121 protein-coding genes, 1 pseudogene and 1 other annotated feature (1 of these 123 running past the window's edge) are annotated in these 115,343 nt (G+C 42.0%); of the genes and pseudogenes, 23 read left to right on the top strand and 99 right to left on the bottom strand.

Annotated elements, in window-relative coordinates; all coding sequences use genetic code 11:
• Positions 1-1,160, bottom strand: partial view of a pyrimidine-nucleoside phosphorylase gene (locus NML76_RS00605; RefSeq protein WP_254732436.1) — the 5' portion only. Its footprint begins 118 nt before the window's first position; 1,160 of the gene's 1,278 nt are visible here — the first part of the coding sequence; the start codon lies at positions 1,158-1,160; its stop codon lies beyond the left edge, outside the window.
• Positions 1,157-1,750: a class I SAM-dependent methyltransferase gene (locus NML76_RS00600; protein WP_118095266.1), complete on the bottom strand. Its 594-nt coding sequence runs from the start codon at positions 1,748-1,750 to the stop codon at positions 1,157-1,159. The genes NML76_RS00605 and NML76_RS00600 overlap by 4 nt, the downstream gene beginning before the upstream one ends.
• Before the next feature lie 90 nt (positions 1,751-1,840).
• On the opposite strand from NML76_RS00600, the gene coaA reads away from it, so the two are divergent.
• The 3 genes from coaA (at position 1,841) to NML76_RS00585 (ending at position 3,682) form a co-directional block, all read left to right on the top strand.
• Positions 1,841-2,761 carry a type I pantothenate kinase gene (gene coaA, locus NML76_RS00595; RefSeq protein ID WP_254732435.1) on the top strand — a complete coding sequence of 307 codons (921 nt, stop codon included), beginning with the start codon at positions 1,841-1,843 and terminating at the stop codon, positions 2,759-2,761.
• A gap of 96 nt (positions 2,762-2,857) precedes the next feature.
• The gene (gene rpsT / locus NML76_RS00590) at positions 2,858-3,106 is read left to right on the top strand and encodes a 30S ribosomal protein S20 (RefSeq protein WP_003007640.1); all 249 of its coding nucleotides are present in this window, start codon (positions 2,858-2,860) and stop codon (positions 3,104-3,106) included.
• Between the two features lie 66 nt (positions 3,107-3,172).
• Positions 3,173-3,682, top strand: coding sequence for a DNA topology modulation protein (locus NML76_RS00585; protein WP_254732434.1), 510 nt, complete (start codon positions 3,173-3,175; stop codon positions 3,680-3,682).
• A 28-nt stretch (positions 3,683-3,710) separates the two neighbouring features.
• On the opposite strand, the gene ldcB is transcribed toward NML76_RS00585, so the two are convergent.
• From ldcB to hemW, 17 genes are all read right to left on the bottom strand, one after another.
• On the bottom strand, positions 3,711-4,490 hold the full coding sequence (ldcB, locus tag NML76_RS00580; RefSeq protein WP_254732433.1) for an LD-carboxypeptidase LdcB/DacB: 780 nt from the start codon (positions 4,488-4,490) through the stop codon (positions 3,711-3,713).
• A gap of 10 nt (positions 4,491-4,500) precedes the next feature.
• Complete coding sequence (locus tag NML76_RS00575; RefSeq protein WP_254732432.1) at positions 4,501-6,288, bottom strand: hypothetical protein; 1,788 nt, start codon at positions 6,286-6,288, stop codon at positions 4,501-4,503.
• Positions 6,289-6,354: 66 nt separating this feature from the next.
• A complete protein-coding gene (locus NML76_RS00570; protein WP_254732431.1) occupies positions 6,355-7,488 on the bottom strand; it encodes a DUF6574 domain-containing protein in 1,134 nt (377 codons plus the stop codon).
• Positions 7,489-7,807: 319 nt separating this feature from the next.
• A complete protein-coding gene (locus NML76_RS00565) occupies positions 7,808-8,092 on the bottom strand; it encodes a rhodanese-like domain-containing protein (protein ID WP_013903704.1) in 285 nt (94 codons plus the stop codon).
• Between the two features lie 20 nt (positions 8,093-8,112).
• Positions 8,113-8,604 carry a prolyl-tRNA synthetase associated domain-containing protein gene (locus tag NML76_RS00560; RefSeq protein ID WP_070665314.1) on the bottom strand — a complete coding sequence of 164 codons (492 nt, stop codon included), beginning with the start codon at positions 8,602-8,604 and terminating at the stop codon, positions 8,113-8,115.
• Between the two features lie 12 nt (positions 8,605-8,616).
• Positions 8,617-9,201: a uracil-DNA glycosylase family protein gene (locus tag NML76_RS00555; protein ID WP_254732430.1), complete on the bottom strand. Its 585-nt coding sequence runs from the start codon at positions 9,199-9,201 to the stop codon at positions 8,617-8,619.
• A 52-nt stretch (positions 9,202-9,253) separates the two neighbouring features.
• Positions 9,254-10,660, bottom strand: coding sequence for a dipeptidase PepV (pepV, locus tag NML76_RS00550; RefSeq protein ID WP_254732429.1), 1,407 nt, complete (start codon positions 10,658-10,660; stop codon positions 9,254-9,256).
• Positions 10,661-10,694: 34 nt separating this feature from the next.
• Positions 10,695-11,300, bottom strand: a complete 606-nt coding sequence (locus NML76_RS00545; protein ID WP_003001591.1) for a nitroreductase family protein — start codon at positions 11,298-11,300, stop codon at positions 10,695-10,697.
• 148 nt (positions 11,301-11,448) lie between these two features.
• On the bottom strand, positions 11,449-12,291 hold the full coding sequence (locus NML76_RS00540; RefSeq protein ID WP_049491845.1) for a metallophosphoesterase: 843 nt from the start codon (positions 12,289-12,291) through the stop codon (positions 11,449-11,451).
• A 10-nt stretch (positions 12,292-12,301) separates the two neighbouring features.
• Positions 12,302-14,137, bottom strand: a complete 1,836-nt coding sequence (gene uvrC, locus NML76_RS00535) for an excinuclease ABC subunit UvrC (protein ID WP_254732427.1) — start codon at positions 14,135-14,137, stop codon at positions 12,302-12,304.
• Between the two features lie 136 nt (positions 14,138-14,273).
• On the bottom strand, positions 14,274-14,744 hold the full coding sequence (locus NML76_RS00530) for a hypothetical protein (protein ID WP_254732425.1): 471 nt from the start codon (positions 14,742-14,744) through the stop codon (positions 14,274-14,276).
• A gap of 205 nt (positions 14,745-14,949) precedes the next feature.
• Positions 14,950-15,933 carry a CPBP family intramembrane glutamic endopeptidase gene (locus NML76_RS00525; protein ID WP_254732423.1) on the bottom strand — a complete coding sequence of 328 codons (984 nt, stop codon included), beginning with the start codon at positions 15,931-15,933 and terminating at the stop codon, positions 14,950-14,952.
• Positions 15,930-16,550, bottom strand: coding sequence for a TIGR01906 family membrane protein (locus tag NML76_RS00520; RefSeq protein WP_049498257.1), 621 nt, complete (start codon positions 16,548-16,550; stop codon positions 15,930-15,932). Before NML76_RS00520 ends, NML76_RS00525 begins: the two co-directional genes overlap by 4 nt.
• The gene (locus NML76_RS00515; RefSeq protein WP_254732421.1) at positions 16,543-17,313 is read right to left on the bottom strand and encodes a TIGR01457 family HAD-type hydrolase; all 771 of its coding nucleotides are present in this window, start codon (positions 17,311-17,313) and stop codon (positions 16,543-16,545) included. The genes NML76_RS00520 and NML76_RS00515 overlap by 8 nt, the downstream gene beginning before the upstream one ends.
• Complete coding sequence (locus NML76_RS00510) at positions 17,314-18,000, bottom strand: hypothetical protein (RefSeq protein ID WP_254732419.1); 687 nt, start codon at positions 17,998-18,000, stop codon at positions 17,314-17,316.
• Positions 17,990-18,745, bottom strand: a complete 756-nt coding sequence (locus NML76_RS00505; protein ID WP_254732417.1) for an acyl-ACP thioesterase domain-containing protein — start codon at positions 18,743-18,745, stop codon at positions 17,990-17,992. The genes NML76_RS00510 and NML76_RS00505 overlap by 11 nt, the downstream gene beginning before the upstream one ends.
• 3 nt (positions 18,746-18,748) lie before the next feature.
• The gene (gene hemW, locus NML76_RS00500; protein WP_254732415.1) at positions 18,749-19,879 is read right to left on the bottom strand and encodes a radical SAM family heme chaperone HemW; all 1,131 of its coding nucleotides are present in this window, start codon (positions 19,877-19,879) and stop codon (positions 18,749-18,751) included.
• A gap of 318 nt (positions 19,880-20,197) precedes the next feature.
• On the opposite strand from hemW, the gene NML76_RS00495 reads away from it, so the two are divergent.
• Positions 20,198-21,721: an ATP-binding cassette domain-containing protein gene (locus NML76_RS00495; RefSeq protein ID WP_254732413.1), complete on the top strand. Its 1,524-nt coding sequence runs from the start codon at positions 20,198-20,200 to the stop codon at positions 21,719-21,721.
• A gap of 278 nt (positions 21,722-21,999) precedes the next feature.
• Here the strand turns inward: NML76_RS00495 and proC are convergent, their stop codons facing one another.
• The 20 genes from proC to NML76_RS00395 all read right to left on the bottom strand — a co-directional run bounded on the left by proC (position 22,000) and on the right by NML76_RS00395 (position 40,547).
• Positions 22,000-22,824 carry a pyrroline-5-carboxylate reductase gene (gene proC, locus NML76_RS00490; RefSeq protein ID WP_254732410.1) on the bottom strand — a complete coding sequence of 275 codons (825 nt, stop codon included), beginning with the start codon at positions 22,822-22,824 and terminating at the stop codon, positions 22,000-22,002.
• 3 nt (positions 22,825-22,827) lie between these two features.
• Entirely contained in the window at positions 22,828-24,075 is a 1,248-nt protein-coding gene (locus NML76_RS00485) for a glutamate-5-semialdehyde dehydrogenase (RefSeq protein WP_254732408.1), read from the bottom strand.
• Positions 24,076-24,084: 9 nt separating this feature from the next.
• Complete coding sequence (gene proB / locus NML76_RS00480; RefSeq protein ID WP_254732406.1) at positions 24,085-25,194, bottom strand: glutamate 5-kinase; 1,110 nt, start codon at positions 25,192-25,194, stop codon at positions 24,085-24,087.
• Between the two features lie 229 nt (positions 25,195-25,423).
• Positions 25,424-26,314, bottom strand: a complete 891-nt coding sequence (locus NML76_RS00475) for an RluA family pseudouridine synthase (RefSeq protein ID WP_023918361.1) — start codon at positions 26,312-26,314, stop codon at positions 25,424-25,426.
• Positions 26,304-26,765 carry a signal peptidase II gene (gene lspA, locus NML76_RS00470; protein WP_023918362.1) on the bottom strand — a complete coding sequence of 154 codons (462 nt, stop codon included), beginning with the start codon at positions 26,763-26,765 and terminating at the stop codon, positions 26,304-26,306. Before lspA ends, NML76_RS00475 begins: the two co-directional genes overlap by 11 nt.
• Positions 26,766-26,768: 3 nt before the next feature.
• The gene (locus NML76_RS00465; RefSeq protein ID WP_003001728.1) at positions 26,769-27,671 is read right to left on the bottom strand and encodes a LysR family transcriptional regulator; all 903 of its coding nucleotides are present in this window, start codon (positions 27,669-27,671) and stop codon (positions 26,769-26,771) included.
• A 127-nt stretch (positions 27,672-27,798) separates the two neighbouring features.
• Entirely contained in the window at positions 27,799-29,205 is a 1,407-nt protein-coding gene (gene lacG / locus NML76_RS00460; RefSeq protein WP_254732404.1) for a 6-phospho-beta-galactosidase, read from the bottom strand.
• Between the two features lie 102 nt (positions 29,206-29,307).
• Complete coding sequence (locus tag NML76_RS00455; RefSeq protein WP_254732402.1) at positions 29,308-31,008, bottom strand: lactose-specific PTS transporter subunit EIIC; 1,701 nt, start codon at positions 31,006-31,008, stop codon at positions 29,308-29,310.
• Positions 31,008-31,325: a PTS lactose/cellobiose transporter subunit IIA gene (locus NML76_RS00450; RefSeq protein WP_049498249.1), complete on the bottom strand. Its 318-nt coding sequence runs from the start codon at positions 31,323-31,325 to the stop codon at positions 31,008-31,010. The genes NML76_RS00455 and NML76_RS00450 overlap by 1 nt, the downstream gene beginning before the upstream one ends.
• Before the next feature lie 35 nt (positions 31,326-31,360).
• Positions 31,361-32,194, bottom strand: coding sequence for a PRD domain-containing protein (locus NML76_RS00445; protein WP_070466123.1), 834 nt, complete (start codon positions 32,192-32,194; stop codon positions 31,361-31,363).
• Between the two features lie 309 nt (positions 32,195-32,503).
• The gene (gene lacD / locus NML76_RS00440) at positions 32,504-33,484 is read right to left on the bottom strand and encodes a tagatose-bisphosphate aldolase (protein ID WP_049484016.1); all 981 of its coding nucleotides are present in this window, start codon (positions 33,482-33,484) and stop codon (positions 32,504-32,506) included.
• A 1-nt stretch (position 33,485) separates the two neighbouring features.
• The gene (locus tag NML76_RS00435; RefSeq protein ID WP_254729265.1) at positions 33,486-34,415 is read right to left on the bottom strand and encodes a tagatose-6-phosphate kinase; all 930 of its coding nucleotides are present in this window, start codon (positions 34,413-34,415) and stop codon (positions 33,486-33,488) included.
• Positions 34,416-34,425: 10 nt separating this feature from the next.
• Complete coding sequence (lacB, locus tag NML76_RS00430) at positions 34,426-34,941, bottom strand: galactose-6-phosphate isomerase subunit LacB (protein WP_003002763.1); 516 nt, start codon at positions 34,939-34,941, stop codon at positions 34,426-34,428.
• A gap of 16 nt (positions 34,942-34,957) precedes the next feature.
• Positions 34,958-35,383, bottom strand: a complete 426-nt coding sequence (gene lacA, locus NML76_RS00425) for a galactose-6-phosphate isomerase subunit LacA (RefSeq protein ID WP_003007724.1) — start codon at positions 35,381-35,383, stop codon at positions 34,958-34,960.
• Between the two features lie 202 nt (positions 35,384-35,585).
• The gene (locus NML76_RS00420) at positions 35,586-37,061 is read right to left on the bottom strand and encodes a PTS transporter subunit IIC (protein ID WP_045759559.1); all 1,476 of its coding nucleotides are present in this window, start codon (positions 37,059-37,061) and stop codon (positions 35,586-35,588) included.
• Positions 37,062-37,155: 94 nt separating this feature from the next.
• Positions 37,156-37,461, bottom strand: a complete 306-nt coding sequence (locus tag NML76_RS00415) for a PTS sugar transporter subunit IIB (protein ID WP_003002828.1) — start codon at positions 37,459-37,461, stop codon at positions 37,156-37,158.
• Between the two features lie 35 nt (positions 37,462-37,496).
• Positions 37,497-37,973: a PTS sugar transporter subunit IIA gene (locus NML76_RS00410; protein ID WP_023918370.1), complete on the bottom strand. Its 477-nt coding sequence runs from the start codon at positions 37,971-37,973 to the stop codon at positions 37,497-37,499.
• 342 nt (positions 37,974-38,315) lie between these two features.
• Entirely contained in the window at positions 38,316-39,062 is a 747-nt protein-coding gene (locus tag NML76_RS00405; protein WP_023918371.1) for a DeoR/GlpR family DNA-binding transcription regulator, read from the bottom strand.
• A 217-nt stretch (positions 39,063-39,279) separates the two neighbouring features.
• Positions 39,280-39,639, bottom strand: coding sequence for an ORF6C domain-containing protein (locus NML76_RS00400; protein ID WP_254732400.1), 360 nt, complete (start codon positions 39,637-39,639; stop codon positions 39,280-39,282).
• Positions 39,636-40,547: a DUF3102 domain-containing protein gene (locus tag NML76_RS00395; RefSeq protein ID WP_254732398.1), complete on the bottom strand. Its 912-nt coding sequence runs from the start codon at positions 40,545-40,547 to the stop codon at positions 39,636-39,638. The genes NML76_RS00400 and NML76_RS00395 overlap by 4 nt, the downstream gene beginning before the upstream one ends.
• Before the next feature lie 59 nt (positions 40,548-40,606).
• Here NML76_RS00395 and NML76_RS00390 point away from each other — a divergent pair, with 59 nt between their 5' ends.
• On the top strand, positions 40,607-41,290 hold the full coding sequence (locus NML76_RS00390; protein WP_254732396.1) for a DUF4145 domain-containing protein: 684 nt from the start codon (positions 40,607-40,609) through the stop codon (positions 41,288-41,290).
• Here the strand turns inward: NML76_RS00390 and NML76_RS10210 are convergent.
• The 3 genes from NML76_RS10210 to NML76_RS00380 are packed head-to-tail and all read right to left on the bottom strand — an operon-like array spanning position 41,248 to position 41,807.
• Positions 41,248-41,382 carry a hypothetical protein gene (locus NML76_RS10210; protein ID WP_302851170.1) on the bottom strand — a complete coding sequence of 45 codons (135 nt, stop codon included), beginning with the start codon at positions 41,380-41,382 and terminating at the stop codon, positions 41,248-41,250. The two genes, NML76_RS00390 and NML76_RS10210, sit on opposite strands and share 43 nt — an antisense overlap.
• A 36-nt stretch (positions 41,383-41,418) precedes the next feature.
• Complete coding sequence (locus tag NML76_RS00385; protein WP_151378788.1) at positions 41,419-41,607, bottom strand: helix-turn-helix transcriptional regulator; 189 nt, start codon at positions 41,605-41,607, stop codon at positions 41,419-41,421.
• An 11-nt stretch (positions 41,608-41,618) separates the two neighbouring features.
• Positions 41,619-41,807, bottom strand: coding sequence for a helix-turn-helix transcriptional regulator (locus NML76_RS00380; RefSeq protein ID WP_151378787.1), 189 nt, complete (start codon positions 41,805-41,807; stop codon positions 41,619-41,621).
• Between the two features lie 189 nt (positions 41,808-41,996).
• Here NML76_RS00380 and NML76_RS00375 point away from each other — a divergent pair, with 189 nt between their 5' ends.
• The gene (locus tag NML76_RS00375; RefSeq protein WP_254732394.1) at positions 41,997-42,791 is read left to right on the top strand and encodes a DUF4393 domain-containing protein; all 795 of its coding nucleotides are present in this window, start codon (positions 41,997-41,999) and stop codon (positions 42,789-42,791) included.
• A gap of 118 nt (positions 42,792-42,909) precedes the next feature.
• Here the strand turns inward: NML76_RS00375 and NML76_RS00370 are convergent, their stop codons facing one another.
• Positions 42,910-43,053, bottom strand: a complete 144-nt coding sequence (locus tag NML76_RS00370) for a hypothetical protein (protein WP_254732392.1) — start codon at positions 43,051-43,053, stop codon at positions 42,910-42,912.
• Between the two features lie 115 nt (positions 43,054-43,168).
• Between NML76_RS00370 and NML76_RS00365 the strand changes: the two genes are divergently transcribed.
• Positions 43,169-43,387 carry a hypothetical protein gene (locus NML76_RS00365; RefSeq protein ID WP_151378785.1) on the top strand — a complete coding sequence of 73 codons (219 nt, stop codon included), beginning with the start codon at positions 43,169-43,171 and terminating at the stop codon, positions 43,385-43,387.
• A gap of 130 nt (positions 43,388-43,517) precedes the next feature.
• On the opposite strand, the gene NML76_RS00360 is transcribed toward NML76_RS00365, so the two are convergent.
• Positions 43,518-43,676, bottom strand: a complete 159-nt coding sequence (locus tag NML76_RS00360; protein WP_254732390.1) for a hypothetical protein — start codon at positions 43,674-43,676, stop codon at positions 43,518-43,520.
• Positions 43,677-44,133: 457 nt separating this feature from the next.
• Here NML76_RS00360 and NML76_RS00355 point away from each other — a divergent pair, with 457 nt between their 5' ends.
• The 6 genes and pseudogenes from NML76_RS00355 to NML76_RS00330 all read left to right on the top strand — a co-directional run bounded on the left by NML76_RS00355 (position 44,134) and on the right by NML76_RS00330 (position 48,800).
• Positions 44,134-44,892: an XRE family transcriptional regulator gene (locus NML76_RS00355; protein ID WP_151378784.1), complete on the top strand. Its 759-nt coding sequence runs from the start codon at positions 44,134-44,136 to the stop codon at positions 44,890-44,892.
• A gap of 1 nt (position 44,893) precedes the next feature.
• Positions 44,894-45,604 carry a hypothetical protein gene (locus NML76_RS00350; protein WP_254732388.1) on the top strand — a complete coding sequence of 237 codons (711 nt, stop codon included), beginning with the start codon at positions 44,894-44,896 and terminating at the stop codon, positions 45,602-45,604.
• Positions 45,605-45,624: 20 nt separating this feature from the next.
• Positions 45,625-45,756: pseudogene (locus tag NML76_RS00345) on the top strand (ImmA/IrrE family metallo-endopeptidase); the annotation flags it as partial.
• 14 nt (positions 45,757-45,770) lie between these two features.
• Positions 45,771-46,265 (top strand): hypothetical protein, encoded by a 495-nt coding sequence (locus tag NML76_RS00340; RefSeq protein ID WP_254732386.1) that lies wholly within the window; start codon positions 45,771-45,773, stop codon positions 46,263-46,265.
• Positions 46,266-46,286: 21 nt separating this feature from the next.
• On the top strand, positions 46,287-47,411 hold the full coding sequence (locus NML76_RS00335; protein WP_254732385.1) for a hypothetical protein: 1,125 nt from the start codon (positions 46,287-46,289) through the stop codon (positions 47,409-47,411).
• 285 nt (positions 47,412-47,696) lie between these two features.
• Positions 47,697-48,800, top strand: coding sequence for a site-specific integrase (locus NML76_RS00330; protein ID WP_254732383.1), 1,104 nt, complete (start codon positions 47,697-47,699; stop codon positions 48,798-48,800).
• Between the two features lie 86 nt (positions 48,801-48,886).
• On the opposite strand, the gene rpmA is transcribed toward NML76_RS00330, so the two are convergent.
• The 6 genes from rpmA to NML76_RS00300 form a co-directional block, all read right to left on the bottom strand.
• Positions 48,887-49,180 carry a 50S ribosomal protein L27 gene (gene rpmA, locus NML76_RS00325; RefSeq protein WP_003002805.1) on the bottom strand — a complete coding sequence of 98 codons (294 nt, stop codon included), beginning with the start codon at positions 49,178-49,180 and terminating at the stop codon, positions 48,887-48,889.
• Between the two features lie 17 nt (positions 49,181-49,197).
• Positions 49,198-49,542, bottom strand: coding sequence for a ribosomal-processing cysteine protease Prp (locus NML76_RS00320; RefSeq protein ID WP_003002581.1), 345 nt, complete (start codon positions 49,540-49,542; stop codon positions 49,198-49,200).
• 14 nt (positions 49,543-49,556) lie between these two features.
• Positions 49,557-49,871: a 50S ribosomal protein L21 gene (rplU, locus tag NML76_RS00315; protein ID WP_003002830.1), complete on the bottom strand. Its 315-nt coding sequence runs from the start codon at positions 49,869-49,871 to the stop codon at positions 49,557-49,559.
• Positions 49,872-49,905: 34 nt separating this feature from the next.
• Positions 49,906-49,993: a sequence feature (ribosomal protein L21 leader region), on the bottom strand.
• Positions 49,994-50,133: 140 nt separating this feature from the next.
• Positions 50,134-50,676, bottom strand: a complete 543-nt coding sequence (locus NML76_RS00310; protein ID WP_254732382.1) for a hypothetical protein — start codon at positions 50,674-50,676, stop codon at positions 50,134-50,136.
• Positions 50,677-50,728: 52 nt separating this feature from the next.
• Entirely contained in the window at positions 50,729-51,949 is a 1,221-nt protein-coding gene (thiI, locus tag NML76_RS00305; protein WP_254732380.1) for a tRNA uracil 4-sulfurtransferase ThiI, read from the bottom strand.
• An 18-nt stretch (positions 51,950-51,967) separates the two neighbouring features.
• Positions 51,968-53,110, bottom strand: coding sequence for a cysteine desulfurase family protein (locus tag NML76_RS00300; RefSeq protein ID WP_023918374.1), 1,143 nt, complete (start codon positions 53,108-53,110; stop codon positions 51,968-51,970).
• Positions 53,111-53,302: 192 nt separating this feature from the next.
• Between NML76_RS00300 and NML76_RS00295 the strand changes: the two genes are divergently transcribed.
• A complete protein-coding gene (locus NML76_RS00295; RefSeq protein WP_023918376.1) occupies positions 53,303-53,737 on the top strand; it encodes a DUF6556 family protein in 435 nt (144 codons plus the stop codon).
• 222 nt (positions 53,738-53,959) lie between these two features.
• On the opposite strand, the gene NML76_RS00290 is transcribed toward NML76_RS00295, so the two are convergent.
• The 16 genes from NML76_RS00290 to NML76_RS00215 all read right to left on the bottom strand — a co-directional run bounded on the left by NML76_RS00290 (position 53,960) and on the right by NML76_RS00215 (position 66,776).
• The gene (locus tag NML76_RS00290; protein ID WP_254732378.1) at positions 53,960-54,400 is read right to left on the bottom strand and encodes a hypothetical protein; all 441 of its coding nucleotides are present in this window, start codon (positions 54,398-54,400) and stop codon (positions 53,960-53,962) included.
• Between the two features lie 257 nt (positions 54,401-54,657).
• The gene (locus NML76_RS00285) at positions 54,658-55,101 is read right to left on the bottom strand and encodes a hypothetical protein (RefSeq protein ID WP_173018890.1); all 444 of its coding nucleotides are present in this window, start codon (positions 55,099-55,101) and stop codon (positions 54,658-54,660) included.
• 154 nt (positions 55,102-55,255) lie between these two features.
• Complete coding sequence (locus tag NML76_RS00280; protein WP_155169600.1) at positions 55,256-55,681, bottom strand: hypothetical protein; 426 nt, start codon at positions 55,679-55,681, stop codon at positions 55,256-55,258.
• A 27-nt stretch (positions 55,682-55,708) separates the two neighbouring features.
• Positions 55,709-56,173 (bottom strand): hypothetical protein, encoded by a 465-nt coding sequence (locus NML76_RS00275; protein WP_155169792.1) that lies wholly within the window; start codon positions 56,171-56,173, stop codon positions 55,709-55,711.
• Between the two features lie 59 nt (positions 56,174-56,232).
• The gene (locus tag NML76_RS00270; protein WP_155169598.1) at positions 56,233-56,664 is read right to left on the bottom strand and encodes a hypothetical protein; all 432 of its coding nucleotides are present in this window, start codon (positions 56,662-56,664) and stop codon (positions 56,233-56,235) included.
• Between the two features lie 49 nt (positions 56,665-56,713).
• On the bottom strand, positions 56,714-57,142 hold the full coding sequence (locus NML76_RS00265; RefSeq protein ID WP_155169596.1) for a hypothetical protein: 429 nt from the start codon (positions 57,140-57,142) through the stop codon (positions 56,714-56,716).
• A gap of 50 nt (positions 57,143-57,192) precedes the next feature.
• Positions 57,193-57,636, bottom strand: coding sequence for a hypothetical protein (locus tag NML76_RS00260; protein WP_155169594.1), 444 nt, complete (start codon positions 57,634-57,636; stop codon positions 57,193-57,195).
• Positions 57,637-57,682: 46 nt separating this feature from the next.
• Positions 57,683-58,132, bottom strand: a complete 450-nt coding sequence (locus NML76_RS00255) for a hypothetical protein (protein WP_229101008.1) — start codon at positions 58,130-58,132, stop codon at positions 57,683-57,685.
• A gap of 421 nt (positions 58,133-58,553) precedes the next feature.
• Positions 58,554-59,624: a PotD/PotF family extracellular solute-binding protein gene (locus NML76_RS00250; protein ID WP_155169581.1), complete on the bottom strand. Its 1,071-nt coding sequence runs from the start codon at positions 59,622-59,624 to the stop codon at positions 58,554-58,556.
• On the bottom strand, positions 59,621-60,394 hold the full coding sequence (locus NML76_RS00245) for an ABC transporter permease (RefSeq protein ID WP_003002847.1): 774 nt from the start codon (positions 60,392-60,394) through the stop codon (positions 59,621-59,623). Before NML76_RS00245 ends, NML76_RS00250 begins: the two co-directional genes overlap by 4 nt.
• Positions 60,391-61,197 (bottom strand): ABC transporter permease, encoded by an 807-nt coding sequence (locus tag NML76_RS00240; RefSeq protein WP_003011144.1) that lies wholly within the window; start codon positions 61,195-61,197, stop codon positions 60,391-60,393. Before NML76_RS00240 ends, NML76_RS00245 begins: the two co-directional genes overlap by 4 nt.
• Positions 61,178-62,335: an ABC transporter ATP-binding protein gene (locus NML76_RS00235; RefSeq protein WP_003002881.1), complete on the bottom strand. Its 1,158-nt coding sequence runs from the start codon at positions 62,333-62,335 to the stop codon at positions 61,178-61,180. Before NML76_RS00235 ends, NML76_RS00240 begins: the two co-directional genes overlap by 20 nt.
• Before the next feature lie 207 nt (positions 62,336-62,542).
• On the bottom strand, positions 62,543-63,439 hold the full coding sequence (murB, locus tag NML76_RS00230) for a UDP-N-acetylmuramate dehydrogenase (protein WP_254732376.1): 897 nt from the start codon (positions 63,437-63,439) through the stop codon (positions 62,543-62,545).
• Positions 63,440-63,556: 117 nt separating this feature from the next.
• Positions 63,557-64,537 (bottom strand): hypothetical protein, encoded by a 981-nt coding sequence (locus tag NML76_RS00225; RefSeq protein WP_118095303.1) that lies wholly within the window; start codon positions 64,535-64,537, stop codon positions 63,557-63,559.
• Positions 64,538-64,620: 83 nt separating this feature from the next.
• The gene (gene thrB / locus NML76_RS00220) at positions 64,621-65,487 is read right to left on the bottom strand and encodes a homoserine kinase (RefSeq protein WP_254732372.1); all 867 of its coding nucleotides are present in this window, start codon (positions 65,485-65,487) and stop codon (positions 64,621-64,623) included.
• Positions 65,488-65,489: 2 nt separating this feature from the next.
• On the bottom strand, positions 65,490-66,776 hold the full coding sequence (locus NML76_RS00215) for a homoserine dehydrogenase (protein WP_201090012.1): 1,287 nt from the start codon (positions 66,774-66,776) through the stop codon (positions 65,490-65,492).
• Between the two features lie 175 nt (positions 66,777-66,951).
• Between NML76_RS00215 and NML76_RS00210 the strand changes: the two genes are divergently transcribed.
• Entirely contained in the window at positions 66,952-67,830 is an 879-nt protein-coding gene (locus tag NML76_RS00210; RefSeq protein WP_254732370.1) for a polysaccharide deacetylase family protein, read from the top strand.
• A 126-nt stretch (positions 67,831-67,956) separates the two neighbouring features.
• Here NML76_RS00210 and NML76_RS00205 read toward each other — a convergent pair whose 3' ends face one another.
• The 3 genes from NML76_RS00205 to NML76_RS00195 form a co-directional block, all read right to left on the bottom strand.
• Positions 67,957-68,799: a CPBP family intramembrane glutamic endopeptidase gene (locus NML76_RS00205; RefSeq protein WP_254732368.1), complete on the bottom strand. Its 843-nt coding sequence runs from the start codon at positions 68,797-68,799 to the stop codon at positions 67,957-67,959.
• A 49-nt stretch (positions 68,800-68,848) separates the two neighbouring features.
• Entirely contained in the window at positions 68,849-69,421 is a 573-nt protein-coding gene (locus NML76_RS00200; protein WP_118095308.1) for an HD domain-containing protein, read from the bottom strand.
• A gap of 99 nt (positions 69,422-69,520) precedes the next feature.
• Complete coding sequence (locus NML76_RS00195; protein ID WP_003010925.1) at positions 69,521-70,090, bottom strand: TetR/AcrR family transcriptional regulator; 570 nt, start codon at positions 70,088-70,090, stop codon at positions 69,521-69,523.
• A gap of 129 nt (positions 70,091-70,219) precedes the next feature.
• Between NML76_RS00195 and NML76_RS00190 the strand changes: the two genes are divergently transcribed.
• Complete coding sequence (locus tag NML76_RS00190) at positions 70,220-71,062, top strand: DegV family protein (RefSeq protein WP_254732366.1); 843 nt, start codon at positions 70,220-70,222, stop codon at positions 71,060-71,062.
• A gap of 194 nt (positions 71,063-71,256) precedes the next feature.
• On the opposite strand, the gene NML76_RS00185 is transcribed toward NML76_RS00190, so the two are convergent.
• From NML76_RS00185 to NML76_RS00170, 4 genes are read right to left on the bottom strand one after another with little or no spacing between them, the layout of a single operon-like run.
• Positions 71,257-72,903: a hypothetical protein gene (locus tag NML76_RS00185; protein ID WP_254732364.1), complete on the bottom strand. Its 1,647-nt coding sequence runs from the start codon at positions 72,901-72,903 to the stop codon at positions 71,257-71,259.
• Positions 72,893-73,636: an ABC transporter ATP-binding protein gene (locus tag NML76_RS00180; protein WP_003010968.1), complete on the bottom strand. Its 744-nt coding sequence runs from the start codon at positions 73,634-73,636 to the stop codon at positions 72,893-72,895. Before NML76_RS00180 ends, NML76_RS00185 begins: the two co-directional genes overlap by 11 nt.
• 39 nt (positions 73,637-73,675) lie before the next feature.
• The gene (locus tag NML76_RS00175; RefSeq protein ID WP_254732362.1) at positions 73,676-75,307 is read right to left on the bottom strand and encodes a M20/M25/M40 family metallo-hydrolase; all 1,632 of its coding nucleotides are present in this window, start codon (positions 75,305-75,307) and stop codon (positions 73,676-73,678) included.
• A gap of 23 nt (positions 75,308-75,330) precedes the next feature.
• Positions 75,331-78,441, bottom strand: coding sequence for a CocE/NonD family hydrolase (locus tag NML76_RS00170; RefSeq protein WP_254732360.1), 3,111 nt, complete (start codon positions 78,439-78,441; stop codon positions 75,331-75,333).
• 172 nt (positions 78,442-78,613) lie between these two features.
• On the opposite strand from NML76_RS00170, the gene NML76_RS00165 reads away from it, so the two are divergent.
• Entirely contained in the window at positions 78,614-80,095 is a 1,482-nt protein-coding gene (locus NML76_RS00165) for an alpha-amylase (RefSeq protein WP_254732358.1), read from the top strand.
• A 328-nt stretch (positions 80,096-80,423) separates the two neighbouring features.
• On the opposite strand, the gene trxA is transcribed toward NML76_RS00165, so the two are convergent.
• The 15 genes from trxA to NML76_RS00090 all read right to left on the bottom strand — a co-directional run bounded on the left by trxA (position 80,424) and on the right by NML76_RS00090 (position 93,278).
• Complete coding sequence (gene trxA / locus NML76_RS00160; protein ID WP_003002728.1) at positions 80,424-80,738, bottom strand: thioredoxin; 315 nt, start codon at positions 80,736-80,738, stop codon at positions 80,424-80,426.
• A gap of 97 nt (positions 80,739-80,835) precedes the next feature.
• Positions 80,836-83,865, bottom strand: a complete 3,030-nt coding sequence (locus tag NML76_RS00155) for a CocE/NonD family hydrolase (protein WP_254732356.1) — start codon at positions 83,863-83,865, stop codon at positions 80,836-80,838.
• A gap of 119 nt (positions 83,866-83,984) precedes the next feature.
• Complete coding sequence (locus NML76_RS00150) at positions 83,985-85,970, bottom strand: peptide ABC transporter substrate-binding protein (protein WP_254732354.1); 1,986 nt, start codon at positions 85,968-85,970, stop codon at positions 83,985-83,987.
• A gap of 122 nt (positions 85,971-86,092) precedes the next feature.
• Positions 86,093-87,130, bottom strand: a complete 1,038-nt coding sequence (locus NML76_RS00145) for a M42 family metallopeptidase (protein ID WP_254732352.1) — start codon at positions 87,128-87,130, stop codon at positions 86,093-86,095.
• An 85-nt stretch (positions 87,131-87,215) separates the two neighbouring features.
• A complete protein-coding gene (locus NML76_RS00140) occupies positions 87,216-87,593 on the bottom strand; it encodes a hypothetical protein (protein WP_129824538.1) in 378 nt (125 codons plus the stop codon).
• A gap of 16 nt (positions 87,594-87,609) precedes the next feature.
• Complete coding sequence (locus tag NML76_RS00135; RefSeq protein WP_049491876.1) at positions 87,610-88,086, bottom strand: hypothetical protein; 477 nt, start codon at positions 88,084-88,086, stop codon at positions 87,610-87,612.
• 6 nt (positions 88,087-88,092) lie between these two features.
• Complete coding sequence (locus tag NML76_RS00130; RefSeq protein ID WP_049491878.1) at positions 88,093-88,275, bottom strand: hypothetical protein; 183 nt, start codon at positions 88,273-88,275, stop codon at positions 88,093-88,095.
• Positions 88,276-88,488: 213 nt separating this feature from the next.
• Entirely contained in the window at positions 88,489-88,872 is a 384-nt protein-coding gene (locus tag NML76_RS00125; RefSeq protein ID WP_049491881.1) for a hypothetical protein, read from the bottom strand.
• A gap of 12 nt (positions 88,873-88,884) precedes the next feature.
• The gene (locus tag NML76_RS00120) at positions 88,885-89,307 is read right to left on the bottom strand and encodes a hypothetical protein (RefSeq protein ID WP_049491883.1); all 423 of its coding nucleotides are present in this window, start codon (positions 89,305-89,307) and stop codon (positions 88,885-88,887) included.
• A 12-nt stretch (positions 89,308-89,319) separates the two neighbouring features.
• Positions 89,320-89,742, bottom strand: coding sequence for a hypothetical protein (locus tag NML76_RS00115; protein WP_129824536.1), 423 nt, complete (start codon positions 89,740-89,742; stop codon positions 89,320-89,322).
• Between the two features lie 12 nt (positions 89,743-89,754).
• Positions 89,755-90,177 (bottom strand): hypothetical protein, encoded by a 423-nt coding sequence (locus NML76_RS00110; protein ID WP_049491886.1) that lies wholly within the window; start codon positions 90,175-90,177, stop codon positions 89,755-89,757.
• Positions 90,159-92,249, bottom strand: coding sequence for a hypothetical protein (locus NML76_RS00105; protein ID WP_049491888.1), 2,091 nt, complete (start codon positions 92,247-92,249; stop codon positions 90,159-90,161). Before NML76_RS00105 ends, NML76_RS00110 begins: the two co-directional genes overlap by 19 nt.
• On the bottom strand, positions 92,246-92,599 hold the full coding sequence (locus NML76_RS00100; protein ID WP_254732350.1) for a hypothetical protein: 354 nt from the start codon (positions 92,597-92,599) through the stop codon (positions 92,246-92,248). Before NML76_RS00100 ends, NML76_RS00105 begins: the two co-directional genes overlap by 4 nt.
• Positions 92,600-92,601: 2 nt before the next feature.
• Entirely contained in the window at positions 92,602-92,949 is a 348-nt protein-coding gene (locus NML76_RS00095; RefSeq protein ID WP_049491897.1) for a TIGR04197 family type VII secretion effector, read from the bottom strand.
• Positions 92,950-93,137: 188 nt separating this feature from the next.
• Entirely contained in the window at positions 93,138-93,278 is a 141-nt protein-coding gene (locus NML76_RS00090) for an NADAR domain-containing protein (protein WP_275043501.1), read from the bottom strand.
• A gap of 246 nt (positions 93,279-93,524) precedes the next feature.
• Here NML76_RS00090 and NML76_RS00085 point away from each other — a divergent pair, with 246 nt between their 5' ends.
• Complete coding sequence (locus NML76_RS00085) at positions 93,525-95,042, top strand: ABC transporter ATP-binding protein (RefSeq protein WP_254732348.1); 1,518 nt, start codon at positions 93,525-93,527, stop codon at positions 95,040-95,042.
• Positions 95,043-95,616: 574 nt separating this feature from the next.
• Here NML76_RS00085 and NML76_RS00080 read toward each other — a convergent pair.
• The 10 genes from NML76_RS00080 to NML76_RS00035 form a co-directional block, all read right to left on the bottom strand.
• Positions 95,617-96,201, bottom strand: coding sequence for a DUF1307 domain-containing protein (locus NML76_RS00080; RefSeq protein ID WP_003007820.1), 585 nt, complete (start codon positions 96,199-96,201; stop codon positions 95,617-95,619).
• Positions 96,202-96,328: 127 nt separating this feature from the next.
• Entirely contained in the window at positions 96,329-97,327 is a 999-nt protein-coding gene (galE, locus tag NML76_RS00075) for a UDP-glucose 4-epimerase GalE (protein ID WP_049491902.1), read from the bottom strand.
• Between the two features lie 63 nt (positions 97,328-97,390).
• Entirely contained in the window at positions 97,391-98,863 is a 1,473-nt protein-coding gene (galT, locus tag NML76_RS00070; protein WP_254732346.1) for a UDP-glucose--hexose-1-phosphate uridylyltransferase, read from the bottom strand.
• 12 nt (positions 98,864-98,875) lie between these two features.
• On the bottom strand, positions 98,876-100,042 hold the full coding sequence (locus tag NML76_RS00065) for a galactokinase (RefSeq protein ID WP_254732698.1): 1,167 nt from the start codon (positions 100,040-100,042) through the stop codon (positions 98,876-98,878).
• A 252-nt stretch (positions 100,043-100,294) separates the two neighbouring features.
• Complete coding sequence (locus tag NML76_RS00060; RefSeq protein ID WP_254732344.1) at positions 100,295-102,706, bottom strand: glycoside hydrolase family 3 N-terminal domain-containing protein; 2,412 nt, start codon at positions 102,704-102,706, stop codon at positions 100,295-100,297.
• Between the two features lie 125 nt (positions 102,707-102,831).
• The gene (gtfA, locus tag NML76_RS00055) at positions 102,832-104,274 is read right to left on the bottom strand and encodes a sucrose phosphorylase (protein WP_254732342.1); all 1,443 of its coding nucleotides are present in this window, start codon (positions 104,272-104,274) and stop codon (positions 102,832-102,834) included.
• Positions 104,275-104,400: 126 nt separating this feature from the next.
• Positions 104,401-105,234 (bottom strand): carbohydrate ABC transporter permease, encoded by an 834-nt coding sequence (locus tag NML76_RS00050; protein WP_021153463.1) that lies wholly within the window; start codon positions 105,232-105,234, stop codon positions 104,401-104,403.
• 13 nt (positions 105,235-105,247) lie between these two features.
• Complete coding sequence (locus tag NML76_RS00045; RefSeq protein ID WP_023022883.1) at positions 105,248-106,114, bottom strand: carbohydrate ABC transporter permease; 867 nt, start codon at positions 106,112-106,114, stop codon at positions 105,248-105,250.
• Between the two features lie 13 nt (positions 106,115-106,127).
• On the bottom strand, positions 106,128-107,387 hold the full coding sequence (locus NML76_RS00040) for an extracellular solute-binding protein (RefSeq protein WP_247923384.1): 1,260 nt from the start codon (positions 107,385-107,387) through the stop codon (positions 106,128-106,130).
• Between the two features lie 13 nt (positions 107,388-107,400).
• Positions 107,401-109,563, bottom strand: a complete 2,163-nt coding sequence (locus NML76_RS00035; protein WP_247923385.1) for an alpha-galactosidase — start codon at positions 109,561-109,563, stop codon at positions 107,401-107,403.
• Between the two features lie 161 nt (positions 109,564-109,724).
• Here NML76_RS00035 and NML76_RS00030 point away from each other — a divergent pair, with 161 nt between their 5' ends.
• The 3 genes from NML76_RS00030 (at position 109,725) to birA (ending at position 112,583) form a co-directional block, all read left to right on the top strand.
• Positions 109,725-110,558: an AraC family transcriptional regulator gene (locus NML76_RS00030; protein ID WP_070466181.1), complete on the top strand. Its 834-nt coding sequence runs from the start codon at positions 109,725-109,727 to the stop codon at positions 110,556-110,558.
• A gap of 67 nt (positions 110,559-110,625) precedes the next feature.
• The gene (locus NML76_RS00025; RefSeq protein ID WP_254732340.1) at positions 110,626-111,633 is read left to right on the top strand and encodes a LacI family DNA-binding transcriptional regulator; all 1,008 of its coding nucleotides are present in this window, start codon (positions 110,626-110,628) and stop codon (positions 111,631-111,633) included.
• An 8-nt stretch (positions 111,634-111,641) separates the two neighbouring features.
• Complete coding sequence (birA, locus tag NML76_RS00020) at positions 111,642-112,583, top strand: bifunctional biotin--[acetyl-CoA-carboxylase] ligase/biotin operon repressor BirA (RefSeq protein ID WP_254732338.1); 942 nt, start codon at positions 111,642-111,644, stop codon at positions 112,581-112,583.
• A gap of 657 nt (positions 112,584-113,240) precedes the next feature.
• On the opposite strand, the gene NML76_RS00015 is transcribed toward birA, so the two are convergent.
• Entirely contained in the window at positions 113,241-113,507 is a 267-nt protein-coding gene (locus NML76_RS00015; RefSeq protein ID WP_254732336.1) for a hypothetical protein, read from the bottom strand.
• Between the two features lie 38 nt (positions 113,508-113,545).
• On the opposite strand from NML76_RS00015, the gene NML76_RS00010 reads away from it, so the two are divergent.
• Both NML76_RS00010 and NML76_RS00005 read left to right on the top strand, forming a co-directional pair.
• Positions 113,546-114,649, top strand: coding sequence for an ABC transporter permease (locus NML76_RS00010; RefSeq protein ID WP_254732334.1), 1,104 nt, complete (start codon positions 113,546-113,548; stop codon positions 114,647-114,649).
• A 1-nt stretch (position 114,650) separates the two neighbouring features.
• Positions 114,651-115,340: an ABC transporter ATP-binding protein gene (locus NML76_RS00005; RefSeq protein ID WP_254732332.1), complete on the top strand. Its 690-nt coding sequence runs from the start codon at positions 114,651-114,653 to the stop codon at positions 115,338-115,340.
• The last annotated feature ends 3 nt before the right edge of the window (positions 115,341-115,343 follow it).

The following is a 115,343-nucleotide window of genomic DNA, read 5'->3' as shown; positions in this document are numbered from 1 at the left end:
ATGCGTTCCCCTTTTTTGACGTGCTCTCCCACTTTTTTGTCAAACACAATTCCTGTTTCGTAATCGAGGGGATCTGATTTGACAGCACGGCCAGCACCCAAGCGCATGGCAAACAAGCCAAACTCCATGGCAGGTAAAGCAGCAATGACGCCATCTTGGTTCGCTGTTACTTCAAGGACCTGATCCACTTTAACGGGACGATGCAAATCTTCTAAGTCTCCACCTTGAGCCACCACCATTTCTTCAAACTTCGCTAAAGCTTGACCATTGGTCAAGTGTTCATGGATGGCTTCAATCGATTGTTCTACATTGGCCAATTTCAACATGATTTGCGCTAATTCACAAATTAACTCAGTTACGTCCGCTCGGCCCTGCCCTTTCAGAATATCCAAGGCTTCCAAAATCTCTAAACGATTGCCAATACTGGTTCCCAAAGGTTGGCTCATATCTGTAATGACAGCGATGGTTTTCCGACCCACTGCATTTCCAAGATCCACCATGGTACGGGCTAAGCGACGAGCATCCTCAATATTCTTCATAAAGGCACCCTCGCCCACTGTCACGTCCAAAAGAATGGCATCCGCACCAGCAGCAATTTTCTTACTCATGACGGAGCTAGCAATCAAAGGAATGGTATCCACTGTCGCCGTTACATCACGCAGAGCATACAAGAGTTTGTCTGCTTTTACGAGTTGGTCGGATTGACCAATGACCGATAAGCCGATCTCCTGCACCTGCTGGATAAATTCCTCTTGAGTCCGTTCAATCTGAAAGCCTTTAATGGATTCCAACTTATCGATGGTCCCACCTGTGTGGCCTAAGCCACGACCACTCATTTTGGCAACCGGCACTCCGAAACTCGCAACCAAAGGCACCAAGACCAAGGTCACCTTGTCTCCCACACCACCAGTCGAATGTTTGTCTACCTTGATTCCTGGAATAGCTGACAGATCAAACTGTTGCCCTGTTCGGACCATCTTCATGGTCATATGAGAAATTTCTTCCGTCGTCATCCCTTTAAAATAAACGGCCATAGCAAAAGCGGACATTTGGTAATCTGGAACCGTTCCAGCCACATAGCCCTCAATCAGCCATTCAATTTCTTCCTTGTTTAAGGCAAGACCATCTCTTTTTTTCTGAATGATATCTACTGCTCTCATGATTCTTTCTCACTTCTTAAAATATAATATCCTTTGTCTTTTTTTACGGTCTCACAATTGCCAAACGTCTCTTCCATCTTGGCCTTAGCGCTGGGAGCTCCTTGTTTTTTTTGAATGACAATGGTCAAATCTCCACTTGGTTTCAAATGTTCAAAACTACCAGTGATCACTTGGTGAACGACTTTCTTACCAGCTCGGATTGGCGGATTGCTGATCACATGGTCAAAGACCCCTTCTACTGCTTCATAGACATCTGAAGAAAAGATCTGAGCTTCCACGCCGTTTCGGCTGGCATTTTTCTGAGCCAAGTCCAGCGCCCGCTCATTGACATCGACCATAGTCACTGCAACTCCCTGGGCTTTAGCTAGAGAAAGGCCAATTGGACCATAGCCACAGCCAACATCAAGGACACTTTCCCCTTCTTGAAAATCCAAAGTTGATAAGAGCACCTGGCTTCCATAATCAATCATTTTTTTACTAAAGACGCCGGCGTCCGTATAAAAATTCATCTTTTGCCCCAATAAAACAACAGCCAGATCATGAATATCATGGGCTGCATCTGGGTTTACATCGAAATACATTTTACTCATAAGGTTATTTTATCATAATTCACTCCTTTTTTAAATCGTTTACATGACCTCTAAAAATTGGTATACTAAAGACTACAATAGGAGTGACATATGGACAAAGAATTTCTACATTTTGAAAAAATTAATCGGGAAACCTGGCAAAATTTGCACCGCAAAACCACCCCACCTCTCTCTCAAACAGAGCTCAATTCTATTAAAAGTTTCAACGACCGCATCAACCTCCAGGATGTACGTGACGTCTACCTGCCTTTGACAAACCTGATTGGAATCTACAAGCGTTCCAAAGAAGATTTGGCCTTCTCAAAAGGTATTTTTCTTCAAAAAACGAGTGAACGCCAACCCTTTATCATTGGGGTTTCAGGGAGCGTTGCGGTTGGAAAATCTACCACTAGCCGTTTACTTCAAATCCTGCTGTCGCGAACCTTCGAAGGCTCGACAGTAGAATTGGTGACAACAGATGGCTTCCTCTATCCAAATGCTATCTTAAAAGAACAAGAGATCCTCAATCGAAAAGGATTTCCAGAAAGCTATGATATGGAATTGCTCCTTGATTTTCTTAATCAAATCAAAAACAACAAGAGCGTAAAAATCCCTGTCTATTCCCACGAAATATACGATATTGTCCCAGATGAGAAGCAAACGATTTTACCAGCTGATTTTGTCATTGTCGAAGGAATCAATGTCTTTCAAAATCCGCAAAATGACAGTCTCTATATGACCGATTTCTTTGATTTTTCAATCTATGTGGATGCCGCGGTCGACGATATCGAATCTTGGTATATCGATCGCTTCCAAAAACTCCTTGCATTAGCTCAGAATGATCCCAATAACTACTACTATCGATTTACAGAGCAACCACTAGATGAAGTTTTAAGCATGGCCCATCAGGTCTGGGAATCCATTAATTTAGTCAACTTGCAACATTACATCCAACCAACCAGAAACAGAGCTGATCTGATTCTCCATAAGGCAACCAACCATGAAATCGACGAAATTTATCTCAAACGCTAGAGAAAATGGCCTTTTAACAGTACTTTTTTAAGGAAAAGCTATTTTAGGCTTGTCAAATCTTAACTTTTCATATATAATGAGATAGTTAGATTATCAATGGAGGTGAATAACTTGGCAAACATTAAATCAGCTATCAAACGCGCTGAATTGAACGTTAAACAAAACGAAAAAAACTCAGCTCAAAAATCAGCTATGCGTACTGCAATCAAAGCTTTTGAAGCAAACCCATCTGAAGAACTTTACCGCGCTGCTAGCTCAGCTATCGATAAAGCAGAAACTAAAGGTTTGATCCACAAGAACAAAGCTAGCCGTGATAAAGCACGTCTTGCAGCGAAACTTGGTTAATCAAGAACAGCATAAAAATCAAGCTCTCCGGAGCTTTTTTTGTGCCTAATTTTTTGAGAGGTGCTTATGAAAATTGTTATTATCGGCTATTCTGGATCAGGTAAATCCACCTTGGCTGAAAACTTAGCCCGCCACTACTCCATTCCAAAGCTCCACATGGATACCCTTCAATTTCAACCGGGCTGGATAGACAGTGACCGGGATTGGATGGAGAAAGAGATGAGACAGTTTCTCGGCGATCATAAAGACTGGGTCATTGATGGCAATTACTCTTGGTGCTGCTATGAGGAAAGAATGGAGCAAGCGGACCAGATTATCTTTCTCAACTTCTCTCGTTGGAACTGCCTCTTTAGAGGCTGGAAACGATACCGCCGTTATAAAGGCCGAGTCCGTGAGAGTATGGCGGCAGGTTGCCCCGAACGCTTTGACTGGGAATTCATCCGTTGGATCCTTTGGGATGGACGAACAAAAAGTGCCAGAGAAAGGTATCAAAGCATCCACTCCACCTACCCTGAGAAATTTCTCTCTCTCAAGAATCAAAAAGAGCTGGATGCGTTTCTAAAAAACATACAATAAAAAGGTTGGGATATCTATCCCAACCTTTTTATTTATCAACGTAATCGCCACCGGTGAAGCCATAGTATTCTTCTAGACTCAAACCTGAGTCAGCGATATCTTGCGCTTCTTTTCCGATATAGCGGAGATGCCAGCTTTCTGGCATGTAGCCTGTTACTTTTTCTTTTCCTTCTTGGTAACGAACCACAAAGCCATATTTAGCAGCATTCTTGAGCAACCACTTACTTGGTCCAGGTTCTGTCACCAGATTACCACTGGTATCGATCAAATCAAAGGTCAAACCTGTCTGGTGTTCACTATAACCCGGTCTTGCGGAATAACGATCGGCGGCTTCCTGACCATCTTGATTGACATAGTTTTGATAGAGGCCAACTTGGGTATCGTAGCTACGAAAACCACTATATTGATCACTGATCGGATAACCTTCTGCCTGCATAGCCGCAATCAATTCATGAAGAGCTGAAACAGCTTCAGGATCTTCACCTGGGTTAAAGTCAGGCGACAAGGGATAATGTTTGTTGGCAATCATGACCTCACCATATTTCCCTTTGACACTATAGTAAGAACCATTATAGCTGACACCAGAGTCCACTTTCACATCTGACTTACCAGCTTTTGACGATTCTTCTTTTCCTGTCTCTTTTGACGTATCCATTGCAGAAGACGTTTCTTTGGAAGACTTGGTTTGCGTTTGTTTAGTTTCTTCTTTTGCAGAAGATTTAGAACTAGTGGATTGAGATTGGGAGCAAGCTGTCAGGGTTAACAAGGCAACTGTCACCAAAGTTAATTTGGAAAATCTTGCTTTCATGGGGAATCTCCTATGATTCTTTTGTTACGACAATATCCGTAATCACATAACTTGCACCTACTTTTTTCAAGGTGTAAGTCTTGTACTTGCGGTTTTGTGAATCTGGATGGCTATCTGTATAATGCACGGTAAAGTCTTCATAAGTCTTGATCGTCACCACACCATTTTCTTCCGTGACACTTTGAATATCCAAAGCTCCTGGAGTATAGTAGTCAATTTTAGCCTTTCGAACACCATCACCAGTTGTGAACTCAACCATGTCTTTGTAGGCTTGACTTTGTGTGTCATAGTATTTAGAGTAGGTGTTGTTTCGATTTGAAACGGAGCTAAAGACAGCATCGCGGTACTCTTTCAAGAATTCTTCTGCCAAGGTCCGATTTTGTTCTTCTTTGGCTGCTTGCGCTTTCTTAGCATCTTGTGCACTCTTGATGCGTTTTAGGGTATCTTTGGCTAGTTTGAGTTCGATCGGATCGTTTTCACCCTCTTCAATCGTCACCTTAGCCTTCTCAGTTGTATAGGTTTCCCCATTCATGTTGAAGACAGCATGTACTTCAATTTCTTGATAAGGGATGCTATCTACTTCAAAGGTCGTGCTGGTTCCGACTTCTTTGCCGTTAACCACAACCTTCACATCTGTTGGGTTTTCAACTTCATCTGGAAACTCAACTTCTAAATTGCGTTTTTCAGAATTCAACTGCAATTCTAAATTATTCTTGGTTGCTTTTTTAGGATTGAGATGGATCTTAGAAGTAACATTTCCGACCTCTGTTTTAGCAGTCAATTCCATTTCTTTTGTATTGTAATGGAAAGAACCAAGATCTGTCACTGCATCTTTTTTCAAGGTTACCGTTTTATTGGCAGCCACTTTGAGTTTGGCTTGGTCCAAATTGGTCTTGACCTTTACTTGTACTGGATAGCTGGCTACACGGTATTCTTGGAAGATCCCAAATTTCTTGTCTGCTTTTTCCAAACCAAAGATCTTGTTTCCAGATTTATCCGTATAGCTGCCTTCTCCACCATTATCGATGATCTTGTTCAACTCTGTGCCGATATCGACTCCTTGATCTTCCATGCTGGTAATCAAGCTTTCGGCTTCATCCTTTGTCCATTTATCGTTATCGGTTGAAAGTAGGTCTGCTGCTTCGCGATAATCCTTGGTGTCCACTGCCTTAATAAATTTATCTGCTGTCACTTCGACACGTGTTGTAGACTGGAAGTAAAAGAAGGCTGCTACCAAAGCGATCACAAGGACTACAATAGCAGAAATAATCCCAATTTTCTTCTTGGAAAGTTTCTTTCCACCCTTCGTTTTCGGGGCCTTTTGTTTTTTCTGAACTGGACCTGCTTCTGTGACATTTGGACCAGCAAAGACCTGCGTTTGCTCAGCAGCAAGTGGAGTCGTATACTCTTGAGTCGGCTGTTGAGGCACATATTCCTGTGTTACTTCTGTTGAATCTGGGTTCGCAAATTCTGCTTCAGGCACAGGTCCTACAAAAAACTCGAAGTTTTGACTTTTTGCAGCAGTAAATTCTTCTGCACTTGGCTTGCGGCCATAGGTTTCTTCAAAATGTTGCAACCAAGCCTGACGAGCTGCTAGAAGTGGATCAACTTTTTTCACTTCTTCAACTGGTTCAACCACTGGTTCCTCAACAGGAGCGACTTCCTCAGCTGGGGCATTTCCTGCGATAGACTGAATTTGTTTCAAATCAAATCCACAAGCTTTCCCAGCCATAAACTCTTCTGGTGACGGTTTGCGACCGATCACTTTTTCAAATAATTCAACCCATTTCTTTTGCATGGATCTCTTCTCCCTCATTATAAAATAGGGAAAGTGGGTCCCCCCACCTTCCGTTTTGTGATATTGTTAGAATCCAAAGTTAGAGAAATTTGGAGCACTTGGAATAAATCCAATAGCTACTTGTTCTAAAATACGAGCATTCACATAAATGACAAAGATGGCAATGAGAAGCAAGACAACAGATGATGCTACTAGAAGCAAGAATTTATCTGCTTTAAAGCTTGTCTTGTTCAATCCTTGATGAACGACATAGCATGTTCCAACAAAGAACAAGAAGAAAATAAGGAAGTTTACAAAGCCATAAAATTCATAAACTTTTACAAGACCTACTAAGAAAGCAAGAAGGGCAAGTGGCAAAGTGTAAACAGACAAACGTCCAAACTCTTCAAATGAACGACCGTAACTATATTCCTTGTCTTGAAGAACCACACGACGAACAAAGAATCCAGCTACTTGGAAGGCGTAAACGCTAAAGAATAGGGAAATCAATGTCAACATAAAGGCACGGAAATCCATTCCATAACCACCTGTAGCTCCACTAGCTGTGAAGAAAGTTGATAGGGTCAAGACAAAGGCAGTCAAGACATACTGTAAAATTCCGTTAAGAGCTTTTGGATTTTCTACAGCTGTTGGACGTTTCAAAGCTGAAAGGAACCAATTCCAGTAACCACCAACGGCTACACCAAATTGACTTGGTTGGCCAGGATAAGGTTGTCCTGGTTGGCCTTGGTAAGGAGCTTGTTGATAAGCTGCTTGAGTCGGTTGTTGGTAGGCTTGCTGTGGAGCTTGTTGGAAAGCAGGTCCATTCGCTGGAGCAACTTGAGGAGCCGGTTCTTGAACTGGAGCTGCAACTGGTTCTTCTGCAGGTGCAGTTGGCGCTGCTGGTGCTGCTGGCGCTGCGACAAATTCTGGAGCTTGAGGAGCTGCTACTGGTTCTTCAACAGGGGCAGTTGGCGCTGCAACAAACTCTGGAGCTTGAGGAGCTGCTGGCGCTGCGACAAACTCTGGGGCTTGTGGAGCAGCAACTGGTTCTTCCACAGGGGCAGTTGGTGCTGCGACAAATTCTAGGGCTTCTGGGGTTTCTGGAACCACTACTTCTTCTTGAAATTCTCCTGCAGCCAGTGCTTGAGCAATTTCTTCTGCACTAGCAGAACGACCATTTACGGCTTCGAAATAATCCAGCCAATCTTGTTTTGACATAATGAATCTCCTTAACTATTGTTTATACTAGGGTATTATACAAAATTTCTGAACCATTTTCAATGAAAGACTGGAAAATCCCTGTAATATCTTTTGAAAAACATACAAATTCTACTCATTTTTAGAAATTAGTAAAGAAAAAGAGGCTGGGACAAAAATCCTAGCCTCCCAATTATTTTTGGATTGTCGAGCAAGACGCAGTGGTTGAGTGGGCTCTACTACGCTGATTTCATCAGCTTTTACAGCCCTACTCAACTGTGCGGAGGTGGGACGACGAAATCGAATTCTAATGAATTACCGATTTCTGTCCCACTCTCTCTTAGGATTCAAATGCATCCATACCACCTTGGACGTTGGTCACATCATAGCCTTGCTCTTCCAAAAATTGGCAAGCACGTGCTGAGCGTCGACCTGACTTGCAGATGACATAATAGGGATGATCCTTCTCTAATTCCTGGTAGCGATTTGCTAACTCAGATAAGGGAAGAAGACGAACCCCATCTAAGTGAAGGGCATCATATTCCTCCTGCTCGCGTACATCAAGAACGTGTATGTTCCCTTTTTGATAAGCTTGGTAAAAGCTTGAAAATGGAATTTCTTTCATGATTTCTCCTGTAAGATATGTTATGGAAGGGTTAGGATTTCATAGTTAAAGTCAATAGACTCTAAAAATCGGAACAAGTCTTGGGTTTTAATAAAGATGGTTTTTTCGTTAGTATTGGGATGGAAGGTCATGATTTCCTCTGACACAATATCCTGATCAAAATAGACCCGAATATCTTTTTCTTCATTGTTCAATAAACCAAATGGAGAAACCGTTCCTGGCGGTAATTGCATTTTTTCAGCTAAAGAATCTGCTGAAGCCATGCGGATCCGGTTGGCTTCCACTTGCTCTTTGAAATCATCCATATCCAATGGCTTCTGGTCATCCATGATGAGCAAATAGTATTGAGTTTTCTTTTTGTTGGTCAAAAACATGGTCTTAGTGCGGACACCTTCTAAGCCTTCAATATAAGAATCCGCCTGCTCCGTCGTAAATGCAGGTGGGTGTTCCACCACATCAAATGAAATTCCCAACTCATCTAATTTTTCTTTAACTTGTTGATAAGGATCCATCTTCGCTCTCCTTTATTTTTGAATGATCTCTTGTACTAAGGTTTGCAATTCTGGGACAACTTCTGCCTCAAACCAAGGATTTTTAGCCATCCAGATTTGATTACGAGGGGAAGGGTGAACAAGTGGAAAATAGGTTGGCAAATAGTCTTTAAAATGGTGGACCCGTTCGGTTACTTTGCCACTAACCTTTTCATGAAGGTAATAAGCTTGAGCATATTGTCCAATTAAGAGGGTTAACTCAATATCCGGACACTCCTTGAGAAGTTGAGGGTGCCACTTTTCCGCAAAGCCTTTGCGAGGTGGAAGGTCACCAGATTTCCCATGCCCTGGGAAATAAAAGTCCATGGGAATGACCGCAAACAAACCAGAATTATAAAAGGTGTCTTCGTCAACTCCTAACCATTCGCGCAGACGATCACCACTCTTGTCCTTCCAGTAAATACCAGCTTCTTCCGTCTTCATCCCTGGAGCTTGTCCGATGATATTGATACGAGCTGTCTTTGGGGCTGCAAAGAGTGGCTCGATCCCTTTATCCGTATATGCTTTATTTTGAGGATCTGCCATAATGGCTTGTTTAATGCTTTCAATCCTTGACATAAGTCCTCCTTCTATGGAAAAACTCAGCCAGAAAAACTGGCCGAGTAGTGGATTATTTGATTAGTTCATAGATGGCTTCTGCGTAAATAGCTGCTGCACGATAGAGATCTTCGACATCTGCGAACTCATTAGCTTGGTGCATAGTATTGACATAGTCTGGGAACATAGCACCAAAGGCAACCCCACGTTTCAAGAGACGACCAAAGGTACCACCACCGATCACTTGTTCATGTCCTTTGAGGCCAGTTTGTTTTTCGTAAACACGCAAGAGGGTGGATACCAATTCATCATCCATCGGAACATAGTGAGGTGTGTGACCGTGGGCTGACAAGCTTACTGTAGCCACTCCTTCGATCTTTTCAAGGGTGGATTTGATGGTTTCAGGATCTGTACCTTGAGGGTAACGGATATTGAGGGCAATAGTGTTGTCTGCTTGGCTTTCATCAAAATGGAAGACACCTGCATTCATGCTCAATGGTCCCATTTTGGCATCTGTATGGGCAATACCTAATTTTTCACCAGCAAAATCTTCGTGAAGAAGTGAGGCTGTCACATGAAGGTAAGCCTTAGCAGCACCACCAAAATCAAATTGGTTCAACAAGAGAGCCAAGTAGGTCGCACCATTGATCCCATCTTCAGGAGTTGATCCGTGAGCAGATTTCCCAACAATCGTAACGGTATAGGTTTCTTCATCGACAGTTGAGATTTCATACTTGAGCTGGTGTTCCTTGGTAAAGGCATCTAAGAGGCCAGCAAGATCTGGTAGTTGTCCAGAAACGACTGCAGTCGCTGACTCTGGTACCATGTTTTCACGAAGGCCACCTGTAAAGCTATGAAGATGGGCACTTCCTGTGTTGTCATTTCCAAAATGAAGGTACTCAGTGATGTTTCCTTTTTCCCCATTGATGATTGGGAATTCCGCATCTGGTGAGAAGCCAAAATCTGGCTCAGGAAGTCCGACGTGTTTGAAATAGTAATCCATGTCGCCCCAGCCTGATTCTTCATCCGTACCGACAACAAAGCGCACGCGCTTAGAAACAGGGAGTCCTAGGTCTTTAATGATCTTCAAACCATAGTAGCAGGCCATTGTAGGCCCTTTATCATCAGACGAACCACGCGCATAGAGCTTGCCATCGATAATTTCTGGTTTATATGGGTCTGTCTTCCAGCCACTACCAGCAGGCACGACGTCCATATGGGCAAAGATTCCAAGCTCTTCTTCTCCTTCACCAAAGGTAAAGTGACCGGCATAATTGTCGACATTCTTGGTTTCATAGCCATCACGTTTGGCAATTTCCAAGAATTTTTCAAGAGCTTTTACAGGACCAGGTCCAAAAGGATGCTCCTCATCTGCCTTGCTGTCATCGCGTTCAGAATTGATTTCCAAGAGGCTGTATAAGTCAGCCATCATCTCATCGCGACGTTTTTCTACTTCTGCTTTAAAGTCAACTGTTGTCATGAATTCCTCCTCAATCTTCTATTTGCTAATTGGCTTAGCGTTTGTCAATGATTTCGTCCACTGGTAAGCGATAGCTTGGCTCTACTTTTTCAGCCGCATAGCCAACCGTAATCAAAACTTCTGGACGGAAACGCTCTTCGATGTCCAATACTTCATTGATTTTTGATTTATCAAATCCCAAGATAATATTGGTTCCAATGCCTTGGTCCGTCAAAGCAAGTACCAAGTTCATGGCCACAAGACCAGCATTCAAGGCCAAGTAATCACTTGTTTGTTGGGCATCATAGCGTGCAAATTCAGCAGGAAGATTTTGCATAAAGTATTGCAACTGCTCGTCTGTGAAGTTTTTCACTCCACCGACACGCGCAATCTTGCGAGCCCGTTTTTGCAAATCAGTATCTGTAAAGAGGGCGATGGTCACAGGTGCTTCCATGACTTGATCATAGTTTGCACCATAGGCTAATTTTGCCAATTCCGCATTTTTTTGACGAACGACCACAAATTTCCAAGGCTGGCTATTGTGGGCACTAGGGGCCAAGGTTGCGATCTCAATGGCAGTCCGTACATCCTTTGGATCGACCGGTTGGTCAGTGAAATGCTTGATCGCATGGCGTTTTTTATTGAGCTCTAGAAATTTCATAAGCTTCTTCCTTTTCTATTTCTGTTACCTCTATTTTAACACAAAATGAAAGAGCTTGCAGGGTTTTACAGCCTAAGATTGTGAAAAAAGAAGCGGACATTTTGAAGATCCACTTCTTTTTTATAGGTTGAATACACAAGAGATCTACCTATGATTCATTGGAAAGATTGAAATAGGCAGCTACTTCTTTGGCATAACCGTATTTCTCAATTAAGCCAGTTAGAAGCTCGATGTTATGGCCCCGATAGTTATCCTCGCGTCTCAATTCTTCGTACATCTCAATAAAAGGAAGACCTTTATCCTTAGCATCTTGGAGCTCTGCTTCATAGTCATAGGCCACCTTACGAAATTGCAGGTTGGTCACCCCATCTTCTTCGACATCGATCAGAGCATATTGAGCTCTGTGGTTTTGAATTGGTTCCCAGTCAAAATAAGGCATGCCAATAGTTCCTGGATTAAGAATCTGTTGGCCCTGACTGCCATAGCGAAGCAACTGCTTGTGGACATGACCGTAGATCGCCAGATCCGTCTGGTCATCCAGCAGTTGGTCAAAGTTCTCCGTCGCATTAGCTGGACGCAAGTCTCCACCATAATTCTTTTCTGGCAAATTGTGGGTCAGTGAGAAGCGAATACCGTTGACCTCCTTTTTCTCTACCAAAGGAAGGGAGCGAAGCCAATCGATCCGCTTAGGATCTAGTCCTTCCATGAGGTACTGAGTGAGACGAAGAAGCTGGATCTCCTGCGGATCCTCAAGTCCGTACTCGCCATCCAAGGCCTCTAGGACACAATCGTCCCAATTTCCACGAACAGCCGCTGTAATCGGAATCGCATCCAGCAACTCAAAAAGGTCCTCTCTTCCAGGCCCCGGTAGCAAAATGTCCCCCAAAAGCCAGTATTCCGTCGCACCTAGAGCACGCGCATCTGCAATCACTGCCTCCAGGGCTGTCGTATCTCCGTGAATATCAGATAAAATAGCGATTCGATGGTTCATTATAAACTCCTTATGATTGGTATGGTTCGGAATCCTCCGCCACTTCCACCAAGGGACTTGCTTCTTCTTGCTTTCCTTGATGGAGCTTGGCTTGCACTGCCTTTGCCACTGCTCGCGGAACACCGACTGTGACAATTTCATCTACAGTGGCCTCTTTGATCTTGGTCAGTGACTTGAAGTGCTTCATCAGCAACTGCTTGCGTTTTGGTCCCAAACCTTCGATGCCATCCAGCTGAGAAGAGAAGGAATTCTTTGACCGGAGCTGGCGGTGGAAGGTGATGGCGAAACGGTGGACTTCATCTTGGATCCGTTGCAGGAGGAAAAATTCCTGTGAAGTCCGAGAGAGTTCGATGACTTGAAGGGGATCACCGAAGAGCAATTCATGGGTCTGGTGCTTGTCATTCTTTTGCAGGCCTGCGATAGGAATGTCCAGCCCCAACTCTTCTTGAATGACTTGCTTAGCGATATTAACCTGGCCCTGACCACCATCGATAACGATCAGATCAGGTGGCGTCAGGCCATCCCGCATGACACGGCTGTAGCGTCTGCGAATGACCTCCCGCATGCTGGCATAGTCATCTGGTCCGACAACGGTCTTGATCTTGTACTTGCGATAGTCCTTTTTGCTTGGCTTCCCATTGACAAAGACCACCATGGCTGAAACTGGACTGGTCCCCATGATGTTGGAGTTGTCAAAGGACTCAATGCGCACAGGAGTTGGAATTTGCAGGAGTTTTCCAAGATTTTCAATAGCACCTTGGGTCTTTTCCATGGATTTTTCAAGGAGATTAAACTTCTGCTCCAGACTAACACGCGCATTCTTGATGGCCAGATTGACCAACTGCTTCTTCTCCCCACGCTGGGGCTTGAGGACCTTGGTATCTACAAGGGCCTTGACCGCTTCCTCATCGATATCTTGAGGGATCAGGATTTCATTAGGGATCAGGTGGGATTTCTCCTGGTAAAACTGCCCCACATAGGTCAAGAAATCCTCATCTGGATCATTATAGTAAGGAAAGAGATTGACGTCGCGCTCGATCAGTTTGCCCTGACGGACAAAGAAGACCTGCACACACATCCAGCCCTTGTCCACGTAGTAGCCAAAGACATCCCGGTTCTGCAAATCCTTGGCCATGACCCGCTGTTTGGTCCGCAGGGTCCCAATAGCCTGGATCAGATCCCGATACTCGGCTGCCCGCTCGAATTCCATGTTTTGCGCAGCGGTATTCATTTTGAGCTTGAGCTCATCGATGATCTTATCATCCTGCCCCTTGAGGAAATCAGAAACCTCCTGGGCCATGCCCTTGAAATAAGCCTCATCCTTGTGGCAGACTGTATGAGCCATGCATTGCCCTAAATGGTAGTAAAAGCAGACCTTGGAAGGCGGATTGGTACACTTGCGGAATGGGAAAATCCGGTCCAAAAGCCGCTTGATCTCATTGGCTGCTCCCACATCTGGATAGGGACCGAAATAGAGACCACCATCCTTTTTGACCTGGCGCGTGATGATAAGACGCGGATAGCGCTCATTGGTAATCTTGATGAAGGGATAGGACTTGTCATCCTTGAGCATGATATTGTACTTGGGCTTGTTCTCCTTGATGAGGTTGATCTCAAGAAGCAAGGCCTCAATATTGGACTCAGTGACGATAAACTCAAAATCCACAATCTCAGATACCAGGGCTTCTGTCTTGGTATCGTGGCTTCCTCTAAAATAGGACCGCACCCGATTGCGAAGATTTTTGGCTTTCCCTACATAGATGATGGTTCCGTTCTTATCTTTGTGAATGTAACAGCCCGGACTCGTCGGCAAGAGCTCGAGCTTGGATTTAATCAAGTTATTCATACTCTCTATTATAGCAAAAAAGGGAGGTCTAGCACTTAGCCAACCTCTCTATAATCTACTAAATTAATTGATTTTTTTAACAAAATAAGATCTTAAAAATGACCGATCCAAATTGAACTTGTATTCTTCATTCTTCTTATAAAACCTTATAGCACCCCTTGGCATAACCGCAAGGAATGTAGCCTGCTTGGTATAAAGCATACAACTCATCGAAAAATTGTGACTTAGCTTGAGGTATCTCTTTTTTGATGGTTAAGTAAATTGCCAAGCCAACAATATCAAATTTTATCTGATCTTTCATGGATTCTAGCAGTTTGCTATCTGCAATCAGGTTATCTAATCGTGCTTCAATTTGAGGAATAATTTCCTCTTTTGCACTTATTGCCAGTGAATTCCAGTGTTTATACATATCACTATGATTTTTAGAAAGATAAGCACTAAAATCCCCATCTTTCTCTAATACAAAATTCTCCCACTTCAAACTATTGATACTCTTCTCCGCATCTTTGAGAGTCTTTAACTGAATGATTGGTAAATTTATAGCTCTTTCCTCTTTCAAAAAGTCTATATTTTTTAGTGCATTGATCACATCATCATAGATCTTCATATTTATCCCCTTTCAATTACCTTATCTTTTAGATTTGTAATTTCTAATCCACTACTCTGAGATTTTAATTAGTTTCTTACATGTCACAAATCGCCGAAGAGCACTATACGCCCAGTCCAGCTATCAAACAATTTCTCTCCTTGTGTTCTACTCTCTCTATTATAGCAGAAAAGAGGGATCTAAAAGGATCCCCCTTTGATAATACTTATCCTTTGAAATTTGCCATTTGGAAGATCGGAATCACATAAGGAACAATAGACATCAGGATAGTGAATAGCACGAAGAACCAGAACCAGAAGGAAGCGAGGGCACGCTGGAAAACTCCCGGTTGAGGTTTATTGGCTTGAATATAAGCTTTGATAGCTGGCCATTTAGTCGCAAGAACCACTATCATGACAATGGAACCAATAGCTAAAACACCAATTTGGAGCCAATTCGCTAGCCCCTCGTCCACATGATAGGCCACATAATGCAAGCCTTGGGAAATCACAAAGTTATTGAAAATGTGATAGAAAATAGCCCACCAGATATTGTATTCAAAGGCAATGTAGCCGAAACCTAGACCAATGATACTCGCGAAAAAGAGCTGATCAAAATTGGCATGGAAGAGACCAAACAAGATAGCCGTCATGACAATGGCAAAGACCTTGCCATACCGTTCCAAGCCACGCAAGCCTGCCCCACGGAAGAAGAATTCCTCTGTGATTGGACCAAAAAACCCAGCATACAAGAGCATAGTCCATGATCGCTCAATCGTATCACCTAGATCTGGTGTTGGAGAATGAAGGCCAATGGTCTCAAACATGCGCTCAATCATTTGTGTCATCACAGATGAAAAGACTTGAGAAAAGCCAAGAAAGGCGAGAAGAATAAAGAAGACTGAAAGAGTCATCTTACGTCCCTTGTGCTTAAGATCATATTTATAAAGGGCCTTCTTGCGATAGGCATTAAAGAGAAAGAGTCCAATGGAAATAGAGATAAGGTAGGGAATACCTGCCCAAACATTCAGGGCATTGAGTTTCTCCGTTACTTGACTTGGATCTTTTCTGAGAGAGCCTGCAATGGTCAATCCAAGGAGGACTTCCCACAGGACGGTTACCAAGGTCATTACCAAGAGATAAATGGCAAGGGTCCCGGAATACCTTCCTATATCTTTTTTAGGGTCTAATAATCGGTTGTATTGGTTCATTTCTTCCTCCTAGAAAATAGATAAAAACACGCACAGACTCCTTCGTATAAGACAAAGAAAATCAAAAAGGCATGCATAAAGTAGTCTTCTGGTAATGCAAGAATAATCGAATCCACGCGCGGATCAAAGAGCCAAGTATTGTCCCCAGCAAATAAGACTTGATGAAAGAGAGTAAAGAATTGATCAAAGCCAATTATAACAGTCATCACTGCAAGCACTACTGGTAAAACCATCATCCAAAAGAAGAGACTACGGTACAGGGCCAGGTAGCCATTTTTGACGACTGTCCGCATAAACTGGATAAAACCAGGTAGAGTGACCAAGAAAACGACCGTCACCAAATGAAACAGGTACTTGACGGCCTCAAAATGGTGCAAGCCATTTTTGGAAGAGGGGAATTGAGGCATCTTCAACACCCATTGAAAAGGATTGGTCAAGTAGTTCATCAAGACATTAAAATTCTTCATGATGACTGAAGCCGAAAAACCAGTTCGGCTTTGAATCTCCAACCAATGGATCTCCATGGGATAGAGGACCCATGCTAGGCCAATGGTGAGAAGGATTGTAGCTGACAAGATAAAGAAAAATTGGTTGATTGATTTTAAACTTTTAAGCATCAAAATCCCACTCCGCTAAACTGGAAACAACATGTGTCGGTGCAATTGGTAAGGTTGGCACTTCTTCTGGTTTAGTAAAACCTGTCGTTACCAAAAGGGTTGGAATCCCATTGTCAATACCCGCACGAATATCTGTTAAATAATTGTCCCCAATCATGACCACTTCTTCTCTTTCAAGCCCCAGGTGTTCAATGGCCTTATCCATAATGATGGCCTTTGGTTTGCCAATGATCACAGGCTCGACCCGTGTCGCTGCTTCAACAAGGGCAATCAGAGATCCTGCTCCCGGCAACAAGCCACGCTCTGTTGGAATGTTGAGGTCCGGATTGGTCCCGATAAAGTGCGCTCCCTTTTGAATCGCCAAGGTTGCTTTAGCAAACTTCTCATAATCCACTTGCCAATCCAGTCCAATCACCACATAATCAGGTGCTTCTTCATCCATGATATAGCCAGCTTCTTCAATAGCATCTTTGAGCCCCGCTTCTCCGATCACATAGACCTTTTTGCCCAAATTTTGGTCATTCATGTAGTCAATGGTCGCAAGGGTAGCTGTATAGATAGTCGAAACTGGGGTTTCAATATTGAAATGAGTGGCCAGCATATCCCGAACAGTCTCTGGTGTGCGGGTTGTATTGTTGGTCACAAAGAGATAGGGAATCTCACGCGCCTGCAGTTCATGAACAAAAGCTTCTCCTGCAGGAATTCGTGATTTTCCTTTGTAAATAGTGCCATCCAAATCAATCAAATAGCCCTTATAGTGCATTTATTCTTCCCTTTCTGTGTCAGCTTCTTCATGAAACTTCTCTGCATCGACTCGTCCACCAGAACCATATAAGAGCAATGCTCCAGCATAGAGGACAAATTGTAACACCAAACCTGTAAAATTAATCCCTTGACTTCCCGATTGGGTGAACAAGAAGGAAGCCACCATGAGGATCACAATGGTCAATAACAAGCCTATTACAGTTGCCTGATCCACACTGATTTGATAAACCGTGCGCTTGGTGCTCCGGTTCCGGCCGTCTGACTTGGTTTCTGGTTGCAAATTCTCCACAAAATCCGTCACCAAGGTCGCAGCGAGGCTGACTGTTGTGCTAAAGAGCACGCCTTGGGACAAGCGGTGATAGAAATTGGACCAGAAGGATCCTGATTGGCTAGTAATCCCAATCGAGAAGATCATGACCGGTAAAAGAAAGGCCAAGGTGAAATGGATCCAGACCCGATACCAGCGTATATCTTCTCTTAAAAAGCGATTAAAACTCTCTAAATTCAAGCGATAGCGGAAAAATTTATAAATTTCCTCTACCAGGATGATGCCCAAAGCACAAAGAGTCAAGAGCCAATCTCCCAACATGTACAAAGGGTTCTTTTGACGCTTGGCATAGGCCACAACCCGTTTTTGATAGCTTTCAAGTTCCTGTTTTTTATTTTTTAATCTTCTACTTTCCATAAGTCCAACCCTTTTCTTCTACTTTTTCCCACTCAATTTCAGCTTGGGCATTGATCTGACCATCTGAAATAATTTGGTGCTGAGTTTTCAAGCCCTCTTGTTCATATTGAGAGGTGATGAGACCTCCTGCTAGCACTTCTTTGACATATTTCAGATGAACTTTTTTAGGGACATGATGGGTCAAGAAGTCTGCTCCCATCACCTCAAAAACCCAGTCCAAGTACTTGCTATTGTTGACATGTCCGTTCATATCCAAGTCGTAAAACCGAACCCGGTATTCTTGTTCGACGCCCCCCTCTAATTCCTTAAAACGGGGACCGCGTAGCATGGTTTTTGAAAATTCAGAGTCAAAGGCATCCGTGATTTCACTCATAACAGGATGAACCTTGCGTGTATCCCGATCCATCAAGACAAAGGTCGCGACCATCTCAATGATAGTATTTCCTGCTTCATCCTTGATATTAAAGGCCCGGTAGCAGAAAAGTCGATTGTGACTCTTGGCATAGGTTTCGATAGTGATTTTCTCATCAAAAACAGGGAGACGCTCGATCTTCATATTGTAATCCGTGATAATCCAGACTAGATTGTAGTTCTCTAAAATGTACATATCACTCATACCCAGCTCAATCGATTGCATGCCCGATACCTGTAAAGACAGCAAGATCAATTGGGGAATCTTAATATAACCATTGACATCGCTCATATCAAACGGAATTTTCATGCTGTATTCAAATGTTTTTGCCATTTTCTACTCCAAAATAAACTTCTCTGCTACAGTGTCTCCTAAAAAGAGACCTTTCTTGGTCATTCGTACAATGTCCTTGTCAGGTACCAAAAGGCCCTGCTGGATCAATTCCTCAACCACTGATCCATATTGTTGGTCAAAATTCACACCAAACTTTTCTTCAAAACGCTTCTTGGAAACGCCTGTTTTCTTACGTAGTCCTAGAAACATCTCTTCTTCCATCATTTCTGTCTGAGTCAGATGTTCTTCTTGGACACGCGCATTTCCCTCTTCGACAGCCTGCATATAGTGACGAATGGGGCCATGATTCTTGTAGCGAATCCCATCGACATAGCCGGATGCTCCAGCTCCCATACCATAATACTCGGCATTATCCCAATACATGAGATTGTGTCGACTTTCAAAACCAGGCTTGGAGAAATTGGAAATTTCATAATGCTCAAAGCCCGCTCGCCCCAACTCCTGAATAATGTATTCAAACATCTCCGCTTCCAACTCCTCTTTAGGTAGGGGAAGTTTGCCCCGTCTCATGCGATTCATAAAAACTGTGTGATTCTCCAGAATCAAGCTATAAAGACTCATGTGGGGAATGTCAAGGGCAAGAGCCTTCGCAACATTTTCCTTGACCTGGTCCATGGTTTGCGTCGGAAGTGCATAGATGAGGTCGATCGAAATATTGTCAAAACCAGCCAGCTTCAGACGGTCGATATTGTCATAAATGTCCTGCTCTTGGTGGCTTCGACCAATCTTCTTGAGCAAGCGATTATCAAAGGTCTGCACGCCCAATGAAACCCGATTAACCGGCGAATCCTTCAAGACCGCAATCTTATCCGGATCCAAATCACCAGGATTGGCCTCGATCGTCAGCTCTTCCATCTGAGACAGATCAAGCGACTTGGTCAGCTCCTTGAGCAGATAGGCTAGCTGATCCGCAGATAAGGCTGTCGGTGTCCCACCCCCAATATAGAGAGTCCGTAAGTGTGTGATTTCTTCCCGACGAAATTCTTGAATCAAATGCTCCAAATAGGCATCGACCGGTTGGTTCTTAATAAAGACCTTCGAAAAATCACAATAAAAACAAATCTGGGTACAAAATGGGATATGGACATAAGCGGACGTTGGTTTTGTATGCATACTTTTAATTATACCATAAAATCCCCCCGAGTCCGAAAAGAAAAGGGAGTAAGAAGCAAGGAATTCCTTGACAATAACGAATAAAAGGAATAGAATAAATCTAATCATATTCGGAGGTAAGGAGATATGAACAACTAAGTTTCGTTAAATAAAATACTTTATTTAGTGGACTGCTTGTTCTATCTCTTTTTGTGTACCCTCTCGCCTATTCTCCAACCGTTTGTTGGCTAAATAAGGTTTTTTTCTGCTTGGGTTCCACATGAATACAGCTCTACTAAATAGGTAGAGCTGTTTTTTGTCCCAGTAGAAAGGAATCTTATGTTAAAACTATCCCACCTTACCATCCGCCATACAAAAGATTTACGAGATTTGGTTCGCGATCTGTCCCTAACCATTCATGAAGGAGAAAAAGTTGCCATTATTGGCGAAGAAGGGAATGGAAAATCTTCCTTACTTCAGGTTCTTATGTCCCCAAAATCTCTACCAGATTATCTGACCATAGAAGGAGAAATCACCACTTCCTTTCACTCCTATGCCTATATTCCCCAAACTTTACCGGAAGCTTTGAAGGGAAAAACCTTGGAAGAATATTTTTTTGGAGAGGACGAGCTAGACTATGCCACCCTCTACAGACTGGCAGATCAATTGCATTTTAATAGCGACCGCTTTGCAAGCGATCAAGCTATCGGAAGTCTATCTGGAGGAGAAGCCCTCAAAGTCCAACTGCTTCACGAACTTTGTTGTCCTCATGAATTGCTATTTTTAGATGAACCTTCAAATGATCTAGATTTGGAGACCTTGGATTGGCTCCAGCAGATGATCCAAACGAGTCCCCAAACCATCATATTTATTTCCCATCATGAGGATTTTTTGACTCAGACGGCGGATACCATCATACACCTCAGACAGATCAAACACCGCAAGGAAGCTGAAACCATCGTAGAGCACCTAGGCTATCAAGACTACAGTAGCCAGAGGGAACAACAATTTAAGCAACAGTCTCAGCAAGCGGCCAACGATCAACGAGCCTACCGAAAAACAATGGAGAAGCACCGTCGCGTCCGTCAGCAAGTCCAAACTTCCTTACGAAACACCAAAGATAGCACTGCTGGACGTCTCCTGGCAAAGAAAATGAAGTCCCTCCTCTCACAAGAAAAGCGCTACGAGCGAGAATTCCAATCCATGACTCCCCAACCCTATGATGAGGAAATCATCAATCTGCATTTCCCTTCCCTCATTCCCTTGTCTCCTCAAAAACGTGTCCTTCTCTTAGATCAAGAAGAGCTTGCAATTGGGGATCGTTTGCTAGTCAAGAACCTCTCCCTCACACTTCAAGGGCAGGATAAGATAGGGATTATCGGTTCCAACGGTGTAGGAAAATCCACTTTTCTAAAAAAGATCTGGGAGATTTTACAGAATAATGAGAGTATCCGCACTGCCTATATGCCTCAAGATTACACTGAAGGCCTCCCTTTGACTCAGACACCCGTTCAATTTCTACAGCATTCAGGTGATCGCGAAGAAATCAACACCATTCAATTGCATTTAGCCTCCCTCAACTTTACTTATTCTGAAATGCATCATCCGATCTCTGAACTTTCTGGTGGCCAGCAAGGAAAACTCTTCCTCCTTCAATTAGTACTCACAAGTCCCCAGTTTCTGCTCTTGGACGAGCCTACTCGTAATTTTTCCCCCACTTCCCAACCAGAAATTCGTCGCCTATTCGCAGACTACCCAGGTGGACTAGTCACGGTCTCCCACGACCGGACCTTCCTCAAAGAAGTCTGCCAAAAAATCTATCATCTGACTGAAAATGGCTTCGTAGAGATAGAGTCGCTCTAACGTAAAAAAGATTGGCCCAAAAACCAATCTTTTACATTTAAAATAAAGTCCTCTTAGAAACTTTCCTTAGGTGAGAACGGACGTCAGCGAACTTCTTCGAAGTTCCATGACTAATTATTGAGCCTAAGGTCTCAATAATTCCGAATGCCTGAAACCATTAAGTTTCAGGCACTTTTCTCACGGTGGAAAGTTTCAATAGAGGATTGGATAATTCTTGATTTGTTAGATTTGTATAAAAGAACAGTTCGTCACTGTTCTACAAGCATGGTTTTGACCAATTATCTTATCTGATTTCGCCCTGCCTCTTGTCCCATTTCTTGGGTGCGTTTGTAGGCCGCTTCCACACCTGCAATAATGTCGCCCCGTAGGCCGACTTGTTCTAAGCGATTGACTCCTGCGATGGTAGAGCCACCTGGGCTACAAACTGCATCTCGCAAGCGGGCTGGATGTTCGCCTGTCTCTAGGACCATTTGACTAGCGCCGTGGAAGGTCTCGGCAGCCATCTTCAAGGCTTGCTCTCGTGAAAGTCCCAAGCTTACTCCTGCATCTGCCATGGCTTCAATCATCTGATAGACAAAGGCTGGTCCACAGCCTGCGACAGCCGTTGCAGGATCCATCAATTTTTCTTCAATTTCGTAGAGGGCCCCTGCTCCTGATAAGAGCTGGTTGACTTGAGCTACTTGCTGGTCTGTCACTGCTTGGGAGCGGGCCAGACTGATGACTCCTTGACCAATGGCCACAGGCGTATTGGGCATGATGCGAATGAGTCCTAGCTGGTCGTTCTGGATCACGTCAGCCATCTTTTCTAGTTCCAAACCTGCAGCCATGGAAACCAGTAAGAGATTAGAGCGTTGGGCCAAGATGCCCTGGTACTCTTCTAAAAGAGGGCAGATCTGATAGGGTTTGACCCCTAAAAAGATTACTTCAGCTTCTTGAAAGACTTGTCCAAGATCAGACGCCGTTCCCCCATACTGGCTGATAAACTCTTGCACCTTTTGAGGAGAACGATTGACCAAGAGCAGGTCTTGCGCGTCCACTTCTTTTGCGACTGCTTTGGCTAAACTAGCCCCCATGTTTCCAAGACCGATAAATGCAACTTTCATTTCTTACCTCACTTGACCATTTCCACTGACGATATATTTGTAACTGGTCATTTCCCGTAGTCCCATTGGTCCACGCGCATGGAGTTTTTGGGTCGAGATCCCCATTTCACAACCTAGGCCAAATTGACCCCCATCTGTAAAGCGTGTAGACGCATTGACATAAACGGCTGCTGAATCTACTTGCTTTGTAAAATAAGCGGCTGTCTCAGGATTTTCAGTCACAATGGCATCCGAATGATGGGTGCTGTGGGCTTCTATGTGGTCCACCGCTTCCTCAACTCCATCAACGACCTTGACTGCTAATATATAATCTAAAAATTCGGTATCAAAATCCTGCTCCTGTGCTGCTGTTCCCGAAATGATGGCCTGTGCTTGCTCATCTAGGCGCAACTCAACGGATCTTTCTCGTGCATCCACTAAGCGCTCTTTGACCAAAGGCAAGAAATCAGACGCGATCGCTCGATCGACCAACAAGACCTCCATAGCGTTGCAGACAGAGGGGCGACTGGTCTTGGCATTTTCAATAATCGCTAGGGCTTTCTGGAAGTCAGCCTCCTTGTCCACATAGACATGAACAATTCCAGTTCCTGTCTCGATCACGGGGACAATGGCATTTTCAACCACCGCTTGGATCAATCCAGCACCACCACGTGGAATGAGCAAATCTAGATAGCCCTTAGCCTTCATCATAGCAAGGCTGGAAGCTCGACTCGTATCTTGGATCAATTGGAGAAGGTCTGGATTGAGTCCGACTTCTTCCAATCCAGCCTTGAGTGCGGTCACGATCGCTTGGGCAGAATGAAAGGCATCCTTTCCAGTACGAAGAACCACTGCATTTCCACTCTTGATGGCAAGCGCTGCAGCGTCTGACGTTACATTTGGACGGCTTTCATAAATGATCCCAATGACGCCCATAGCGACTCGAACTTTCTGGATTTCAAGGCCATTTTCCAAAACTTCAGTATCCAGCACTTCCCCAATCGGATCTGGCAGATCGATTAAAGCACGGATCCCTTCTGCCATCCCTTCAATCCGCTCTTGATCAAGAAATAGACGATCTAGCATGACTTCAGAGATCTTCCCGCGTCCCGCTTCCATATCGATTTGATTGGCTGCTAAAATGGCTTCCGTCGCTTTCAGAAGCTGGCTGGCCATAGCTTCTAAGGCCTGATTTTTAAGAGCTGTACTGGCCGTATTGATGCTTTTCTTAGCTGATCTCGCTAAGCTTAATTGTTCTTGTGTTGTTTCCATACAATTCCTCTAAAATTCTGTAAAGAGTAGTTCAATCTCAGGAGTTACCGAGATCCAATCATCCCGGTGGATGAGGATTCCCTTGGCTTTTTTAGATTGGAGCATATCGCGCACAGCCGACTGGCCGAGACGAACTTTCCCTTTCCCTAGTAATTGTCCTGACTCTTGATGATAGACGCTGACGATGTCTTGATAAGAAAAATCCCCTTCTGCCTTAGTCACACCCGAAATTAATAAGCTCTTTCCATATTGCAACAAGGCCTCAGCCGCTCCAGCATCCACCCAAAGAGCTCCTTTACTTTCTGCATAAAAGGCTAGCCATTGCTTCTGGGTTTTTAAACCCTTGTCCTCTGCAAGGAAGTAACTGCCATCTGCTTGCTCTTGCGCCGCTTCGATCAAGGCATCAGGCTTGAGAGATGAGCAAATATAGACAGGAACCCCAGACTCTGTCGCCAGGGTCGCTGCCTTGAGTTTGGTCAGCATACCGCCAGTTCCATTGCTACTACCCGCACCTCCAGCCATCTCGATCATCTCGCGAGAAATGTGCTCGATCCGCTCCAAACGCTTGGCTGTTGGATCCTGAGAAGGATTGGCTGTATAGAGGCCATCGACATCCGTCAACAGCACCAAAAGATCCGCTTGGGCCATGGCCGCAACCTGCGCACTCAAGGTATCATTGTCACCAACTTTTAGCTCAGCGATAGAGACCGTATCATTTTCATTGATAATCGGAATCGCCCCACGGTTGAGTAAGACAGAAAGGGCCTGGTGGGCATTCTTATAGCGACGTTGATCCGCAAAGTCATCCTGGGTTAATAAAATCTGTGCAGAAACAATATTGCGTAAAAGAAGATTAGAGGTATATTCTTCCATCAATAAACCTTGACCAACTGCCGCAGAGGCTTGCTTGTCTGCCACCTTAGTCGGCCGTTTCTTAAAACCAAGGGCACCAAACCCAGCAGCAACCGCCCCTGATGAGACCAAGATCAACTCATGGCCCGATTCGTGTAAGAGAGCCAACTGCTGGGTGATGACCTTGACCTTCTGTCTAGAGAGGCTCCCGTCTGGATTGGTCAAAGACGAGGTCCCTACTTTAAAGACGATTCGTTTTGCTTTCATCGCTGTGATTCTTTCTAATACTATTTATTTCGTATGTAATGAAAGTGAGGCTGGACAAAAACTGTCCAGCTCTCAATGTTTGATAGTAATAATAGTATGACGCAGTGGTTGAGTGGGCTCTACTACGCTGATTTCATCAGCTTTTACAGCCCTACTCAACTGTGCGGAGGTGGGACAACGAAATCGAATTCTAACGAATTACCGATTTCTGTCCCACTCCCATTCTTCATTATCCTTTTCGAAGGTCTTCCAGCGTTTTCTCAAAGATCGCTGGCACTTCTGCTGTAAATTCCAAAGTCTCTCCTGTGCGAGGGTGGGTGAAACCAAGTGTCCGCGCATGAAGAAACTGTCCTTGTCCTTTGAGTGTTTTCTTAGGTCCATAAGCAGGATCTCCAGCTACTGGATGGCCAATATAGGCCATATGCACCCGAATTTGGTGGGTCCGACCAGTCTCCAGTTGCAACTCTACCAGCGTGTAATCCCCAAAGCGTTCCAAGACTTGAAAACGGGTCACTGCAGGTTTTCCTTTAGCCGTCACTGCTTGTTTTTTCCGGTCCTTTTCACTGCGACCAATTGGTGCTTCGATCATGCCCCGATCGTTAGGAAGATTGCCATGGACAATGGCCCAATACTTCCGGAGAGATTTTTTGTCTTTGAGTTCCTCTGCTAAGGCGACGTGGGCTTGGTCATTTTTTGCGACCATCAAGAGGCCTGACGTGTCTTTGTCGATCCGATGAACGATCCCTGGACGCAATTCTCCATTGATCCCTGAAAGGTCCTTGACATGGTATAACAGTGCATTGACCAAGGTCCCGCTGGTGTGGCCGGCACTCGGGTGAACAACCATGCCTTGGGGTTTATTGACGACGACGACATCCTGGTCCTCATAGACGATGTCTAAGGGCAGATCTTCTGCTTCATAGCTGACCTCTTCCACTTCTGGGACTTCATACTGGATGATGTCTCCTTCTTTGACCGTATACTTAGCTTTTTTCACAGTTCCATTGACCAGAACTTTTCCTTCTTTGATCTGCTCATTGGCTACAGCTCGTGACAAGGGAGTCAAATCCGCCAAAGCCTTATCCAGTCGCGCACCGGCTACTTCGATTTTAATTTCCATGCGTTTCCTCTTTCAACATCAGGATCAGGAGCAAGAAAACTCCAACTGTCAAATAACTATCTGCTACATTAAAAATGGCAAAATTCATAAAATCCAGGTGGAACATATCGACCACAAAGCCCTGACGCAGGCGATCGATAAAATTCCCCAAGCCACCTGCAATCACCAAGGTCAAGCCCATCACCATCCAAAGCGACCCCTTAAGGTGCTTATAAAGATAGTAAAAGGCCCCTACCATCACGACTAGAGTGATGAGGGTAAAGAACCATTGCTGATTTTCAAGAAGTGAAAAAGCTGCACCTGTGTTTTGAAGATAGGTCAGGCTGACCACATGGGGAATAAAAGACTTAACGACACCCAGTGGAATGTTCTTGACTACATACCATTTGACCAACTGATCCAGTAGGACCAATAGCACAATTGCTACTGGAACCATTATTTTTCTCTTCATTTCTTACCTCTTTTGATCAAAATACTCTACCATGACCTCGACAAACTTCTCTGCTACAGGGGAGAGATCCATCTCTTCGCGTTTGACATAGACCATTTTATTGTCCAAGTTGTCTTCTAAAGGAATCACGGTAATACCATTCACTGACTGGCTATCTAAAAAGCCTGATCCTGTCGCATAAGCATCTGTCCGCTCCAAGATCCCATTCAAGGTGGCCCGGTCGGTTACATTGAACATTTGGGAGCTCGAACTGGTATCGACAAAATTCTCTGAATAATAGAGGTACTCATCTTTTTCTTGGGTAAAGCGAACAGTTGGCAATTGAGCTAGATCTTCCATGACCAGTTTTTTCTTCTTAGCCAGAGGGTGTCCCTTGCGAAGGTAAATATGAGTCTGAAAAGGAATCAAATCCACCACTTCAAGTCCTAATTTATCAACCCGTTGCATAATTCCCTTGGTATTTTGACGGTTGAGATAAATAATCCCCAACTCACTATGCCCTTGAGCCACTTCATCCAAAATTTGGACCGTCGTTGACTCAAAGATGCGGAAGTTTTTATTTTCCGGATAGCGGATCGAGAATTCCGTCATCAATGGTGGCAAGAAGTCATAGTGTTGACTAGAAATAGAGAATTCTTTCTTCTCTTCTTCAGGACTGGCATATTGATTTTGAAAAATATCAAACCCCTTAACCACGTCCTGCGCTTTTTCATAAAATTCCATTCCCCGACGGGTCAAAAATGTCCCCGAACTAGTTCGACGAAAAATTTTAAAGCCCAGTTCCTTTTCCAGATCGCGTACTGAAATAGACAAGCTCGGCTGACTCACATACATTTTTTCAGCAGCCTCACGAAAAGTACCACTATTGGCAATCGCCACTACATATCGTAATTGTTGTATATTCATTCTATTTTCCTTATTACAGTATCGATCTATTATACCATAAATTAGGGGCTGAAAGAAGAGATGCGTTTAAGAGACCTTCATCAAGTGAAAATAAAAAAACTGGAACTAAAACAGTTCCAGTTGATACTTATTCAATCACTTGAGTTTCAGCTACTTTCTTGTACCAATGAGCCGATTTCTTCGGATAGCGCTCTTGGGTTTCAAAGTCTACATAGAAGAGACCATAGCGTTTTTCGTAACCATTAGACCAAGAGAAGACGTCCATAAGAGACCAGATGAAGTATCCTTTGACGTTTGCACCATCAGCAATCGCATCCGACAAGACTTCCAAGTGTTGTTTCACATAATCAATCCGGCCATCGTCATAAACCGTATTGTCCACAAACTCATCTTTGTATCCAAGTCCGTTTTCAGTGATGTAGATCTTCTTGTAATTTGGATAATCTTTCTTGACACGCATGATTTGATCATACAAACCTTGAGGGTAGATGATCCAGTCCCAGTCAGTACGAGGTACATAGTCAGGAGCTACACGACGTCCAACACCTTTGATTTGGTATTTAGAGCTTCCTTTTTCCCCTTTACCATTATGAATGATTTCTGTTTCGCCATCAAAGGCTTCCATCCAATCACTCATGTAGTAGTTAATTCCAAGGAAGTCGTTCAAATCTTTAGCTGCTTCAAGTGATGCAAAGTCTTCGTCCCGAAGATCCAGACTACCACCATTAACTGAAAGAATGTGGTTTACCCCTTCCATGGTTGCATCTGAATAGTGTCCAAGATAGGTTGCATCTAGAATAAACTTGTTATGGATGATATCTTCCAACTCAGCAGCACGAACGTCTGCAGGATTTTTAGGATCCAATGGATACTTAGTTGGAAGGGCGTGAACAACCCCGATTTCACCTTCATACCCTTTGTCTTTGTACAATTTCACAGCACGTGCATGAGAAACCATCATATTGTGGTGAGATTGGAAGACTTTGGCAAGGTCATATTGAATACCTGGTGGGAATTTACCTACTAAGTATTGACCATCACCGATTGGTCCAATTTCATTAAAGGTTGTCCAATAGTTGACTTCTGGGAATTCTTCAAAACAGAAGGCCGCATAATCTACGAAGTGTTCGATATTTTCACGATTCAAGAAGTCTCCGTTTGAGTGAAGAGCTTCAGGAGTATCAAAGTGATGAAGAGTTACGAATGGTTCTACATGACGTTTATGACATTCTGCAAATAACTTATGATAGAATTCTACCCCTTTTGGATTGACTTCACCATATCCAGTTGGGAAAATACGTGACCAAGCAATAGAAATACGAATTCCGTTTACGCCATATTCTTCAGCCAACTGTAAGTCTACCGGATATTTATGGTAGAAATCACTTGCTGGTTCAGCAGTATACCAATAGTTGTCTGCTAAATATTTATCCCATGCAACTGGTCCTTTTCCGTCAGTATGAGTCGCACCTTCTGCCTGGTAAGCTGCTGTTGCGCCACCGAAAATAAAATCTTTAGGTAATGTTTTTGACATAAGTTTCCCCTTCTCAATCATAAAATAAAAATAAAGCAAGATGGAGAGGAGTAAGTGAGCAATCCTTCTCCATCTCACTTTAATCAACAGTAAATGTATTTATTATTGAAATTGTTCTTGAACGAATGCAAGAGCGCCTTTACCATCACGAGTCAACTTGATGTATTGAGCTCCTTCAGTCTTAGCCAATTTGATTCCAAGTTTATCTGTTTCAGCCTTCATATCTTCATAGTTTGAAGCTACTTGAGGAGCAAGGATAACAAGGTCAAATTCTGGCAACATTTCACGGTGAGCACCGTAACCACCAGCAGCAGCCTTCACAGGAACATTGTATTCTGCAGCAGCTTTATTCAAAGCATTGGCAAGAAGTCCACTAGTTCCACCACCGGCACAAAGAACCAATACGTTTGTTTCTTTTGTGATATTGTTTTGAACTGGTTCACCTTCAACTCCAGCTTTTTCAAGAATAGCATCTGCTTTTGCAGTGTTAAAGTTTGCAGCTACCTTTTCTTTTAATTCATCATTAGTTTTACCTGAACGTTCTTCTTCAAGAATTTGTTCATCATAAACCTTGAGGAATGGATAGTAGATAACAATATCTACTACAATTAACAATGCTGCAAGAGCGAATGATAAGAACTGGAAGTTTGTACCAAGAACAATACCAAGAGGTCCTGGTGTAGTCCATGGAAGGTTGGCAGTAAATGAGTTCATGCCAAGTGTTTCAATAAAGAACTTAAAGATCCATACGTTTGCAATTGGTGCAAAGATGAATGGGATAAAGAAGATTGGGTTCAAAACAAGTGGTGCACCAAACAAGATTGGTTCGTTTACACCGAAGAATGTAGGAACTACTGAAGCACGTCCAATAGCACGATTTCGTTTTGATTTACATAACCACATAAACATGAACGGAACAACAAGAGTTGCACCAGTACCACCCATAGTGACGATAAACATTTGTGTACCAGATGTAAGGATCTTATCAGCGTGCATACCTTGTTGAAGAAGGTTCAAGTTGACTTCGGCATTTGCATAAGTAATCGCTGCAATCGCAGGCTCAACGATAGATGGGCCGTGAATACCAATAAACCAGAAGAATGCAAAGGCACCAAAAATAATCGTAATACCGACGTAACCATCTGCTGCTGAGAATAGTGGAGCAAGAAGGGTACCGATTGATTCAGCAACCGTTACATGAAGGCTTGCTTTCACAACTAATTCAAGTGCATACAAGAGTACAACTGACAATGTAAATGGAATCAAGTCTTTAAATACTTGTGAAATATTTGGTGGAACCTCGTCCGGCATGCGAATCGTCACATTATTTTTCACACAGACCTTATAAACATTAACTGTAACAAAGGCTGCAATAAAGGCTGTTAACAACCCTTTAGTCCCCATGAATGCTGTTAAGAATCCGCCATCTTTAGCAGGTTCAGCAGCCATGAGCAAGAAGCCAACCATAGAAGCCAACATTGTAGAAATGAAGTTGATTTGGTTGGTTGCTGGGAGGTCACGGTTCATTGAATCAGTCAAAGCCTTAGCCGTTGTCCCACCAACGAAGAAGGCCAAGATGCCCATAGAATAGCTATATGGAGTCATCAAGAAAGTTTCAATATCTTTAGACCAATGGAATCCCCAAGCGTTTGGTACATACGCAATTAGGATGAAGATAGATGAGAAGAGGATCACAGGCATCCCTGCAATAAAGCCGTCCCGAATCGCTCGCAAATATTTGTTTCGAGAAATCTTTTCAAAGAAAGGTTTCCCTTTTTCAATTAGTTCAATCAGTTTATTCATTATTTTGCTCCTCTTTTATACAGTTCAATCAGATGGTGAATCACGTCTTTTAATAAGATCGTTGTCATGAGATGGTCTTGACCATGCATCATGGTGATGCTATAGGGGATTTCTTCTCCTGCAGCTTCTTGCGCTAGCATGGTCGTTTGAGATTTGTGAGCCTCAGCGATACAGCTACCCGCTTCTTCTACTAAGGATTCTGCTTTCGCAAAATCACCATTTTCAGCAGCTTTTAATGCTTCTATCAATTTTGATCGAGCGTCACCGGCATAAGCGACAATTTCAAACCCAAGTAATTGGACTTCTTCTTTATTCATGTTGGTTCCTCCTTATGATAACCTTTTTAAAAATTTTATAATAGACGTTGAATATGCAAGGCTAAATAGACTTTTTCATTAGGAGATATCTTAGCTCCAGTCTGTTCAGCGATGGTTTGGTAGATCTGATGACTAATCTCATAAGCCTTTGGATAACTTAGCTGGATCAGTTGTTCCATCTCGCTCAAGCCTTCAGGATCCTCTCTTCCCTTATCTAGGGAGTCAAGGAAATAATTAAGATGGATCATAAAGCGATCGTAGAAATGACTGTTCTCTTCTTTTCGTTTCAATCCATTTTGAGCTAATTTTTCCTCTACAGCTTTCAAAATCGCTTGGCGATCTTGGACATCAGGATCCTGCTCATGAATGACTTCCCCTTGTGCATTGATGAAGTGATAGGCGATGCGGTTCACTTCGTCATCGGGAAATTGATCCAAGAGCCGCTCTCGAAAGATTTCAATCGCTTCCTTTGCGATTTTATAGGGGATCGGATGCATAGCAGACGCATCAGGTAGATCACTGTGTTTGTATCTTCCCTGTTGAACCGCCTGGTAAGAACAAAAGATGTGATCTGTTAGTGTCACATAGATATATTCTTGAACAGGATAGGCATATTTCTTAGACAAGGTATCAATCACTTCATAAGTGGTTGTGATGAAATCAAGAGGAACATCCTTTAGAAGGGCCATAAAGTTTTCTCTTGATTCATCCGTGTTTAAACGAAATACTTTTTCGACCTTATCATCAGCTACCAGATCATGTTTCTTTTTCCCAAAAGCAATCCCACTCCCAACAACAATTAACTCTTGTTGAAGCTCATTTTGAACCAAAGCAACATTATTGTTCATTGGATGGATAATACGATACATGAGGCTCTCCTTTGCAAAATTTGTTAAAAGCAAATAAAAATGACCACGAAGCAACTGAAAAAACTAGCCTACGCTAATTGTTCAATCTACTTGTGGTCACGCCTAATCTAACTTAGTAACGCTCACTGCTATTTAACTTATGGACTTATTCTATCATAAGTTTTTTATTTTGTAAACCCTTACAGCGAAAATTTTTAAACATTTTTTATAAAAAATAAACAAAGCCTAAAAATAATGAAGAACATTGGAAGGAATTTCTTCCTTCCAATGTTCTAAATGTTGCTTTAGGAGGCAATAACGATTTGTTTCTTACACGCGTTCTGTCCAAGGTGTTGCCACTTTAGCCAAGACCGCATTCAATTCTTCAATATTTTGACGACCTTCTGTACGAAGCCATTCACGAGCAGCTGCTTCTCCATCTTTGATGTAAGCTTCTACTGAACCTGCCCATGTCGCACGTCCACAAAGGACACCGTTGAAGTTAGCACCTGATGCATGAGCAAATTCCAAAGTTTCTTGGAAGAGTTTTGCTGATACACCAGCACTGAGGTAGATGTATGGAAGGTTGGTTGCTTCTTCTTGTTCTTTAAAGAAGGCAGCCGCTTCTTCACGACTATAGACAACTTCACCTTCTCCAAATCCTTCCACGTAGTTGACATTAACTGGAACTTCTACTTTCAATACATCGATATTGAAACGAGGATCTGAGAAGACTTTCATAGCTTCAATGACTTTACGAGGTTTCACTTTTGCATATTCAGCAGAGGTTGCATCCGCAATTCCTTCGTCATAAGCCAAGATTTCAAGGAAGAATGGAATGTCTTCTGCCACACATTCTGAACCAATGCGTTCGATATAAGCTTGTTTTTCTTGGTTGAGTTCTTCTGCACTATCTACATCATAGTAGAGCAAGAATTTCACAGCATCTGCACCTTGTTCTTTGATGCGTTTTGCTGACCAAAGGTTCAAGCAGTCAGGCAAACGTTTGGTGCTAGATGTATCGTAACCAGTCTTTTCGTATGCAAGCAAGAGCCCAGCATCTTTGTCCAAGGCTTTCGTAGCAGGCAAACCATATTCTGGGTCCAACAACATTGATGAAGCATATTTTGTCAATTCATCTGCTACAAGAACTTTCAATTCTTCCATTTGTGCTACAGTTGGCTCAGTGTCCTGGTATTTGGCCATCAAGCGTTTCAAAGCCCCACGTTGGTCGAAGGCCAAAGCTGAAATAACACCGTCTTTTGTACTAAGACGTTCCAAATAGTTGCGTTTTTGTTCTGTTAATACCATTTTATACCTCTTTTACGATTAATTGTTGATACAAGGCATCATAGTGCCCCATGTTGACATGTCCTGTTTGTGCTTCTTGCGCATTTAACATTCCAAGAACATTTGCTTTCTTGAGCAAGTCTGCGTCACTCTCATGATGATAGAGACCAGATGCAATTCCTGCAACAGTCGAATCACCAGATCCGACTGGATTGACGACATCAATCTTAGGAATATCTACCTTATAGAAGACATCCCCGTGCTTCGCAAAAGCGCCATTTGCTCCAAGAGAGACTATCACCCATTCGATGCCATCAAAGAGAGCATCCTGAAGAATTTCTTTTAGGTCTTCCACATTCTTGCTCACTTCTTTTCCTAACAATTGAGACAACTCTTCATTGTTAGGCTTAATGACTGTAGGCTTGACATCTGCTTGAATCGCAGCTTCTAAAGAAGCTCCCGAGCAGTCGAGTACGACTGGTTTTCCAGCTTCCCTTGCAATCTTGACAAGGCTAGCATAATAATCCACTGGTAAACCAGCAGGAAGACTACCTGAGATCGCAACCACTTCCACTTGATCGATCAAGTGACGGTAATGGTCGAGGAAACCTTGCCCTTCTTTCTCAGAAATGGTTGGACCTTTTTCTAAGATTTCTGTTTGCTTGCCTTCGTGAAGGATGGCGATACAATTACGTGTATCTCCAGCAATTTCAAAGAAACGTTCCTCTATCCCTTCTCCTAAATGATCGAGAATGAATTGCCCCGTCCGACCACCAAGTAGGCCGGTCGCTGCCACTGGATCCTTTATCTCAGAAAGTACACGAGTAACATTAAGACCTTTCCCACCAGCTGTCTTACTCACCTCAGCCACACGATTGACTGTATCCAACTGGAGTACATCCAAAGGATAAGAAATATCAATCGAAGGGTTCATCGTGACCGTTAATATCATACGTCACCTCTTAGTCGTGGTATTCACCACGGTCCCATTTTTCAAGGAATTCTGTAAAGAAATCAGCATCCGCTTGATGAGCATTATGGGTTTCCACATGTTGGATCTTAGCGATCAATTTTTTATTTTCTTCAGTTGGTTTGTATTCAGCGTGGATGAATGCTTCAATGATATCGCACATGAGCAATTCACCCGTAATTTTACCACCAAACCCGATGACATTCGCGTTCAATTCTTCTTTTGCATAAAGAGCAGTTGTCATATCGCGTACTAAGGCAGAACGGATACCAGGTACTTTGTTAACAGCATTGTTAATCCCAACACCAGTACCACAGATACAAACACCAAGATCTGCTTGGCCACTTGCTACGGCTTCACCGACTTTCTTACCAAAGATTGGATAGTGGGTACGTGTATGGTCATAAGTCCCAAAGTCGAGCACTTCGTATCCTTTTGATTTCAAAAAATCAGAAACAGCCATTTTTTCATTTGTCACAATGTGATCACAACCAATTGCAATTCTCATTTGAATTCTCCTCTCATTAGCACATCTTATTCAACATATCAACACGGATTTGGTGACGGCCGCCGTCGTATTTACCATTGACGAAGCCTTTGGCAATGTTTTTCGCCAATTCATCCCCAACAATTTCAGCTCCCATGGTAATCATTCGAGAATTGTTGTGTCCACGTGTCATATAAGCAGAACGTTCATCTGAAACTTCTGCTGCCACCATTCCTTTGATTTTAGTCGCAACCATAAATGGACCAGCTCCATAAGCATCAATCACGATTCCAAGATTTTGATCGTTTTTGTTCACTTCGCTCGCAACTGCAAGTGTCACATCTACAAAATCTTGACCTTCAGCGGTTACATCCACAACATCGAAGTTTTCTTTTACAAGAAACTCTTTCACGAGATCTTTTAATCTTAATCCTGCAGCATCTGCACCAATTACAATAGACATGTCCTGTCCTCCTTTTGTTTGTTTCAGCAAATATTCCTGTTGTTAATTTTTCACAAAGAAACATTTTCTTACTTTTGATATTATATTACACCTATTTTGAACGAAAGTCAACATTAAATTGTTTATTTTCGAACATTTTTTAAAAATAAAAACACCATATCTAGAAAAGATATGGTGTCAGTTTTCAAACTACATGAAACGATTATTTTGCATTTGCAGCATATTCTTCGTTACGTTTGATCATTTGTTTTCTGTACCAAGCGAAGATTCCGATATAGAATGCCAAGAAGACAACTACACCAAGGATCGCTTTGATATCACCAGTTGTTGCGTTACCGATTGTCCAACCGAGCAATTTTTCAACTGGTCCTTCAAGAGTTGAGTGAGTGATCAATTGAGTAGAAGCTACCCCTTTAGGGAAGGCATCAACACTCTTAGCCAATTGAGTTGCAAATGGTGCAATCAATGTACCTGAAAGAAGGAAGAGTGGCAAGAGAAGGCTTCCGAAGATGATCATACGGATCAATTTACCGCGTGTTACAACCAACAAGGCTGGAGTTACACCCATAGCGATGATCCCTGCAAGTGGCAAGATACCATTTCCGACTTTAGAAAGAAGCACTGCTTCGATCAACATGATTGGTGCAAGTACGTTGGCACAAGCCCAGATTTCAGCACGACCAGCGATAAATGGCCAGTCCAAACCGATGTTGAATTTACGTCCTTGAAGACGTTTAGTAGCAACGTTTGTAATACCTTGTGACAATGGTTCTACCGCTGCGATGAACCAAGAACCGATCAATGAGAACAATTCCAAGCAGACACCGGCAGTCAAACCAAGGCTCAACCAACCTTTAATAACCAATTCCCATTTGTCAGCATCTTGCACGCCAGCAACTGGATGTGGAGTACCCATGATACCGATAACGATACCAAGAAGGAAACCGATAAAGAATTTAGATCCCCAGAAACCGATCTTCTTGTTCAATTTAGCAGCGTCGAAGTCGTATTTATCAAGACCTGGGAAGAATTTGTCAAAGATTTTATCCAAGACCATGATGATTGGGTTCATCATGTAGTTCATGTGAGTTGAAGTCATAGGTGATGAACTTGGTGCATTCAACAAATCATCAAATGTTGGTTTCATCAAGTCTGAGTTGATGATTTTCATAATCCCTACAAGGACAACTGCAAGAGTTGCCAAGAAGAGTGATAGACCTTGGCTGACACCGTTGTTGTCTGCATACCATTTGATCAAAAGACCAGTGATAGACAAGTGCCAGATATCGAAGATATCGACGTCAAGTGTATCAGTTTTCTTGATAGCAAGCATGATAACGTTGACGATCAACATAATCAACAAGAAGTAAAGTGTCCAGGCAGACCCCCAAGTGATGGTCGCAAGAGGTGCCCAACCAACGTCAGTGATATTCAATTGAATACCTGTGTTCTCAACGAATTTTGCAAGAGACGCTGAGAAAGCTCCATTCAACATACCGATGATGGCACCGATACCAGTAAGGGCGATGGCAAGTTTAATACCACCTTCAAGGGCTTTGGAGAATTTCACTCCAAACAAGAGAGCCAATAAAGTCAAGACGATCAACATGATGATCGGTGCACCCATGTCTAGGATGGGTTTGAAAAACTTATTGGCAAAATCAATAATGCCATTCATAATAAATCCTCCCGATTTATAATTTGTTATATTAGGCTTTAATCGTTCCCAATTTTATAATTGGATAACGCTTACAATCGTGTTTAAAAAAATATTAACTTAATCCATGTTCTTTAATAGCAGCTTCGATGTTATCAAAGACTGGCGCACTCATCGCTGGAATACGGAACAAGATTGGTCCTGCTTCTACCACTGGAATACCAGGATCGAATCCCAAATCAGTTGCAGCAATTGGAGTAAAGATGTCATAACCAGAAATCAAATCTTCATTGACGTCTTTGACCATGACAGCGTCACAACGCACATCATAACCACGGTTTGACAACTCTTCTTCCAACGCATTCTTAATTTGGTGGCTAGAGTTAACGCCTGCACCACAGGCAGCTAAAATTTTAATCATTTGGATGTCCTCCATTATAAATATTTACGAATGTTTTAGGAAATAGTTTCCGTAATGTATTGATAAAGCTTATCTTCACTATCTAATTTTGATAGAGCTTCGAGATTTCCATTGGATGTAAAGAAATCCATCAGTTGGGCCAAAATATTGGTTTGGCTTGAGCTCGTATTATTGATAATAAAGAATAAGAGTGAAACTTGAACTTCCTTATCTGGAGCAATCATATTATGGAAAGTTACCGGTTGATCCAAACGAACCACCACCACATTCTCAGTGAGATTATGGACAATGTCTGTGTGCGGGATCGCCACATTTGGTAAGTCTTTACCAAGAAATTCCATGTCTAATCCAGTCGGGAAAGACTTTTCACGCTCAATCAAAGCGGAACGATAGGTTGGTGTCACAATCTGTCGCTCTTCCAATAAGCTTGCTACCTGCTCAAAGAGATCGGTTTGATCCTTGGCATGTAGGCAAAACACAAGATCTTTGTTAAAGAGTTGATTTAATCCCATTGTTGCCACCTCCTTATCTAACTATTTATTTATGGCTTCAGTATATCACTATATTGATTGATTGTCAATCTTTTTTTGTCTAAATTTGTTCATTTTTGTTTATATATCATTCTAAAGCGCTTTCTATCCGTCATTTTCCAACATCATTAAATCAGTAAAAAGAGAGTGGGACAGAAATCGGTAATTCGTTAGAATTCGATTTCGTCGTCCCACCTCCGCACAGTTGAGTAGGGCTGTAAAAGCTGATGAAATCAGCGTAGTAGAGCCCACTCAACCACTGCGTCTTGCTCGACAATCCAAATACAATTGAGAGGCTAGGACTTTTGTCCCAGCCTCTTGATCTTAAATGATTTTCGTATACAAGGCGTATTTGTCTTTGATTTTCTTTGGAATACTATCATCGGTAATAATGGCATTTAGATCTTCCACGCGATAGAAACTGTAGAAAGAATAGCTATCAAACTTGCTGTTATCAGCTACCACATATTTCTCTATCGCATTGTTCAGAATAATGGCATTGCCATTTCCTTCTTCTTCATTAGCTGTAGAGACACTATGGCCATCGATTCCATTCACCCCGATAAAGGCTTTAGAAACCTTGATTTCTTTCAAGAGTTTATTGGCAAATTGACCGACAAAGGTTTGTGTCTTTACCCGGTAGCGACCACCAACTAAGATCAAGTCATAATTCGGGAAATCCTTGAGCTTCTCAAAAATAGGCAGGGAGTTGGTGACGATGCTAATTTCTTTCCCTTCCAAATAATCTCCGATAAAGTCTGTTGTTGTACCAGAGCCAATAAAGACGGTATCCCCATTTTCGATCAAGTCCGCACATTTTTTGGCAATGGTTCGTTTCTCATCAATATTGATCAGATTTTTTTCACTGTGTGAAGCTTCTAATAAGCTATCTTTGACTTTTTTGTGGGCCCCACCATGTACACGAACTAAAAGACCTTGTTTTTCAAGATCGATCAGATCGCGACGAATAGTCATGTCTGTCACCCCAAAAAGTTCCTTGAGCTCTTTGACCGATACCACACTTTTTCGATCCAGTTCCTGAAGAATTTCAACATGTCTGCTATCTTTCATGGTACTACTTCCATTCCTACTATATTTGTCTCTATTATACTACTTTTTTCAAAAAACACAAATTCAAACATTATATTAACAAGAGTAAACATGATATTTTTATAATAGATAAAAGAAAAAAGCCTTCCGTCAATCCGGAAAGCTTTGATTTATGCTATTTCTAGCTTCCTCACCTTAATATTTCAAGGCTCGGGATAAAAAGGTTCACTGAACCTTTTTATTTTGCGATTGGGTAAACAGAAACTTGTTCTTCATTTTTGCGTTTCAGCAAGTCATAGCGTGGAATGCGGAAATACTCTTTGAAGTCTTTGGCAGCCTGTGAAAATACTGACTGGGCAAATTTTCGATCCTTATAGGCTTGGCTATCTTTACCACCCAGCAATTCGACAACTTTTTGTTTTCGCATTTTTTCAAGCGCTAAACAAATTGACGGATTCACTGGTTGATCATTTTTAAAATAATCGACATCAGCTGATAAGATGGATTGCCCTTCTTTCAGCTTTTTTAGTTCCTGCAATGCATGGATCATTGTATCTTCCACTATTAATTCTGTTTGTGTCATAGCGATTTCGTTCATTGTTCAAATTCTCCTTCTAAAATGTTGCTTTCTTTGCGGATGTCGTTCAAGTCGTTAAAAAATCGAAGTCCACGGCTGATAAAGCTGTCAAACTCATTTCGGATGATTCCGTCTGCTTTGAGGACTTTCTCCTCATCTGCGTAGATCAGACCGCCCATGCTTGCCAAAAAGTCATTTCCTTTTTGCAAAAGACTGGTGATGTTTTTGTAAGCTGAAATCTGCTTCTGTACGGTGTTTAGTTGACCCCGTGATTCTTCAATCGCTCGAGTCAATTCATCGTACTGGGCAGATTTTTTATCAGCCTCTGCGCGCTGGGCCATCATCTCATTTAGTTTGTTAGTGATAAACTCTGAACGCTCCTCGATCGCTTTCATGCTGTCAGACAGCTCTTGATTCTTCAATAACAATCGCTTATTTAGCTCCCGTGTAGCTCCATAATCGTCTGGAACGACCTCCTTGATTGTTTCCCTCACCTCGACTTTAGAAGCCTTTAGTGCCTCATTCTCGTCCCGTAGAAGTTCATTCGCTTGTTGACTTAGTTTGAGTTTGTTCTTGACCTCTTTCAGCTCCCGAACTGTCGGAGTGTCGCCATCCTCGATCCGTTGGATTTGCTCCTGCTTTTCTTCTTCTGGCAGAGTTGCGATCAGGTAGAGGGCTGATGTTCCTAAGTCGTTCAACGTTGAACGATTTGAAAGTTGTTGAGCAATTGTCATCATCTTTCTGGCTTCACTATGAGAAATCTTGATGGTATCTAACCATTTACCGAACTCACCATGTGCAAGATTATGTACTTTCACATGGTTCAAGCGTCTACCGATTTCCCAAATGGACTGACCAGCAATTTGTTTGTGATGGCTGATTTCAAGTTCTATCTGAGATAGATTATTTGATAAAGTAATTTCGTTCACACGCTTTTTCCTTTCTAAATTTGATATAATAAAGATAATAATTTGATTGGAGATAAAATATGAAAACGGCTAGCGTTTCGTTCCATGGTGCAGGTCACCAGACAGTAAAATTTGAATACCCTGAATATTGCCCACATTGTGGAAAAAATATCTCGCCTGAAATAATATACGTTTCAGATAGCGAGGACAGTTACTCTAGTGGAGATGCTCGCTTTGTTGTTACTTTTCGTTGCTCACGCTCAGCTTGTAAAAAATACTTTGCTGTCGAGTATATTTTCACATCTAGATCTGAACTTTGTTCAATTGCTAAATACAGCTACCGTCCACCTATCAAAGTAAAACTCCCTGAAAATATAGAAAAAGTTTCTCCTGTTTTTGTCGAAATCTATTCCCAAGCAACCGTTGCTGAAGCTGAGGTATTGAATCAAATTGCAGGCGTCGGCTATCGTAAAGCGGCAGAATTTCTCATAAAAGATTACGCAATATCTAAAAATAAAGACGATGAAGATAAAATTAAAGCGATTATGCTTGGACAAGTAATTGCTGAATACTTAAACGATTTTCCGAAAATTCAAGCCTTGGCAAAATCTGTTGCCTGGATCGGTAATGATGAGACTCACTATGTCCGCAGGCATGATGACAAAGATATCCAAGATTTAAAGAAATTCATTCTCTCAGCAGCTCAATTTATCGCAGCAGATTACGACGCTGATGAAGCATTGTCTTTCACTTCTTCTAATTGAGAAACCTTAATATCCAATTCATCCAACTTCTCAGCAATATATGTCACGGTCCTCAGTATTTCATTGAGGGCTGTTCTTTCTAATTTATTCATAAATTCTCCTTTCTTAAATTTCATGTTTCGTGAAGTTTAGGGTGTAAATATATCGCCCAACTCTTTATTGAAATGTCGAGCGATTATGAACATCTCACTTTGAGTGAAGTCCGTCTTCCCTAATTCTTTATTTCGATAAGAAACTTCACTTTTATTTATCAATTTTGCCATTTCTCTTTGAGAAAGGCCGTGTTCTTTTCTCAACTTATATAGCAGAATCTGCATTCTTTCACCTCCTATCTAAATTCGTCCAAGCTGACCTCCAGTGCATCAGCTATTTTTTTTACAGTATCAAAATACAAATCTTTCAATTCTCCATCTCTTAAACGATAGATACCAGCAGGCCCGATACCTGCTTTTAAACAAAGTTTATAAACTGTCCAATTTCTTTCTGAAATTTTTTCAGATATTTTTTTCCAAAGCATAGCCTTTTTCTCCTTATCTAGCTTTATTTTTTTACCTTTTGTGCTTATATATGCTATTGCACTATATATTGTGCTGGTTTTAGATTAAATCCCTTGTTTGTACAATATATTGACAAGCATTGTTTTTAAGAATATAATACAATTATGATTGTCCGATAAAATAACTTTATAAAATGACCAGGAGATCCTATGAATATTATTGACCCAAATGATCCGCATTTTGTCTCTCTCCCAATTTCTCACGAAACAGGAGATGCTCTTGCTAAACCTATCGCCACCTCTATCGGAGAGGCTAGTAAAACTCTACTAGATGGAATCTTCCATCTTGCATTAGATCCAGTGAGAAAATTTAACATTCAGCGTGAATCAGATTTAGAACATTTTAAGCAAGAGATACAATATTCTGTAAAAAACGTACCAGAAGAGTTCCACGATGATTCAAAAATCGGACTGGTACTAAAAGCAATTGAAGATTCCAGATATCAGTTAAACGATGAAGAAATTCGTAATATGTTTACAAAACTAATTACTTCTACCATCGACTGTCGAACAAATTCCGGCATAAGCCCTAAATATAGTTCAATTATTGCTGATATGACAGTTGCAGAAGCAAGGTTATTAAGAGATATCTACTTCAATAGAGGATCTGTCGTTCCTCTAGTTAGTTTAAAAATAGAAAATAAATCTGACTATTCTTCAAGAAATTTAGGGCAAGATTTTTTATTATTTGATAATTATTCAGATAATCAAAAAATGTTAGATTTATCATTACTTGAAAGCTCAAATTTAATAAGATTTCATAGGAAAACACAATTAGTACACCCACACTTCACGAACATCATAAATACTTTCACAAACACTTTTCCAAACAATCTAAATGATTTACTACCCAATTTATCAGACGACGAAGAAGTTGTATTTGAACATTCTCACTACTCTTTGACCGAACTCGGAGAATCTTTTTGTAACATAGTTTTTAATTGAAGATAAACAAGAACTCTGTCTTCAATTTTCTTTAGTTCCTTGGCTAAATACCGACTATAAAGATTTAAGAAAATAAAAGTTATTAGCATATTTGTCAAAATCGTCAAAATAAATACCATTATCTCGTCTCACTTTCTAGCGCCCTGAGTTCTATCTCATGGGTGACTTGTTTTAATAGCTTTTCACACGCTATTTTAGCTTCTCTGTATGTTTTAGATTCGCTGATAAAGTAATCAGCCAGCTCTATGATTTTATCCTCCATTTAACCTCCTATATCATTCTTAAGACGGATGATATTTTCTCCTTGATTGCTATAATATATTTGACTGAGACCTCTCACCGTTTTAGTCAAAATTCTAATAGAAAGGAGGAAAACTATGCCACGATTACGACCTAGACCTCAAAAGAATTGTTTTAGCTATGGATGGGATCATTTAGATTCTTTTATTCAAGATGTTCTAAGCGATCCATCGTTTAAAGTTTGTTGTGTAGACCCTGCAATATATTCCATCCCTAAAGATGAAATCATTTCAGAGTGTACCAGCGCTGGCTATACAGTTGAAGAACGTGAAGATGGTATCTTGAATATTTCATGATTTGCTAGACTTGTCACTTGAGATTCAAGTCTACAGATTCGTGTTAGGGAGTCTATCGGATTTTCGATAGGCTTTTTTTCTCCACTATACGGATATCGTTTTGGTTTCATTCTGTTTTCCTCATTCTACACTATAAAACTTGATCCTTCGCATCAAGAACACCACGAAGATAAAAAATAGCTAGATCTTGTTGACGTTGCAATTCAATGACTTCTTCAATTTTTTTATTAATTAGTGCAACAGTCCTCAACACTTCATTGATGGCTGTTTTTTCTACTTCATTCGCCATTTTTCTGCACCTCCTACTTAATTAAATTTAAGATTACAATTACAATAATCACTCCTACAGCGATTAAACCACCGATTTCCCATCTTTTGTCGTCCATTGCTTTTATCTGGACAGTATGCTAAACTTAAGTCGTAGGGTCGGGGCTTGCGCCCCTCCTACAACTTCGTGCGTAACTCTTATTTAAATAAGAGTTGAAGTATCACGGCGATTAGTGCTATGATCGCCGATATGACTGTGGCTCTTGGTTGTGTCAACCAAGGGCCTTTTTTCTTTTGCCTTCGGTTCAGCATACTGTCCTTCCTTTCTTTTGTTTTGGTTAATTCCTTAACCTTGACTATATTATGCTTCACGATTCGTGAAGCATCAATAGTTTTTTATCGAAAAAATAAAAAAACTTTTCAAAACGTGAAGTATTTGTTATAATTTACCTATAAATTGGACAAAAAAGGTGATGAATATGACTGATCAAGAATTAGCCATTTACATTGGGTTAAAAATAAAGGAATTTCGTGACCAAAGAGGTCTGACTCAGAAGGAGTTAGCTGATCTAATCGAAATGGGAAATACAACAATAGCTAATTACGAAAAAGGTTTTAGAACTCCAAAGAAGAATACTTTATTTAAAATAGCGAACGCACTTAATGTCACTATAGATGATCTGTTTCCTATTTTAAAACAATCAGATAACTCGATTATTGAAAGTGTTGAAGAAATACTTTCTCAACTCGACCCAGAACCATACCAGCGTAATGTACTGACTTGTGCCGAGAGGCAACTTGAGGAGCAAAAACAAGCTAAGAAGAAACTTGCTGAAGTCCATGAAGTGTCTGTTCAGTACTTCGCATACAACTACTACGACCAGCCTGTTTCTGCTGGTACAGGACAATATCTAAATGAGGTACAGATAGAGACAATCCAGCTACCAGTTAAGGTGGACGCTGACTTTGTCTGCCCAATTTACGGAGATTCGATGGAACCAGAATATAAATCTGGGGACTATGTCTTTGTTAAATTGACTGTAGAGCTTCCAAGTGGTACGGTTGGAGTATTTGACTACGAGGGGGAAGCATACATCAAACAACTCATAATAGAGAAAGATAAGGCATATCTGAGAAGTTTTAACAAAAAATACAAAGATATACCGATCAATTCGGGCAGCGATTTCAGAATAATCGGTAAAGTCGTGGATGTGTATAGGGAAAAAAGAGAGAAATAATATGGGATTTTTTGACTTTCTCTTTAAAAAGAAAGAAAAAAGAGTCTTGCCAGAAAGAGTGAATGTCACAACAACCATTTATGCTGGCCCAGACTACTATACAAAGGAATATGTAGATTTACTTTTGACTAGACCAACAATGCAAGATTTTTGGGATCGGTCTTTTGATTCACCTCGTTATACCGATAGTTTTCAGACATCGGAAGGCTATAAATTGAGAGAGTTGCTTCTGCTCGTCTGGTGGGGAAATACAAAAACAGGCAGAAAATCATCTATAACCATCCCTAAATACTTCTTCTCTGACTACAACCTAAATGCAGAAAAATTGACAAAGGAATTTAAAGATAAGGGCTTGTTATTGGACGATGGGGAACGGACAAAACCGAGCCAAGAAGGTAAAGAGATTGCTGATAAATACCATGCTCTATGGGAAATACACTCTATAAAGAATTTTCCAGTAAATCTTGATGTCGATTTCCCTAACTGGAACAAGCAGGAATTTGAAATAAAAATCCTGAGATCAGAACTTGCTTATTATAACGAGCATGCTCGCTTTTGCAGAAATATCATCAATTACTTTCAGGGTATCAATGGGTACAGCATTTATAGCGATATAAATGACGAGGTTAATTATTACATCAATAACCTGAATAGCGATGTTGCAAAGATAAACGACCTTACAGAAAAGATCCAAATTTTAGAAAACAAATAAAAAAGCCACCCTTGTAAAAGCTGGAAGAAGAATTACAATTAATGGAAGATGTCAGGGATTTCAATTACATAAAATTTATGGAAAAGTACAAATTAAAGACCATTGCTGATGAAACAATGGTCAAAGATGAGTATAATTCACTAATTAGTTAAATAGGAGGATTCAAATGAAAAAAAGTAAGCCTTTTTATAAGCAAATTTGGTTTATTATATTTTCTATTTTGGTTATTATTGGCGGTATAGGTTCTCTAACTAAACCAAAATCAAAAACTACAAGTAGCGCAGAAACTCCTACCACTACTAAGAAAAACACTTTTATAATGACAGATGAACTCGGGGAAGAATTCGCAATTTATTTACGAAAAAATGCTGAAGTCTTAGACCGTGGTAATAAAATAGAGTTTATTACAGGTGGAAATACTAGTATTGTTTCAGTCCGTGTTGGAGAGGCGTGGAAATATGAAAGTGTAAGCCGTAAAATCTATCTTGCCAATTCATTTCTTAAACAAAAAAATGAGCTGTTTAAAAAATGGGCAGCAGAAAATAACTATGAAGTTAACCTAAATAAAGATAACCCAGAATTAACAGTTAGAGTTTCTGACGCAGATAAAACAACGATTGCCCAAGAGCATAATGGCAAGATGAAAATAATTAACAATTAGTTGGAATGAGGAAAAAATAATATGGATAAAAAAATTGAACTGATCGAACTTAAATCTAATACCAGATATTGGCTAGTACGTGCAGATGGGGGTAAGTATTACGAACATTTTAAGCATCATAGTTTTATTTCTGTGCACCATAATGAAATAACATTAGAGAAATTACAATCATCAACTTTATTGTTGACGAAAGAAAAAAATATCGAGTACTACAAAATGCAAATTTTGGCTGAACACAAAGATGACAATTGGACAAAACACAAAATAGCATTTGCTGCCAATAGATTATATAGTTTTATTGAAGAAATGACAATAGGGGACTATGTTATTGTCCCTTCGTATAAATCAAACTATTTTTTAATTGGACAAATCACAGGAGAGGTGAAAGAAGTTCACTTACCTGAAGAATCATCTCTCAATTATGAATTTGATACTACTACTGATTCAAAAAGAAGGAAGATCAAATGGATTAACGAAGTCCCTAGAAGAAAAATTAATCCTAAATTTCTATATAGTACTCTAACAATGCACCAATCAATTATTGAAGTTACACAGTATTCAAAATATATTGACGGTTTAATTTCTCCTCTCTATCTAAAAGAAGGTAAATTGAATCTAAAGCTGAATGTAAATACAGAAAAACCTATTACATCACAAATGTGGAAAAGCCTATATTCTGTAATTGATCTTATCAGGAATGAAAAACTAGATGAAGAAATAACGGTTACTACAAATGTGGAAAGTCCTGGCGATATTAATCTAACCACAATTGTCAAATTTGTTTCTGATCATAAAGATTTTTTAAATTATGGTATTTTATCTTTGGCTGTACTTTTTGGAGACGTAGATATTAAAATAGCTAAAATAAAGGGTGTTGTACCTACTCTGATTTCTATTGGTGAAAGATTGGAAGAAAAAAGAAAACTTAAAATTGAAAATGATAGTGCAATGATAGATCTAGAGACAAAAGAAAAAGATGTCGAATTGCACGACATCGAAAGAAGAATTCAAATTAAGGAAGCAGAGAATAAACTGTTGGAACTGTCTTTAAATGATTCTCATCAAATTCGAGAATTAGATATTACTATTGATTCTCCCAATGTATCCTACGCAAACGAAGACCAAACGCAAACGGATTCCGAGTAGATATTGGATGTGGAATAATTTTTAAAGCCAATATAAAAAATAGAAAAACAATAAATGCAAAAAGTGTATTAATCAAACCTATTGTTAGAGAGATTACTGAATAAAGTGACAAATAACCTGTTATAATTTGAATGTACTTCATTTGTACTCCTCCCTTTAAGATGGTTAAGTAAATCCCCACACTCGCCTTCGTCAAAAATTGAGTGTGAGGAATACGGTGTAAGAAAAGCCATTCAAAAGGTCTTTTTCTTATACCCATTTTAACAAGAAATGAGGTAAAAATCAATGATCAAAAAATATAAAAAAGGTGATGGTTTCGCCTACTATTTTAAAGCCTATCATGGAATTGATCCATTGACTGGCAAGAAGATTGTTACTCTTAGACGTGGTTTTAAAACCGAACGAGAAGCTAGAATGGCTGAAGCTAAATGTTTATCTGATTATGAGAAGAAAACCTTTAGAAGCAGAAATACCACTACTACTTTCAAACAGGTATATGAAACTTGGAAAGAGCATTATAGAAATACCGTAAAAGAATCAACCTATGTTAGCCAAATTGATAAAGCAGACAGACTTATTATCCCTCATTTTGGAGACAAACCTATAAATAAAATAAGTTTGACAATGTGTCAAACTCAGGTTAATAAGTGGGCTGAAGAATATAAGCGTTTTTTTGGGATCATCAGCATTGCTAATCAGTTATTTGATTATGCAATATCTATGGAATTGATTGATAGCAACCCAATGAGAAAAACTCTAAAACCAAAAAGAAAAAAGAAGGATAAGGAAGAGCTTGAACAATTCTATAATAAAGAAGAGTTGAAAACTTTTTTCGAAATGGTCCAGGAACTTGATGACATAGAAATGCTCACTTTCTTCCGTCTGTTAGCTTTCACAGGAATGAGGAAGAATGAGGTTGGTGCATTAAGATGGACCGATATTGATTTAGAGAGCGGACAACTAAAAGTTAATCAAACACTAGCCAAGGGAGAAAACAATAAAATCATATTTCAAACTCCAAAAACGAAAAAAAGCCAGCGAACAATATCGCTGGATCCAAAGACTATTAATATTTTAAAAGATTGGCACAAATTCAGTACAAAAGGCTTATTATTTAAAAATGAATCGGGCAGCCCTAAAAGTATTGTACATGTCAATAACTTGCTGAATAGAGTTTGGAGAAGATACCCTGACTTCAAGCGTATCACTCCTCACGGATTCAGACATACACATTGCTCCCTACTGTTTGAGGCTGGGGCAACTATCAAAGAGGTCCAGGAACGACTAGGGCATGAAAATATACAAACAACGATGGACATATATGCTCACGTCACCCAAAAAGCAAAAAATGAAGTTGCTGACAAATTTGCTTCCTACATTGGTTTTTAGAATATGGGTATCACTGTGGGTATCAAAACAAAAAAACAGGCTCTCCGTTATATTCGGAGAGCCTTATTTTATGCTATCTAAAGCAATTATTTTGCGATTGGGTAAACAGAAACTTGTTTTTTATCGCGACCTTTACGTTCGAAGCGTACTACGCCTTCAACTTTTGCGAACAAAGTATCGTCTCCACCACGTCCAACGTTCACACCTGGGTAGATGTGAGTACCGCGTTGACGGTAAAGGATAGATCCACCTGTTACAGTTTGTCCATCAGCTGCTTTAGCTCCAAGACGTTTTGCTTGTGAATCACGTCCGTTTGATGTAGAACCTCCACCTTTTTTGTGGGCGAAAAGTTGCAAGTTAGCAAGATTCAATTTCAACATAATTGTTTTCCTCCATGTTAGTTTTCTGTGATAACTCTTGTTTGGACGAACTCCGATGAGTTCTCCGATAAGTTTGCCATCCCTAAGAAAAATGATTCAAAGAATAGTTGGGTCATTTCTCTTTGATGAGGTGGAATATCTGTCGGGATCGTCACCCGAAGGAAGCCACCTTCTTCTTCGTTTAATTCTAGATCCGGTTCGTAGCCTGCAAATTTCTCAACAGAGTTGACAAAGTTAATGGCTAGAGTCGAAACCGATGCACACACGACATCAAAGCCGTATTCACCGCTTCCAGCGTGCCCAGTGATTTCTGCACTCCTCAGCTCGCCATCTTCGGCTCGTTCAAAGACTGCTTGTATCATGTGTTCTCCTAAAACTAAGCGTTGATAGCGTTGATGACAACTTTAGTGTAAGGTTGACGGTGACCTTGTTTACGGTGGCTACCTTTTTTAGGTTTGTACTTGTAAGTAACAACTTTCTTTTGTTTTCCTTGTTTTTCAACAGTTCCAACAACAGTAGCTCCTGAAACAAGTGGAGTTCCGACAACAGTGTTTTCACCACCAACAAGAACAACTTCGTTAAATGTAACTTCTTGACCAGCTTCAACGTTCAATTTTTCAACGTAGATAGCTTGACCAACTTCAACTTTAACTTGTTTTCCGCCAGTTTTAATGATTGCGTATGTGCTCATTATGCACCTCCTATGTATTTTTGGGTTTCCCCGTATTTTTGTGAAGACTCGCCTAGCATCGTGGGACGAACCACTTACTCTCATGGAAATGAGCGACGATGTTCGAGCGGTTGCACAGGCATGTGCATAGTCAACTCTCTTAGTATATCACTTCTATCAGACAAAGACAAGTATTTTTGCGCTTTGAAAACGAATTTCTTTTATAAAAGCGATTATTTTATATCTTTTATTTTAAGATCGCTTGTAAGACCGACTTCTTCTTCTACTTATCTTTAAATTTGAAGTCTTTGAAACTCATTTTAGCTTTAGATGAATCGTTCATGCTCTTCATTTTTTCTTCTTGTTCCTTGGTGATTTTGATAGGCATGGCTGCAACCGTATTGGGTTTCAATACACCAGATTCGTTGATTTCATAGTCAACTGTGACATCTTTGAAAAGTGGCTCCCCATCATATTCCAAATTCAGAACAAAGGATCCATCACGATCGATGGTTGTAGTAGTACGATTCACGATAAAGAACAAGGCGAAGCGATTTTCCTCATCTCCAAAGGTATAGCCTGGGAAAAATACAAATAATTTTCCAGGTTCTCCAAGCATTGGATGTTCCTTGATAAATTTCTCAGATGCTTCCAAGACTTCGTTGTTCTGATCTTTGTACTGGTCGGCTCTGACAAATGTGAGGGGTTCTTTTTTTCTGCTGGTTGACTGGCTGGTCTTTTCTTCTTTTTTCGGGCCAGTAAACGATACTTTGACGCAGCCTGTCAACAGAAGCAAACTTGTCATTAAAACGATAATTTTTTTCATCTTGTCTCCTTTAAGTTGGTTAGAAAAAGAGGCTGGATACTCCCAGTCTCTCCTATAGCAAATCCTCGATCAGGTCATCGACCTCATCTTTTTCTGCTTTTGGTGTGATCTCTGTTACGATGATGCCTGCTACCGCACGCTCAACCAAAGCTTCCACATCCATGCGTTGCTCATACTGCTCCGCATTTTTGAGTTTTGGATTGGTCTTTGGACGATCCGGTGCAAAGATGGTACAACAATCTTCGAATGGCTGGATAGAGATTTCAAAGGTATCAATCTCTTGGGCAATATCGATGATTTCTAACTTGTCCATGGTCACCACCGGACGGATAACCGGCGTATTGGTCACTGCATTGATGGCCTGCATACTCTCTAAGGTTTGGCTAGCCACTTGTCCCAAGCTTTCACCATTGATAATTACCAAACCACCGCGAACCTCGCGAATACGGTCTGTAATGCGCATCATAAAGCGACGGGTCAAAGTCATGAGGTAAGCTTCTGGCGCTTTTGCCTTGATTTCCTCTTGGATCTCTGTGAAGGGCACCTCGATAAATTGGATATTGCCCCCAAACTTGGTCAACTTCCGTGTTAAATCATGGGCCTTTTTCAAGGCACCTGGGCTGGTATAAGGTGGGCTAGCAAAGTGTACTGCCTCGATATCCACTCCACGCTTCAAGGCTAGGTAACCAGCTACTGGAGAGTCGATCCCACCTGAAAGCATGAGCATGCCCTTGCCAGACGTACCAACAGGAAGGCCACCTGCTCCCTTAATGGTTTCATAAGAGATGTAAGCTGCTTCTTCTCGAATTTCAACTTGCAAGTTGATATCTGGTTTTTTCATCTGAGCTTGGATGGTTGGGATCGCTTCAAAGACCGCACCTCCCAAGGTTTGGTTGAGCTCGCGACTATCGAGTTCAAAGGTATGGTCACTGCGCTTACTTGAGATTTTAAAGGTCAAGCCATCCTTGTAAATCTCCTTCATGATCTCTTGCACTGCCGCTTTTAAGGCCGGAACAGATTTTTCAATCTTGTAAACAGGTGAAAAATTTTGGATTCCAAAAACCTGCTTGAGGGATTCTGCTACTGGCTCATAATCCGTCCCATGCAGATAAGCATGCGCCCGATCGCGGTCGGCTGTCACTTTGACAGATGGATAGATAGATAAAACATCTTGGATATTATTGCGAAGTTTATTGATAAAACGCATACGGTTCTTTCCTTTAGTAGAAAGCTCTCCATAGCGTATCATAATTTCTGAATAGGTTAAGGTCATGTTGATTTCCTTCTAAAATTAACGTACTTTTCGTGTTTGCTCGTAAATCAGTTTGAACTTGGTCAAGAATTGCTCGACTTGGCTCATGTCATTTTCAAGATCGAGGCTCAAGCGAACAGCTGTCTGTGCGATACTCTTATCCACTCCCATAGCAATCAAGGTTCCAGCTGGCTTACCAGCTTTAGACGAGCAGGCACTGGTTGTTGAGATGTAAATATCAAACTCTTCAAAGGCATGGACCACTACTTCTCCACGAACTCCTTTGATCCCGAAAGTCAAGATGTGAGGCGCAAAGTGATCCTCACCAGAAAAGATGGTGACATCTGGATAGTTGGCCAATTCTTTGCGGATAACTTCTTTCATCAGCTGGGTCTTGCTGGCAAAAGCTTCTTGGTTTTCCATGGCTAAGCGTAGGGCTTTTGCTGTTGCTGCGATTCCTGCCACATTCTCAGTTGTCGAGCGCATTTCTTTTTCTTGACCACCTCCGGTTAAGAGAGGGGTGATCTTTTTGCCTTCTTTGATGTAGACAAAGCCGACTCCGCGAAGTCCATGGAATTTGTGACTAGAGAAGGTCGCAAAGTCCACGCGCTCTGGTAGATAAACTTCTGTTGCTACCTTTGCCAAAGCTTGAACCGCATCGACATGGAAACTAACCGTTGGGCGATCTTCTAGGAGAGCCGCGATATCATGGATGGGCTGGATGGAGCCAATCTCATTGTTGACGGCCATGACAGAGACCAAGGTCGTATCTGGACGGAGTAGGTTAGCCAAGGCATCCACCTTGACAAAGCCACGCGCATCCACTGGAGCGTAATCCACTTCGAATCCCTGCGTCTTTAACCAAGCAGCCGATTCCTTGATGGCAGGATGCTCGATGTCAGAGACAATGATATGCTTGCCATAAGGAGCTTTCTCAAAGGCGACACCCTTGAGGATCCAGTTGTCCCCTTCTGTCCCACCAGACGTGAAGTAAATTTCATCAGCTTTCTTGCCAATTAGCTCCGCAATTTGTTTTCTAGAAGCTTCCAAAATACGAGTAGCTTGACTACCTAGATTGTGCAAACTAGAAGGGTTTCCCCAGATCCGAGTCGCTACTTCTGTATAGGTCGCAAGGGCTTCTGGATAAGGTTTAGTCGTTGCTGAATTGTCAAAATAGATCATGTCCTACGCATCCATCACTTTCTTTTTACGTAACTTCTATTTTATCATTTCTAACCGCTTGGGACAAGGATTTGATAAAGAGAGATGCAGCAAAATCACTCTATAAAAATCAGTTCTTTTTAGACATTTTTCAGAAAATGACTTATAATAGGAAAGTGTTAAAAAACAATTTTTGATAGAAAGAGAATGAACATGTCACAATATTCAAGAAGTAACAAAAACCAAAAACCTGAGGAAAAAGCAGATACAAGACCATCTCGCGGTGAGAAAGTCAAACAAGGGTTGTCCGTATTTCAAACCGTTGTAGCTACGATTGCCAGTCTCTTAGGGATTATCGTCACTTCCTTTACCATCATGAGCTTGCTCAATAAAGATAATCAAAAAACAGAAGACAAACCATCTAGTAGCACCAGCGTTGTCGTGGTTCATGATAAGGGCTCTGACTCAAGCGCTACCAATACAGATGCTAATACCAATACACAAACCAATTCAAGCAATACAGAAACAAGTTCACAAAAAGAAACCGATAGCTCATCTGCTACCGAATCTAATTCGTCTGCCGCACAAGACCAAGGCTCCACAGCAACAGACAGTGGCGCAGATACAGCATCATCTGGAACCAACTAAAAAAACAGTAAGGACAACCTTACTGTTTTTTTTTATCTTTCGATTCCAGCATTTTCTGATTTTTATAGAAAGCATCTATCTCGTTGTCATACTCCCATTTGAGCTTTGAACTCTCTTCCTGGATTTGATCCAATTGTTCATATGGAAACTTGTTGGAGTCTATCTCTATATGTTGATTCAGCTTCTGAACCATCTAGATTATCAAAACTGCTCAAATTCCAATTACTCAAATAATCTACCCCCTACTCTAATGTCGGATCCTATATACATCTCATCTAAATTTAATGTATTGTCCTCATTAATTGGGATATCTACTCCCCAACCTGATTCTTCAATATGATTTATACGTCCATAAACACTCATATAATATTCAGGAGTTGTCAGTCCACCATCACTCCATTGTGTATGATCCCAATCAATCTGAACGGATTCGACTTTTGAATTTTGTGCTTTGACTAAATCAATAACCTTTTGTTCGTGTTCTTTTAGGTAGTCCAGTTGCTTTTTCTTTATAGTTTCTTCATCTTCCTTTAGTGCTTTCGTAGATGAAGAAACATTCGTTTTATCTTGCTTGGTATCTTCTTTCTGTTTCATGGTACATCCACCTACAATAAGCAGTGCTGCAATTGAAGCAATTGTTAGCATGACTTTTCGACTTTTCATAAGTCCTCCTATCATTCTGTACAGATTATTCTCTATAATTGGAAACTGGATAAATGTTATTCCGATATTCTAGCATTTATAGTTTGAAATCCAAACTATCACACTAGATCGAGCTTTTTAAAACATGAGTTAATGATTTCTTTACCTTTAATCATCAAAATTTTAAATTAAAGAGCTATGAGGTAAGTGACAATTTGCACTATTGCTCTATTACTCACACATAGCACGTTTTTTATTCCTCTCATTCAACATTGCAATTACTCAAATAATCTACCCCCTACTCTAATGTCGGATCCTATATACATCTCATATAGATTCAATGTATTGTCCTCATTAATTGGGATATCTACTCCCCAACCCGATTCTTCAATATTATTTATACGTCCATAAACACTCATATAATATTCAGGAGTTGTTAGTCCACCATCACCCCACTGCGTCTGATCCCAATCAATCTGAACGGATTCAACTTTTGAATTTTGTGCTTTGACTAAATCAATAACCTTCTGTTCGTGTTCTTTTAGGTAGTCCAGTTGTTCTTTTTTTATGTCTCCTTCTGGTTTTTGTACGACTTTCTTTGAAGATGAGGCCGTTATCTTCTGTTCGGGTCTTTTGGTCAGGGTCATGATTTTTCCTCCAAGAAAAACCAGTCCTAGGATCGGTAACAAAATAATCAAAAATAGTTCCATTTGTCTCTTCATTCAATTCTCTCCAATCTACACACTTTTAATTGATCTATCAACTTATTTATTCGAAAATTCTTCCACCTATCATTTCTGGATCTATTATGGACTCATAGCTCAAATATTTTTTGAATCCTTTCCTCTTAATAGGTAGAATGATCTGTTGATTTAATTAAGGAAAATTCGAACCAGAAATTGAATCAATTGAACTTGGATTCTCAACATTTGGTTTTGGGACAATAAAAAATGAATAGCCATTTAGTTCCTTATCATTTTCTCCATAGACCTTTAAACGGATGTCAAACCCAGATTCCGTAAAAGCACCACTATCTCCTACTTTCACACTATCCCAGTCATACTTGACTTGAACAACTTCTGGATCATTTGACTTTATGTAATCCGTAATTTCTGACTCATGTTTCTTTAAAAAGTTTACTTGCCTTTGAGTAACAGTTGCGGTATCTTCTTTGATGGAGGAAGAGGTGACAGTTTGCGCTTGTTTCGTATGAGCTTTTTGCTTTACACTACAACCTCCAATGCTTGTAAAAATAAGCATTAAAGCTATTAACTTAAGTGTACATTTCATTTTACTTTTCATGTTTCCTCCTAACACTATTACTTCTATTTACTTAGGAAAAATTTTCCAGCCACCATTTTCCTCGATATAAATATCATTTAGCATCCCCATTTTTTTGATAGTTGGTATGCTATTTTGATCTTCTAGGTAAAAATCAACGGAGAATTTTGTTTTTTTTAATTGATTAATTTGACCAGAAATAGATAAATTGTATCCACCACCCTGAGGCGTTCCGTTTCCAGACTCTTCAATTTGCATACTGTTCCAATCAATCTGAACGAATTCAACTTTTGAATTTTGTGCTTTCACAAAATCGACGATCTCTTGCTCGTGTTCTTTTAGATAGGCGAGCTGTTTTTGTTTAATGGTTTCTTTGTCCTCTTTTGTAGTTGAAGAGGTGACAGTTTGCGCTTGTCTGCTTTTTTCACGTTCTTGCTTCACACATCCTACTAGACATCCAATTGTTAAAATGAAAGCAAGTGCGATCATCAGATTGTTTATTTGTTTTCTCATAATTTTATTTCGTTTAAAAGTGATTCCTCTATTGCATCTCTCATTGTCTAACGGACGGATCATTTCTTTTCTACCCGATACAAACTATCAGAACCAATTGAATCTATCTTAGGAATCTTATTTTTATCTAATGTAAAATTCAATCTAAAATTTGTTAGTTTACTTTCATTGGCATAACCATAAACTAATAGTATTTCGTCACCTCCCTGAGGTGTTCCATTACCTCCTACAACTGTTTTAATACTGTCCCAGTCATAAGACACCTGCGTAATGTTAGCATTATGTTCTGTCACATAGGTCGTCATTTCTTGCTCGTGTTCTTTCAAATAAGCGAGCTGTTTTTGTTTAATGACTTCTTTGTCTTCTTTGGTTGATGAAGAGGTGACAGTTTGCACTTGTTTCGTTTGCTCTTTTGATTTTATGGTACATCCTCCTATACATGCAAGGAGAGCTAAGGTAGTGATTAATTTAAACACCGTTTGTTTTATCATGTGCTATCTTTCTCTAAAACAGTTCTTTTTCAAAATGCATTGTACTTACCTAGGAAATAGGCTTTCCGCCAATCGTAGGTTCATGAAGCATAAACATTTCTCGCAGGTTAATTGACTGATCATCATTAATTGGAAAATCTACTCCCCATCCTGAGTTCTCAATATGATTAATGCGACCAAAAATATTCATATAATATTCGGGAGTTGTAAGCCCACCATCACTCATCTGAGTTTCATCCCAATCAATCTGAACTGACTCAATTTTAGGATTTTGAGACTTCACAAAATCGACGATTTCCTGCTCATGCTCTTTGAGATAAGCGATTTGTTTTTGTTTTATGGCTTCTTTGTCTTCTTTGGTTGATGAAGAAACGACAGTTTGCGCTTGTTTCGTTTGCTCTTTTGGTTTTACGCAACCACCCATACTTACAAAAACAGCTATCGTAGTGATTAATTTAAATATCGTTCGTTTTTCCATGTGGTAACTTTCTCTAAAACCGTTCATTTTCAATACGCTTTATATTTCCATTAGTCAATAGGCTCACCATCAATACTGATGTAATCACCCATTGTCATATTTTTAAGATTTACAGTCCCATCTTCATTCATGGGAATATCCACTCCCCATCCTGAGTTCTCAATATGATTAATACGTCCAAAAACATTCATATAATATTCAGGAGTTGTAAGTCCACCATCACTCCATTGTGTCTGATCCCAATCAATCTGAACGGATTCTACTTTTGAATTTTGTGCTTTGACTAAATCAATGACCTTCTGTTCGTGTTCTTTTAGATAGTCCAGTTGCTCTTTTTTTATTTCTTCTTTTGATTTTTGTGCAACTTTTTCTGAAGAAGTGGTCGTTATCTTCTGCTCTGGCCTTTTTGTCAGATTCATGATTTTTCCTCCAAGAAAAACAACTCCTAGGATTGGAAACACTATTAGAAAAATGAGTTCCACACGTCTCTTCATTCAATTCTCTCCAATCTACACACTTCGAATCAATCTATCAACTTATTCACTCGAAAATTTCTTGACCTAAGCTTAAGTTTTGCCCCAGTGACATCGTCTTTAAATTAATCTTTCCATCTTCCACAACCAAATCAACTCGCCAACCAGATTCAGGATTTTGATTAAACCCACCAAAAATGAGAATCATCTCGTCACCACCTTGTGGCGTCCCATTTCCGGCTACTCCCCACTGAGTTTGATCCCAATCAATCTGAACGGATTCGACTTTCGGATTTTGGGCTTTCACAAAATCGACGATTTCTTGCTCATGCTCTTTGAGATAAGCGATTTGCTCTTTTTTTATCTCTTCTTCTGATTTTTGTACGACTTTCTTTGAAGATGAGGCCGTTATCTTCTGTTCGGGTCTTTTGGTCAGGGTCATGATTTTTCCTCCTAGAAAAACAATTCCTAGGATCGGTAACAGAATAATCAAAAATAGTTCCAGTCGTCTCTTCATCTCTTCTTCTCCAATCCTTCCTTTCATGACTGAATGGGCCAGTCACTTTCCTTACTATTATAGCATCTTTCATTTGAATCTCAATCTAACTCACTAGTTAGAGACTTTATGCAGCAATCATAAAAGAACCTGCGGTGTTCTGCTAGAATATAGATAATCCTTTTTTACAAATAACACCTAAGTGATGCTAAAAATTCAAATGTTGCATTTTTGTAGAGCATCTAAATATATAATGAAACTTTCCGCTGTGAGAAAAGTGCTAGAAACACCATTGTTTCTAGCACTCGGGAGTTTTGGAACCTTAGATCCAAAACTAAGTCATGGAACTTCTTCGAAGTTCGCTGACGTCCGTACTCACTTAAGGAAAGTTTCTAAGAGGAGTTTATCTTCAATCAAAAAGGAACCCGAAGGTTCCTTTTTGTTATTTTCGATACATCTTGACCTGAAGGTAAAGATCGTTATAGACTCCAAGCAACTTCTTGCCTAATTGTTGATAGACTTCCAAATGGTCCAGTGTTTCATCGCTTGGATAGAAGGATTGGTCATCTTGGATTTCTTTTGGCAACATGGCTTTGGCTTTTTTATTTGGCGTAGAGTAGCCGACATAAAGAGCATTTTTCAAAGCATTTTTAGGACGAAGCATGAAGTTAATAAAGGCATATGCTGCTTCTTTATTTTTCACTGTTTTTGGAATGACAATGTTATCAAACCAAAGGTTGCTGGCTTCAGTTGGGACGACATAGCGAAGATCCTTATTGGCTTCGAGCATTTGGCTAGCCTCTCCTGAGAAAGTAACCCCAATAGCCGCATTGTTTTGGATCATATAGCCTTTCATCTCATCGGCCACCAAAGCTTTGATGTTTGGTGTCAAGGTGTAGAGTTTATCTACTGCCTCTTGCAATTTCTTTGGATCCTTTTCATTGAGGCTATAGCCCAAGGTATTGAGACCAATTCCCATGACCTCACGCGCACCATCGTACATCATGATGTCATTTCTGTACTCTTCACGCCAGAGATCTGACCAATGTTCAGGAGCATTTTTGACCATCTTGGTATTGTAGATAATCCCCAAGGTACCCCAGAAGTAAGGGACTGAATATTGGTTGCCCGGATCAAACGATTGGTTCAAGAGTTTTGGATCGATATTTTCCATCCCTTTGATCTTGGATTGGTCTAACTTTTCAACCAGATGCTCATCCATCATCTTAGCAATCATGTATTCACTAGGAATCGCAATATCGTAGGTGGTTCCCCCTTGCTTGATCTTAGTATACATGGCTTCGTTGGAATCAAAAGTATCATATTGTACCTGAATCCCTGTTTCTTTGGTAAATTCCTTGAGCAAGTCTGGATCGATATAATCTCCCCAGTTGTAGATAACCAACTTGTCACTATTCTTGGTATTCATGCTCGCTTCGATCTGGTTACTAATTCCCCAGAGGACCAGAATGACAAGGACAATCCCAGTTAGGAATGAATAAAGTTTTTTCATGCTGCTTCCTCCTTTTCACGGGTGATAAAGTAATAACCGATGACCAAGAGCACACTAAAGAGAAAGACAAGGGCGGACAAGGCATTGATACTAAGGGAAATCCCTTGACGCGCACGTGAGTAGATCTCTACAGACAAGGTTGTAAAGCCATTTCCAGTTACAAAGAAGGTCACGGCGAAGTCATCAAGAGAATAGGTAAAGGCCATAAAGTAGCCAGCAATAATGGCTGGTGTCAGATACGGCAACATGATTTCTTTGAGCATTTGGACTTGAGTAGCTCCCAAGTCATAGGCAGCATTGACCATATCCCGGTTCATTTCCTTAAGTCGTGGCAAAACCATCAAGACCACAATGGGAATCGAGAAGGCCACGTGGCTAGCCAGAACAGATAGGAACCCTAGCTGGTACTTCACCGTCGTAAAGAGTATCAAGAAGCTGGCCCCGATCATAACGTCTGGCGCTACCATGAGAATGTTGTTAATGGAGAGCAAAGGCCCTTCTAACTTTTTCTTCGATTGGTAGATATAAATGGCTCCAAAGGTACCAATCACTGTCGCAATCAAGGCTGACAAGAAGGCCAAGAGGAAGGTCTCTGATAAGATCAGCATCAGGCGACTATCTGCGAACAATTCATTGAAATGCTCAAGCGTGAAGCCTGTGAAGGCATTCATATCTCCCCCTTTATTGAAGGCATAAAAAATCAAATAAAAGATAGGAAGATAGAGGATCAAAAAGACGAAACCTAGATAGAAATGAGATACTTTTTTCATCGTTCTCTCCTTTCTCTAGTTGCCCACATGGTAAAGAGCATAGCTAGGATCAGAACAACTCCGATGGTAGAACCCATTCCCCAGTTTTGTGTTGTTAGGAAGTGCTGTTCAATCGCAGTCCCTAGGGTAATGACGCGGTTTCCCCCGATCATCCGTGTCAACATGAAGAGACTCAGACTAGGAATAAAGACAGACTGCACACCTGAGCGGACTCCATTCATGGACAAGGGGAAGACCACATGACGGAAGGTGTCCCAACGATTGGCTCCCAAATCATAGCTGGCATTGATCAAGTTTGGATCTAAGTCATCTAAGACATTAAAGATCGGCAAAATCATAAAAGGCAACTCGATGTAGCTGGCTACAAAAATAAAGGAGAAATCAGTAAAGAGGATCTGCTGGGGAGCGACTCCGAGAAAGCTTAAAAAGCTATTGATGGAGCCGTTTTGACCAAAGATTCCGATAAAGGCATAGGCCTTGAGCAAGAGATTGACCCAGGTTGGCAAGACGATCAACATCAACCACAACTGCCGGTGTTTGAGCAGCGTCAAAAAGTAAGCAGTCGGGTAGGAGATCAAAAGCGTCACCAGGGTGACGATTCCGGCATAAAGGACCGAATTAAAGCTCATCTTTAAATAGGTCAAATTTTGCGAAGTAAAGAACTCTTTGTAGTTTTCAAGTGAAAACTGCCCTTCAACGTTGAAAAACGATTGAAAGATGATCATGACTACAGGAGCCAAGACAAAGAGAAAAATCCACAAGAAATAGGGGAGGATAAATAGATTAGAGGTTGTTTTCTTCATCTCTTTCCTCCTCAATGGCATTAATCAAACCAGCTTCTTGCTCTTCCACTTCAACGTACTCTTCGATCCGCGCATCGAATTCTTCTTCGGTTTCGTTGAGACGCATAACGTGGATATCTTCTGGTTCAAAGTCTAGCCCGATAACTTCTCCTACGATGGCCTTCCGAGTGGAGTGGATCATCCACTCATTTCCCAAATCATCATAGGCGATGATCTCGTAATGCACACCACGGAAAAGCTGGGTGTCCACCTTCACTTGGAGCTTGCCTTCTTCAGGAAGAGTGATTTGCAAGTCTTCAGGACGAATGACGACTTCAACTGGTTCGTTTGGACGCATCCCACCATCGACGGCTTCAAAGCGTTTGCCATTGAACTCAACCAAGTAGTCCTCGATCATGCGACCATCTAGAATGTTAGATTCACCAATAAAAGTCGCTACAAAGTGGTTGATCGGTTCATCATAGATATCAACCGGTGTACCAGATTGGACGATCTCTCCTTCATTCATGACAAAGATCCAGTCACTCATGGCAAGGGCTTCTTCTTGGTCGTGGGTAACAAAGACAAAGGTAATCCCCAAACGTTGTTGCAATTCCCGCAACTCATACTGCATGTCTGTCCGAAGCTTCAAGTCAAGTGCAGACAAGGGCTCATCTAAAAGGACCACTCGTGGTTCATTGATAATAGCCCGTGCAATAGCTACCCGCTGGCGTTGACCACCGGATAATTTTTGGATCGAACGTTTTTCAAATCCTGCTAACTGGACCATTTTCAAGACTTCTGAAACTCGACGTTCGATCTCAGCCTTATCCACCTTTTTCAAACGAAGGGGAAAAGCCACATTTTCAAAGACCGTCATATGTGGAAACAGGGCATAGGACTGAAAGACGGTGTGGACGTCCCGTTTGTTGGTAGGGACATCATTGATCCGTTCCCCATCAAGGTAGACATCTCCAGTCGTCGCGTCCAAAAGACCGGCAATGATATTAAGGATAGTCGATTTCCCTGATCCAGATGCACCGAGCAGGGTATAGAACTTCCCTTCTTCCAATTCAAAATTGATATCCTTTAGGACAACGGTTCCGCTATCTTCAAAGACCTTTGAAACATTTTTGAACTCAATAATTGGTTTTTTCAATTCACATAAATTCCTTCTTTACTACGATTACCAAACTGCTTTTCAAAAGAAAACGCAGCGGCTGACAGGAAGACCTGTCAGACCACCAATACCTCTCGGGGACTTACTAGACTGCCCCACCTATTTACGGTATCGATAGGCACTCACCCCCTCTCCGACTGATGCTATCGATGGTTCACAATCAATTGTTCTTCAATACTAAAGCTCTTAGGCTTGGCCGATAATGCGAACTTCTGGTTCTAAACGGACGCCTGAGTGAGCTTCTACTGCCTCAATGACATGGGCGATCAGGTCTTCGTAGTCCTTAGCTGTTCCATTATCGACATTGACCATAAAGCCGGCATGCTTTTCAGAAACTTCCACACCACCGATTCGATAGCCTTTTAGACCTGCTTCACTGATCAATTGACCTGCAAAATGGCCAACAGGACGCTTAAAGACAGATCCACATGAAGGGTATTCAAGGGGTTGTTTCAACTGACGAAGATGGGTCAACCGATCCATCTCCTGCTTGATCGCCTCGTGATTGCCTGGTGACAAAGCAAATTTGGCAGAGATGACGACAGCGCCTGTTTCTTGAATCTTAGAATGACGGTAGCCAAAAGCTAGTTCACTCGCTGACAGAGTTTCGATCTCTCCGTCTTTGGTCAAGACCTTACAGGATACTAGGACATGCGCGATCTCTCCTCCATAGGCTCCCGCATTCATAAAGACTGCGCCACCGACACTGCCTGGGATGCCACTAGCAAACTCGAAGCCTTTCAAACTATGGTGCAAGGCCACATGGGTGGTGTCGATGAGTTTAGCTCCTGCCTCTGCTTCGATCACATAACCATCCACACTGATGTCACGCAAGCGATCAAACATAATGACAAATCCCGGAATGCCCCCATCGCGGACAATGATATTGGACGCATTGCCCAGAACCATCCATGGAATTTGCTCTTGGTTGGCAAATTGGACGATGCGTTTTAATTCGTATTGGTTGCGAGGAAAAGCTAAAAATTCTGCATTCCCACCTACCTTTGTAAAGGTATAATGTTTTAAAGCTTCTTGAAAACGGATATCAATCCCTTCAAGAATTTGATTTATTTTTTCATTCATCTTTCTGTCTGTTCTCTCTCTATAAAATACAAACTATTATACCAAATTTTTGACTATTTTTCGACCCTAAAAAACAAAAGAAGACCTATAATATTCAGGCCTTCCTTTTATCATTCACTATGCAATTTTACGAGCGATGGCACGATTCTTCTGTCCATCCAGAGCTGATTTGACCGAAATCCAAGCACCACCAAGAGTGAAGACAGCTAGCAATCCTAGATTCAAGTAAAATTTATCTGGGACGTCCCCTGAGAATGTCGCTTCATTGAGAAGCGTCCAGGACATATCAAATGGCAAATCCAGTTCACTCATGAGCGCCAAAGTATAATCTAATTGGTTGACCAAAAAGACCGTCAAGACCATCAAAATAGCTGAAACTACCACACCTTTTTTAGTCAATTTCTTACCAAGGATCTCATAACCTTTGATAGTACAATAACCGAGGGCAGCCCCTGCTAAAACAGATACATAGCCAAGACGCGCTACCAAGAGGGCAACTGCTCCACCGATGATCACACCGATCACAGCGCCTACAATCCCTAAAAGGAAATTCTCTTCCCGCGCTTCATAAGCCTCAACTGTATCTTGCACTTCGGCTTGGTAGGCTCTAAAGGTTGCATCGTCGATTAAAAAGATCGCATCTCCAATTTGATACAGACCGATTGGTCCTTCCTCACCCGTTTCCGCATTCACTTGCACAAATTGGTGGTTGAGCAAGAAATCAACAATATCTTGGATAGCTGTCCATAAGGTTTCGACAGCCTTCCCTTTGGTCATTCCACCCTTGACAACGATCGAGGTCAAGTAACCATCAGAAGAGATAGCATTAATGGCTTTTGATTGTTCTTTTAATTCATTCCAAAGAATTTCACTATCTTCGATCAAGTCTCCTTCGGAACCTTGTTTCACACTGAGTGAAATGGTAAATACATTCTTGGTTTGAGCGCCTTCAATGACTAACAAGAAGCCCTCACGCTCTCCATACATCACACAGGCTTCGCCATCAAATTGCAGTCCAAGATCGGTAGCAATACTATATAAATATTCTGGTTTCATGTTTCCCCCTAAACTTTCGGGAAAGCTTGAGCTTTTCCCCATACAGTTTCCATTCTACCATAGAAGAAGCAAAAAGGACATATACATTCGTATACATCCTTCTTTCATTTGTGTTACATTGAGGTTTATTTCTCAACACGAACGCCAAATGTGTCAATTTTAAGTTGGAAAATCTGACCATCTAGCCCGAGTTCTTCGAGAGCTGCGACAAAGGTGACTGTATGCTCTGGGGCTAAGAGGTTCATGATCGTTGGGCCTGCTCCTGACAGATAGGTGGCGTATGCCCCATGCGCATGCGCGACTTCTTTGACCTGAGGGAACTCTTTGACAAGAGATTGACGGTAGCGTTCGTGGAAATGATCAGACTCGATGGAGCGACCAGCCGTCAGCAAATCTCCCTTGAGGAGAGCTGCAATAGCGACATTGGCTACGCTACTAGCTGCAACAGCTTCCTTATAAGACCATTCTTTCGGTAGGACATTCCGACTATCACTGGTCTTCAATTGGTAGCTCGGTACAAAGGCCACAAGGTCACAGCTTGGGAAGTCAGCCGTGACATATTGGACAGCTTCACCGATGTAGCTCGCAATGACCATATTCCCAAAGATAGCTGGAGCTACATTATCCGGATGACCTTCGATCTCGGTCGCGATGCGCAATTTCTCAGCATCTGATAGCTGGAGGTTGGCTAATTGGTTAGCCAATTCAATCCCTGCGACAATGACCGAGCTAGAAGAACCCAGACCACGCGCCAAAGGCACTTCACTAGTCATCTTGATCCGATGGGGTTGCATATCAGTTGAGATAGAAAGAGCTGTTGAGAGCAAAAGGTTTTTCTCATCTGTCGGAATCCCTGCTCCAAGATCATGCTCAATAAACCAAGCATCTGCTGGTTCAAGGACTTCAATGGTCAAATAGCGAGTCACGGCAATCCCAACAGAATCAAATCCTGGCCCTACATTGGCACTGGTTGCTGGAACAATAATTTTCATGCTTATTCTCCCAAGACTTTAAAGGTATTCAAGAGTTCGAAATTCGCCTCTGAATCCAATTTTTCAACCAAGTTCTTGAATTGAGTTTGGTTAACTTGGTGAGTAATGATGACAACACTTGCATAGTGACCATCTGAGTCTTCTTGGAGGATTTGCTTGAAGGAAGCTCCTTCTGCATTAAAGATTTCCGCAAGACGCAAGATTTGACCAGTCGCATCTGGTGCCTTGATTGAGAAGTAATAATTGTTCTTCACGTCTTCTGGCTTAGCCAATTGAAGAGGGCGACTGTATTCATTGAAGGCTTTACCGATTGTTCCTTCTTTTAGTCGACGGACAATGCGAACGAGGTCGGCTACGACACTTGTCGCAGTTGGTTTTTGACCAGCACCTGGTCCGTAGTACATAGACTCACCAATACCGATGGATTCCACATAGACCGCATTCATGACATCATTCACTCCTGCGAGTGGATGTTGTTTTGGAAGGAAGGTTGGTGTCACTTCTGCTGCGATCCCTGACTCTGTTTCAACGATAGATCCGACCAGCTTAATGACATATCCAAGGCTTTGAGCAACCGATACATCTTGAGGAGTGATCTGGCTAATTCCTTTGTGACCTACTTGGTCAAATTGGATATTCATCCCAAAGGCAAATTGGCTCAAGATCACCATCTTGTAGGCAGCATCGATTCCTTCAACGTCGTTGGTTGGATCACTTTCAGCGTAACCAAGACGTTGCGCTTCTGCTAAAGCATCTTCATAAGTCCAGCCTTCTTCGACCATTTTGGTCATCATGAAGTTAGAGGTTCCATTGACCACACCAAGAACCTTGGTCACCTTGTCGGAAGCAAGGGAATTCACCAAGGTCCGAAGGATTGGGATCCCACCAGCTACGGCAGCTTCATAATAAAGAGCCACTTGGTGTTTTTGAGCAATCTCTAGCAACTCGCTTCCATGAACGGCAAGAAGGTCTTTGTTAGCAGAGACCACATGCTTACCCGCCTCAAGAGCACGGGTGATAAAGGTCTTAGCTGGCTCGATACGGCCCATCAATTCCACAACGATGGCAATGTCTTTGTCTTCAATGATCTCATCGACATTGGTCACAAAGTTGTAGTCGTGACCAGCAGCTTGTAATTTTTCCTTTTCCTCATCATCTCGAACCAAGACCTTAGCGATCTCGATTTCATCTTGAGCTGCCTGGGTGATTTTTTCATGGTTTTCTTTTAATAAAAATGGTACGCCACTAGCAACAGTACCAAATCCTAGTAAGGCAATCTTAACAGACATCCTATTGACTCCTTGAATTTTCTATAGTAGCTCCATTATAACAAAAACTTGAGCGTTTGACAGCCAATTGCCTTAAAAATTCTGAATTTTCATGACAGGATCTGCCTGTAGCAAGTTCTGGAAAAGAACATAGAATTTGTGGTACAATAGAGAAAATGATGAAAACGGTGACACTATGAGTAAACGAAGAGTACCTAAAAAAATCAAAGCCCTACTTGGAATCAATGCCTTCCTACTGGTCTGTATCTTCATTTGTAGCTTTCTTCTGATCAAACGGATCACTCAGCCAAGTGACGGGAATACAAGTGGCACTGCCGTGACGCGCTCGCTAGATGAACACAGTTCCTCTATCGAGTGGACCCGAGTGAAAAAGCCGGTCAAACTGCCCATCCTCATGTACCACTCAGTGCACAATATGGCCGAGTCAGAAGCTGCCAATGCCAATCTGATTGTCGATCCAGAGACCTTTGAAAGCCAACTAAAGGCCCTGAAAAAAGCCGGTTATTACACACTGACACCTGAGGAAGCCTATCGCATCCTCGCTAAAAATGAAGTCCCCAAAGGAAAGAAATATGTCTGGCTGACCTTTGATGATGGTGTCGAGGATTTCTATACCATCGTCTATCCGCTTCTTAAGAAATACAAGATGACCGCCACTAACAATATCATCACGGACTTTACCCAAAAGGAAAAAGAAAATGTCCTGACCTTTGACCAAATCAAAGAGATGAAAAAAGCTGGCTTGACCTTTGAAAGCCATACGGTCAATCATCCAGACCTAGCCAATTCCAGTCTTGCGACCCAAAAGAATGAGCTGGTCGCTTCTAAACGCCTGCTGGATAAGGTGCTGGATCAAAATACCAGCGTTATCGTCTACCCATCTGGTCGCTACAGCCAGGTCACGATCGACCAAGCCAAGAAAGCTGACTACAAACTTGGCCTCACCACTAAAAATGGACTAGCCAGCTCCGCTGATGGACTCTATTCCCTCAAACGAGTCCGGATCCTTCCAACCACTACAGGAGAGGACCTCCTAGCCATGATCCAAGAATAAAGAAAGCCCCCTGTCTGAGATCATCGTTTTCAGACAGGGGCTTTTTGTTAGAGTTCCTTATAAAAAATTTTTTAATCGTTGATTCATAAAATGTAACAGGATTCAAAAATTCTTAAAAGAGCTTCATTATTGATTCGCTATAGCCTTCGACTTTCTTTTATAAATGCTCAAAACAATTGCAAATGACAACAACTGCCAAAGAATAATTCTCACTATCTGCAAGCTATCTGATTCAGAATTTGAGACAACATGAACCAGATTTGAAGCAAGATTGTTGAAAAGATGATCTCCTAGTCCTAGCCACAAGGAACCTGTCATTTTGTAAAGTAAAGACCATTTGATACTCATCATTCCCGCTAGGATAACATAGCCAATTCCCATAACAATAAGATTTAAGAGTGACGATTCTTCTTGAAGATAATCTCTTAAGGGCATTGCCAAATGCCATATTCCAAATAGGAAGGCTATAAAGAATAGACTCTTGCGGTAAGAAATCCCTTCAAGAATTTTTGTGAAAAGGCCACGAAAAACTCCTTCTTCCATCCACACGTTTATCAGGTTAAATAAGACACTTAACAAGATAAATAAGATGCCTGCTTGTGTTCCTTTTTCATCAGTTAAAGAGAAACCACTCGCATAAAATGATAAGTGAACATTGCCATGAAGAAACAAGAGAACAATACACTCAACTGAATATGCAAAGATGGAGCATACTAAGCCAAAAAGCAGGCCATTTCCTATACCTCTTATAATTCCATTAGGTGTAAAACCAATATCTATCCATCTTAATTTGCTAATTGAAAGAATTCCCCACAATAAAAGTATTCCAAAAAGCTTATGTAGAAAATTCTCCGATAAAAAAGTTTCATCTGTCCTCATATAGAAGTATTCGAATAGCCTTGCTGCTGAGCAGATAACAAATATAATTGAACAACTTAAAATGGGGGTTTTCAATAGTCTATTTAGCATATCTTCCTTTCAAATGAGTCTTTTATAAAAGTTAATTTCAATATTTTACTCAGTCCAGTTCCTTCTCTAGTTCTTTTAGAAAGGTGATTAAAAACTGATGGCGATTTTCTGCCATTTGTTTGGCAGTCTCCGTGTTCATTTCATCTTTTAAGAGAAGCAACTTGTCATGGAAATGTTGGACGGTATCAGTGAGGGACCTCCCTTTGTAGCCACCATAGGAAAAAGTTCGCGCAATTCCTACAGCTCCTATCGCATCCAGGCGGTCTGCATCCTGGACAATCTTGCCTTCTAAGGTTTCTGGATGCTTCCCACGATTTTTGCTGAAAGAAACAGCATTGATAACCCGACAAATCTGGTCGATTTGGTCTTGAGGAATACTGATCTCTTCTAGAAACATGCGAGCATTCGCATTATTCTCTGTATGAAACAATTTATCATCATCAGCATCGTGAAGAAGAGCTGACAAGCCCACTATCTCCAGATCACATGGACCTTCTGCTTGTGCGATTTTCATAGCATTGGTATAAACGCGGAGGGTATGCTCCACATCATGGCCATCCGCTCGATCAGCAAATAAGGTTTTAACATACTGCTTAGCAGCTTGGATTTGTTCTTCGATCATCGTTCTTGTCCTTTGTTTAATCTCTGCTCAGTTTTATCTATTCATATGAGCTCGTTACGGAGATGTGCAGTTTACTTTAAAACCACCTCTCGGTGGTGTTTACTTTTTCTTTTGTGGAAAGAGGGGTAGGCCTAACGTAGCGATCTTCTCAGCGGGAATCTTCATGCCATCCTTGATCCATTTGGAGATGACAGAGACAATGGCTGAGCTCCAGAAGGAATTGAGGTAGCTGCCAGCGCCATTCGAGGAGCTGCCATTGCGTTTTTCTAAAAAGTCATAGACTGCCTTTGTCAAGAGTCGCTCAAAATTATAATCAATGGCCAAGCTAATGATTTTGGCTTCTTTCTTGACTTCCTTAAAGAGGTAGACCCAGACTTGGTAGAGATCTGTCTTGAGGTTGTAGCCATCTAAAGACTTGGTAATCTTTGCAATACTAGATTGAAAGATGGACTCTAGAATCTCTTCCTTGGAGTCATAATTACGGTAAAAGGCTGCGCGAGAGACACCTGCACGCTGAACCAGCTCAGAGATGGTGATCTTTTTCAGATCTTTTTTCTCCAATAATTGTAGGAGAGAGATTTCGATGGATTCTCGTGTAATCGCATTGTTTTCTCGGTTAAATCGTTTGAGATTTTCCAAGGATTTCTCGGATATTTTTCTTTCTGCCATAACATTTACTTTCTATCTGTCTCACCTGATGATATCTGCTTGGATAGCATTGCTCTTCATGATATAATTGTAAAAGAAGACATACTACTTGTCAATGTACATTTTTATACAATTATGAGGTATGAACTGATGAAATGGAAAATTATTGCGGATTCAGGCTGTGACTACCGCTCTTTGGACAATCTGGCACCAGATACGGAGTTTGTCAGTGTCCCATTGACCATCCAAGTGGGTGACACCATCTATACAGATGATGCCCAGCTCAATATCGATCAGATGATGGAGGAGATGTATGCGACCACGACTGCTTCTAAGTCTGCCTGCCCGAGTCCTGATGACTACATGAAGTCCTTTGAAGGGGCTGAAAATATTGTCGTAGTCACCATCACTGGAACCCTTTCAGGTAGCTACAATAGTGCTGAGGTCGCTAAGAAGATTTATCTGGAAGAGCATCCGAATACCAATATCCATGTCATTAATAGCTTATCAGCTGGGGGTGAGGTGGACCTGATCGTTCGCAAGCTCAATCAGTTGGTCGCTGAAGGCCTCGATTTTGATCAAGTGGTCGATGTGATCACCACCTACCAGTCTAAGACGAAGTTGCTCTTTGTTTTGGCCAAGGTCGACAATCTGGTCAAAAATGGGCGTCTCAGCAAATTGATCGGGACTGTTGTCGGACTCCTCAATATCCGTATGGTCGGCGAAGCTAGTAAGACCGGTACCCTTGAGTTGCTTCAAAAAGCACGGGGCCAAAAGAAAGCGATCAAGGCAGCTTTTGATGAATTAATCAAGGCAGGCTATAATGGCGGACATATCACCATCGCCCACCGCAACAATGAAAAATTTATCGAGCAATTCTCTGAATTGGTCCGTGAAAAATTTGCCCGTGCAAACATCGAAGTCCTCCCTACTTCCGGACTATGTAGTTTCTATGCCGAAGAAGGCGGCCTCCTCATGGGCTATGAAATTTAAGTTTCCACTAAAAAAGAGGCTGGGACAAAAGTCCTAGCCTCTCAATTATTTTTGGATTGTCGAGCAAGACGCAGTGGTTGAGTGGGCTCTACTACGCTGATTTCATCAGCTTTACAGCCCTACTCAACTGTGCGGAGGTGGGACGACGAAATCGAATTCTAACGAATGACCGATTTCTGTCCCACTCTCTCTTTTTACTCTCCGATCTCTTGGTAGAGAGTACGGATTTTTTTGCGGTAGATGGTATAGCTGATCCCTGCTCCAATTAGCAGGATGACACTATAAAGGATCACAGCCAGCAGGGTGCTGACGGAATGATAGGTCCAAATGAAGCTGACAATGATCAAGAGAAACATCACAAAGAGAAAGACAATCAAGAGAATAGACTGAAGAACTGCATTCCCACGATGACGGGTCATTAACTCCGTGATATTGGTCCAATTGGTGCTAAAGTTCTGAAAATCTTTGACATAGTCTCGGATGCAGATCGGAATGGTTGTTACAACCCAGATCAGCAACATGGCAAGGATAGCCAAGGGATGGACGCCAAAATAGAGACAAACGCCAACTAGAAGAATGACAGGAAGGATGGATTGCACCAGATAGAGCAACCAAAACTTCATGAAAAGATAGCGTTTGAAATCAATAGGGAGGGATCTCAAGTACTCAAAATTTTCGCGCTCTAGCGAAATACCGATACTGGTCAAGCCTCCAAAACTATTGAAAACACCGATCAAGATGGCAACAAGGGTCAGTGGCACCAGATACTGGGGCGTCAAGTAAGGACTGAGTCCTCCTATATTTTTCGATGCACCTGCTGCTCCACTGAGGAGGAAAATATAAGGCAGAATACTCATCATCAAGAGGACTTGCACCATAAGGGTCCCATCGCTCAAGAGTCTGCGATGATACTGAATGACAAATCGTCTAAAGGAGTCTTTCTGACCAACATGGAGCACTTTCACACGCTCTTTGACGGTTTGGTTGGTCGCAACTGCAAGGGCCGCGTCATAGAACTGCGGAATCACAAGTTTTCGAACCAGGCCGATCAAGACCAAAAGCACCGCTATCCAGCCCAGAAGGCCAAGGATCGCTCCTCCATCAAAAGGATGGAGGATGAACTGATGAAAGGCAACAAAAGGTGGAAATAGAATGGGAATATCTTCGCCACCCGTCACTTCTACCCGATGGGTCTGAACTAGATTCAGATAGAGATAAGCTCCTAGACTCAGAAGAGAACCAACTCCGACCATGATGTTGGAGACCAGGGTCGTGTGTTTTTTGAAAAAGAGGGTCTTAGTGATCAGATGGGATAGGATGATCGTCGCTAAAAAGAGAACGCCTAAGAGAATTAAGGCACAAAAGAGTCCTAGTAGGATCCCTAACGGATTAAAGCCACCTGCTTGGACAGGCAGGATCAGAAAATAGCTGACCAAGGGAAGGATAGCCATGAGAAGGGTCAGGATGACCGAGATACTCTTTCCAGCAATGACTTCCGCATCTGAGAAGGCATAGGGCCGGTAAAATTGGAGGTCCTTGCTTTCATAAAAGACATTGTAAAAGCTCATAAATCCTTGGGAAATGGTCATCAAGGAAAAGAGGGCCACCATATTGACAAAGAAGGCTGGTTGATGGACAAAATCATAGATGCTAAAGAGCAAGCCAAATATGAGGAAATAGACCAGGCCTAAAAAGAGATAGTTGAGCACCGATTTACGGGCAACATTGAGTTTGACGTCCGGTTTTTTGGCCTGTTTGGCACGTAATTTTGCGATCTGAGCAGGCTGACTGGCATAGATGATATTAACATTGACCAGCTGCTGGATGATCTTAAGACGCATGATCGCCACCTTCTTCCTTCCGACCCGCTAGGCTGAGATAGATACTTTCCAGACTTTGTTCGGGGTGTTGACCTTTCAATTCCTCGATCGTCCCATAGAAAATAAGATTTCCTTTTTTGAGAATGGCGATTTTATCACAGAGTTGTTCGGCCACTTCTAAGACATGGGTAGAGAAAATAACCGTCTTGCCACGATCCGCATGCTGGCGCATCATTTGTTTTAAATCGTAAGAAGCCTGTGGGTCTAAACCGGTCATCGGTTCGTCCAAGACCCAGATATCTGGATCTGACAAGAGGGCTGCAATGACGAAGACCTTCTGGCGCATCCCATGTGAAAAGGATTCAATCACTTCATAGCGGTGGCTCTGAAAATCAAAGATCCTAAGAAGCTCCTCTAGGCGTTGGTCACAGTCTTTCTGACTCATATCATAAGAAGTCGCAACCAACTCCCAGAATTCATTGGCTGTGAGACGCAAGAAAAGATCTGGCGAATCTGCCACATAACCGATCTTCTTTTTGATTGCCAGTCGATGGCTATAGAGGTCCTGACCATCCACTTCAATGGATCCAGTGGTTGGGGTGATGACACTGACCAGGCTCTTAATCGTCGTTGACTTTCCAGCTCCGTTATGGCCAATCAAGCCGACAATTTGCCCGTCTTCGATGGTCAGATCCAAGTGGTTGAGGGCAATATGCCCATCGTAATCTTTGGTAACTCCGTGAAATGTAATCATGTTAACTCCCTAATTGATCCTCATTGGGACCGTTTTTTCTTATTCTGTTGATAAGCGATCATCGAAATGGTAGAGCAATTCTAGTAAATAGTTTGGAATGGTCTCCAAGAAGTCTTCTTTGTAGACCCGCTCTCCTCGCTTGTGCAATTCTTTGCCCCATGGTCCTAGATTGACTGCTGGAACCTGAATTTGAGCAATTTTTTCCAGATCCAGATCATAGACCTGGGCTGGTGTGGCTAGACTATCCAGGACGACTTGATAAGAAGCTACATCCTTTTCCAAGGCACAATAACTGGTGTCGTTAATCCCCATAAAGTATTCTTCGACTTTTAAGAGGTAACCTCTTGTGTCCAGATACTCGCGGTAATCCGTGATGAGGGACACGATATTGAAATCGGTATTGTCTAAAAAGCGGCAATTCATGGAAGGATAATATGGGGGCGCAAAACCGATGACCACCATAGGATCCTTATCTCCGAGAAACTCAAGGAGTCGCTGGATTTGCTGAATCGCAAGGCTCTGGTAGCTGGTCCCATTACGAAAATCTTGCTCCGCTTTTTTATTAGAAGCTTCTCTAAAGGCTTCATAACCCTCTAAGGCTTGGCAACGTTCCTCTAGTTCTTGATAGGTGATGACTCTTGGCTTTGCAATAACATGTTCTTGGCCAGCCTGATCCTGCAAGTGCTCATACTTCTTGTAAAAGGTGTCCAAGGCCTCCTGACTAAGCTCATAGATACGTTGCAAGAGCTCTCGCGGTGTTTTCTTCAAATGCAATACACTGAAATAACCAGCCGCATAGAGCACGGTCGATACATCGTACTGCTCCTTCAAATCTCTGAGATAGGACCAAGAAGGAAGGGGAGACGTTTCTCCCAAGGCTTGATCTGCCAGATCGGGATGAAGATCTAGCTGGCTTGCGATGGCTACTAAGAGGGACAAGGCATTGATCCCTTTAAGGGGCTCCTTCATATGGGACAAGACGCCTTGCGCCACAACGACTGGCATGAGTTTGCCGACTGTGCCAATGTGAAGGACCTTTTCTTTTCCTACTTCCGATTCAAAGGGTTCTGAATCCACTGCTAATACATAATTCAGATCAAACTTTTCCTGCAAATCTGTGAGGAGGCCCAAGGCTCCACGCATCCCACGTGAATAAGATTCCTCGTCTCCAACAGAGAGATAGAGCAGATTGACCTGGCCTCCTGAGGGATCTGCCGCATAGGCTTCCAGAACCCCCAATTGAAGGGCTAGGGCTGCTTTCATATCGCAAGACCCTCTGCCAAATTTCCAATCCCCAGAAGCTAAATCTTCCTGCATATCTTGCCGCCTATCCAGTGTTTTCAAGGCTTCTGCTACTTGATCAGAATCGAGCGCGATTTCTGCCAAATTTCCATAGTCTTCTAGATCGACTGTATCATGGTGATGGAAAAGGATTACTGTTTTTTTCTTGCCCTTATCAACCAAGGCCCAATTGACCGATCGATGCAAGTGATCCTGTGGCACCTGATAGCGTCCAAAATAGTCCGGATGTTCCTTGAAATAGGGGATCTGTCCAATCCGTTGATCCAGGTAGGCTTCGATTCCTTGTTCGGTCTCAGTATTGGTGAAGCTTGGAATCGCCAAGGCTTCGGTAAAAATCGTTTCGATGCTCTCTCTATTGGTGGTTTTCACTTTCTCTCCATCCTTCTTTTCTATTATTCATCTTTGTGAGCTTTGCCAAGTGACAAGAGGCTGGTGAGCATGAGTCCTAGGAAGCCAAAGAGGGTCCAAGGGCTTGTTGCTTGACCTGTTTTTGGAAGGCTTGGTTGGCTTGTCACTTCTATCTTATCTTTATCAGCTCTTTGAGCCAATTCTTGTGCAGTTTCTTCTTTTTGTTCCTTACGGAAGTCCATCAGATCCCGACCGTGGCTTGGTTTTTGAGGAATTTCAGAAATAGCTGGATTGGTTGGAGTCATTAGATTACTTGGAACAATTGGTTTTTCTGCTTGATCTACTGGACTTGGGTCTTGTTCAGGATCTACTTTTGGTTGAATGGTTGCAATTGGCAAGATCCGATCTGCCAATGACGCATACTCTGTATCTTTTTCACTTGGTTGATAACGGAACAAGAGAGACCGACTGTCTTCAACGATTGGAATCGTTGCAGAAATAGAATCTGTCTTGAAGGTCACTTCATAAGGATCTGCAAAATAAATATAATCCGGATCATAGGTGTGCAAACTCAAAACCAGTCGATGGCCTTTTTTCACTGTATAGAGATTTGGTTGCAGATACATGGTGTAATCATGATATTCATTTTCTTTCAGATCAATAGAATGACTAGAACTTGCTGAGTCATAGCGAGATGCTGGATTGGCCAGATTCATCCAACCACGCGCAATCACCACACTCTTAACCTTGTGGGTCTTGTAACGTTTGAGAGGTAAGGTTTCAAGGTTGCTACCATTCCAGTAGCCTGTCTCGTCGATCGTTTCCTTGTCCAATGTGCGTGTGCTGTAACCGTCTTTGTCATAGGTGATTTCTTCTTTGACCACATCAAAGTCTTCGTCTGAGACATCCATCAAGGTCGCACTGACATGGGCATGGTTTTTGTCTCCCTTGACAAAAGCAGCGCTAAAATGCACAGGAATATGCCCTTTGATGGTGACATCTTGGTCGACAGGTGCTGCATAGGAAGCCGCTACTTCTGAGGAATGGAAGGCCGCATCTTGGTTACGTGTAGTCCAGTTATTTCCCGTACCATAGTAATCACCGGTTACTGTCACATCCTCCCGTTTTGAGTAGATTCGAGCAGAGATGGCATTATTGGTATCCCATTTATCAAAACGACGCCATTTACTTGGATCTAGATTGTCCTGAGCTGTTACTTGTGGAAGGTTTTCAATCCCATTTTCAATACCGTAGAGGTAATGGCTATACCAGAGATTCATCAGGTCATTAAAGGCTTGGCCTGCGACTTCTGTCCCTGACCAACGAGTAGATGGATAGATGTGATTGCCCTGGTGGAGCAAGACCTTGGGATCAATCCCCGCCTTTTTATAGGCTTCTAACATGAGTTCAAAATGTTTGGGTTTGACATTGTCATCATTGAGCCCTTGGATGATGAGAGGGGCTGCTTTCAAGTTGGCTGCATTGAGCGTGTAGTCGCGTTTAGCATATTCTTCGTTGTAATTATGACCATCCTTGTGTTGGAGCTCATTGAGCTTGGTGATATAGGCTGCATAATAATCCTTGATCTTGTCCCAATCTTCCTTATCAAGGATTCGGCCTGAGGTATAGACAGATAGCCAAGATAGGTCATTGGAAGCTCCGGTATCAAGAGGAGATCCTTGGCTGTTGAAATGGTCATACCAACTAGCAATCCCTGCAGCTGGCACAATGGTCTTGAGGCCTTCTACCCCAGTAGAAGCTACACCAAATGTTGTCGTACCTGCCCAAGACAAACCAGTCATGGCGACGTTTCCGTTGGACCAGTCCGCCTTGACTTCCTGGTTGCTAGTCTTATCTGAGTAAGCTTTGCGTTTGCCATTGAGCCACTCAACAATATTTTTATAAGCTGCGACTTCAAGGTCAGAGCCGGTCGTATTGATCCCGTCTGATCCTTTTGAGCCCAAACCACTGCTGGTCACCACTGCATAACCACGAACTAAGAAATAATTGTACCAGTTGAGATTTTCGTAATCATAATGCGTATAATCTTCAGAGCTTTCACGCGGATTGACGTAGTACCAATCTTTTGGATCAGTCGCTTTGGCTACTTCTTCTGTCGTAACAGTCTTGGTTGCTTGGCGTTTGGCAGGTTTTTCATAGAGCTTGGCCATATCGAAGTTTCCACCTTCTTTGAGACCAATTCCCTCTAAGGTACGCTCTTCTGTCGTTCCTGTTACATAAGGGCTGGCTTCAAAGATGGTCGCAGCTTTATAGTCCCCATTGACAGCAGCTTTTGGCACCTGCACAAAGGTCTTGACCAAGTCAGGCTTGCCATCTCCGTCCGTATCATAATCAGTTTCCACATAGACAATATAGCGGACGATGTCACTCTTGTCATAGGAGTAATGCTCCGGATCGTCCCCTGGCGTAAATGGGAAAATAGGTTGTGCTTTGCCATTCAAAAAGAGAGGTGTCTTCTTGTCAGCTCGGTAAGCGGCACGGAGCTGTTTGGCTACATCAACCATCGAAGTGAGATTAGTAACTGGAGCAGAACCCTCCGCTCCTTCCTTGACCATCCCTAGGCTCTTGGCAAAAGCTAATCGGTCTTTATCAGTAGATCCGACTTGATTTTCCTTGCTTGAAGCCCAGTTCAATAGTTGATTGACTGCCTCCGTCACAGTGACTTCTTTTTCACGATCCTGGTCGGTTACAGTTGCACCAGTAATTTCAGCCAAGTCTCCTTGGGTTACTTTTGGAGTCGCGCGCTCCTCTTGACTGCTAACGGTAGGCGTCGCAGATGCAGGGCTTGGCTGATTGGTTAGAGTGGACTCAACAGTTGGGGCGCTCACTACCGTTGGACTTGAAGCAGGTTCTTCATGTAGCTCAGTTGTCGGAGTAGTTGTCGGAGCGGTTGGTGAAGTGGTTGGTCGGTTAGTTTCTGAAACCTCTTCTACTTTTTCAGGCTGTACGGTTTCTTTAGTGTCTCCTTGGGTCGAGGTCACTGTTTCAGTAACTTCAGAGCTTGTCGCTGAAGGAGTCATCGTCTCTTCAGTAGTTGTGCTGCTTACTTGGTCTGCTTGCACATGCTGGGCGAGTACAGCAGGACTAATCAGTAAACCTGCAACGAGTAGAGAAACAAGAGTTGTTTTTTTCATAAAATGGTCTCCTTTCACCATTTTCAAAGTCAGTCCTAGCGGAACCCGACTCTATTATGTTATATTCTCACTTCATTTCTTTCATGTATGCGATTTCTTTTCTAGAAAGGGCTTGCTTCCAGCGCAAAAGTTTGTCGCATCCAACTATTTTTGGTAAAATAGGGACATTCACATGAAAGAAGAAATAAAAATGGAAAATCAAACCTTAATGCAATATTTTGAGTGGTATTTGCCCGCTGATGGGAACCACTGGACGCGTCTTGCTGAAGATGCGCAACACTTAGCAGACTTGGGTATTCGTAAAGTCTGGATGCCGCCTGCTTTTAAATCTACTTCTAACAATGACGTTGGGTACGGAGTCTATGACCTCTTTGATTTGGGCGAGTTCGACCAAAAAGGAACGGTTCGCACCAAATATGGTTTCAAAGACGACTATCTTCAAGCTATTCAAGCCCTCAAAGATGCAGGGATTCAACCAATGGCCGATGTCGTTCTCAACCATAAAGCTGCTGCTGATGGCTTAGAGGAATTCGAGGTCGTTGAGGTCGATCCTATGGATCGAAACAAGGTTCTCACTGAGCCCTTCACCATTCAAGGATGGACTAAATTCACCTTTGATGGCCGAAATGGCGCCTATAATGACTTCCACTGGCATTGGTACCATTTCACCGGTACTGACTACGATGCTTCACGTAATAAGAATGGGATCTACCAAATCCAAGGGGACAACAAAGGTTGGGCTCATGGAGATCTGGTAGACAAAGAAAACGGAAACTACGATTACCTCATGTACGCCGATATCGATTTCAAACATCCCGAGGTTGTAGAAAATCTCGATCAGTGGGCTGAATGGTTTATCGAAACGACAGGGGTTGAGGGCTTCCGTCTGGATGCAGTCAAACACATTGACTCCTTCTTTATGAAGAATTTCATCCACAATATCACCAAAAAATATGGTGAAGATTTCTACGTCTTTGGTGAATTTTGGAATGGGGACACAGAAACCAACGATGAGTACTTGGAAAGCATTGATTACCTGTATGACCTGGTCGACGTAGCCCTCCACCAAAATCTCTTCAGAGCTAGTCAAGAAGGTGAAAATTTCGACCTGCGAACTATTTTTGACGGAACACTAGCGCTCAATCATCCTGAAGAAGCCGTAACCTTTGTGGACAACCATGATACCCAACGAGGACAAGCCTTGGAATCTACCATTGAAGAATGGTTTAAGCCTGCAGCCTATGCCTTGATCTTACTTCGTGAAGCTGGTTTGCCTTGTGTCTTCTATGGAGACTACTACGGGATCGAGGGCAAATTTGCGCAAGAAAGTTTCCAAGAGGTTCTCGATCGCCTCTTATGGGTTCGTAAAGATCTGGCCTATGGGGAAGAAACGGACTACTTCGATGATCCTAATTGCATCGGTTGGACACGTTCAGGTACAGAAGAATCAGCACCAATCGCCTGCTTGGTTTCGAATAACCAAGCTGCTACAAAAGTCATGGAGATCGGCTCATCCTACGCAGGCCTCACCTACTATGATGTCCTAGAAAATTGTAGCGAAACCGTCCAAGTCCAAGAAGACGGTACTGCCGAATTCCCAGTGGCAGAACGCTCCGTCAGTGTCTGGGTAGCCCAAGATACAGAGGGCCAATAACCTTTATATATGATTTTCTCCTAGGATCTACATTTTCCTAGGAGAATTTTTTCCTGTAAAAATTTTATAGGAAATACAGCTTCATTTTAGCACTATAAGAAAACGCTGTCAATGGGTATCGCGTCTATTTGAAAGAAATAAAGAGCATCAAAAAAAGCTGGAAAAAATTATCCAGCCTTCGATGTTTGATAGAAATAACTGTATGACGCAGTGGTTGATTGGTATCTTCGTTCGCTTATTAAGCTCCGAAGATAATCTAATCAACTTTGCGGGGGTGGGAAAACGAACTCTTTTTAACTAGTCGGAGTTCTTTCCCACTCCCTTCTTTTTAGCTCAATTCTGCAATGATTTCTTTCAATTGGGCTTTCGTATGAACTCCAGCCACTTGTTTGACAACTTGTCCATCTTTTTTAAAGAGAAGAGTTGGGATCGACATGATACCGAATTGACGTGCTGTATTTGGATTTTCATCGACATCCATCTTACAGATTTTCAAATCATCTTCATGTACTTCTTCTGCCAACTGATCCAAGATTGGAGCTTGCATGCGGCATGGACCACACCAAGTTGCCCAAAAGTCAATCAAGACAAGGCCTTGGCTGGTTTCTTGTTCAAAAGTTGCATCTGTGATTACGTGTGCCATATTTCCTCCTTTTTCAGTAGTGACTACTGATTCTGCATTTCTACTTTTATTCTACACTAAATGATGTCATTTTAGAAATATTTGCTACGGGGACTCCTTAGGCATCTTCTCTCTTATTGCGCCAAAAGATGAGGGTAGAAGCTGTTAGGCTGATCACCCCTAAGAGACCCAGAGCATGATCTTTGCTCCCTGTTTGAGGAAGCATACGGTCTGCTTTCTCTCCTCCTACTGTAGGTGTCACTTCTTGAGGATCTCCTGCCAATCCTTGTGAAACAAATTGAGGTCCATAAGATACAGCTAGTGTAATACCAGGGTTCTCTTGCCTAGATGATGCTGTTTGCATCTGTTCTTCTTTTTCAGGAAGAGTTTGGTTTGGTTGAACAAAGTATTCTGGGCTTGGCAGTGTATACTCTTGCTTGTAGTGTACTTCTGGAGCAACTAGAGCAGCTCCTTCAACTTCTGGTAAATTCGCATAGTCTGTATCTGTTGCACTTGGCACATAGGCTGCCTTTTGAGCACGTGTCTTTTCGACAATTGGAATCGCCGCCTGGATAGAATCTGTCTTGAAGGTCACTTCATATGGATGCTCCACTGTTAAATCAGACGGGTCATAGGTGTTGAAAACAAGCGCTAACTTGTGACCTTTCTTAACTGTATAGAGATTTGGTTGGAGATAAACCGTGTAATCGTGGTATTCTCCCACCTTTGGCTCGATACTATTTCTTGAGCTGGCTGAATCGTAGCCGGACTCAGGGTTCGCAAGGTTGATCCAGCCTTTTGCAATCACCTTGTACTTGGTCTTGATGGTTTCGTATTCGGCAACAGATAGGTTGCTTAAATTGCTTCCCATCCAGAAAGCGTCTGCTGTTTTATCTTGCTTGACGCTACCATTTCCCACCACGTCAAAGTCCTCATCTGCCACATCTACCAAAAGAGCGTTGATTTGGAAATTCTTTCCTTGACCTTTGGCAAGAGCTGCTTTGAAATGAACGGGGATGTGGCCCTTGATCGTAGTGTCCTCAGTAACATCAGAAACGAAGGTCAGATTGGCCTTAGAGGAGGCTTTGCTGACTGTTTCATTACGGTTAGCGATCTCAACACCTGCAGCCGCATAATCACTAGAAATGGTTTCTTCTAGACGTTTCGAGCTTGCATTCAAGAAGAGACGTTGACTGCTCTTCCAGTTATCATAGCTGGTCCACTTGCTTGGATCATAGTTGTTTTGAGCTAGAACCGCTGGCAAACTTTCGACGTGATTATCCACACCGTAGAGGTAATGGGTCAGCCAGGTATTGAGCAAATCATAAAAGTCCTGACCATTTGCGGTGATGCCGTATCCCCGTGACATAGCCGCTGGGTAGACGTGATCTCCTTGGTGAAGATAGAGCTTGACATCTTGTCCTGCTTTCTTGAGGGCATCGTACATAAGTTCAAAGTGCTTGGTCTTGACATTGTCATCATTCAAGCCATGGACGATCAGGGCGCTGGTCTTGAGATTTTCTGGATGAAGGGTATAATCCCGCTCCTTCCATACATCACTGTAGTTGCGATCATGAGCGTACTGGTCCTTGTTCAATTGGTTGATGTAGTTGGAATAGTTTTGCCAAATTCCTGCCCAGTCATCTTGGTCCAGCATCCGCGTGCTAACGTAAAGGGAGAGCCATGAAAGGTCACTATAAGGTGCATTACCAAACTGGGTACCTTGGCTATTGAAATAATCATACCATGAGGCGATTCCTGCTGCCGGAACGATGGTCTTCAATCCTTCTACACCTGTCGCTGCCACACCAAAGGTCGTGGTTCCAGCCCAGGAGAGACCTGTCATAGCGACATTGCCTGTTGCCCAGTCTGCCTTGATTTCGACATTGCTAGTCTTATCGGTGTAGGCCTTGCGTTTGCCATTAACCCATTCGATGATATTCTTAAAGGCATTGATTTCGAGATCAGACCCCGTCGTGTTAAAGCCTTCTGATCCCTTGGTACCAAGTCCGGCACTCGAGATAAAGGCATAGCCTCTAACTAAGAAATAGTCGTACCAGTTCAGATCTTCGTAGTCATAGATATACTCGTAGGGACTGTAGTAATACCAATCCGATGCCTTGGCTTTTTTCGCTGCTTCTACTGTTGTTGCACTGCTTACTGGCTGTCTCTTTCCAGGTTGACTGTGCAGTTTCTTCATATCGTAGCTACCGTCTGTTGGAAGCCCCAAACTTTCAAGAGTCACATAGTTTTCATCGAGCGTCCCCGCTACGTAAGGACGCGCTTCGAGAATAGTTGCTGCCTTAAAATCACCTTGCGCTACGGCTTTTGGTAATTGAACAATGGCTTTAACTAAGTCAGGCTTGCCATCTGCGTCGGTGTCGTAGTCCGTTTCGACATAGACAGGGAAGCGTACAATTTGGCTGTCTTCATATTTGTAGTCTTGGTCTGCTTTTTCTCCCGTCGTATAAGGGAAAATCGGCTGGGCACGACCATTTAAAAAGAGCGGACTTTTCTTTTCAGCCCGGTAGGCATCGTAGAGTTTCTTAGCTGTTTCATACATCTTGGCCAATTCTGGCTGACTAACCTTACGAGTCAGATCTTCTGATTTTTCAATCAAGCCTAAACTCTTGGCAAAGCGTTCGCGATCTGCTTGGCTTTGGCCCAATTGGCTAGGATCTGTTGCTGCCCATTGAAGCAAGCCATTAACAGCATCTTGGACCGTCAACTCTTTAGAGGCTTGATCCTCTGCAAGGGTGCTACCTGTGACCTTTGCCAAATCCTGACTTGTTGCCGGAGCTTCTGAAGGAGGAGCAGATTGAGGCCCAGCTTCCCTGTTTGTTGCTGCTGGAGTTGCTACTGGGACCGTAGGCTCACTTTGTCTTGTGTGTTCTTCTGTAGCAGGGGCTACTTGATTTGCAACTGCCGTCCGATCCAGCGATGCCTCATTCGAGCTTGCAGCTTCTTCACTAGTGACAGTACTTGCGTCACTTGTTGTCGGTCTTGCTTCAGTAGATGGAGCATGGACCACTTCTGTCGATGGGGCTAACTCTTCCGTTTGCTCGTCTGCTGCTACTACTTGGTGCAAGACCATCGGCGCGATCAGTAAGCTCGATGCGACAATGGAAACCATTGTTTTCTTTTTCATGTCAATCTCCTCACTTTTTGTAATCAACACTCCTATTATACTATGTAAGCGTTTTTAGATCAAATAGATATTCAAATGATCTCCAAAAAAACCGAGGCATCAGCCTCGGTTATCGATTCTTATTTGACGTGTTTCTTAAGATCTTCTTGTGCTTTTTTATTTGACTCTGCTTGTTCTTTTTGCCATTTTTCAAGGGCTTTGTTGTAGTCAGCAGTTGTCACAGCTTTATCTTGGAGTTTCATTCCTTTGTAGATCACTTGGTCTTTTCCTTTACCACCAGTCCATGCAAATGGAGCTGAGAATGGTTCGATACGTGTCAAGAATGGACGTCCAGTTGATGAAGAAGTTGGCATAACAAGGGCGCTATCTGTCAACCAAGCTTGTGCTGCCGCATATTTTTCATAGCGTTTGTTGACGTCTTGTGTTTCTGCACCAGCATCTTTGATCATCTTTTCAAAGTCGTACAGACCAACTTTTTTAGCTGCTTCATTGTTTTCACTTGGGTCAAATCCAAGGAAAGTCTTAGTATTTTCACCAGATGAAGCTTTCAAGATATCCATGTAAGTTGATGGGTCTTGGTAGTCAGGGCTCCATCCAACGTTATCAGAGAGATCCCAGTCTTCGCCAGCCGCATTTGGCGCAAAGAGGGTCACATTTTGAAGATCTTCTTTCGAAAGCATTTGGATATCGATGACGATATTTTCTTTACCAAGTGCTTCTTCAACTGATTGTTTGAATGATTGTACCCGTTGAACTCTTGATGGTGTGGTTTGGTCTACAGGCATATCGATGTGAATTGGGAATTTCACACCTTCTGCTTCCAAGGCAGTCTTCGCTTTTGCAAACTCTTCCTTCGCTTTCTTAGCATCGAAGAGACCATTTTGACCATCGTCTAGTTTAGTAGATTTCCACTCATCTCCGTAGGTATCCAATTGAGTTTTCACCATTTCACCAAAGGTCTTACCATTAGCTTGGACAAATGTTGGTGGAATGTAGAGGTTACGGATGATCTTGCTTGCTCCGTCTTTTCCGTTTAATTGAGCAGCATACGCTTCACGGTTGAAGGCAAAGCTGATCGCTTGACGGAAGTCCTTGTTCAAGAGAGCTTTCTTAGTAGATTGTTTTTCTTCATCGGTCTTCTTAGCAGTGTGTTTGTAAGATTGACGGTCGATGTTGGTACCAATAACATAAGAAGCTGCGTCTTGAGGAGTGTAGGTGATTTCGTCTTTGAATTCTTTAGCTTGCTCTGAGTATCCAGATCCAGTTGGGAAGAGTTTAGCCAAGCTAAGAGCATTTTCACCGAATGATTTGGCCAATTTACTTTGGTCTTGTCCATCGTAGAATTCCAATTTCACATCTGAGATGTAGACCTTGTCTTTATCCCAGTAGTTTTCATTCTTGGTCATTTCGATAGAAGATTTTGAAGTAAAGCTCTTCAAGATGTAAGGACCATTGTAAAGAAGGGAGCTAGTATCACTTGCTTGAGCGAATTTATCCCCTTTTGATTTCACGAATTTTTCGTTGACAGGGAAAGTGATCCCAAGAGTCAATTTAGAGTTCCAGTAAGATTCTGGTTGGTTCAAAGTGATTTGAAGGGTATGATCATCAACTGCTTTTACTCCTACAGCTGAGAAATCTTTATTTTTACCACTGACGTAGTCATTCAAGCCTTTGATAGAATCTTGGATGATGTAGAGCATTTCTGATTTGTTATCAGCCGCATATTTAATCCCTGTGACGAAATCTTTAGCTGTTACATCCGCATACTCTTCGCCTTCTGAATCATACCATTTAGCATCGTCACGAAGTTTATAAGTATAAGTCAAGCCATCTTGCGAAACTGTCCAATCTTTTGCAAGAGATGGAATCAAGTTCCCGTATTTATCATTTTCAAACAAACCATCAATCAAGTTTCCAGTGATATCGTGGGTTGCTGCTTTACCAGATGTGATATAGTTTAGGTTTTCTGGCTCAGTCTCATAAACATATGAGAATTTTTGACCGTTGCTTGAGCTAGATGATTTAGAACCACCCGAACAAGCTGCTAGGATACCTGCTGAAAGGAGGGCAACTCCCGCAAGTGCAATGACATTTCTTTTTTTCATGTAAAACTCCTTAAGAAATTTTAAGTTTATTTTAAGATTATACCACAAAGATTTTCAGAAGAAAAGGAATTTTCAGAAAATTTTAGTTTATAAAAAACTACTCCGGAGAGTAGTTCCAATTTTTAATCTACTAAGTCGCTCTTGAGGTAGGCATCGACCATGCGCTCTGTTGCGACTACAGAATCCAAGTGGGTCCGCTCATATGAGTGGCTAGATTCGATCCCTGCCCCGAGAAGAGCGTGTTTGACTTCTGCTCCTGCGCTCATGGCTGCAGAGGCATCTGATCCATAGAAAGGATAGATATCCAATTGATAAGGGATTTCTTGGGCTTTTGCCAAGGCTACCAAATGCTGACGGAATTCGTAGTGATACGGTCCAGAAGCGTCTTTGACACAGATGGATACCGTGTATTCATCCGTCGCTTGGTCATCTCCCATAGCTCCCATGTCCACTGCCAAGTATTCGACCACTTCAGCTGGAATACTAGAATTAGCCCCGTGCCCCACTTCTTCAAAGACTGAAAAGGCAAAGGTGGTCGTTACTGGTAATTGGATCTGCTCTTTCTTGTACACGCGCAGAAGATTCAAGAGAATCGCTGCACTCACCTTGTCATCTAAGTGACGAGATTTGATAAAGCCGGTGTCTGTCACAATGGTCCGGGGATCAAAGCTGACAAAATCACCCACTTCAATACCTAGGGCACGGGTTTCTTTCTCATTGGTCACTTTTTCATCCAGACGGACTTCCATATTATCCTGGGTCCGCTCGACAGTTCCCGCATCCTTGTAGACGTGGCAAGAAGTCTGATGGACCAAAATTGTCCCCGAATGGGTCTTTCCTGTATTGGCTACATGGACTGTACAATTTTCCCCTTCAATCATATTCCAAGGGAAACCACCGATACGGTCTAGCTTGAGGCGGCCATCTGCTTTCACAGCGCGGACAATAGCCCCCAAGGTGTCCACATGGGCTGTGACGTAGCGTTGCTTGTCTGTGATCACACCAGGAACGGTCACATTCACGCCTCCCTTAGCAGTCCGAGTTACTTCGTACCCAAAGCCTTCAATGGTTTTGACCAAGTAATCTGCGATCTCCCGTGTAAAACCGGTCGGTGAAGGAATGGCTGTCAATTCCTGCAAATAAGTCACTGTCTGATTCATAATGCCTCCAAATGTGTTTTTCTTTATTCTAGCATGAAATAGGTGGAATAGCTAGAGGAGAGGTTACAGGGTAGACTATTCAACATTAATCCTCTATGGTCACTGGAAAAATATCTTCCCCTCTTTTCATTCTTTCTTCCATTTCTTTCCACTCAATCACTAATTTATATAGTTCATCAGTTGAAATAAAGCAAGGTTCACCTAAAAGTTCTTCCTCAAATTGGAAGTAAACTTCTGTTATTTCTTTTCCAACTTCGATCCCCAATAAATTTCCATCAAAAGCGTACTCTTCCATATTTCCAGAAATGACATTCTCCAAAGCTTCGCGAACATCCGGATAAAAATCATGAACTTCCGTCATCATAAAGGTTGTTAAAATTTTATAATTTTCTCTGTTATATAGGACGGTGAGTGCTATTTTGTCGTCGACACTCTTGAATAATTTATATTGTCTTTTTAACATTTGTTCTAACCCATTTCTAATCCTCAAGAATTGAAAAATTATATTTGTTTTTGTATCTCTGATTAAAGCGGACAATTACTTTCATAGGGTCTTTTTTTGTTAATCCATTATCAAAAGTTATACTTTTCGTTAACTCTTCCCGAAATTTTTGTATTCCAGATGCTATTTCAGCTACTAATCTTGAAGTATCAATTTTAAAAGTGGCAATACCCTTATCTTCCATAAAGAGTATTGAATCGAAAAATAATATTGAAATATACAAATCCGTAGCTGAACTCTTTGTCAATTTAATTAAAGAGTTCTCTAATAATAATTGAATGTTTTTGACATCACTTTGATTATAAAAATATTCAAACAGTACCTGATTTATATCTGTAGGAAAAACGTCTGGAACAAAAGTTGGAGGTTCAATTCGATACTTTTGTCTTCCGCGAAGTATATCTTCAACGTTTCCTTCTTTTATAGCTTCTATAATTTTTTCTTCTTCCTTCAATTTAGTTTATTCTTCTTCCTTCTTCTCTCCATATTTAGGATCAATTATATTATATAAGCGAATTTGTTCCTCTTGAAAAAACCTATCATAGAGTTCAATGTCCCCACTCGCTTTATTCCAAGCATTTTGTGAGGCTATTCTAGCCCTACTGAGATACTTTTGGGAAAGTTTGTCTTTTTGACTTCCCAAAAATGGTCCTCACTGCTTTTTAATCCGTCTTTTTGCTTCCCTTGTAATTCAGGCTGAATATTTCGGCTCATGAAGGGATAATTGATATTGTAAACGCTCTGTGGGATTTTCACTTCAGAATTCTTATAGGTGAGAATTAAAGCAAGAGCTTACCAATACTTAATTTGTAAACTCTTATTTGTTTCAATTCCAACATAGATATAAAGAGTTATTTTAATCTTTGCTCGCTAGAATTTCAGCCCCTTCAGGTAATATTTCTTCTAGTTCAGACTTTGTAAATAAGCCTTGTGCCTTAGGATTTCCTCTTAAAGCTTCTGGAAATTGCCTAAAGAAATTTTTATTAGCTTCTTCTTGTGTCACGTTCGGTGGCCAACAGTCGTTTTTTAGCTTGAAATGAATTTCTTTAAGTGTTTTTTCCCCAGACTTTAATAATTGAAATAGTTCTAATGGGAATTCATAAACCACACGCTGAGGGGCAATTCCTCCCTCCTCATCAACATAATAAAGATGATTACCATCTCTCCAGACATGCTGACCGTATCCTTTTACCTCTTCAAATTGAATAACATCTTCCCATTCTAGGTTTGTTGGTTTCATCTTATACCTCTTTTACTTAAGTGGCGATACATAATCATCTGGAAGTTTGCCTCTCCAGTCAATCCATTTTTGTTCAGCAAGCGGAATTAATCTTTCAAGCTCTTCCTGAGTAAATAATTCCCAACTCTTAGGATTAGCTATTAATGGAGTTAAGCCTTTTAATATAAATTGTTTCTCACTAGCTTTCTTTTCTTCTTCCGTCGGTGGCCAAGAGTCATTCTGAACTTTCCAGGAAATTTCTTGTAGTGTTCTCTCTCCACTATCTAATAGTACAAATAATTCTTGTGGGAGTTCATAGACCACTAACCAAGAAGCCACGGTGCCTTCTTCTAAAACTAAATAATATTTGTCCTCATTTTTCCAAATGGATTTTCCATATCCTTCAATTTCCTCAAATTGGATAACATCTTCCCATTCAAGTTTTGTTGGTTTCATTTTATACCTTCCTTACTTAAGCGGCGATACATAATCATCTGGAAGTTCTCCTTCAGATTCAATCCACTGCTTCTCAGCAATCGGAATCAACTCTTCAAGTTCTTCCTTAGAAAAAAGTTTCCTATTTTTAGGGACATCTATCAAAGAAGCTGGATGTTTGCTTATAAATTTTCTTCTATATTCTCTTCTCTCTTCTTCCGTTGGTGGCCAACAATCATTCTGAATCTTCCAAGAAACTTCGCATATCGTTCTCTCACCACTCTCTAGTAAGGCAAATAACTCATTTGGCAATTCATAAACCACTAACCAAGAAGCCACGCTTCCTTCTTCTAAAACTAAATAATACTTGTCCTCATTTCTCCAGATGGATTTCCCGTATCCTTCAACTTCTTCAAACTGGATAACTTCTTCCCATTGTAAGTTAGTTGGTATCATTTTATATCTCTTTTACTTAAGTGGTGACACATAATCATCTGGAAGTTTACCTCTCCAGTCAATCCACATTTGCTCAGCAATTGGAATTAATCTTTCAAGCTCTTCCTGAGTAAATAACTCTCTAGTTTCAGGTAAATCAATTAATGATGTAGGACTCTCTTCTATGAATCGTTTCTCACTAGCTTTCTTTTCTTCTTCCGTCGGTGGCCAACGATCGGTCTGAAGTTTACTTAATATTTCTAACTGCGTTCTCTCTCCACTTTCTAATAAGGCAAACAGCTCATTTGGTAATTCATAAACTACACGCTGAGGGGCAATTCCTCCCTCCTCAGTAACGTAATAAAAATGATTACCATCTCTCCAGATATGCTGACCATAACCTTTTACCTCTTCAAACTGGATAACATCTTCCCAGCCTAATTTACTATGTTCCATGTATGTTCTCCTCTCTTGGTACTAATATCTTTCATTACACCTTCTGGAATATCTCCTGGGAAAGTTCGTCCCGTTGGTCTCCACCAGTCATTGGCTCCTGCTTCTCTCCCACTTGGTATTGAAATCCCTTTTTCTGCTACTACTTCTGGAGTGACATCTAAACGATAAAGTGGCCCGTCTTCTAAATAACCTTCATCAAGTCCTAATATGATTTCATAAAGACGATTATCTCCATTGGCAACCTTTTCAATGATATCTGCATGTTCTTTACTCAACCAGAAACTTGTTCCATCATCACCTCCAACAATACCTCCATTCCAATTTTCGCTAGGTTGAAATTTTTGGAATCTGGCTGCTCCATTTTCAAATTGCTGTTTGTGTGCTTTTATGTATTCTGAGCTATAAACCTTTTCGACGATTGGACGATCTTCTTTCGGTATTGATAATACACTTTTGGATGTTTTACCAGGACGATACTCCACTTTAGGTGCGTTCTTAGAAATATTAAAGATTAATTCCCTTTCTTCAGGAGTTAATTTGTCAAAGACTTTCTCTAGATATCTTTCTCGAGTTGCAAAGTCTTTAAACCCAGAACTCTCCCTCGCAAGTTTGCTTTCTTCTATATTTCGTAAAATGCGTTCACGATCATAAGTTTTTGCTGGTTCTGTTATAGTTTTAACATTGGTATCTACCTTAGGGTTTACCTCAGGAATTACTGGTTTCCTATTGAAGAATGGAACTTTCCCTTTTACCTTACTAAATACATCCGAGAACGTTGTATAGGGTTTATTGTAGTACTGATTATAGCCAACATAAGAGGTATACAAGGTACTTGCTAGTTGGAAGCTCTCAGTAACAGTTCTCACCTTTTTGATATCTTTTGCCCGATTGATTTCTTCCTGTGTAGCAGGTTTGCCTGTAAAAGGATCAATTCCTTCTTCAATTATATAATAATCATATTTAGTTTGAAAGGCGGGATCTCGCCAACTAAGCATTTTTTGACTATCTAAAAGGAAATAGCGATCTAGTAGGTAATCATAATTAGCGCGTTCTGTTTCAGATTTAAATAGTTGTGCATAGGGATTCACATGGGCCATGGAGATCAATGTTTTAAGTTCTGGGTAGGCCTCTTCTAACGCTTCTTGATCCATTGCATCGATACGTTTCCTAAATTTCGGGTCCACCTTGGCTAATTCTGAAGGTAATAATCCTAAGTGATCATTCTTCACTTCATTATATCGCTTCCAAATTAGTTTCACATCCTCATAATCCATAGTAGCAGTCACATTATCGCCTTGTCCCATTGTAAGAAACCTTTTATATGATTGAATCACAGAACCATACTCTTCCTCCAGTTCTGCACGTGACATTTTTGAGAGTTTTTCCTCTAACGTTTCAACCTTCGGGTTCTTCACTTTGTTCAGGACTGCTTGTCGTTTTTGCCATCCTAAAGAGATTGTTTGCTTCCATGATAGATCAGCTCCATTACTTGGGGGCAAGTAGGTTCCACTGGCAGCATCCCATGATTGTGCAGCTTGGGCAAAACCATTTTGAACGGCCAATAAATACCGCTCTGAATTTAAAAAGATAGTTGGAGAGACTGCATTAAAAGTAAGCAGGCTAATTAATATTTTCTGTAATTTTTGTTTTGCTCCTTCTAATACGGCTATAGATAGCGAAAGATTTAGAAAAGCTGAAATCTTATCATCCGATTTTGTTTCCATTAACTGTCGTAGATTAGAAATCTTTTGATCTGCTTCCCTAATTTTTTCTTCTAAATCAACTTGACGCCAACTTTTACTATCTACGTCAGAGGTATATTGACTGACAAATTTTTGACACTCCTCCGCCAGTGATTCTTGGTATAAGACAATCCCTTGAATTAATGGAATTACAGTACTTGTAATATGCGCCTTTGCTGAGTCGTAAGCATGCCCTTTTAACTCTTCTTCAGCTACAAAATTTTCAAGAACTTTAATCAATTCAATATTCTGTTGCACGCACTGGGCGGATATACTAGATAAACTAGTTGCCTGACTTCTGGCGGATTCTAGATACATATCTATACTCATGTGATTTTCTCCGTCACTAATCGTCTTTTTTCTTGGTGAATCGAATCTAACTTCATTTCAATAGATTTATGTTCTTTCCGAAGTTTTTCTAATTCTTCATCCAGACTGTATTCCATTATTCTCACTTGATGCTGGAATTCTAACTGGTCATCCATCATTTGACTTTGATATCTGCTACCTTCGAAAAGAAAATCTAGATCATTTAACCAATGAGAATCATTCAAAAGCTGATCCATTACTTCCATTTTCTTCGAATCTAATTTTTCTATTCTTTGATATAGGTCCCACTCCTTATCTGAAAGTTGTAGTTCTTTCTCATGGAGCTTATTCCATGTATCTTCTGCACTCATATCTAATCCTCTAACACATCTAAGTATTTTGATTTCGCTTCATTTGAGAATGACGGCTTAGACTGAATAGTATTCAAAATATTTAAATTTTGACGAATCATGGCATCCTTATCTTCAAATTGGTCGGCTAAGCTATGGATATTTTGAATCATATTCACAATATGATTCGATAGCTGACTCTGAAGATTCTCAAATTGACTAATACCATTTTTTGCACTATTATTACCAGCAACTGTCGTTTGTTCATCTCTTTGAACTGTAATAGCTGAATGATTATTGGCAGATCCTATTGCAGTAGCATGCTTAGCAGCCACCGAAAGATCACTTTTTACGGTGTATTTATCTCCCATTCATTTCTCCTTTAAATTTTTTCATATTATAACATCTTTCACAGCTATAAAAAAGCCTAGTTAGTGGTATTCCCAGCACATTCGCTCACGCAAAAAAACTCAAGCCGACTGACTTGAGTTCCATATTATTGATCATTGCGGCATTCATACCAAACTTAGGGTGTTAAATGGAATAGCTTGAAGAGAGGTTACGGGTTTGGGTTTTTCAACTCTTCCCGCACTTGCATTAAGAGAAGGCCTAGCTTGTTCCTCCCAGAGCCATCTCCCCCATCAGCCCAGTAGGCGTCATTTTGCGTATGTTCGATGATGCTGGCATCTCTTGTCGCCAGCGGTTCTTTTGTTTAAATTAACACGCCTACAGAATCATCCTAATATCAAATTTTTTTGAGAAATACATAGACAAACTTCTTCTAAATTAATAAACTGACTTCAACATATGCTATAATTTAGTTATATTTTACAAAAAAGAAAGTTTCTAAATAATGCCCCTATTTGCTCATTAATGTAACTGGGCTGTTATGTCATTATCAGTTTTATGTTATATTTTCATATAGCTTTATCAAGGAGTTTCGTCTATGCTTCAATACCTTAAGCCTCTGCGCTGGTATCTTTTCTTTAATTTTCTCTTTAGTGGACTGTCCAATATTTGTACGGCTCTTCTTCCATACTTTACACAAGAGTTAATTCGTGGCCACTATCAAATAGCTTTGTCAGGTTATTGCATCGCAGTTATAGGTTACCTGACTTGCAACTACATCCAAATGCGACTTGACTGGAAACAGGCCATTCTCTTTTCGACAAATCTAAAGAACGATTGGTTTCAATCTCTTTTAGGACTTGCCCACCATGATTTCAAGCAGAAAACAGTCGCAGAATACATTTCTTATCAATCTAATGATCTTGATTCACTGGAAAAAGATTATCTACCTCCACTGATGAGTTTTTTTAAGCAGATTCTACGAATTTTGATTTATACCATCATTATTACCAAAACGATCAATCCAATAGTGGCACTGATCCTACTGATTTCAACAGCCATCAGTATTCAAATTCCAAAGATCGTTGGTCAATTGACTGCGAAGCGTAGACAAACCTATCTTGAAAAGCAAGGTGATTATTATCGTACCTTGGAGGATCTATTCCGAGGACATCACCTAGTTAACAAACTCACTCTACCTCATTTTATAGAGCAACAAAGAAGTTCTCTCAAAAACTTGCAGGATAAGTATCTTGGGTATGGTTTGACTAAAATTACAGGTATTCTCTTGACGGGTATTTCTTTTGAATTCATTAGCCTTATTCTCTTTTCCTATCTAGCTTACTCTCTATATCATCATCAAATTGGTATCCCTGAGGTGGTTGCAAGTTTTGGTTATATTACAGCCTTCTCAGAACCAATTCAAGAAATCCTTTACGATCTGCAAATGTTGGAGTCGGTAAAACCTGTAATTAAAAGCTTTCAAACTATTGTTAAGCATCCATCTTCAATTCAGTCACCACAGCCTTCCTTTAAAACGATCACATTGAAGAATCTTTCTAAACAACTTGGGGAATCAACATTGAAGATTTCTTTTGCCACCATTCACAAAGGAGATAAGATTGCTCTCATAGGAGAGAACGGATCAGGTAAGAGTAGCCTACTCAATATTTTAAATGGTACGGATGAGGATTTCCAAGGCGAGATCTTGCTGAATGATCTTCCCCTAAATCAGCTTTGGGGAAGATTTGGCCTGATCTTGCAACAAGAGCATCGCTTCAACTCTAGTTATGAAAATAATGTTACGCTATTCAATACTTTCCACGCAGAGTTTAAGGATGCGGAATTCGAAGCAACACCTCCTCAATCCCTGTCAGGTGGTCAACAACAACGTATGTACCTCAATCGAGAAAAAAACCGCCAGAGTCCATTAGTTATTATGGATGAACCTTTTTCAGCCTTGGATGCTCATCAGTTCGAGGCAGAATTGAAAAAAGTACTAGACTTACCGTGTGCTGTCATCATTACTTTACACCGACAGAATGAAGCACTGAAGAACTTTGACCAAGTCTGGGAAATTAGATCTGGAGAACTAATCATTCAAAAAAATGAGTAGACTTGCTTTCTCACGAAGATTTGTTTTACCATGATCAATACATCATCAGGCACAGATAGATTGAGGTCATCTTAACCTCAAAAAGAGAGTGGGACAGAAATCGGTAATTCGTTAGAATTCGATTTCGTCGTCCCACCTCCGCACAGTTGAGTAGGGCTGTAAAAGCTGATGAAATCAGCGTAGTAGAGCCCACTCAACCACTGCGTCTTGCTCGACAATCCAAAAACAATTGAGAGGCTAGGACTTTTGTCCCAGCCTCTTTTTTATATTTAATTGTATTTCTTCCAACCTCTTCTATTACATCTTTAATTTCAAAAGGGATGAATCGTTTGATCAGTGCATAAGTAAACTGGATTGATCTTCTCAATACTTCCTACTCGTCAGTGGACTTCTTAACTGTAATCACTCAACTAAGGATTTTATTCATACAAATGCAAATCATGATTTGCACTCTCTAAAAAGATATCACTCATTTAAATACTCTTTTCCTTAAATCCTATTTTACCAAAATATGCCCATGAATTCATACCAAAACAAAAAAAAGAGCAGCAAACTGAGCTGCTCTCCATTTGGTTTATTTTTCGACCATTCCGCCCTTGATAAGACTGTCTTTCGTTACTGAATAACTGACTGTTTTGTCATCTAGGGGATTAAAGCCTGGGACGATTTCTTTTAATTTATTAAAATCGATTTTTGTGTAATCAATGGTATTGCGGATATAAAAGATTCCGTCTTTGTATTCTGATGTTAGTTCAAATCCATGGCCCATCAGATCTTTGAATTTTTCTTGGCTCTTGGCCACGGCTTCTTTCATGGTTTCAAGAGGGTTCTCACCAGGCACTTTTGAGACGTCGTAATCATCAACTTTTTCTTGTAATAACAAGGTATCTCCCTTGTAATACAAGGTGATAGTTGACTTACCTGCTTCATCACTCGTTTCGAGAACGGTTTTTTGTGCACCTGCTAGTGCATCTTCTTTTTTGCTTTCATCAGTTGATGACTCTTTTGTCTTTTCTTTAGCGGATGATTTGCTTGTTGCTTTACTGGTCGCCTTAGTAGACGATGGACTAGTAGATTTTGTACTCTCTTTTTGTGCGCAACCAGCTAAAAGAAGACCTGCTGTCAAGAAGACGGCTAACATTTTTGTGGTTTTATTCATTTTGAATACCTCACTTTTTATGATGGTTAAGGAAATGACTGACGTTTGAAACGAGTCATTTAGCAAGATCAACTGTCATTTTAAATGTTATTAGAAAAGTCTCAAAAATGATGTCCGCAGTCCCTCCTTATCGATCATTGTAGCCATCTGGGTGGCTGGAATGCCAAGCCCAGGCTGTTTGGATAATGGTTTCGATATTGTCAAATTTAGGTTGCCAACCGAGGATGGCACGCGCCTTCTCAGAGGATGCGATCAGGGTATCTGGATCTCCTGGTCTGCGATCAGCCATCTCAAGTGGGATCGGATGTCCCGTCACCTTACGGGCTGCTTCAACAATCTGAAGATTGGAGAATCCAGTCGATGAGCCCAGGTTAAAGGCGGTAGATGGGTTGCCTTTTCGGAGATACTCCACTGCTAAAAGATGGGCATCTGCCAAGTCAAATGGATGGACATAGTCCCGTACATTGGTGCCATCTGGTGTCTGGTAGTCATCTCCAAAAATAGAGATCTTCTCGCGTTTGCCTTGGGCCACTTGCAAGACGATCGGCAAGAGATGGGTCTCTGGTCCATGGTCTTCTCCGATGGATCCATCTGGCTTGGCACCCGCTACATTAAAGTAACGAAGGGGCACATACTTGATCCCGTAGGCTTGATCGGCCCAACGCATGATGGTTTCCATCATGAGCTTGCTTTCACCATAAGGGTTGATTGGTTTTTGCGGAGTGGTTTCAAGAATCGGAATTTCTTCTGGAATGCCGTAGGTGGCAGCAGTTGAAGAAAAGACGATGTAGTGCACCCCACATTCATGCATGACTTCCAAGAGTTTGACCATGCCTGCTGTATTGTTATCAAAATATTTCAATGGATCGGCCATGGACTCCGCGACCAGTGAGTAGGCCGCAAAGTGGATGACCGCATCGATATCTGCGTGTTCCTTAAAAACAGTGCGCATAAAGTCTTGATCCGCCAGGTCTCCTTGGTAAAAGACGGCATCTGGATGCACCGCTGCACGGTGGCCTGTGACCAAGCTATCGACCACGACGACTTTTTCCTGTCCTTCATTGACCAAGCGGTCCACCATGTGGGAACCGATATAGCCAGCTCCTCCGAGTACGAGTATTGCCATTTGTTTTCCTTTCGCTTCTTGTCTTCTCTCTTATTGTACCAAATTTCTGCCACTTCTCCACACTTAAAGTGTCGCAACAAAGCGTCTAAAGGCAGCTTGTCCTTCTGCTGTTCGCTTGTAAACTCCAGCATCTTCCAGCACACGCGCAAAGATCTGGCCAACTGATTCACGGACAAGGACTTCTGCCTCTGCTTCGTCTGTGATGGCTGGGTGAGTGGCTTTCAAATCATCTGCCCAATCTCGGTGGTAGGTCGCCACTGTGCTCTCACGTCCAAGCAAATAGTCTTGAACCTGCTTGAGCTCTTCCTTGAGGCGAGGTGGCAAAATGGCCAAGCCCATGACTTCGATTAGACCGATATTTTCTTTTTTGATGTGTTGCACATCCGCATGTGGGTGATAGATGCCATCGGGATGCTCTGGTGAGGTTTGGTTGTCACGGAGCACCAAGTCCAGTTCATAATGCCCATCACGTATCCGTGCAATGGGGGTAATGGTATGGTGGGGCTGACCGTCGGATGCCGCTAAGACTTGAACTGCTGGATCCGAGTAGCCTCGCCAGGCTGTGAGGATATGGTCTGCCAGGGCAATCAATTGCGCCTTGTCGTCTGATTGCAAGCGGAGAACTGACATGGGCCAGTTGACAATCCCTACCGATACAGCCTCAAATCCCTCAACGCTAAAGCTTTCCTCAACAGGAGCCAGCTCCATAGGGAAGGTGTGGCGTCCGCCTTGGTAATGGTCATGAGTCAGGATGGATCCCCCTACAATGGGCAGGTCTGCATTGGAGCCCGCAAAATAGCCTGGAAAAGTCTCGACAATGGTCAAGAGTCGCTCAAAGGTCTTGCGACTAATGGCCATGGGAACATGCTGGCTATCGAGGAAAATGCAGTGTTCATTGAAGTAGGCATAAGGGGAATACTGGAAGCCCCAGTCATGACCGTCCATATCAAAGCGAATAATCCGGTGATTGGCCCGAGCTGGATGGTCTAGGCGACCTTGATAGCCTTCATTTTCAAAACACAATTGGCAGGCTGGATAATGACTGGCTTTGGCAAGTTTGGCCGCTGCAATGTCTTTAGGATCTTTTTCAGGTTTTGACAGATTGATGGTGATTTCAAGAGAACCGTAGGGAGTTTGTGTCTCAAAGGCAATATTTTGCGCAATGGCTTTGACCTTGATGTAATCATTGCGCTTAGAGAGGGCATAGAAATCTGCAATCGCGTCTTCCTTAGACTGACGGTAGGTTTCCCAGAAACGATGGTTGACCTGACTAGGGCTAGGGGTAATCCAATCCATCAACTCCGCACCCAGACTGTCTTTTGCGGCCATACTGTCCTGGATCTTGCTATTTGCAACAGCGATCTCTACCAGCTGATCTTTGAGCGCAATCAAGTCTTCTTTTTGAGTTGGGGCGTCTAGCCCTTCTTCTCCAACGCGACTCATGATGCGATTTTTTAGATAAATCCGATCCATCTCTTCGTAGTCACTCGCCGCAATGACGGCTGTGACAAATGCGTCTAATACCTGTTCTGTCATCCTATCTCCTTTTTAATCGAGTACCCGTGTTCCTGCCGCAACTTCTGCAATATAGAAGCTTGGCGCATAGCCAACGACTTCTTCATAACGGTTGCCGACAGCTTCTTTAAAGGCTTCAACCTTATCTTTGTTTACGAGAGCGATGGCGCAACCACCAAAGCCTGCTCCTGTCATACGAGCGCCCAAGACGCCTTCTTGTTCCCAGGCTGTATGCACCAAGGTATCCAATTCTAGACCTGTCACTTCGTAGTCATGCTCCAAGGATACGTGGGAAGCATTCATGAGACGACCAAAACCTCCCAAATCACCTGCTTCAAGTGCCTTACGAGCTTGGAGAGTCCGTTGGTTTTCAAGTACAGCATGACGAGCTCGTTTGATGCGATTTTCATCCTTGATCAAGTAGCTATAGGCATCAAAAGACCAGAGATCCAATTCCCCTAAGGTTTGGATATCCAATTTTTCTTGGAGTTCAGAGACGGCGGTCTCACATTCTGAACGACGTTCATTGTATTTTGAATCCGCTAATTCCCGGCGTTTGTTGGTATTCATGATAACTACGACATTGTCTTTGAGGTCCAGCGGTACCAGATCATACTCTAGGGTGTTGGTATCGAGATAAATAGCCCGTTGATCAGCTCCCATACCGATGGCAAATTGGTCCATGATCCCAGAGTTGACTCCGATGAAGTGATTTTCAGTTTGTTTCCCGATCTTGACCAGATCTAGACGATCTAACTGAAGATCATATAGTTTCTCAGCGATGACGCCAATCAAGAGCTCAAGGGAAGCTGAAGAAGAAAGACCAGATCCATTTGGAATATTACCGTAGACATAGACGTCCATTCCGCTATCAATAACGTGACCAGCTTCTTGCAAGAAATGGAGCACGCCTTTTGGATAGTTTGTCCAGTTGTGCTCTTTTTCAAAGTGGAGATTATCCAGTGGGACTTCAATGATCCCCTTGTCTTCAAAGTTTCCTGAGAAGAAACGCAAGACCTTATCCTCACGCTTTCTTGCCGCTCCGTAGGTACCAAGCGTAATGGCTGCTGGGAAGACATGGCCACCATTATAGTCAGTGTGTTCACCAATCAGATTAATCCGTCCTGGTGAAAAGAAAGTGTGATCTGCTTCTGCTCCAAAGACAGCCTGGAATTTTGCTTGTAAATCTTGAGATGTGATTGTTGTCGTCATGAGAAACTCCTTTAGTTTTGTAAACGTTTTTATACTTGTATTATATCTGATCACAAGTAAAAGTTCAACTATTTTTAGTAAAATTTTATTAATTTTTTATATTGGATCAAAAATGTCGATAATATAGGCTTTTCATCCGATTATAACTTCTATTTCACTCTTGCTATTTCGAGTTAATTTTAGTAAACTTTTACCAAAAAATCTCAATTGGGAGACTACTCAATTGAGATTCTTCATTTCTTAGTGTTTCTTTCTTGGATAGACAAAAGATCCAAGGAAGGTTAAGAGGCTGACACCCATGAGGGCTAGGAGGTTCTCTGTTTGACCGGTCTTAGGCAATACCGATGAGGCAGGACTGGCTGACACGCTGACAGGAGCCTGATCAGTGGCTTGTTTCACAGCGATCGGAGTAACTTGTGGACCATCAAGAGGGCTAGCTTTTTCTTGCTTGCTAACAAGGACCTGTGTTCCTGTGTTACCAACCTCTACTGGTTGTGTCTGATGGGTTGGATCTTGGACTGGTGAAGTTGGATCTTGGGTTTCTGGTGTTGGCAATGGAGCAGGTGCCGGATAGAAGAGACCATGACCAATGCGGTAGGCGTACTCTGTTTCCGACATTTTTCCGTCTACAATTTTTGGAATATCAACCGGTAAGGTACCTATGTGTTCCTTACCATTGAAGATGACTTCCACTCCTGCAGGAATATTAGGACCAAATGCATTGTCTGGTTTGAGGGATTCTGTCGGATCCATTCCCTTATTTCCATAGACTGCCAAAATGGCTTTTGCTGCTGGATAGTTGGCTACATCATAAGGTTTAGAGATAGAAAGGACTGCTGCCTTCTTATGGTTGGTATTGGCATAATTGACGATTTCTGTTGGGATCTTGGTCCGCCAGAAATCTTTATCCAGTTGCCCTTCATAACCGATCTCTGAAATCACTACGATGTGAGTGGCTTTTTCGAGGTCTTCTTTTAGACTATCCAGGGTAGATTCTTTAGTGAAGTTCTTGGCCACAAAGGAGGTGTCTTTTGGAAGCACTCCGTCAGCAATTAAGCGACGCATACCCAAATCGAGTCCAGGAACTTCGTTTTCAAAAGCTCCTAAGAGTAAGACATGGTCCCCTGTTTGCACCTTAAATGGCAAGGTATTGTCTTCATTTTTTACAACCGTCACCGCTGCTGCAGCAATCTTGCGTTCCAAATCACGATTAAGGTTGGAGCCGACTGCTTCTTCTGCTTTTTCAGCTGTCCGAGCACTCGGATCAAAATTCAGGACCCCACGTTTTTCTTTGAGGGTGAGGATCCGACGAACCGACTCATTTAAGCGATCTTCTGAAATGTCACCGGTTTGCACGGCATTTACCACTGCATCGACAATGGTATCAATCTTGGTCAAATCGGCTTTGCTGCGAAGAGTCGTTGGCATCAAGACCAGGTCAACCCCTGCTTTGATGGCCATCTTCACAGCTTCCACCTCACCGAAGTTCTTAGCGATAGCATCCATTCCCATCGCATCGGAGACAATCACGCCCTTATAGCCGTATTTCTTCCGTACCAAGCCCGTTAAAATATCATCAGAGAGTGTCGCTGGGACATAGATTTTCTCACCGGTTTCTTTTGACACAACCTGATCTTTTTCAATCTGTGGGTATTGGATATGGGCCGTCATCAAAAGGTCTACGCCAGCATCCATGGCTTTTTTGAATGGAAGGAGTTCTAATTTTTCAAGTTCGGTAAGAGATTTATCCACCAATGGGAGACCTGTATGGGAATCGACCGCTGTATCCCCGTGGCCTGGGAAATGCTTAGCAGCTACAGCGACATTGTAGTCTTGAATCCCTTTCATCATCGGAATACCTAAGTAAGCAACCCGGTTTGGATCAGATGAGAAGGAACGAAGCCCAATCACAGGATTTTGAGGATTGTTATTGGTATCTAGAACCGGAGCAAAATCCACATTCAAGCCTAGTGCAGAAAGTTCACGTCCGATAATTTGACCAGCTTCTTTCGCTAGTTTGGGATCATTGGTAGCTCCGATGGCCATATTACCGGGAAGGGCTGTACCCGTACCCAAGCGGTAGACGATCCCCCCTTCTTGGTCGATGGCTAACAAGAGCGGAATTTTGCCATTGTTGGCTTTGTTTTCAATCGCTGCCTTTTGCATGTCTTGCGTCAGAGCCAAAGTCTGCTTGGTTTCTTTGACGTTTTCAGCAAAAAGAATGACGCCTCCAAAATCATATTTATCAATCGCATCTGCTACTTCAGCATTGACCTTGGTGAGATCCTGTGGCGACTCCTGATTGGCCTCCTGCCACTTACGGAAGTCCGGCATGATCATTTGGGTCACTTTTTGTTTGAGTGGCATGTTTTCAATCAGTTTTTCCACTTCAGGAGATGCCGTCTCTGTCGATGTTACCGTTGGGGAGGCAGCAGGAACAGCTGCACGGTCTGTTGTCGTCGGTGTTTCGGCCACTTCTCCCTGATTTTCTGTGGTGCTTTCTGGCGTTGGAGAAGCCACCACCTCTTCTACTGTTGCCGCCGGTTCATTGGCTTGATCCGACGCTTGAGCTGTGTCTGCTTTTGCTGTTTGAACGGATAATAGAGCAAAAGCCGTTAATAGGGCCGCAGATGGATAAATGATTTTTTTCATAAAGCGACCTCCTTTCTTTCAATAGATATTGTACCATTATTTTATAGTTTTGTAAACGGTTGCAATGTATAAAACAGAAAAAGGATAAGCATTTTTTACTTATCCTTTAGTTCGTTCATATTTTTTTAAAACACAATGTCTTGACCATTTTCTGTCACTTGGTAAGTGCCATCAGCAAGATTGATTCGGGCTACTGCTGTGGAAGTTTGGTCTTTATTTTGGCGCGTGATGACAATGGTATGATCATCTGGTGTTTCCACCTCAATGCTTCCTTCTAAGTCAAAAGCTTGCGAGTTGTTCCGGAAACTAAAGAGCTTGAGAAGGGATTGTACGACTGGTCGCTCCACTTCTTGAGCGATTTCTTCATTGCTGTAGTAATGACGGTTGATATTGCGGCCTTCTTTGGTGTTTTCGAGGAGTTCCAAATCATTCTTCCCAGCTAGGAATCCAACATAATAAACCTGTGGAATACCTGGTGCAAAGGCTTGAATTAAACGGGCTAGGAAGTACTTACGATCATCATCTCCAAGCGCTGAATAGTAAGTCGAATTGATTTGGTAGATATCCAAGTTGTTGTACTCTGCTGTTGAATATTTGCGTTTAACATTTGCTCCTACCTTATAAAGTTCATTTGAAGCATAGTCAATCTCTTCATCCGTCAAGATATCCTTGACATCGACCACCCCAATCCCATCATGGGTATCGAGCGTCGTGAATTGCTTCATCGGACTCATCTTCAACCACTTGGCAAGACGCTCCACTTTTGAACTATAGAGGGTATAGAGGGTTACCATTGGAAGTGCGAAGTCATAGACATAATAGTCGTGATCGGCAATCTTAAATTGGATGGTATAGTGCTCATGAATCTCTGGAAGAAGCTCAGCACCGTAGCCTGCCGCCATATCGCGCACCTTATCCAACAAATCCCAAATGTCTGGCTCCACGAAGAAATCATTGGTGTCCAATTTCTTCACCGCATAGGCAAAGGCGTCCAAACGAATGAGGTCACAGCCATTGCTCGCCAGGTGTTCGATGGTCTTGCGAATAAAGTCCATGGTCACGTCCTTGGTCACGTCTAGGTCAATCTGCTCTTCCCCGAAAGTATTCCAGAGATGCTCAGTCGTCCCATCCGCAAAAGTGATGGCTTGTTTAGGAGCCCGGTCCTTGCGCTTATAAATCAAATCTACATCTGCTTGAGTCGGACGATTCTCCGGCCAGAACTTGTCCCAGTTGAGAAAGAGATCCTTGTAGGCACTTTGGTCGTGCTTTTCTTGGTAGTCTTTATAATACTTAGACTGGCGGGAAATATGATTGATCATAAAGTCAAACATGAGATAGTACTTGTCGCCCAAGCGTTTGACATCTTCCCAATCACCAAAAGCTGGATCCACTTGGTCATAGTCTACAGGCGCAAAGCCTCGGTCACCAGTTGATGGGAAAAATGGTAAGAGGTGTACTCCACCTACTGCATCTCCAAAATATTTCTCCAGATTTTCATAGAGATCCTTAAGGTTATTTCCTAAGCTATCTGAGTAAGTAATTAACATGGTTTTGTTTTGAATTGGCATAATGGTTCCCTTTCTTTTTTGAAAGCCAAGTCTGAAGAGACCTGGCTTTCATGAGTTTTTCTATTTTAGAATTACTTCCTAGGATACGATTGAAATCAGCAAGCTGAATCGTCCCTTTGTATCTTGTTATTTCACTGCGCCGTTGCTCATTCCTGCGATGATATGGCGTTGGAAGAAGAGATAAACAATGGTGATACTGATAATGCCGACCACGTAAGAGGCAAAGCTTGGTCCGTAGTCGTTGAAATATTGGCCTGCGTAGTTGTATTGGAACAAAGGCAGGGTCCACATTTTGGAATCCCGGTTCAAGACAAGGAGTGGCAACATGAAGTCATTCCAGAACCAAAGGGCATTGATGATCATGGTTGTCGCATGCATCGGTTTCATCATTGGGAAGATAATGCGGAAATAGGTTGTGAATTTATTAGCCCCATCGATCTCTGCTGCTTCATCCAAACTTTCTGGAATCGAGATTTTGATATACCCTACATAGAGAAAGAGGGTCTGTGGAATCGCATAGGTCAAGTAGAGCAAGATCAAACCAAAGGTGTTAGCCAAACCGAGTTTACTCATCATAACTGTAATCGGAATCATGATGACTTGGAAAGGTACGAAAATTCCAAGGATCAAGAGGGTGTACATGATGGTAAAGGCTTTTCTCTTACTCATATTACGTGCGATGGAGTAGGCTGCCATGGGGATAAAGATCATTACTGCAAGTAAAGACAAGACAGTGATGACGACAGAGTTCCAATAATAGCCTCCGATCCCATCAGCCAATAGACGGCTAAAGTTGTCCCATGTGAAATTCGTCGGGAATCCAAAGAAATTATCTACAATATCTTTGGTTGGTTTGAAGGAACTAAAGAGGGTGGCAAGGAGCGGCACTAAAATCAGAACCGATCCTAGAATCAATAGAATATATTTGCCAATCAAGGCTTTTCTTTCATCTTGTTTCATCGTGCTTCTCCTCTTAAATTTCAAATTTCTTAGATACTCTCAATTGGATGATTGAAATCACTACAATCAAGAAGAACAAGATTACGGCAATGGCATTGGCATAACCGAATTGGTTGTTTTTAAAGGCATAATTATAAACCAAGAGCCCAAGTGAGGTTGTGGCATTGTTTGGACCACCACCAGTCATGGCAAAGACTTGGTCAAAGGCGGTAAGCCCACCTTTTAGGGCCAGAATAAAGACCATAGAGACACTTGGTAGCAAGTAAGGCAATTCAACATTCCAGAAGACTTGCTTGCTAGTCGCTCCATCGATTCTTGCTGCTTCTGTAATCTCGGTTGGAATAGACTGCAGACCTGCTAGGAAGATAATGATAGGCATGGCCACCCCTTGCCAAAGAAGGACAAAGACAGCCGCGAATATTGCTCCCCACTTAGTCCCTAAAAGACTGGTTTGTAGAAACTCAATATGAAGGGCATTCCCAATCGCTGGTAGACCATAGTTGAAGACTTGTTTGAAGATCAACGCCACTGTCAAACCAGACAAAACTGCTGGGAAGAAGAACCAAGCACGGAAGAAGGTTTGGCCTTTGATTTTAGAGTTCAAGACACGCGCAATGAAGATCCCAAGGGCAATCTCACCAACTACCATAGCAATCGTGATGATCGCAGTAAAGCCAATAGCATTCATGAATTTTGGATCCATAAAGAGGAGCTTAAAGTTGTTCAAGCCAACAAACTTGTAGTTATAGGTCAAACCTGTCCAGTTGGTAAAACTGTAAAAGGCTCCTTGGAACATTGGCACATAGAAGAAAATTGCTTGTAATAAGAGGGGAATGACCACAAAAGCCCATGCCCAATATTTTTGTAATACTTTTTTCATCGTCTCTCTACTCCTAATCCACATCCGCTTTCATCGGGTTAAAGAAGGCATTCAAATCATTGACCATTCCTTGTTTATCACCTGTCAAGACATAGTTCATCGTCAAGGTATGGAAGTCTGCTTCACTGGTCCAGTATTGTTGCAACCACACCAAGTGACGATCCGTAAAGGCATATTTGGTCATCCCAGCAAGCGGTGAATCCTCTCCTGCTTGTTTGACCCCTTCGATCGCTGTTGGAGATCCGTCCACATCATAGTACTTTTGCATGACTTCTGGACGGGTCATGTATTCCACAAAGGCATTGGCTTCTTTTGGATGTTTGGTAGTAGCTGAGATAGACCATGCTAAGTCTCCCGCACCAACGGTTAAGCTTTGTCCTTTTTCTTTCCCTGGAATCATGAAGGTCCCAATCTTAAATTTCGGTTTTTGTTCATTGATCGCGGTGATGGCCCAAGACCCATTTGGTGTCATGAGGACATCTCCACGCGCGAAGGCTCCGATAACGTCTGTATAGCCAGCGCCTTCCCAGTTCTTTTGCTTAGATCCTTTAATACGAAGGATATCCATGACCTTGATGTCATCCTTCATAATCGGATCAGACAATTTAATGGAATTTGGCTGAGAATAACGAAGGTATTGGTTGGCTTCTTTACCCCCACCTGCTGCTGTCGCAAAGGCCAATTGATTGTAACCATTGAGGGTCCAAGCATCTGCTCCTGCAATCCCAAATGGAGTTTGTCCTTTGGCAACGATGTCTTTTACTAACTGTTCAAATTCGTCCCAAGTTTCAGGAACCTTCAAGCCTAATTCTTCGAATTTATCTTTGTTGTAATAGATTCCGTATGCATTGGCTGTAAAAGGAACGTTGTAGACTTTTCCATTTACGGCATATTTTTCTGCATAGCCGTTTTTCACGTGTTTGAGATAGTCTTTATTGCTTAAATCTTCGAAGACACCCGCTTTCGCCCATTCTTGCAATTCGATGGACTGTGGGTAAATGTTGACTACATCTGGCACATCTCCTGCGAGGACACGTGTCTTCAACACCTCACCAGCGTTTGGTACATTGACAACTTTGACCTTGACCTTTGGATTTTCCTTTTCAAAATCACGCGCGATTTCTTCCAAGGTTTTGGTCATTTCTTTTTTCTGGTTGAAATACTCGATGGTCACTGTGCCATCCGCAGATTTTCCATCGTTGGAGCAAGCGCCAAGCCCAAACAAGGCTAAGCCTGTAGTCGCAAGAAGTCCGATTTTTTTATACCATTTCATTTGGTGTCTCCTTTTATTTTTTGACAAAAACATATTGTTTGCTGAGGAAATCTCCCTGAGGAAGAATGACGGTTAAGCCAGCATACATGAGCTCGGCTCCTGAATAGACTTGATCCGTCCCTTCTAAGCGATAGAGCGCATCTTCTTCCAACCCTTTGAGTTTCAGGGTCGGCTCGATCTCCTCAACCGTTGATAAGACCCGTACATAGGTTACAACCGTGCGGTCTTGATAAGTGAACTGGACGGCTGCTTGATTGCTACCTTGGCTTGGATTGATCAAGCGGTAGTGTTTTCCGAATTGAACCAGTGGTCGAATCGTTTTGTAATGAGCGACTTGAGCTGCGATCTTATCCAACTCTTCTTGCGGAAGACTGGTTAGATCCAATTCATAGCCCAGATTTCCCATCATAGCTACATGACCACGCGTTTCAAGTGGAGTCATCCGTCCCATCTGATGATTTGGCACTGCTGATACGTGAGCCCCCATAGAAATGGTAGGATAGAGGTAGCTAGAACCATACTGGATCGGAAGTCTGGCAATGGCATCCGTATTGTCACTCGCCCATACCTGAGGGAAGTAGCGCATCATACCGAGGTCATTGCGGCCACCACCTCCGGAGCAGGACTCAAAGAGGATGTTGTCGTACTTCTCTGTTAAGTATGAAACCACTTCATAGAGACCCAAGATATAAGCATGGGATTGCATCTTGGTTTCAAGATAAGTTTTCCCATTCCCAAGCTTAGTGATATTGCGGTTCATGTCCCATTTGATATAGTCGATCTCATGATTTCCAAGTAAGTCATCTAAGACCTGCTTAATATAAGCCACTACTTCTTTATTGGAGAAATCAAGCACAAGTTGATTCCGTGAATAAGTGTGTTCGTAACCTGGGACTTGAATAGCCCAGTCCGGATGAGCCCGATAGAGGTCGCTATCAACAGAAATCATTTCTGGCTCCACCCAAAGGCCAAATTGAAGCCCCTTGTCATGGATGCCTTGGATCAGTTCTGCTAGGCTTCCTCCTAATTTTTCTTCATTGACAGTCCAGTCACCAAGGGCCCGATTGTCATCATAGCGATTGCCAAACCAGCCATCATCAAGAACAAAGAGTTCGATTCCCACTTTTTGAGCCTCGTCTGCCAGCTCCAATAATTTTTCTTTCTTGAAATCAAAGTAGGTTGCTTCCCAGTTGTTGATGAGAATTGGACGTTCTTTATGAGCAAAGGGACTAGGAATGATATGGTTTTGGACAAATGCTTGACTTTCTTGACTGAGGCCGGTCAATCCCTTATGGGAGTAGCTAATCATGGCTACTGGCGTATCAAAGCTCTGATTTGGTGCCAACTCCCAGGCGAAGTTTTCTGGATTGATTCCCAATCCAACCCGAACTTCATTGAGTTGATTCTTTTGAACAAATCCTTCAAAATTTCCACTGTAGAGCAGTTGGAAGGCAAGGGCTGAACCAGCATCTTCTGTCACTTCATGGTCAGCAAGGATGAGGGCAGGAGTCTGGGCGTGTCCTGAAGCACCACGGTTGGAGCTGATGGAGAAGATTCCTTGCTCTACTTGCTGGCGGCGGACTGTTTTTTCTCTCGCATAGGCCCCTTGAAGGGTGATGACATCATAGTCACTGGCTGGGACATCGGCCAACACACTAAGGGCCTTATGGATCACGACGGTTTCATCACTCCAGTTTTCAATCTTTAAAAAGCTGGTGATGGTTGCCTGATCTTCGTAGGCTGTGTAATAGAGGGTCAAACGAAGGGCCGCTTGATCATCTTCAAAGACCAAGGCCAAGGTTTCAGCGCTATCTACTGTATGGGGATTGGGAAGACCATTCGCCTCGACACTACCAGAGTAGATATTGGCTCCGACATAGAGGAAATCCGTCACCTCTGTGGCACCGTGCTGGATTTGAATAGACGGCTTTCGAAAATCTCCAAGCCCGTGCTGTCCTAGGATCTGACGCTGGGTATCCAAGCTGAAGGTTCGATGGTCAGGTGTTGGATTTCCAGAGAAAGCATGATCCTTCTCATGTACGGTATTGGAAAAATGATAAGACGGGATCGGACGCCCCAGATGCTTAAGCATCAGGTAGCCATCTCGATTTTCAAGGATCAGGCTCAGTCCCTTACTTTCTACATAGAACAAATTCTGTTCAATACGAATTGCCATATCTTCCTCCATTGGGCCCGAAATAATATCACTATGTATTTTTAAATTCGGTTCCAATAACTTTCTTTTTTAGCATGTCTTTATTTTACTCGCTGTAAACGCTTCCGAAAATAGAATTTTGTTGCACATATATGGTAAAATGTTAGGTAGGAGGTTCAACCATGTCAGTCTTTTCTGAATACCAAACCGACACTATTGACCTAGCCCTTGATTTTTATGGCTACGAAGATTGTCCGAAGAATTATGAATTTGGTCCTAGCGTCCGAGATAATTTTGTCCTGCATTTTGTTACCAAGGGAAAGGGAGTCTTCCACTTCAATAAAAAAGAAATCCACCTAGAGGCCGGGGATCTCTTTCTTCTCCCCAAAAATAAAGTGACCTACTACAAGGCCGATGCCGAAGAACCTTGGTCCTACTACTGGATTGGCATCAGTGGCACCAAGGTGAGTGATTTCATGCGTTTTTCAACCCTGCATGAAAAAGGCTTTTTAAAGAAAACAGAGGTGGAAACAGAAAAGATCGGCCAGTTTATGGAGCGACTCGTCCACAAGGCAGAGGCTTCGAAAATGACTTCTCACTACCAACTCCACCTTCTCTCGCAGATCTATGAACTGCTATTTCTTATCAGTGAAGTGGCTCCCGATATCCATCGGAGCCATCCATCTCCCACCTATCAACTATACCTGACCTGCAAGCATGTGATTGAGACGCATTACGGTAAAGAACACTTGAGTATTCAAGAAATCGCCGATGACCTTAATGTCCATCGCTCCTATCTGACAACTGTCTTTAAGGAGTTTCACCAGATCTCTCCCAAGGAATTCTTACACTCAGTCCGCATGCAGCGTGCCCAGCAGTTACTGACCAATACAGACGAAAGCATCAAGATTGTGGCTTACTCAGTGGGCTTTTCAGATCCCCTCTATTTTTCAAAGGCTTTTAAGGCCTATAGCCAACTGACTCCTAGCCAATATCGCAGCAAACATAAAATTTAGTAAAATTTTATTTATTTTTACTAGTATTTAGAGTATACTGGAAGTAGAAATCAATAAAGGATGAACTATGGCAACGATTAAAGACATTGCGGAAAAAGCAGGCGTTTCTCAGGCAACGGTCTCTCGCGTCCTCAACCAGGATGCAACCTTATCGGTCGGTGAAGACACGCGCAGTCGGATTCTTCGCATCGCTGAGGACCTGCATTACCAAAAGAAGAGCCGCAAAACAGCGCCTCAACCAGTTGAGGATTTTCATAAAATCGTCATTTTTGAATGGTACACGCGCGAAGAAGAATTAGATGACCTCTACTACTATGCCATTCGGATGGGGTTGGAGAAACAAGCCCAGGAATTAGGCTATGAGATCTTTCGTATCTTTAACAAGGACGATTGGTCTTTGATTCAGGAGGCAGACGGCATTATTGCTCTTGGGAAATTCAGTCCCAAGACCATTCAAGATCTAGAAAGCTACGGCAAACCCCTGATCTTTGTCGATAGCAATACCCTCTATCTGGGGCATTCTTGCGTGACGACAGATTTAGAAGATTCTGTTATCAGGGCTCTCGAGTATTTCCTTGATCATGGCCACAAGGAGATCGGGCTTTTGGTTGGTCAGGAAGAAACCGCCGATGCGACACCACTACAGATGGATCCCCGTCAACGGACCTTTCAACAGTTTCTCACGGAAAAAGGACTTTATGAGGAGCGCTTTGTTTCTGTTGGTCAATTCTCGACCGAGTCGGGTTATCAGATGATGGAGCAACTGATTCAAGCATTGGGCGACGACTTACCAACTGCATTTTTCATGGCTAGTGATGCCATAGCTGTTGGGGCCCTTCGGGCCCTTCAGGAGCACCAAATCGCTGTACCCGATCGTGTCAGTATCATTTCCTTCAATGATACTTCGATTGCTAAGTATGTCTTTCCTGCCCTCTCTACAGTGACCGTATACACTGAAGAAATGGGCAAGCAAGCCATTCAGATGTTGCGGCAAATCTTTCAAGGAAGCCAACCAAGTGTTCCCTATATGGTCAAATTAGCCACCAAACTGACGATTCGAGACAGCAGTCGCTAGGAGGTCTTATGAAAACACACGAAATCCTCTTTCAAACCCTTTCTCAGGCAGATGATTACGTCAACGGGGAACAGTTGGCAAAAGAATTAGGTGTTTCTCGCACCTCCATCTGGAAGGCTATTCAGCGCCTGGAAAAAGATGGGGTCGTCATCGAATCCCTAAAAAAGAAGGGCTATAGACTGGTTTCAGGCGATATTCTGCTTCCTGAGGTCATCGCAAGCAATACCCAGTTGACCGTTACTTTGAATGAAGAATGTCATTCTACCCAATTGGACGCAAAATTAGGCATGGAAGCCCATAAAGAGGGCAGGGCTCTCTACCTAGCCAATTCGCAATCCGCTGGAAAGGGCCGCTTTGGTCGTGACTACTATTGCCCCGATCAAGGGGGCATCTACATGTCCCTTCATCTCAAGCCTCAACTGCCACCTGCGGAGCTCCCTCCTTATACCTTGATGGTCGCTGGAGCCATCTATAAAGCTATTAAAAACCTGACCCTGATCGATATCGATATCAAGTGGGTCAATGATATTTACTACCGCCATAAAAAAATTGGGGGAATCTTAACCGAAGCTATCACGTCCATCGAGACTGGTCTTGTCACAGATGTCATTATCGGAGTCGGTCTCAATTTAGCCATCCCTACTTTTCCAGAAGAGCTAGAAAGTAAGGCTGGTTCCTTATTTGAAGGGCCTTGTCCCATCACCCGCAATGACCTCATCAGTGAGATCTGGAAGGAATTCTTCCAAACAGATGTCGATGAACTGGTCTACCTCTATAAAGAGCGCTCCCTGGTCCTAGGACGAACTGTCACTTTTGAGCAGAACCAGCAGACCTATCAAGGCCTCGCCAAAGACATCTCTGATACCGGCCAACTCTTGGTCCAATTAGACAAGCAAGAAGAAATCTGGCTCAATAGCGGAGAAATCTCCCTCAAGCAGTGGAATCTATAAAACAGAGCTCACAACTCACAAAAGAGTCTGGGACAAAACGCTGTCTCAGACTCTTTTGTGTGAAGATATATCAAAACTTTTTAAACCAATTCTTGATATACTCTAAGCATATATCTAGTAGGAATTTGATAAATAATAATACAATTCCAATCTTCACAAACATGTAATATTTAAATGTGTCATCAAATTCATGCACACGGATCGGAAAGGTGAAGATATTAGACGGATTGATAAGAAAATAAAGTGAGATACAAATGGATAAAACCAGCGCTACTATAAAAATTTTTTTATGTATTTGCATTTTTAACCTTTTCCTTTCTTGTTTTACAACATTAATTACCAATCACCAATTTTATATAGCCTGATTAATTCTTTCATTACCCTTTCTAACAGGCTATTTTATAGTTCTTACACCTTCATCATATACAAATTTCAAAATAATACAAGTCTGTTTTTCTAATTATTTTCATGATATAATAATAAAGTTTGGATGTTAAACAAAAAACTCAGTAACTATTCCAACAAACTCTATAAAATTAACTTTTTAGATAGCGCCATGATATATTTAAGCTACTAAACAGTTCAATTCAGTATGTTTTTTGCCCTACTTTTTAATCATGATATTGAAAATACCTAAAAGCGCCTTCCGAAATTCAATTAAATTTCAACATTTTTAATTACTCTCAATATGAAAGTTCTTTCCAAATCCATGCAGGGGGCATCTAAATCAACAGGAGAAGCCTTGAAATCAAGGCTTTTTTTCTTGTCTATAGCAGATTTATTTTTGTATTCATTAACAATTAATAATTGAGAATCAAATTGAACACAGTAAACAAATCCAATTCCTTCATACTCCCCAAACACCATCCCCCTATTATCCCCCCACTTGTGGTATGATGGTAGAGTATGTTTAGGTGCCGTCAACCCTGCTCGAGCACCTCCGTGCTAAAAGGAGAACGAATATGAAAATCGCATGGAATGAAATTAAATACCAACCCAAGAAGTTTATCCTGATTGAACTCCTCATTACCATCCTTATGTTTATGGTGGTATTCTTGTCCGGTCTGACAAATGGACTGGGCCGGTCGGTATCAGCCCAAATCGATAACAATGGGTCGCTGCACTACATCCTTTCGACGGATTCAGAAGGGATTATCCCCTTTTCAACTATTAAGGTGAAGGATTTAGATGAGGTCCAAAAGATAGAGGGGATGGACTATTCGGGTTTGTCCATCCAGCGGGCAACCGTCTCAAAATCAGAGGATTCCAACACTCTGGATATCACCTACTTCGCGACCGATCACAATGAAGAAGAAATCCTCAATCCAATCATGGAAGATACAGACCTCAAGATCTCCGACTTAAAGAAAAACGAGGTCATTTTGGACAGTTCTTTCAAAGAGGATGAGGGAATCCAAGTCGGCGATCGCGTGATCGATAAAACCTCTAAGCAAAAACTCAAGGTCGTGGCCTTCGCGAAAAATGCCAAATACGGCTACAGCGAGATTGGCTTTATCAGCTCGGAAACCTACACAGGCATGCGGCAAAAAACAGATCCAAGCTATCAATGGCAAGCCCAAACCCTTGTGACCAAGAAAAACATCCCTTCTAGTGATCTAGCCAGCAACTTAATGGTGGCGGATAAGAAGCAGGTGATCGATAAAATCCCTGGCTACAAGGCTCAAAACCTGACGCTACGGATGATCACGTGGGTGCTCTTGCTCGCTTCCTCTGCTATCCTTGGGGTTTTCTTCTATATCCTCACCCTGCAGAAGTTGAAACAGTTCGGCGTCTTGAAGGCTATTGGCATGTCCATGAGCCAGATTACCTATGTCCAACTATCCCAGCTCACCATTATCTCCCTCATCGGAGTGCTGCTGGGACTTGGCTTGGCAACCATGATGGTGCCATTTTTACCCAATAGCGTCCCTTCCTTTATGACCCTAAAGGACAATCTCACCATCTCGGTTAGCTTTATCCTGACCTCTATTTTGTGTGGTGCCTTGTCCCTTGTCAAAATCAAAAAAGTAGATCCAATCGAAGTCATTGGTGGAAATGGAGAATAAGATGGCCATTATCGCATTAGAAAATATCAGAAAATCCTACGCCGATGGCAGCCAGATGCACCATGTCCTCAACCAGCTGAATTTAAGCGTAGAACCCAACGAATTTGTCGCCATCTTGGGCCCTTCAGGATCAGGCAAATCCACGCTTTTGGCTATCGCTGGCTTACTCTTATCAGCGGATGAGGGGCGGATTTCTATCGCTGGCCAAGATTTAACTAACCTCAACCAAGGCCAGTGGACGCAAAAACGGCTGGAATTGCTCGGCTTCATCTTTCAAGATCACCAGCTCCTCTCCTATATGAAAATCGGTGACCAGTTAGAACTGGTGGCCAAATTGAAGGGGGAAAAGGACAAGAAGAAACGCCAAGAGGAAGTCAAAGCCTTGCTGGCAGATCTGGGCATCGAAGCTTGTTACCACCAATACCCGAATCAGATGTCCGGTGGACAAAAACAACGGGCAGCCATCGCTCGAGCCTTCATCGGAAACCCACAGGTCATTTTAGCTGATGAGCCAACCGCTAGCCTAGACCCAGATCGAGGGCAAGAAATCGCCCAATTGATCCGGAAAGAAGTCAAATCCAAAAACAAGAGCGCCATCATGGTCACCCATGACCGCTCCATCCTGACCTATGTAGATACTATTTATGAATTAAAACATGGCCAATTGATAAAGGTCGAAAAGGTTGATTAAATA

The organism is Streptococcus sp. CF8_Ac1-9 (genome assembly GCF_024295565.1).
Classification (GTDB): domain Bacteria; phylum Bacillota; class Bacilli; order Lactobacillales; family Streptococcaceae; genus Streptococcus; species Streptococcus parasanguinis_X.
Note: the sequence above shows the minus strand (reverse complement) of the source record. Positions and strands in the feature narration are given on the sequence as shown.

Excerpts from the sequence above, each read along its gene's own strand:
- NML76_RS00400 (WP_254732400.1), bottom strand. The coding sequence starts at position 39,639 with ATGAACGAAATCGCTATGACACAAACAGAATTAATAGTGGAAGATACA.
- NML76_RS00045 (WP_023022883.1), bottom strand. The coding sequence starts at position 106,114 with ATGAAAAAAGTATTACAAAAATATTGGGCATGGGCTTTTGTGGTCATT.
- NML76_RS00155 (WP_254732356.1), bottom strand. The coding sequence starts at position 83,865 with ATGAAAAAGAAAACAATGGTTTCCATTGTCGCATCGAGCTTACTGATC.
- NML76_RS00105 (WP_049491888.1), bottom strand. The coding sequence starts at position 92,249 with ATGAGTATAGATATGTATCTAGAATCCGCCAGAAGTCAGGCAACTAGT.
- NML76_RS00495 (WP_254732413.1), top strand. The coding sequence starts at position 20,198 with ATGTTAAAACTATCCCACCTTACCATCCGCCATACAAAAGATTTACGA.
- NML76_RS00575 (WP_254732432.1), bottom strand. The coding sequence starts at position 6,288 with ATGCAAAAGAAATGGGTTGAATTATTTGAAAAAGTGATCGGTCGCAAA.
- NML76_RS00420 (WP_045759559.1), bottom strand. The coding sequence starts at position 37,061 with ATGAATGGCATTATTGATTTTGCCAATAAGTTTTTCAAACCCATCCTA.
- NML76_RS10210 (WP_302851170.1), bottom strand. The coding sequence starts at position 41,382 with ATGAATAAATTAGAAAGAACAGCCCTCAATGAAATACTGAGGACCGTG.
- NML76_RS00095 (WP_049491897.1), bottom strand. The coding sequence starts at position 92,949 with ATGGGAGATAAATACACCGTAAAAAGTGATCTTTCGGTGGCTGCTAAG.
- NML76_RS00005 (WP_254732332.1), top strand. The coding sequence starts at position 114,651 with ATGGCCATTATCGCATTAGAAAATATCAGAAAATCCTACGCCGATGGC.
- galE (WP_049491902.1), bottom strand. The coding sequence starts at position 97,327 with ATGGCAATACTCGTACTCGGAGGAGCTGGCTATATCGGTTCCCACATG.
- rpmA (WP_003002805.1), bottom strand. The coding sequence starts at position 49,180 with ATGTTGAAATTGAATCTTGCTAACTTGCAACTTTTCGCCCACAAAAAA.
- NML76_RS00270 (WP_155169598.1), bottom strand. The coding sequence starts at position 56,664 with ATGATAAAACAAACGGTGTTTAAATTAATCACTACCTTAGCTCTCCTT.
- NML76_RS00250 (WP_155169581.1), bottom strand. The coding sequence starts at position 59,624 with ATGAAAAAACTTTATTCATTCCTAACTGGGATTGTCCTTGTCATTCTG.
- NML76_RS00190 (WP_254732366.1), top strand. The coding sequence starts at position 70,220 with ATGAAATGGAAAATTATTGCGGATTCAGGCTGTGACTACCGCTCTTTG.
- NML76_RS00280 (WP_155169600.1), bottom strand. The coding sequence starts at position 55,681 with ATGAAAAGTAAAATGAAATGTACACTTAAGTTAATAGCTTTAATGCTT.
- NML76_RS00545 (WP_003001591.1), bottom strand. The coding sequence starts at position 11,300 with ATGAAATTTCTAGAGCTCAATAAAAAACGCCATGCGATCAAGCATTTC.
- NML76_RS00435 (WP_254729265.1), bottom strand. The coding sequence starts at position 34,415 with ATGATATTAACGGTCACGATGAACCCTTCGATTGATATTTCTTATCCT.
- NML76_RS00300 (WP_023918374.1), bottom strand. The coding sequence starts at position 53,110 with ATGATCTATTTTGACAATTCAGCAACGACTAAACCTTATCCAGAAGCC.
- NML76_RS00185 (WP_254732364.1), bottom strand. The coding sequence starts at position 72,903 with ATGCGTCTTAAGATCATCCAGCAGCTGGTCAATGTTAATATCATCTAT.
- NML76_RS00255 (WP_229101008.1), bottom strand. The coding sequence starts at position 58,132 with ATGAAGAGACGACTGGAACTATTTTTGATTATTCTGTTACCGATCCTA.
- NML76_RS00510 (WP_254732419.1), bottom strand. The coding sequence starts at position 18,000 with ATGGAAAGTAGAAGATTAAAAAATAAAAAACAGGAACTTGAAAGCTAT.
- NML76_RS00275 (WP_155169792.1), bottom strand. The coding sequence starts at position 56,173 with ATGAGAAAACAAATAAACAATCTGATGATCGCACTTGCTTTCATTTTA.
- NML76_RS00125 (WP_049491881.1), bottom strand. The coding sequence starts at position 88,872 with ATGAAACCAACAAACCTAGAATGGGAAGATGTTATTCAATTTGAAGAG.
- NML76_RS00410 (WP_023918370.1), bottom strand. The coding sequence starts at position 37,973 with ATGGGATTAAATCAACTCTTTAACAAAGATCTTGTGTTTTGCCTACAT.
- NML76_RS00565 (WP_013903704.1), bottom strand. The coding sequence starts at position 8,092 with ATGAAAGAAATTCCATTTTCAAGCTTTTACCAAGCTTATCAAAAAGGG.
- murB (WP_254732376.1), bottom strand. The coding sequence starts at position 63,439 with ATGAATGAAAAAATAAATCAAATTCTTGAAGGGATTGATATCCGTTTT.
- NML76_RS00350 (WP_254732388.1), top strand. The coding sequence starts at position 44,894 with ATGGGATTTTTTGACTTTCTCTTTAAAAAGAAAGAAAAAAGAGTCTTG.
- lspA (WP_023918362.1), bottom strand. The coding sequence starts at position 26,765 with ATGAAGAGAAAAATAATGGTTCCAGTAGCAATTGTGCTATTGGTCCTA.
- galT (WP_254732346.1), bottom strand. The coding sequence starts at position 98,863 with ATGACAGAACAGGTATTAGACGCATTTGTCACAGCCGTCATTGCGGCG.
- hemW (WP_254732415.1), bottom strand. The coding sequence starts at position 19,879 with ATGCATACAAAACCAACGTCCGCTTATGTCCATATCCCATTTTGTACC.
- proC (WP_254732410.1), bottom strand. The coding sequence starts at position 22,824 with ATGAAAGTTGCATTTATCGGTCTTGGAAACATGGGGGCTAGTTTAGCC.
- NML76_RS00170 (WP_254732360.1), bottom strand. The coding sequence starts at position 78,441 with ATGAAAAAAACAACTCTTGTTTCTCTACTCGTTGCAGGTTTACTGATT.
- uvrC (WP_254732427.1), bottom strand. The coding sequence starts at position 14,137 with ATGAATAACTTGATTAAATCCAAGCTCGAGCTCTTGCCGACGAGTCCG.
- NML76_RS00405 (WP_023918371.1), bottom strand. The coding sequence starts at position 39,062 with ATGAAAGATAGCAGACATGTTGAAATTCTTCAGGAACTGGATCGAAAA.
- NML76_RS00115 (WP_129824536.1), bottom strand. The coding sequence starts at position 89,742 with ATGATACCAACTAACTTACAATGGGAAGAAGTTATCCAGTTTGAAGAA.
- NML76_RS00585 (WP_254732434.1), top strand. The coding sequence starts at position 3,173 with ATGAAAATTGTTATTATCGGCTATTCTGGATCAGGTAAATCCACCTTG.
- NML76_RS00540 (WP_049491845.1), bottom strand. The coding sequence starts at position 12,291 with ATGAACCATCGAATCGCTATTTTATCTGATATTCACGGAGATACGACA.
- NML76_RS00080 (WP_003007820.1), bottom strand. The coding sequence starts at position 96,201 with ATGAATAAAACCACAAAAATGTTAGCCGTCTTCTTGACAGCAGGTCTT.
- NML76_RS00445 (WP_070466123.1), bottom strand. The coding sequence starts at position 32,194 with ATGTATCGTATTATCCATCCAATGAACAATAATGTTGCTTTGGTTCAA.
- rpsT (WP_003007640.1), top strand. The coding sequence starts at position 2,858 with ATGGAGGTGAATAACTTGGCAAACATTAAATCAGCTATCAAACGCGCT.
- NML76_RS00360 (WP_254732390.1), bottom strand. The coding sequence starts at position 43,676 with ATGGCGAATGAAGTAGAAAAAACAGCCATCAATGAAGTGTTGAGGACT.
- NML76_RS00030 (WP_070466181.1), top strand. The coding sequence starts at position 109,725 with ATGTCAGTCTTTTCTGAATACCAAACCGACACTATTGACCTAGCCCTT.
- gtfA (WP_254732342.1), bottom strand. The coding sequence starts at position 104,274 with ATGCCAATTCAAAACAAAACCATGTTAATTACTTACTCAGATAGCTTA.
- thiI (WP_254732380.1), bottom strand. The coding sequence starts at position 51,949 with ATGACCTTAACCTATTCAGAAATTATGATACGCTATGGAGAGCTTTCT.
- NML76_RS00205 (WP_254732368.1), bottom strand. The coding sequence starts at position 68,799 with ATGCTAAATAGACTATTGAAAACCCCCATTTTAAGTTGTTCAATTATA.
- NML76_RS00225 (WP_118095303.1), bottom strand. The coding sequence starts at position 64,537 with ATGGGGAAAAGCTCAAGCTTTCCCGAAAGTTTAGGGGGAAACATGAAA.
- NML76_RS00120 (WP_049491883.1), bottom strand. The coding sequence starts at position 89,307 with ATGAAACCAACAAAACTTGAATGGGAAGATGTTATCCAATTTGAGGAA.
- NML76_RS00485 (WP_254732408.1), bottom strand. The coding sequence starts at position 24,075 with ATGGAAACAACACAAGAACAATTAAGCTTAGCGAGATCAGCTAAGAAA.
- birA (WP_254732338.1), top strand. The coding sequence starts at position 111,642 with ATGAAAACACACGAAATCCTCTTTCAAACCCTTTCTCAGGCAGATGAT.
- NML76_RS00525 (WP_254732423.1), bottom strand. The coding sequence starts at position 15,933 with ATGAACCAATACAACCGATTATTAGACCCTAAAAAAGATATAGGAAGG.
- NML76_RS00365 (WP_151378785.1), top strand. The coding sequence starts at position 43,169 with ATGCCACGATTACGACCTAGACCTCAAAAGAATTGTTTTAGCTATGGA.
- ldcB (WP_254732433.1), bottom strand. The coding sequence starts at position 4,490 with ATGAAAGCAAGATTTTCCAAATTAACTTTGGTGACAGTTGCCTTGTTA.
- lacB (WP_003002763.1), bottom strand. The coding sequence starts at position 34,941 with ATGAGAATTGCAATTGGTTGTGATCACATTGTGACAAATGAAAAAATG.
- NML76_RS00140 (WP_129824538.1), bottom strand. The coding sequence starts at position 87,593 with ATGTTAAAAAGACAATATAAATTATTCAAGAGTGTCGACGACAAAATA.
- NML76_RS00600 (WP_118095266.1), bottom strand. The coding sequence starts at position 1,750 with ATGAGTAAAATGTATTTCGATGTAAACCCAGATGCAGCCCATGATATT.
- NML76_RS00310 (WP_254732382.1), bottom strand. The coding sequence starts at position 50,676 with ATGAAAAAAATTATCGTTTTAATGACAAGTTTGCTTCTGTTGACAGGC.
- proB (WP_254732406.1), bottom strand. The coding sequence starts at position 25,194 with ATGAAAGCAAAACGAATCGTCTTTAAAGTAGGGACCTCGTCTTTGACC.
- lacD (WP_049484016.1), bottom strand. The coding sequence starts at position 33,484 with ATGGTATTAACAGAACAAAAACGCAACTATTTGGAACGTCTTAGTACA.
- NML76_RS00370 (WP_254732392.1), bottom strand. The coding sequence starts at position 43,053 with ATGGAGGATAAAATCATAGAGCTGGCTGATTACTTTATCAGCGAATCT.
- NML76_RS00380 (WP_151378787.1), bottom strand. The coding sequence starts at position 41,807 with ATGCTTTGGAAAAAAATATCTGAAAAAATTTCAGAAAGAAATTGGACA.
- NML76_RS00335 (WP_254732385.1), top strand. The coding sequence starts at position 46,287 with ATGGATAAAAAAATTGAACTGATCGAACTTAAATCTAATACCAGATAT.
- trxA (WP_003002728.1), bottom strand. The coding sequence starts at position 80,738 with ATGGCACACGTAATCACAGATGCAACTTTTGAACAAGAAACCAGCCAA.
- NML76_RS00560 (WP_070665314.1), bottom strand. The coding sequence starts at position 8,604 with ATGGATCCTTATCAACAAGTTAAAGAAAAATTAGATGAGTTGGGAATT.
- pepV (WP_254732429.1), bottom strand. The coding sequence starts at position 10,660 with ATGACAACAGTTGACTTTAAAGCAGAAGTAGAAAAACGTCGCGATGAG.
- NML76_RS00240 (WP_003011144.1), bottom strand. The coding sequence starts at position 61,197 with ATGAAGAAAACAACCTCTAATCTATTTATCCTCCCCTATTTCTTGTGG.
- NML76_RS00195 (WP_003010925.1), bottom strand. The coding sequence starts at position 70,090 with ATGGCAGAAAGAAAAATATCCGAGAAATCCTTGGAAAATCTCAAACGA.
- NML76_RS00150 (WP_254732354.1), bottom strand. The coding sequence starts at position 85,970 with ATGAAAAAAAGAAATGTCATTGCACTTGCGGGAGTTGCCCTCCTTTCA.
- lacG (WP_254732404.1), bottom strand. The coding sequence starts at position 29,205 with ATGTCAAAAACATTACCTAAAGATTTTATTTTCGGTGGCGCAACAGCA.
- NML76_RS00165 (WP_254732358.1), top strand. The coding sequence starts at position 78,614 with ATGAAAGAAGAAATAAAAATGGAAAATCAAACCTTAATGCAATATTTT.
- NML76_RS00085 (WP_254732348.1), top strand. The coding sequence starts at position 93,525 with ATGCTTCAATACCTTAAGCCTCTGCGCTGGTATCTTTTCTTTAATTTT.
- NML76_RS00450 (WP_049498249.1), bottom strand. The coding sequence starts at position 31,325 with ATGAATAAAGAAGAAGTCCAATTACTTGGGTTTGAAATTGTCGCTTAT.
- NML76_RS00465 (WP_003001728.1), bottom strand. The coding sequence starts at position 27,671 with ATGAATATACAACAATTACGATATGTAGTGGCGATTGCCAATAGTGGT.
- NML76_RS00040 (WP_247923384.1), bottom strand. The coding sequence starts at position 107,387 with ATGAAATGGTATAAAAAAATCGGACTTCTTGCGACTACAGGCTTAGCC.
- NML76_RS00570 (WP_254732431.1), bottom strand. The coding sequence starts at position 7,488 with ATGTCAAAACAAGATTGGCTGGATTATTTCGAAGCCGTAAATGGTCGT.
- NML76_RS00200 (WP_118095308.1), bottom strand. The coding sequence starts at position 69,421 with ATGATCGAAGAACAAATCCAAGCTGCTAAGCAGTATGTTAAAACCTTA.
- NML76_RS00010 (WP_254732334.1), top strand. The coding sequence starts at position 113,546 with ATGAAAATCGCATGGAATGAAATTAAATACCAACCCAAGAAGTTTATC.
- NML76_RS00050 (WP_021153463.1), bottom strand. The coding sequence starts at position 105,234 with ATGAAACAAGATGAAAGAAAAGCCTTGATTGGCAAATATATTCTATTG.
- thrB (WP_254732372.1), bottom strand. The coding sequence starts at position 65,487 with ATGAAAATTATTGTTCCAGCAACCAGTGCCAATGTAGGGCCAGGATTT.
- NML76_RS00025 (WP_254732340.1), top strand. The coding sequence starts at position 110,626 with ATGGCAACGATTAAAGACATTGCGGAAAAAGCAGGCGTTTCTCAGGCA.
- NML76_RS00475 (WP_023918361.1), bottom strand. The coding sequence starts at position 26,314 with ATGGAAATTAAAATCGAAGTAGCCGGTGCGCGACTGGATAAGGCTTTG.
- NML76_RS00515 (WP_254732421.1), bottom strand. The coding sequence starts at position 17,313 with ATGCACTATAAGGGCTATTTGATTGATTTGGATGGCACTATTTACAAA.
- NML76_RS00245 (WP_003002847.1), bottom strand. The coding sequence starts at position 60,394 with ATGAAAAAAGTATCTCATTTCTATCTAGGTTTCGTCTTTTTGATCCTC.
- NML76_RS00555 (WP_254732430.1), bottom strand. The coding sequence starts at position 9,201 with ATGTCAAGGATTGAAAGCATTAAACAAGCCATTATGGCAGATCCTCAA.
- NML76_RS00505 (WP_254732417.1), bottom strand. The coding sequence starts at position 18,745 with ATGGCAAAAACATTTGAATACAGCATGAAAATTCCGTTTGATATGAGC.
- rplU (WP_003002830.1), bottom strand. The coding sequence starts at position 49,871 with ATGAGCACATACGCAATCATTAAAACTGGCGGAAAACAAGTTAAAGTT.
- NML76_RS00210 (WP_254732370.1), top strand. The coding sequence starts at position 66,952 with ATGAGTAAACGAAGAGTACCTAAAAAAATCAAAGCCCTACTTGGAATC.
- coaA (WP_254732435.1), top strand. The coding sequence starts at position 1,841 with ATGGACAAAGAATTTCTACATTTTGAAAAAATTAATCGGGAAACCTGG.
- NML76_RS00340 (WP_254732386.1), top strand. The coding sequence starts at position 45,771 with ATGAAAAAAAGTAAGCCTTTTTATAAGCAAATTTGGTTTATTATATTT.
- NML76_RS00180 (WP_003010968.1), bottom strand. The coding sequence starts at position 73,636 with ATGATTACATTTCACGGAGTTACCAAAGATTACGATGGGCATATTGCC.
- NML76_RS00385 (WP_151378788.1), bottom strand. The coding sequence starts at position 41,607 with ATGCAGATTCTGCTATATAAGTTGAGAAAAGAACACGGCCTTTCTCAA.
- NML76_RS00390 (WP_254732396.1), top strand. The coding sequence starts at position 40,607 with ATGAAAACGGCTAGCGTTTCGTTCCATGGTGCAGGTCACCAGACAGTA.
- NML76_RS00520 (WP_049498257.1), bottom strand. The coding sequence starts at position 16,550 with ATGCTTAAAAGTTTAAAATCAATCAACCAATTTTTCTTTATCTTGTCA.
- NML76_RS00355 (WP_151378784.1), top strand. The coding sequence starts at position 44,134 with ATGACTGATCAAGAATTAGCCATTTACATTGGGTTAAAAATAAAGGAA.
- NML76_RS00530 (WP_254732425.1), bottom strand. The coding sequence starts at position 14,744 with ATGAAGATCTATGATGATGTGATCAATGCACTAAAAAATATAGACTTT.
- NML76_RS00035 (WP_247923385.1), bottom strand. The coding sequence starts at position 109,563 with ATGGCAATTCGTATTGAACAGAATTTGTTCTATGTAGAAAGTAAGGGA.
- NML76_RS00100 (WP_254732350.1), bottom strand. The coding sequence starts at position 92,599 with ATGAGTGCAGAAGATACATGGAATAAGCTCCATGAGAAAGAACTACAA.
- NML76_RS00290 (WP_254732378.1), bottom strand. The coding sequence starts at position 54,400 with ATGAAAAGTCGAAAAGTCATGCTAACAATTGCTTCAATTGCAGCACTG.
- NML76_RS00415 (WP_003002828.1), bottom strand. The coding sequence starts at position 37,461 with ATGATTAAAATTTTAGCTGCCTGTGGTGCAGGCGTTAACTCTAGCCAC.
- NML76_RS00060 (WP_254732344.1), bottom strand. The coding sequence starts at position 102,706 with ATGAAAAAAATCATTTATCCATCTGCGGCCCTATTAACGGCTTTTGCT.
- NML76_RS00455 (WP_254732402.1), bottom strand. The coding sequence starts at position 31,008 with ATGAATAAACTGATTGAACTAATTGAAAAAGGGAAACCTTTCTTTGAA.
- NML76_RS00265 (WP_155169596.1), bottom strand. The coding sequence starts at position 57,142 with ATGGAAAAACGAACGATATTTAAATTAATCACTACGATAGCTGTTTTT.
- NML76_RS00375 (WP_254732394.1), top strand. The coding sequence starts at position 41,997 with ATGAATATTATTGACCCAAATGATCCGCATTTTGTCTCTCTCCCAATT.
- NML76_RS00295 (WP_023918376.1), top strand. The coding sequence starts at position 53,303 with ATGTCACAATATTCAAGAAGTAACAAAAACCAAAAACCTGAGGAAAAA.
- NML76_RS00260 (WP_155169594.1), bottom strand. The coding sequence starts at position 57,636 with ATGAAGAGACGTGTGGAACTCATTTTTCTAATAGTGTTTCCAATCCTA.
- NML76_RS00320 (WP_003002581.1), bottom strand. The coding sequence starts at position 49,542 with ATGATACAAGCAGTCTTTGAACGAGCCGAAGATGGCGAGCTGAGGAGT.
- lacA (WP_003007724.1), bottom strand. The coding sequence starts at position 35,383 with ATGTCTATTGTAATTGGTGCAGATGCTGCAGGATTAAGATTAAAAGAT.
- NML76_RS00330 (WP_254732383.1), top strand. The coding sequence starts at position 47,697 with ATGATCAAAAAATATAAAAAAGGTGATGGTTTCGCCTACTATTTTAAA.
- NML76_RS00215 (WP_201090012.1), bottom strand. The coding sequence starts at position 66,776 with ATGTCTGTTAAGATTGCCTTACTAGGATTTGGTACTGTTGCTAGTGGC.
- NML76_RS00110 (WP_049491886.1), bottom strand. The coding sequence starts at position 90,177 with ATGGAACATAGTAAATTAGGCTGGGAAGATGTTATCCAGTTTGAAGAG.
- NML76_RS00145 (WP_254732352.1), bottom strand. The coding sequence starts at position 87,130 with ATGAATCAGACAGTGACTTATTTGCAGGAATTGACAGCCATTCCTTCA.
- NML76_RS00285 (WP_173018890.1), bottom strand. The coding sequence starts at position 55,101 with ATGAAGAGACAAATGGAACTATTTTTGATTATTTTGTTACCGATCCTA.